This window comes from Nocardia sp. Marseille-Q1738 (assembly GCF_965283145.1).
In genome coordinates, this window is sequence record NZ_CBDIMS010000003.1 from 340,960 (window position 1) to 455,320 (window position 114,361).

The following is a 114,361-nucleotide window of genomic DNA, read 5'->3' on the forward strand; positions in this document are numbered from 1 at the left end:
CGAGGACGGCGGACGTCGCGAAATGGCTTCGGCTCTGGAACTCAGTTCGTCCGCAGCATCGGGTATACGACGGGACCGTGGCCGATCGTCAACTCACCCTGCGGTTCGAACCCGAAGCGCTGATAGAACGGCACGGTCCCGTGGCTGTTCGAGATCAGGAAGCAGGGCTGCTCGGCCGATGACAGCCTCCGCTCCAGCAGCGACGTCGCCAGTCCTCGCCCCTGCGCGCCGGGCAGCGTGCCGATGGCGGCCAGATACAGGTGCGGCGTCGCGGGCCGCGCCTGCTCCATCTGCCGCGCGGCGGCCACCGCACGCTTCGTGCTGCGCCCCATGGCACGCAGCAACGTCAGCGGCTCGGCCATAGGCGACACCACACCCGCGGGTTCCCACAGCGCCACGCAGGCGAGGTTTCCTTCCGCGTCGTGTGCGAGGTCGACCAGCCCGTTCTTCCTGCGCGACGCGATGCGCGAATCCCAGAACAGCGGCAAGGCCTTATACCGTCGCGGTGAACGCGGCCAGAAGTAGATCATCAGTGGATCGTCGGCGAAAGCCGCCGCGAGGACGAACGCACCCGGCTCCATACCGGCGAGGCTAGACCAGCGGCGAGACCCGCGCGAGACGGACGAAGCCGGGCTTGCACGCCTCGGTCGACGCGCCCGGAGTGATCACTTGCTCTCGGAGTACTTCGCGCCGAGTTCGCGCAGCCGCGCCATCGCCCGCGCGGCGTGCTCCTTGTCGTTGGAGCGGATCGCCAGCATCGGGACGTAGTCGTCGCCGACCAATTCCAAACGCGCCCAGGACTTCCGATCCGGGAACGACACGCCTCGGATGTACTCCCACGGGAAATCGTTGTCGCCCAAGACGTTCCGCACAGACACACCGCGCGGGCCCACCCGCACCCTTGGCCTGGTCAGCAACAGCACCGCCGCGGCACCGAGCAAGCCGATCCCGATCATCGCGATCTGGTCGGCCACACGGAAGTTGACGCCGGTCGGCCCGCTGCGCAGCCAGATACCGCCCGCGGTGAACGCAGCAGCGATCAGTACCGCCACGACCCGGGCCGTCCGCACCGCCCGCCGCGGGCGCACCTCGAAGTCCCACTCGGGCGCATCGGCGCGCGCCGCCGCCGAGACCGTGTTCCTCCGGAAAATACGGACGACCGGCATCGCTACGCGGACTGCCGTAGGGCGCGCAGCGTCAGCGCGGCGTCCAGCGCCGCGGCCGCCGCCTGCTCGCCCTTGTTCTCATGCGACTCCGGCAGCCCCGCCCGATCCAGCGCCTGGCGCTCGTTGTTCGTGGTGAGCACCCCATTCGCGACCGGCGTGCCCTCGTCCAGCGAAACCCGGGTGAGCCCGGCGGTGACCGCGTCGCAGACGTACTCGAAATGCGGTGTGTCGCCGCGGATCACCACGCCGAGCGCGACCACCGCGTCGTGCGACCTGGCCAGCTCCTGGGCGACCACCGGCAGCTCCATGGCGCCCGCGCAGCGCACCACCGTGATGTGCCGCACGCCGGCGTCCTTGGCCACCCGCTCGGCATTCGCGACCAGCGTGTCGCAGATCTGGGTGTGCCAGCGCGAGGCGACGATGCCCAAGGAGAGGTCCTTGGCATCCTCCAACGCGAAAGTCGGTACCCCGGTACCGCTCATCGATGTCCGCCTTTCCGATCTGTTCGCAGTTCAGTGCGCCGTCTCGCCGAGATCGAGCTCGTCCAGCCCGATCAGGTCGTGCCCCATCCGGTCCCGCTTGGTGCGCAGGTAGTGCAGGTTTTCCGCGTTGGCGCGCAACGGCATCGGCACCCGCTCGGTGATCCGCAGACCGTAGCCGTCCAAGCCGACCCGCTTGGCCGGGTTGTTGGTGAGCAACCGCATCGAGCGGATGCCGAGATCCACCAGGATCTGCGCGCCGGTGCCGTAATCGCGGGCATCCGCGGGCAGCCCCAGCTGCAGATTCGCGTCCACGGTGTCGTGTCCGGAATCCTGCAGCTGGTACGCCTGCAACTTGTGCATCAGGCCGATGCCGCGCCCTTCGTGGCCGCGCATGTACAGCACCACACCGCGGCCCTCGGCCGCGACCATTTCCAGCGCGGCGTCCAGCTGCGGACCGCAGTCGCAGCGCAGCGACCCGAACACGTCACCGGTCAGGCACTCCGAGTGGACGCGGACCAAGATGTCCTCGCCGGCGCTGATATCGCCGCGCACCAGCGCGACGTGCTCCACCTCGTCGTAGATGCTCTGATAGCCGACCGCCTTGAACTCGCCGTGCGCGGTGGGAATGCGCGCCTCGGCGACCCGCACCACATGCTTCTCGTGCTTACGCCGCCAGGCGATCATGTCCGCGATGGAGATCAGCGCGAGTTCGTGCTCGTCGGCGAAGACCCGCAGCTCCTCCGTGCGAGCCATGTGGCCCTCGTCTTTCTGGCTGACGATCTCGCAGATCACGCCCGCGGGCCGCAGACCGGCCATGCGCGCCAGATCGACGGCCGCCTCGGTGTGCCCGGGACGGCGCAGCACCCCACCGTCCTTGGCACGCAACGGCACCACGTGACCGGGGCGGGTGAAGTCGTCGGCCTTCGCGTTGGCGTCGGCCAGCAGCCGCATGGTGGTGGCGCGGTCGGCGCCGGAGATGCCGGTGGTGATGCCCTCGCGCGCGTCCACCGAGACGGTGTAGGCGGTGCCGTGCTTGTCCTGGTTCATCGCGTACATCGGCGGCAGGCCGAGCCGATCGCAATCGTCACCCGTGAGCGGGACACAGATGTAACCGGAGGTGTAGCGGATCATGAAGGCGACCAGCTCCGGGGTGGCCTTTTCCGCCGCGAAGATGAGGTCGCCCTCGTTCTCGCGGTCCTCGTCGTCGACGACGACGACCGCCTTACCGGCGGCGATATCGGCGACTGCGCGCTCGATGCTGTCGAACCTGGTCACGTCTGCTGTGCTCCATCTCGAAACGGGTGCCTCACCACAGTACTGTGCTTGTTTTGCCGCGCCTGCGGCGCCGCATGCACCCACCCACGGACGGTGCTCGCGGTCGCGCACCTTCTTCTCATGCGGACCGGGACGAGCGGGTGGGACACGGCTAGCCGCGCTGTTGGAGGCGTTCGACGTACTTGGCGATCACGTCGGCTTCCAGGTTCACGGTGGTGCCCACGGCGGCGGAGCCGAGGTTGGTCATCGCGAGCGTGGTGGGGATCAGGGAGACCTCGAACCAGTCCCTGGTGCCGGTCCCGGTGGGCTCGTCGGAGACCCCGAGGCCGGAGACGGTGAGCGAGATACCGTCGACGGTGATCGAACCTTTCTCCACCACGTAGCGGGCGAGGTTCTCCGGCAGCGAGATCCGTACCACGTCCCAGTTCTCCGACGGGGTTCGCGAGAGCACGGTGCCGGTGCCGTCGACGTGACCCTGCACCAGGTGGCCGCCGAGCCTGCTGTTCAGCGCGGCGGCGCGCTCCAGGTTGACCTTCGCGCCGACGTCCAGCGTGCCGATGCTGGAACGGTTGAGCGTCTCCGCCATGACGTCGACGGTGAACGAGTCGCCGCCGACGACGTCCACGACGGTCAGGCACACGCCGTTCACGGCGATCGAATCACCATGTCCGGCATCGGAGGTCACCAGCTTGCCCTTGATCGTCAGCCGCGCGGCGTCGGCCAGCTGCTCGCTGGCGACGATCTCGCCGAGTTCCTCGACGATGCCTGTGAACATGTGCCCTGACTCCCTGTCGCGTCGTTGTCGTCCGGTTGCGCCAACAGCGCGGGCACCGGCCGCTATTCCCGCGCCTCCTCAGCCTAATGTGCGCTGCCGGACGTAGTCCGCCCTCAGCCCGCGCACGGCCGGAGCGAAGGTGGGGTACGCCGGACGACGCCGGATCGTAGAAGACAGCGCGCAGTCCGGCGCACGCGAGCGGAACCGACCGCGGCCGACGCGACCCGAAGCAGACCGCAGCCAGGCCGACGGCGCCGGGAACCAGCCCATGCCATGAAAGTGGAACAAAATATGTCCAGACATCTGGAAATTATCGGCCACACCGGCGGACGATAATTATTCGACCGCATTTCCGATACCGCTCGCCGCCATTCATCCGGCGTCGTGAACGCGATCCATGATCGGTACCCCATCGCGACACGGTTATAAACGAGAATTTGCGCGTGAACGACCGGAGAGCGATATCGTTATCCGGCCGACTTCTCCCGTTCAACTTCTCGCATGCACAGTTCGACCCGACGGATCGACCAGGGCGCACGTCTATGCCCGACACATGACCTCACTACTCGAGGAAGCCGGAAAACACAGTGCGACAAATCGAGTCCGACACGGTTGGGGGCGCGACGTGACCACATTTCTCGATTCGACGCCGGAAGTGCGCTGCGTGCGGTATCGCCGCGAATTCCAGCTGCCCGCATCGGTGGATCCCGGCTCGCGCCGCATTCTGCTGCACATCGGCGTCGATTACGGGGCCGTCAGCATGCCCGCGGAACTCGGCGAACAGGTGCTGCGGCGACTCGGCCAGGACGGAATCGCCGGACCGGTCGTCGACCATCCACGCGCGCGGCGCTGGACCTTCCTCACCGGGCCGGCCCAGCCCGACACGCTCAGCACCGCGGTCTCGGCGGAATTGTTCCGGTTGTACGCGACGGTGGCCGGCGCGGGCAGCCAGGTGGTGCTGCCCTCGCCGGACGACGAGCGCACCGGCTACCGCATCTGGATCCGGCCACCCGAGGCGGCGGCCCACCGGCCGCCACTGGAGGCGGTCATCGCGGCGCTTCGGGGCGTCGCGGCGGGGAAAATCCGTTAGAGGTAAGGCTTTTCAGCGTGCCTGCGCCGCGGCGGCCCTGCGGCGCAAGGCCTGCACGGTGGCCGCCGGATCGGCGGTGTTGTAGACCGCGGACCCGGCGACGAAGCAGTCGACGCCCGCCTCCGCGGCCGCCTCGATGGTGTCGGCGTTGATGCCGCCGTCGATCTCGACCAGCAGCCGGAGCTCACCGGAATCGACCAGGTTGCGCACGATGCGCGCCTTCTCCAGCACCTCCGGTATGAAGGATTGCCCGCCGAAGCCCGGCTCCACGCTCATCACCAGCAGCGTGTCGAACTCCCGCAGAATCTCCAGATACGGCTCGATCGGTGTGCCGGGCTTCACCGAGAGCCCCGCCTTGGCCCCCGCGGCGCGGATGTCGCGCGCGACCGCGATCGGATCGTCGGTCGCTTCCGCGTGGAAGGTCACGTTGTGCGCGCCCGCCTCGGCGTACGGCGGCGCCCAACGGGCCGGATCCTCGATCATCAGGTGGCAGTCCAGCGGGATGTTCGTGGCCTTCAGCAGGCTCTCGACCACGGGCAGGCCGAGGGTGAGGTTCGGCACGAAGTGCGCGTCCATCACGTCGACGTGCAGCCAGTCGGCGCCGGCGACGGCCTGCGCCTCGTCCGCGAGGTGCGCGAAGTCGGCGGACAGGATGGAAGGGGCGATCATCGGCACGGCCGGACGCGGGTAACTCGGGTTGGACACAACGCCGCAGTCTAATGGCCGCGAGGGTTGCCCAGCGCGGGAGTGGGTAGCCTGCATAGGGTGATCAATTTTTCGGCGGAACAGGGGCTCTACAGCACCCCGGTGGAGATTCGGGTGGCCGCATCGGTGACACAGCTGCCCATCGTGCGTGGGCTCGCCGAAACCCTCGTCCTACTCAGCGATTTCACGCTGGACGAGGTGGCCGACGTCCGACTGGCCGTCGACGAGGTCTGCTCGACCCTGATCGCGGTCGCGGCCCCGGAAACGAGCCTGAACTGCCGGTTCACCGTCGGTGACACCGAACTGCTGGTCCGGGTCGACGGCATCGCGGAGAAGCCGGGGCTACCGGACCAGCGCAGCTTCGGCTGGCACGTCCTGCGCACGCTCACCGACGCGGTGGAGGCGACGCAGGATCAATTCGACGCGACGGTTTCCGGATATCCGACCACGGTGGAGTTCCGTCGGGTCCGGGGGAAGGCGTAGTGGCGAACGAAGAAACCGTGTTCGACTCCCAGCACGACGACGACGCCGACACGCTGACCACGGAAGACGACGTCGAGGAAAGTGAAACCCTCGAAGCCGCGGACGCGGTCCCGGGGTACGACGATGTCGGCCTGCTCTTCGAGCAGCTTTCGGCCAGTGAGCCCGGAACGGCGCGGCACACCGCGCTGCGCGCGGAGCTGATCAGCCGCTGCATCCCGCTCGCCGATCACATCGCGCGCAAGTTCAGCGGCCGTGGTGAGCCGTTCGACGACCTGACCCAGGTGGCTCGCGTCGGCCTGGTGCACGCGGTGGACCGCTTCGACGTCGAGCGCGGTTCCAACTTCCTGTCTTTCGCGGTGCCGACCATCATGGGCGAGGTCCGCCGGTACTTCCGCGACCACACCTGGGCGATGCGAGTGCCACGGCGGGTCAAGGAGACTCACCTACGCATCGGCGCGGCGATCGACTCCCTCTCCCAGACACTCGGCCGTTCTCCCACCGCGAAGGAGATCGCGGCCGAGCTGGACGTGGACCCGGACGAAGTGACCCAGGCCGTCATCGCGGGCAATGCCTACCAGCCCAGTTCGATCGACGCGGCCACGCTCGGCCGCGACACCGACGCCTCGCTGCTGGACACCCTCGGCGAGGAAGAGTCCCAGTTCGACCGGGTCGAGGAGTACGTCGCGATCCGGCCGCTGCTGGCCGGGCTGCCCGAGCGGGAGCGGCGCATCCTCACCATGCGGTTCTTCGAATCGATGACCCAGACCCAGATCGCCCAGCAGATGGGCATCTCCCAGATGCACGTGTCGCGCATTCTCGCGAAAACCCTTGCCCGCCTGCGCGAACAGTCCAGCCGGGAATGACCGCGCTCACCGGGCTTCGCGGTCGCGCAGTCTGCGCACCTTCGCCGGAGCGGTGAGCCACCAGGCGTCGTCGAGCAACTCGCGCAGCTGATCGGGCGCGACGCGATCCAGATCGATCAGGATGTACGCGTAGCCGTCGTAGTGCGGTGTGGTGTAGAAGGCCGGATCGCCGGAGGCGAGCAACGCCTCCTTCTCCGCCGGATCGCAGGCCAGCACGAGCCCGCCCTCGGCCTCGCTGCGCAGCCGGGCGAACCCCTTGCCGCCGACTTTCAACGCCGGACTGCGCCACCAGGTCGATTCCTCGACCGCCGGAAGCTCGGTCCCGAGCGCCACCACGTCCTGCCAGGTCATCGTCATGATCCGAGTGTGCGGCACGGCCGCGGCACCGGCTTGGACGAATGGAATGTCAGCGCGGTTTGCGCAGTGCGGCCAGGAACATGGCGTCGGTGCCGTGCCGATGCGGCCACAGCTGCGCACCCGGTCCGTCCCCGACGTCGGTGACGCCGGGCAGCAGCTCGCGGGTGTCCAGTTGTTCTGCGCCGAGACGGCGCACGGCGTCGGCGACGATCGACACGGTCTCCGGCAGATGCGGCGAACAAGTCGAGTACAGCACGACACCACCGGGACGCACGAGATCCCATGCGGCGGTGAGCAATTCGCGCTGCAATACGACCAGCTCGCGAACGTCGGCCGGGGTGCGCCGCCAGCGCGCCTCCGGCCTGCGGCGCAGCGCACCCAGGCCGGTGCACGGTGCGTCCACCAGGATGCGGTCGTAGCCCGGGGTCAATCCGCTGGCGCGACCATCGGCGACATGCACGTCCACCGGCAGGTCGCGCACGGCCTTGCGCACCAGTTCGGCGCGATGCGCGGCGGGCTCGACCGCGTCCACCCGGAAGCCGTCGATCGCGGCGATCGCCCCCAGCAGCGCGGCTTTGCCACCCGGCCCCGCACACAGGTCGAGCCAGCGGCCGTTGTCCGGACCGTCGAGCGCGGCCCGGGTCAGCGCGAGTGCCACCAGCTGGCTGCCTTCGTCCTGCACGGCCGCCATACCCTCGCGCACCGGGTCGAGCTTGCCGGGGTCGCCGCCGTCCAGGTACACCGCGTACGGCGACCATCGGCCCTCTTCGCCGCCGGTCACCAGCGCGAGTTCCTCCGCGGTGATGTCGCCTGGCCTGGCCACCAAGTGCACCAGCGGGCGGGCGTCGTCGGCGGCGAGCACGTCGCGCAGCTCTGCCGCTCGCGCGCCGAGCGCATCGGCGAACGCCTGCGCGATCCACGCCGGGTGCGCGTACTCGAAAGCCAACCGCCCCACGGGATCGGTGGGTGCGAGAGCCTCGACCCACTGCTGCGTGGTCTTCTCCGCGGCCCGCCGCAGCACCGCGTTGACGAAACCTGCCTTGCCCGCGCCGAACTCCGCGCGCGCCAAGGCCACCGAGGTGTCCACCGCCGCGTGCGCGCCGATCCTGGTCCGCAACAGCTGGTAGACGCCGAGCCGCAGCACGTCCAGCAGTGGGCCGTCGATTTCTTCGATCGGCCTGCCCGCCCCCGCGGCGATCACCGCGTCCAGCAGACCCAGCGACCGGCACGCGCCATAGGCCAGTTCGGTCGCCAACGCCGCGTCCCGCCCGGACAACCCTCGTTCCCGCAGCAGCGTCGGCAGCACCAGATTGGCGTAGGCATCGCGCTCGCGGACCGCTCGTAAGACATCCCGCGCGACCGACCGCGGTGGATCGATCACTTCCCGGCGCGCCGATCGGCCTGGGGAGCCTTGCCGTGCAACGTTTTTCGCAGCGGTACGCGCGGGACGCCGTTCGGCGGCGCGATCGGTTCTTCCATCGGCCGAGCGCTGCCCCGCGGAGGCGCGTCGTTCGTCGCGATCGCGCCCGCCTGCCTCGCCGCCGCTACCGGCGCGCCCGGTGGCACGGGGACGACCGGTGCCGTTCCGGTCCTGCTTCGCGCCTTCCGTTGGCCGACCGCTCTCGGTCGAGCTTCGCTGCCGTGCACCACTCGGCCGCACATCCTGTGTCCGTGACCGGTCGGTCTCGCCGGACCGAGTCGTGCGGCGGGAACGTTTCCCGCGATCAGGCATGGCGTCGCGCTTTTCCCGGCGGTCGCCGCGCCCGTCGTCGTGCCCACCTCCGCGCGAGCTCACTCGACCACCGCGCCGGGCCGTAGCCGGGCGCCCCGCGCCCAATCGAGCGCGGCCATCATCCGCTTGCCTTGCGGCTGGACCTGATCGAGCCGCACGGCGGTGGTGGCGGTGCCGATGAAGACGCCGGACTTGCGGACCTCGATCACCCGCTCCGGCAGCACCTCCTCGACCAGTTCGACCGGGCCGAGCTTCAGCCTGGTGCCGTCGACCTCGGTCCACGCCCCCGGCGCGGGAGTCACCGCGCGAATCCGCCTACTGATGGCCAGGGCGGGCTGATCCCACCGGATGTGCCCGGCCTCGACCCCGACTTTGGGCGCGTACGACACGCCGTCGGTGGACTGCGCGACCGCCTGCAACGTGCCGTCCTCCACGCCGTCCAGCGTCGCTTCCAGCAGCCGGGAGCCACTTTCGGCCAGCCGCTGCAGCAGCGTGCCCGCGGTGTCGGTGACGGAGATCTTCTCGGTCACCATGCCGAACACCGGCCCGGTGTCCAGTCCGGCCTCGATCTGGAAGGTCGACGCGCCGGTGATCTCGTCACCCGCGTCGATCGCCGCTTGCACCGGCGCCGCGCCGCGCCACGCGGGCAGCAGCGAGAAATGCAGGTTGATCCAGCCGAAGCGCGGAATGTCGAGCACCGGCCGTGGCAGCAGCGCGCCGTATGCCACGACGGGGCAGCAGTCCGGCGCGAGTTCGGTGAGTTGCGCGATGAACTCCGGTTCCGACGGACGCGCGGGGGTGAGCACCGGAATGCCGTGCTCGTCGGCCAGCGTGCCGACCGGCGACCTGGTCACCTTCCTTCCGCGCCCCGCCACCGCGTCCGGCCGGGTCAGCACGGCGATCACCTCGTGGCGCGGCGATTCCAGCAAACGCCGCAGCGACGGCACCGCCGGTTCCGGGGTCCCCGCGAAGACGACGCGCATCAGCCACCCAGCCCGAACGGGTTGGGCCGGCCCGCACCGCTCATCGACCGGGCGGGGCGCACCGTCACACCCGCGGCGAACCAGTCGGATTCGCGGATCACCCGCATCGCTTCCTTACGCTGGGCCGGGTCGAGACGATCGATGAACAGCACGCCGTCGAGATGATCGGTTTCGTGCTGCACGCATCGCGCCAAAAGGCCCTCGGCCTCGAACGCGACCGGCGCGCCGTCGAAGTCCACCCCGGACGCGCGCACGCGCAGCGCCCGCCGCGTGTCGTAGCGCAGACCCGGAATCGACAAGCACCCTTCCGGCCCGACCTGTTCTTCGTCGCCGACGACTTCCCACTGCGGGTTCACCAGGTGCCCCTCGGCGTCGCCGGTGTCGTAGACGAACACGCGCAGCCCGACCCCGATCTGCGGCGCGGCCATCCCGACTCCGCCGTCGTCGTGCATGGTCTCGATCAGGTCGGTCACCAGCTGCCGCAGATCGCGGTCGAAGGCGGTGACCTCCGCGGCTCGGGCACGCAGGATGGGATCACCGAACAGGCGAACGGGCTGAATGGTCACGGCTGGCTCCCGGGAGCGGACGAACAGGTCGATTCATTCTAGTGAGGCGACCGCAAATCCCCGATTCACCAGCCAGAAGCTGGTAGAACTCCTATGCGGTCCGGGCGGGGTGTCGATCCCTCCGCCCGGCCGCCCGGAAACGCCCTGGTCAGCGACCAGGAGCCGCCCGTCGCGTCGGCTGCGGGCAGAGGCCGAGGGTGCAGCGCGCTTCTGCCGCTGGATCAGCGGTTTCGCTCGGTGGAGTCGCGGCCGACGCGGAATCGCCGGCGGTAGAGGCGGGCGGCTTCGGCGAGGATCTCGGAATCGAGCCGGGCGAGAGGTTCGATGTCGGTGAGGAGGGGCTCATGATCGGGCCCGAACCCGGCGATCCGGCCGGTCAGCAGCCACGGATAGCGGTCCTGCTCGGCGCCGAGGTCGGCGTACTGGCGAATTCTGCGCGCAATCCATTCCACAGCGGGACGAGGCCACCAGTCCTCGGGCGCGACGGTACTGACCGACAGGCCGGGCATATCGATATCCGCCTCGTAGTCGCGGCTGCGGCCACGCTCGAGATCCCGATCTGGACCATGCGAGTAGCGCAGATACACCGTATCGTTGCTGGCCGCGATCAGTTCGGCCACTTCGGACAGCCGCCGCAGCACCGGCAGCTGATCCCCGCCTCGCTCACGGCGCGGGGGCGTCGGTAACGATAGTCCCGCCGCGGCGTCCGAGGCAGGCTGCGTTCGACGCGGTGGTTTCGATTCGGCCCTTCCCGTGTCGTCGAAATCTGCGACGCCCATGCAGGTGGTGTGCCCCGGTGTTGCTCCGGTATTCGCACGACTGCACTCGGGCAACAGAGTGGTTCGATCATCGTGCAGGGCCTGTTCGGATGAAGGTCGTCGTCACCTGCGCCACGGACTCCGCCCTATTGCTGCACAGTTGGTTCGACCGTTCCGATTTCCATGCCGGTGCCCGCAGGTAGGTCGGCAAGTGTCAGCACGTTGTGGAGGTGGTGCACACCTGGCCCCATGCTGGTCGCGGCACGAGTGGCGGAAGCGGCCAGCAGCGCGGTGGCCCGGGACTGGCTGCGACCACGCGCCCAGCGCGTGAGCCCGGATTCGGTCCGTGCCAGCACCGTCCACTCGTCGCTTCCCGGAAGGGGAAACCCATGCGGCATTCCGGCCGCGCCGGGAATCCATGTCGCGAGGCTCAGCCCGAGTGTCGCGATGCGGGAATCGAGGGCAAAGTAGGTGCGCACACGAACAGCCAGGTCACGGGTCAGCACGTGCTGGTCGGAGAAATCGGCCCGGAACAGTCGACGCCGTCGGTGGCCGGGGAGCTCGAAGACCTGGGGCCGGGTGTAGTTGCGGACGTACTCGTTGTCGGCCCGGAAGTTCCGGCCGAGCAGGCGATACGACCACTCGGTCGCGGCCGCCCCGTGCCGCTCCCCCGCACCGAGCAGCACGGCGATGTCGATGGGTCCCGGTGACTGGGCATGCGCGGCGGCAGCCAGGAGATTGGTCAGCCCGGGCGCCAGCCCGACACTGAGAATCACCGGACCGGCCGGAGTCGACTGCTCCAGCAGAGCAACATATTCGGTGGACGCGGTGACGTCCACGAACGCCGATCCGTGCTCGGCGGCCTGCTGGGCCAAGCGCGGATCCTCGGACCCGGAAGTGTTGACGACGACGTCGATCCCATCGAGCGCTTCGCGGTAGGACCGCAATCCTGGTTCGCCGAGGTCGATCCGGACATCCGCGCGGGCCGGGTCGCGTCCGGCCACCAAGACGATGTCACCGGATCGCCGCAGTTCGGTGACCAGGTGCCGGCCGACTGCTCCGTATCCGCCCAGAACGAGAACGCTCATTGCGGTTTCTCCTGCCCTTCGCTGCCATGCGACATATCACTCCTCGACTAGAGCGTAACTATAGCGAAAGTTTCACTCCGGCTGTTCTCGCCATGCTCGCCGCAGGGCGATGCCGGCGTAGGTGACCAAAGTCCATTGACCGCACCGCCAAGGGATGTAGCGGCTCGGGGCCGACCCGGCTTGGCTGGATCACATACCTAGCGACCAGGAAGGAATGGTCATGTCCGAGAAGACAGCGGCCAGGAAGGCCCGGGAATCGGGTACCGAGACGGAACCTCCGGTGGCCGAATCCGGGACGAAGCCGTCGGCAACCGGATCCGAAACGGCGACCGCCGAGCACGGTGGATTGCGTGTCCCGATCCCGACGCTCGGAGTACGGATGACGCGAGTCCCGCTGCCGCCCGGACCGCGAACGGTGGCCAGCGGTGTTTCGTCGGCGACGGCGGCCGTGCGGCATCGCGTGCCGGATCGGGAGTCGCTGCTGTACTACGGCGGGCTCGGTACGGCGGCCGCCACCGGGTTGGTGTCGTGGCCGGTGGCAGCGGCGATCGGCGTCGGCGTCTGGGTGGCGGAGCATGCCCGCCAGGAATCCTCAGTCAGCCGATAGCACCGCGTAGAACCACGGAATCCCGACATGTTCGGCATCGGAAGAGCCGCGCGATTCGTGTCCACGCTGGCCGCGGACACGGTACGCGCAACAGGCAACGAAGTGGTGGGACGGCAGACCTGGGCGCGCCCGGGTCGCGCGCACATCGAGACCCGAGGCGTGCACCGCACCGACGCTCCCCCGGGCTATCTGGCCGCCCTGCGGCAGGCCGTGGGCGGCGCCGACGGTGTGCACTGGGTGGCGGTCAACGGCATTCTCGGCGACGTGGTCGTCGATTTCGACCCCGAACGCATCGATGTGGCGGCGTTACGGAACATCATCGTCAAGGTCGAACGCACGCACGGAATGACGGACCTGCCCCGCAACCGGCCCATGCATCCAGGTGGATTCGAGCCGGTGTTCGACGAACTGCTCACCCTCGGCGGTGACCTGTTGGGTGCGGCCGCCGGTCTGGTCGGGCGGATGCTCCCGCTGCCGACACTGCCGCCGGAAACCATCGCGCTGATTCCCGCCATCGACCTGATTCCCGGATTGCGCCACCGCCTCGACGTCCGATTCGGTGCCCTGCGCGTGGAGACCGCGTTCGCCTTGACGAGTTCGGTCATCGGCGCGGCCGCGCATACGCCACTGTCGGCCGTGGCCGACGCCGGACTGCGGGCGGTGCAGCTGCCCGCGGCACTGGCGCGTCTGCACACCTGGGAGTCGCGCGAGCCCGAGCTCGCCGCGAATGCCCGGGTCGCGGCCGCGGCCGCGCAACCGCCCCCAGCAGCGCGCCCGGTCCCGCTGCCGCCCGGACCGGTTGAGCGCTACGCGATCCAGGCCGGTCTCGCCACCGCTGCCACCGCCGCGGCGCTACTGCCCACCGGCGGCGTCACCAAGGCCGCAAGAGCCATCGCCCTCGGCGCGCCCCGGGCGGCCCGGATGGGCGCGCAGGCCCACGCCGCCGTGCTGGGCCGGATCCTGTCCAGTCGCGGCGTGCTGGTCCGCGATCCGGACGCGCTGGACCGCTTGGACCGCATCGACACCGTCGTCATCGACGCGAGCGTGCTCATCGAGCACGGCACCGCCGAACTGGCGCCGCTCACCGAGGCCGTTATGGCCGCCGCGCACGCGGTGGGCCGCGTCGTGGTCGCGCCGAGAGTCTCCGGTATGGCCGAACGGGTGGGCGCGGACGGCGGCATCGGTGGCGGTCCGCACCTGGCCGACTCGGTACACGAGCTGCAGGCGGAGGGACATGCCGTGCTGCTGATCGCCGATCACAACGGCACCGGATTGGCCGCGGCCGATTGCGCTGTCGGGATCGTCTCGCCCGATCGTGCTCCGCCCTGGGCGGCCGATATCCTCTGCCGCCCGGGACTGTCGGACGCCTGGCTCGTGTTGCGGGCCTGCGTGGCAGCGCGGCTGGCCAGCGAACGGAGTGTGCGGCTGGCCATGCTCGGATCTGTGTGCGGCGCGCTGCTCGGCCTGCTCGGGCCCCAGCGCGGTGCGTTTCAGCGCGGCGCTCTCCCGGTCGGCGTGTCCGCACTGATCGCCCTGGGAGCCGGTGTGTGGTCGGCGGGAAGTCTCGCACGGATGCCATTGCCGCCGACCGCCGACGACACGCCCTGGCACGCCATGCCCGTGGCGGAGGCGCTGGCGGCCCTGCAGACCGGCCGGCTCGGGCTGTCCCCCGAACAGGCCGCCCGCCGCCGCACCGACGACTCCGATGCCGACCAGCGAACCGAGCGGCTGTGGCGGGCGGCCATCGCCGAACTGGACACCCCGTTGACCGCCCCGCTCGCCGCGGGCGCGGGCGCCTCCGCCGCCAGCGGCTCGGCACTCGACGCCGGGCTGGTCAGCCTGGTGATGCTCGGCAACGCCGTGCTGGGCGCAGTCCAGCGGATCGCGGCGAACCGGGCGGTGCGCCGGCTTGCCGACATGGGTGCGCTGCGGGCCAGGCTGCTTCGTCACGCTCGCGAAACCCTCGCGCCCGCGACCGAACTCGTCTCCGGAGACATCGTCCTGTTGCGGGCCGGTGACGCGGTGCCGGCCGACTGCAGGCTGATCGACGCCGACCACCTGGAAGTCGACGAGTCCAGCCTGACCGGTGAATCCATGCCGGTGCCGAAGGACCCCGCGCCGGTCGAGACCGACGCGGTGGCCGAGCGAGCCAGCATGCTGTACGCAGGCACCACCGTGGTCGCCGGAACCGGCACCGCTGTCGTGGTCGCCCTCGGCCGCGCCACCGAAGTGGGACGCAGCGGCGCGCTGGCCGACACGGAGGAGGCCGCGGGCGGCGTCGAGGCGCAGTTGCGTGCGCTGACGCTGATTTCGATGCGGGTCGCGGTGGGTGCCGCGGCGGCCGTGCTCGGCCTGGGACTGCTGCGCGGACGGCTGGGCGCCAGCGTCGCCTCCGCCGTCGCGCTGGCCATGGCCGCCGTGCCGGAAGGACTGCCGTTCGCCGCGACGGTCGCTCAGCTGGCCGCCTCCCGGCGCCTGTCCCGGCGCAATGTCCTGGTACGCACACCGCGGACGCTGGAGGCATTGGGGCGGGTGACCACCGTATGTTTCGACAAGACCGGCACACTGACCGCAGGACATATCGAGCTGCGGCGGGTCAGCGACGGTCGTCGTCATGAGCCGCTGGACGCGCTCGGCGCCGGCCACCGCGCGGCACTGGCCGCCGCGTTGCGCGCCACGCCGCTCGATCCGGAAGGCCGGCCGCTGCCACACCCCACCGATCGGGCCGTGGCAGAAGGAGCCGACACCGCCGGAACCACCCGCGACCAGGGCGAGCCCGGCTGGACCATGGTGCAGGAATTGCCGTTCGAGCCCGGCCGGGGGTTCCACGCGGTCCTCGGACGCACCGACGGGCGTCATCTGATCAGCGTCAAGGGCGCGCCCGAAATCGTGCTGCCGCGGTGTGCCGCCCGCCGACGTGACGGCGCCACCTATCCGTTCACCACGGCCGATGCCGACGAACTCCAGGAAACCGTGGAAACCCTCGCCGAACAAGGCTTCCGCGTCCTCGTCGTCGCCGAGCGCGCGGCATCCCAACGCGGCGAACTCGGCTCCGACCGCGTCGACCGGCTGGAGTTCATCGGGCTGCTGTGCTTCGCCGATCCGGTCCGGCCGACCGCCGCGGCGGCGGTGCGCGACCTACGTGCCGCCGGTGTCGACGCGGTCATGCTCACCGGCGACCACCCGCATACGGCCGCGGCGATCGCCGCTGAACTCGGCCTGCGTACCTCGGGCCGGGTGATCACCGGCGCCGAGGTCGAGACCTGCGGCGAGGAAGAGCTGGCGGCGCTGGTCGCGGAGACGGCGGTCTTCGCCCGGGTCACTCCGGCGCACAAAGCGGCGATCGTGCGGGCGCTGCGCAACGCGGGCCAGACGGTCGCGGTCACCGGCGACGGCGCCAACGACGCACCCGCGATCCGGCTCGCGGATGTCGGAATCGCGTTGGGCCCGCGAAGTACACCCGCCGCGAAACAGGCCGCCGACATCGTCGTCACCGATGAGCGCATCGAGACCATCGTCGACGCCGTGATCGAGAGCCGCGCCCTCTGGCGCTCGGTCCGCGACAGTGTGTCACTGCTGGTCGGCGGCAATTTCGGCGAGATCATCTTCACACTGGTCTCGTCGCTGCTGTCGGCGCGTCCGGCACTCAACGCGCGACAGCTGCTGGCGGTCAATCTGCTCACCGATCTGCTCCCCGCGCTGATCGTCGCCGCCCGGCCACCTCGCGGGGTGACTCCCGAGACACTGCTGACCGAAGGGCCGGACACGGCGGTCGGCACGGCACTGAACCGGGATGTGACCACACGCGCGCTCGCCACCACCCTGTCCGCGTCGGGTGGATGGCTCGCGGCGCGCCTCGTATGCCCGCAACGCAAGGCCGGGACCGTCGGGTTCGCCGCCTTGGTCGGCGGCCAGCTCGCGCAGACCATCGCCGCGGCACACGGTGACCCGCTGGTGCTGGCGGCCGGGATCGGATCGGCGGTACTGCTGTTCGCGCTCGTCCAGTTCCCTCCGACGAGCTATTTCTTCGGTTGCCGCCCCCTGGGTCCGCTGGGCTGGGTCATCGTGCTCGCCGCGAGTGCCACCGCGCCGCTGACCGCTCACCGCGCGGGAGAGGTACTCGATACCGGAGGACACAACGGCGTTCGACAGGCCGCTGGAACTCCGTCTCGACGAGCCGACAACCGTGACGATCGCGGGGACGGCGCCCAGCACGACCGGCCGAGGGCCGCGGTACCTTTTCGAGCACACGACCCTTCGGGATCGGTGACCGGGCACGATGGCGTCAGGAATTCCCGGCGATGATCACTTCGGGGATGCCGGTGCCGAGCGGAACCGGCCTGCACACGGGGGCGGGACTGCCCGGATCGAGCAGCGTGAGCAACAACTCCTGCACGAACGGGTCGTACACCATGTGGAAGTGCCCGGTGAGGTCGGACGGACAGAGATCCTGCAGGGCGATGTTCCGCGCACCGGGCCCGCGCAGCGCGATGTTGTCGAACGGCTGGATCATCTCGTCGACGCGGCTGCCGACGGTTACATACCGCACCCCCGGCACGGTATCGCCACCCGCGTTGAGCTCGAGCATGATCGGTGAGCCTTCGGCCTGCTGCACGGCGGCGAGCGAGGTCACCCGAGCGAAGGCATCCAGGGCGCCGGGGATGGACTGGGCGATCGGTACCAGCCCGTACATGACGCCGCCGTAAGTGGGCGAGGCGAGCCCCACCCACTGCCCGACCTTGGGTGCTCCGCCGAGCTTGTTGACGTAGTAGCGGGTCACATTGGCGCCCTGCGAGAACCCAACCAGATCGACCTTGCTCGCGCCGGTCGCCGCGAGCACTCGGTCGACGAACGCCCCGACCTGGTAGGCGCTCAGTACCAGATCCTCGGTACCGTAGCTCTCCGCGCCGGGACTGCCGCCATAGTTCAGCGCGAACACGCAGAATCCGGTCCCGGCCAGGCGGGGCGCGATGGCAGACCAGTCGGAGTAGGCGGTGGAGTCGGTTCCGTGCGCGAGCACCACCGGCCGGGGATGGGCCGCGCTCGGTACGCAGCCGAAATCGTTGGTGCCCATCGGGGTGACGTTCGGGTGGCTCTTCTGATACCACGCGGCGGCCAGATGGTCCGGCTGCGGCGGCGCGGCGTGCGTCGGCACGTCGGCTGGGCGGAATCCGACCGGCTCGGCCGACGCCACGCCGGGACCCAGCGCTGCGGCCGCGGCGAGGGCAAAGGCCAGCACGGCCCTACGCAAGTGTGAATAACCCCAAGTTCCCAAACCGATCGGCTGTCGCATATCACAATGATCTCTCCGATCGGCTCGAAATGCCCGCTGTATCGGGGTGTTTCGCCTCCCCTACTTCTCGGGGGTCTCGTCCTCGGCGAGAATCCGGTAAAGGGCCTTCCTGGTCTCGGTGAGCAGCTCCGCCGCACGCGCCGCCTGCTGCGGTGTGCCGGCCGCGGCGACCTGCGCGACCGCACCCATCAGCTGCCCGACGAGTGCGCGCAAGTCCATCGCCTGTGCGCCGACGTCCTGCTTGACCTCCGCCCACGGATCGCCCAGTTCGTCCCGATGGGCCGTGACGTACTCGGTGCCCGTCTCGGTCAGCTTCGCTGTCTTGCGCCCGGCGACCTTCTCGATCAGCACCAGACCCTCGTCCTCCAACTGCGCCAGCGCGGGGTAGATCGACCCCGGGCTTGGCCGCCAGACGTCGTCGCTGCGCTCGCGGATCTGCTGGATGAGTTCGTAGCCGTGCATCGGCCGCTCGGTGAGCAGGAGCAATACCGCAGCGCGCACGTCACCGCGCCTGCCCCGGCCGCCGCGACCGCGACCGCGACCGAAGTGCGGGCCGAAGCCGGGCCCGAAACCCGGGCCGAAGCCCGGCCCGAACTCGGGCCCGAAGCCATGCCTGCCACCGCGGCGGAAGCGCCGCCCGTGCTCGAAACCATCCTGGTCCGGCAGCGGCCTGCGGCCCCGCCGTCCGAATTCTCGATGTTCGCTGTGTTCCATGTCGGCCTCCCAAGGCTCTCGTGTTCTGTACATATTATCGACGATATATCGGCAATGCATCGAGCGCAAGGGTTGCCGACAAAGTGGACTGCGCCAGCCGGCCGCACGCCTGCCGTCTGCGACCATGCCCGGCATCACGGAAAGCGTTGATGAACCGAACCTCGGCCAGTTATGCGGATCGAACGACCCGGGGGTATCCGCCCGTAAGCGACGGACGCACTCGCCCCGACCGAGCGGTGAATAGACCTTCGGAGGCTCAGGAAACGAACGAGTCGATCCAGCGCTCCAGCCGACGCCCCTCGGCAAGCATGAGCTCGGGTTCGTGAAAGGTATTGGTCAGCAACGAGATGCCCTGATACGACGCGATCAACGCCACCGCGAGTTCGTCGGCGTCCTCGCGATTCATGGCCGCGAATTGCCGCTCGACCCAGTCGATCAGTTCACGCAGGCCGGCTGCCACCGCACGGTCGAGCCCGTCGGCCCGCTTGCCCAGTTCCGTCGCCAAAGTCCCGGTGGGGCAACCGAACTGCGCCGCCACGTCGCGCTGATCGACCCAGCTGCGCACCAATGCCTTGAGCCGGTCTTGCGGCGCGTCGTGCTGTTCCAGCACGGCGATCAGGTCCCGGAGACCGTGCTTCTGCGCGGTGATCGCCGCCTCTACCAGCTGATCCTTCGTTTTGAAGTAGTAGTACACGTTGCCCACCGGAACGTCGGCGGACCGGGCGATGTCGGCGATCGTGGTCTTCTCGACGCCCTGCTCGTGGAACACCCGAGCCGCGGCGGCGGCCAACCGCTCCCGCTTGCCTGCCTTCGATGCCACATCGGCCGAGTAAGTCACGCAACTAACTATAGACATGGCACGCCCGACCGGCTAAGTTGTATTTAGTCAGTCAACTAACTCAAGGAGTGAAGGATGATCGTTGTCACCGGAGCGACCGGAAATATCGGCGCACCGCTCGTGCGCCTGCTCGCCGACGCGGGCGAAGAGGTTGCCGCCATCTCGCGGCGAGGCACGGACCAACCGCTGCCCGACCGGGTCCGTTCGGTGCGCGCCGATCTCAGCGATCCGGACAGCCTGTCCCCCGCGGTCACCTGGGCCGAAACGCTGTTTCTCCTGATCACCGGCGAGCAGCTGGTCGCTGGTCCGGAGCCCGAGCAGGTGCTGAAAGTCATCGCGGCGGGCGGCGTGCGGCGGGTCGTCTTCGTGTCTTCGCAAGGTGTGGCGACCCGGCCCGACGCCGAGGGATATGCCCGGTTGGTCGCCTACGAGCAGGCGATCCGGGATTCCGGGCTGGAATGGACCTTCCTGCGACCGGCGGGATTCTTCTCCAACACCTACGCATGGGCGGAGCCGGTGCGGGCCGAACGATTGGTCGCCGCGCCATTCGGCGATATCGGACTGCCATCGGTCGATCCGGCCGATATCGCCGCGGTCGCGGCTGCCGCGTTGCGCGACGATCGGCATGCCGGTCAGGTCTACACCTTGACCGGACCCGCGCTCGCCACGCCGCGAGCTCAGGCCGAGGCACTCGGCGAGGCACTCGGCGAGCCGCTGCGATTCGTCGAATTGACCAGGGCGCAAGCGCACTCGGCGATGCTCCGTTTCATGCCGGAACCGGTGGTCGAGCACACGCTGACCATCCTCGGTGAGCCGACACCCGCCGAACAGCGAATCAGCGCCGATATTCCACGCGTGCTCGGGCGCCCCGCCACGAACTACGCCGCTTGGGCCGCACGCAATCGAGCGGCATTCGCCTGATCGACGTGCCCCGGCACCATCGTTCCGTCGCGGATTCGACCGCCGCCGAGCGCTGCTGAACCCATATCGGACGCGGCCACGCGGCTGCCACGGCTGGGTGCCGGACCGGTCTCAACAGTGGGCGAGGCCGCTGTCCTAACACGCGATCCGCCTGCGACTGAAAAGTCGACTGCGGTGGGGTCCGGTCAGCCGATGTCGATCGGATCGATCTGGACGCGCAGCGGGGCATCGGAACGGTGTGTGCTGCGGACCGCCTGTGCCGCTCGCAGTGCCCTCGCCAGCGCCGCGCCGCGGCCACGTTCGACGCGCAGCAGCATCCGTTCGACTTCGACAGGGGAATCGCCGGAGGAGAAGGGTTTGCGAGCACCGTCCGGGAGCGGCACCGGGCCGAGCCGGTCCACCGCGTCGGGGAGATCGGCCGCGGCGAGGAGTTCGGCAATGGTGTCGGCGGTGCCGTCGATCGCGGCGAGGCGAACCGCCGGCGGGAAGCCGACCTCGGCGCGGGCGGCGACCTCGGCGCGGGCGGCGCCGACCGGGTCCCAGCGGACCAGCGCCTGCACGGTGGGGATCGAGGGTTCGGCCATCACGATGACCTGGCCGTGCGGGCGAACCAGCGCGGCGGCGCCCATCCAGCGGCGCAGCGTGTCCTCGGCGGCCCGCAGATCGGCGCGGCTGAGCAAGGCCCACCCGTCGAGCAGCAGCGCGACGCCGTAACCGCCGGGAACCACGGGTTCGGCGCCTACCGTCGCCACGACGACCTGTGGTCCCGGCTCCACGGTGTCGAGCACCGCGCCGCCGCCGGAACCGCGGATGGGCACGCCGGGGAACGCGCGGCCGAGTTCTTCCGCCGTGCGGGCCGCGCCGATCACCACGGCCCGCAACGCGCGCGATCCGCAGGCAGTGCAGCGGAACGCGGCTTCGGTGATCCCACACCAGCGGCACGCGGGACTCTGGGCGGCCGCGCTGGACTCCGTCGATGGTCCGCGCCGTCCGCGCGCTTCCGGCAAGGCAAGCGGCCCGTTGCAGTGCCTGCACCGGGCGGGTGTCCGGCATTTCGCACAGGCCAGGGAGGGAATGTAGCCGCGACGCGGCACCTGAACCAGTACCGGCGCCCCCTCCTTCAGCGCGGCGCGGGCGGCGGCGAACGCCACGCCGGGAATCCGGACGGCGCGCGCGACCGGATCGCGTTCCAGCGCGATGTCGCTGTCGCCGGGAGCGCTGATCCGCGGCGCCGTCTTGCGCAGAACGGCTCGGTCGGCGACCAGGTCGTGCGCCCAGCCGGAATCGACCACCGCCTGGATTTCCGCGGTCCGCGCGAAACCTGCCGCCACGAACGCCGCCCCGGTCTCGTGCGCCCGCAGCATTGCCACCTCACGTGCGTGCGGATACGGTGCGCGCGGTTCGGCGTAGGTGTCGTCGCCGTCGTCCCACAGTGCGATCAGGCCGAGATTCCGCGCCGGTGCGAACACCGTGCTGCGCGTGCCGACCACCACGCGCGCCGAACCGCGCAGCACCGCGAGCCAGCGCCGGTACCTGGCCGCGGGGCCGAGACCCGCCGTGAGCCCGACCGCCGAATCCCCCACCAGCCGGACGCATTCCGTCAGCACCCGGTCGAGATCGCGTTGATCGGGCACCATGAGGATCGCGCTGCGCCCTTGTCCGGCCACCACAGCGGCGAGTTCGGCCAACCGCCGCGCCCAGTTTTCCCCGGGGAGCGCTTGCCAGGCGGCGCGGGCCCCCTTCCCTTGCGCAAGCGCGGCGAAGAACGCCGTGCCGTGGACATACCGCTCCCACGGAGCGATATTCACCTCGACCCCCGAAAGTGCTTGTAGCCGCGACGACGGATCTGCGGCGACCGCGTCCGGCTGCTCGCTGCTCACGGCAGCGATCGGGGGCGGCCCATCCGACGACGACCCGTCAGCACCCGACGACCCGACCGTGTCCGTCCCCCGGTGGGGCTGTTCATCCGACCCCGAGCTCGCGAAACGAGGATCGCCCAGTTCGGCTACCCCAGGTCCGGTATCCGGCTGGCCCGACGCGTTCCCCGTGTCGGCCGAGGCAGCCGATACATCGTGTGCCTCAGTCGAATCCGGAGGTTGCGTGGCCGGTTTCGTCGCCGACAGGACGGTCGCACGGCTCGGTTGCGCCGAAGATGTTGGCGCACCGCCGCTTTCGGCAGCGAATTCGCTGTCGACGTCGCCTCCGACCGCGGCGATATCACCGGAGGAAATCGAAACCGCTTGTGCGGCGGCGGAGTCTGCGGGCTTCTTCGTCCCGCCGGATTCGGTGCGAGCATGGCGTGGTGGAATGGCCAAGCGCAGGACATCGGCGCGGGTGCCCGCATAGCGCGCGGCCACCGCGGTGGCCAGTTCGAGGATTTCCGGCGTCAGTACACGCTCGCCGGAGACGACGCGTTCGAGTGCGACCAGCTTGCCTTCATGGTCGCTGCGTACGAGCCGCGCGAGCAGATAACCGTCGACGAGGCGGCCCGCGAAACGGACGCGCACCCGGACCCCCGGCTGGGCGAGCTCGTCCAGCTCGGGGGGCACGAGATAGTCGAAGTCGCGGTCGAGGTGGGCCGGTGCCAGCAGCGGAAGCACTCGGGCGATGGGCCGCGACACGGCTGCGGAGCCCGCGGACGGACGGTCCGCCGAGGTGGCGGAGGTGTCCGCCGCGGGTTCGTTCACTCCTGCCCGGTCGGGTCAGAGACCGATGGCGGCGCGCAGCTTGTCCGCACGATCGGTGTGCTCCCACGGCAGGTCGACGTCGGTGCGGCCGAAGTGGCCGTACGCGGCGGTCGGCGCGTAGATCGGGCGCAGCAGGTCCAGGTCGCGGATGATCGCGCCGGGACGCAGGTCGAAGACCTCGGTGATCGCGGTGGAGATGCGCGCCGGATCGACCTTCTCGGTACCGAAGGTCTCGACGAACAGGCCGACCGGGGCGGCCTTGCCGATCGCGTAGGCCACCTGGACCTCGACGCGGTCGGCCAGGTCGGCCGCGACCACGTTCTTCGCGACCCAGCGCATGGCGTACGCGGCCGAACGGTCCACCTTCGACGGGTCCTTGCCGGAGAAGGCGCCGCCGCCGTGGCGAGCCATGCCGCCGTAGGTGTCGACGATGATCTTGCGGCCGGTCAGGCCCGCGTCGCCCATCGGGCCGCCGAGCACGAACTTGCCGGTCGGGTTGACCAGCAGGCGGATGTCCGAGGTGTCCAGGCTGGGCACTTCCAGTTCGGCGAGCACCGCGTCGACGACCTTCTCGCGGATATCGGGCGCAAGCAGGTTGTCCAGGTCGATGTCGGCGGCGTGCTGGGTGGAGATGACGACCGTGTCGAGGCGGACCGGGCGGTCGCCGTCGTACTCGATGGTGACCTGGGTCTTGCCGTCCGGACGCAGGTAGGGCAGCACGCCGGACTTGCGCACCTCGGTCAGCCGGCGCGACAGCCGGTGCGCGAGCGCGATCGGCAGCGGCATCAGTTCCGGGGTGTCCTTGGTGGCGTAACCGAACATCAGGCCCTGGTCGCCGGCGCCCTGCCGCTCGATCTCGTCGGCGGCCCCGCCGACACGCGCCTCGTGCGAGGTGTCCACACCCTGCGCGATATCCGGCGACTGCGCACCGATCGCGATATTCACACCGCAGGAATTCCCGTCGAATCCCTTTGCGGAAGAGTCATATCCGATTTCCAGGACCTTCTCCCGGACAATTCGCGGAATATCCGCATATGCCGATGTGGTGACCTCACCCGCGACATGGACCTGACCGGTGGTCACGAGAGTTTCCACCGCGACCCGGCTGCGCGGATCCTCCGCGAGTAACGCGTCGAGGATGGAATCGCTGATGGCATCACAGATTTTGTCCGGATGACCCTCGGTCACGGACTCACTGGTGAAAAGGCGGCTGCCAGACGTGCGCACAGTTCTTCCCTCTCCCTCAACGGGTTACTCGTATCGGCTTGCGACAGTAACGCGGTGTCGCCACTGCGCAACCCTTATATCTCAGACTATTCCAAACCACCGACGCGGCGGACCCCAACGCGCAGCCATCCCAGACAGCTGAACCCACGGTGCCGCGGCAGTGAAGACGACATGACGGCGACGCGAACAACCGGCCGGTCAGGTGGCAATCGTGGCAGGCGCGCGGCCGAAGTCAGCGCAACAACACACTCAGCGCGTCGAGCACCCGGCTCGCGAGCAACGCCTTCGAACCGTGATCGAGCGCCTGCTCGGTACCGTCCGCGCCGAGCAGCCAGCCGTCGTTGGTATCCACCTCGAACGCCTTGCCCTCGCCGACCGCGTTGACCACCAGCAGGTCGCAGCCCTTGCGGGCGAGCTTGGCCCGCGCGTGGGTGAGGACGTCGCCGTGCTCGTCACCGGTCTCGGCGGCGAAGCCGACGATCGCGGTGCCGGGCAGTTGACCGTCCCGCCGCGACTGCACCAGTCCGGCGAGGATGTCGACGGTCTTGGTCAGCGGAATGACGTCGGGCTCGCCCGCGCCCTTCTTGATCTTGGCCGCGGCCACGTTGGTCGGCCGGAAATCGGCGACGGCCGCGGCCATGATCACCGCGTCCGCGCCGACCGCGTGCTTGTCGACGGCGGTCTTCAGCTGATCGGCGGTGGTGATGTGCACCAGGTCGACGGCGGCGGGTGCGGCCATCTCGATCGTGTTGCCCGCGATCAGCGTGACGTGGGCGCCGCGCTGGGCCGCGACCCGCGCGAGCGCGTAGCCCTGCTTGCCGGAGCTGCGGTTACCGAGGAAACGCACCGGATCCAGCGGTTCCCTGGTGCCGCCCGCCGTGATGACGACCCTGCGGCCCTCCAGATCACGAGGGATCGCGTCGGCGCGCTCCAGGAGCAGCGACGCGAGGCCGAAGATCTCCTCGGGCTCGGGTAGCCGTCCCGGACCGGTGTCGGTGCCGGTGAGCCGGCCCGACGCGGGCTCCATGACGATCGCACCGCGGGCGCGCAGCGTCGCGACGTTCGCGACGGTCGCCGGATGCTCCCACATCTCCGTGTGCATCGCGGGCGCGAACAGGATCGGACATCGGGCCGTCAGCAACGTGGCGGTGAGCAGGTCGTCGGCGCGGCCGGTCGCGGCGCGCGCCATGAGGTCGGCGGTCGCCGGGGCGATGACCACCAGGTCCGCCTCCTGGCCCAGCCGAACGTGCGGGACCTCGGGCACGTCGGCGAACACGCCGGTGTGCACGGGGTTCCCGGAGAGCGCTTCGAAGGTCGCCTTGCCGACGAACTGCAGCGCCGACTCGGTGGGGATCACCCGGACCTCATGTCCGGTCTCGGTGAAACGCCGGACCAGAGAGCAAGCCTTGTAGGCGGCGATCCCTCCGGATACGCCGACGACGATCCGTGTGGTCACTACGCCTCCGGCCGGCTGATCCCCGCGTGCGCGGGGAGAACGACGACGATCCGTGTGGTCACTGCGCCTCCGGGGGATCGGATCATCCCCGCCTACGCGGGGAATTCGATACTGCGGGCTCATGCGCCGAGCACCGGGTGGCGCTCACTCGCCTTCGGAGTGCTCGAGCAGGTCGGCGTGGATCTCGCGCAGCGCGACCGACAGCGGCTTCTCCTGCAGACCCGGCTCCACCAGCGGGCCGACGTACTCGAGGATGCCGTCGCCGAGCTGGTTGTAGTAGTCGTTGATCTGACGGGCCCGCTTGGCCGCGTAGATGACCAGGGCGTACTTGGACGAAGTGCGCTCGAGCAACTCGTCGATCGGCGGGTTGGTGAGGCCGACCGGCGTGTCGTAGGCGGGCGCGGTCGTGGTGTCCGGACTGCTCACTAGGGAGACTCCTGCTGTCTAGGATGTCGCATGAACGAGGGGCCCTGCGTGGTGACGCAGGCCGCCTGCTCCGGGCCCTGAGTCACTCATGCGCAGGTGGGTGTCACGAACTCGAATTCGTGCTAACGAACAACGATACCAACTGCTCACAGGCGCTGGTCACGTCGTCGTTCACTATGACGATGTCGAACTCGTCACAGGCTGCCAGCTCGATCCTGGCGGTTTCCAACCGGCGTTCGATCACCTCGGGCGACTCGGTGCCGCGCAAGGTCAGCCGCGCCACCAGCTCCTCCCAGCTCGGGGGGGCGAGGAACACCAGGATCGCCTCCGGGATCGCCTGGCGCACCGACCGCGCGCCTTCCAGATCCACTTCGACGAGTACGGGAAGGCCCTCCGCCAACGCGGCACGGACCGGCCCGGCGGGGGTGCCCGAACGCTGCAACCCGCCGTGGATGTCCGCCCACTCGAGCAGTTCGCCCGCCTCGATCATCGCGTCGAACTCCGCACGGGACACGAAGCGATAGTCGAGGCCGTCGACCTCCCCGGGCCGCGGGGCCCGGGTCGTTGCCGACACGCTGAAGACCAGTTCGGGCAGTCGCTCGCGGACACAGCGGACCACGGTGGACTTGCCCACGGCCGAGGGGCCGACCAGTACAACCAGTCGACCCTTCTGCGTGTGTTCGACCACCCTCGGTTAGGAGGCGTCGAAGTCGAACCGGGCCAGCAGCGCCTTGCGCTGCCGATCGCCCAGTCCGCGCAGCCGCCGGGTGGGGGCGATCTCCAGCTCGCTCATGATTTCCGCCGCCTTGACTTTGCCCACCTTCGGCAGGGCCTCCAGCAGCGCCGACACCTTCATCTTGCCGAGGATCTCGTCGGTCTCGGCGTCGGTGAGGACCTGCTTCAGGTTGGTGCCGCCACGCTTCAGGCGCTCCTTGAGCTCCGCCCGAGCGCGGCGAGCGGCAGCCGCCTTCTCCAAAGCAGCGGCGCGCTGCTCGTCAGTCAGCTGGGGAAGGGCCACGGTTCCTCCGTCTCATCGTTCATTGCATCAACTCCCACCGGTAACCCGGCAGTCTCAGCGACCGTACCCACGACGTCCGCCGATTGCGAACCCACCCCCCAGGTCAGCGCATGATTCCGGATGCGGTGCACGCACCCGGGGTGTACCGGGCGGCACGCCGGCGCCACTATGCGGATCGTACCGCCGAATCGGCGAAATAGCCCGCCAGCAGGACTTTTTCGACAGACCAAACGGTTTGCGGAAGGGTTGCGACACGCGGCCGCACCGATCCAGCAACCCCTCACCCGCCCGACCAGGAACTTTCTCGAAATTCTCCGCGTGTCGCGGGTTCTTTGCGCGTGTCGGGCGTCACACTCCCGCCTCGAGTCCCGGGGAAACGGCATTCAGTGCCCACACGTATGGCCCCCTACGCCGTTCCATGGCAATCGGCCCATCCGCCACCACCTACCAGCGCCGAAACCGACGCAGAAGCGCGCACAGACCCCGCTACGGGCCGCCTGTACGCGTGCATCTGCACACACAGGCGCGGAAACGACGTAGACCGGCGCTCGGCGCGCCGGTCTACGTGGTCATTTCTGCAGGAACGCGAACGCGTCCTGGAGCGCGTGCACTCTGGCACGCAGTGCCGGGACGGTCGGCCCGTCCCGCAGCACCTCGCGGGAGACATTCGGGACGACGGCTGCCAGCATCGGCTCGGGAACCAGATCACGAATGGTTTCCGGGCCGCCGCCCTGGGCGCCCACACCGGGCATGAGGATCGGGCCGTTGAGCGCGGACAGATCCGGCGCCTCGGTCAGCGTGGCGCCGACCACCACGCCCACCGACCCGAACTCGCCGCCCGCGTTGCGGGCCGCGGCCTCGTCGACCATCGTCTGCGCGACCGTACGCGCGTCCGCCGCGACCGCTTGCTGCACCTGCGCCCCTTCGGGATTCGACGTGGCCGCCAGCACGAAGACGCCGCGGTGGTTGGCCTCGGCGAGGGTCAATGCCGGCGCCAGCGAACCGAATCCGAGATACGGCGACACCGTGACGGCGTCCGACCCGAGGGGACCGTCGGCCAGCCAGGTACGGGCATAGGCGTCCATGGTCGAGCCGATGTCGCCGCGTTTGGCATCGGCGAGCACCAGGGTTCCCGAGGCACGCAGCACCTCGATGGTCCGCTCCAGCACGGCGATCCCGCCGGACCCATAGGCCTCGAAGAACGCGACCTGCGGTTTGATCAGCGCGACCAAACCGTCGAAGGCCTCCACGCAGATCTCGGCGAACTGTTCGAGGCCGTCCACGTCCTCGGTCAGGCCCCAGGACCGCAGCAGTTCCGGATGCGGGTCGATGCCGACGCACACCGGGCCGAACTGTCGCATCGCGTGCCGCAGCCGGTCGCCGAAGGTCTTCATGTCGCCCGATCCGTCCAGCCGAAGCTCAGCCACGCAGCGCCCAATGCAGTTCCTGCAGGGAGCGCACGCCGATCCCGCCGTTGATGCTGGCCTCGATACCCTGCACGGCGGCCGCCGCGCCCTGCACGGTGGTGATGCACGGGATGTTCACCCCGACCGCCGCGCTGCGGATCTCGTAGCCGTCCACGCGGGGACCGGAGTTCCCGTACGGGGTGTTGAACACCATGTCGATCTCGCCGTCGCGGATCTGCTCCACGATGGTCGGCTCGTCGGCCGGGCCTTCTTCGGAATGCTTGCGCACCCGCTCGCACGGAATGCCGTTGCGCCGCAGCATCTCCGCCGTTCCCTCGGTGGCGAGGATGCGGAAGCCGAGATCGTTGAGGCGCTTCACCGGGAAGACCATCGCGCGCTTGTCCCGGTTGGCGATCGAGACGAACACGGTGCCCTCGGTGGGCAGCGATCCGTAGGCGGCGGTCTGGCTCTTGGCGAAGGCGGTGCCGAAATCGGCGTCGATACCCATCACCTCGCCGGTGGACTTCATCTCCGGCGAGAGCAGCGAATCCACCCCACTGCCGTCGGCGCGCCGGAACCGGTGGAACGGCAGCACGGCCTCCTTGACCGCGACCGGCGCGTCCAGCGCGACGTGGCCGCCGTCGCCCTCGCTCGGCAGCATGCCCTCCTTGCGCAGCTCGGCGATGGTGGCGCCGAGCATGATCCGCGCGGCGGCCTTGGCCAGCGGCACCGCGGTGGCCTTGGACACGAACGGAACCGTCCGGCTGGCCCGCGGATTGGCCTCCAGCACGTAGAGCACGTCGTCCTTGAGCGCGTACTGCACGTTCAGCAGGCCCTTGACGCCGATGCCCTTGGCCAGCGCGACGGTGGAGCGGCGCACCGCCTCGATGTCGCTGCGGCCCAGCGTGATGGGCGGCAGCGCGCAGGCCGAGTCGCCGGAGTGGATGCCCGCCTCCTCGATGTGCTCCATCACGCCGCCGAGGTAGACCTCCTCGCCGTCGCACAGCGCGTCGACATCGATCTCGATCGCGTCCTCCAGGAACCGGTCCACCAGCACCGGATGCTCCGGGCTGAGCGCGGTCGCGCGCGAGATGTAGCCCTCCAGGGACTTCTCGTCGTAGACGATCTCCATGCCGCGCCCGCCGAGCACGTAGGAGGGGCGCACCAGCACCGGGTAGCCGATCTCCGAGGCGATCTTCCTGGCCTGCGCGAAGGTGGTCGCCGTGCCGTACTTCGGCGCGGGCAGCCCGGCCGCGACCAGCACGTCGCCGAACTCGCCGCGGTCCTCGGCCAGGTCGATGGCGGCCGCGCTGGTGCCGACCACCGGCACGCCTGCCTCGGTGAGCCGCTGCGCGAGACCGAGCGGGGTCTGCCCGCCCAGCTGCACGATGACGCCGGCGACGGTGCCGGACTCGCGTTCGGCGTGGTAGACCTCGAGCACGTCCTCGAAGGTCAGCGGCTCGAAGTAGAGGCGGTCGGCGGTGTCGTAGTCGGTGGAGACGGTCTCGGGGTTGCAGTTGACCATCACCGTCTCGTACCCGGCCTGCGACAGCGTCTGCGCCGCGTGCACGCACGAGTAGTCGAACTCGATGCCCTGGCCGATCCGGTTCGGGCCGGACCCGAGGATGATCACCTTCTCGCGTTCGGGCTGCGGCGCGACCTCGGACTCGGCGGCGGGGTCGAGCTCGTAGGCCGAGTAGTGGTAGGGCGTCTTGGCCTCGAACTCGGCGGCGCAGGTGTCGACGGTCTTGAAGACCGGGCGGATCCCGAGCCGGTGCCGCAGGGCGCGCACGCCGCTTTCCCCGGCCAGCTCCGGACGCAGCGCGGCCAGCTGCCGATCCGACAGGCCGTAGTGCTTGGCCCGCCGCAGCAGCGGTTCGTCCAGCACGGGCGCGTCGACGACCTCCTGACGCAGCTCGACCAGACCGGCCACCTCCGCGACGAACCACGGGTCGATGCCGGAGGCGGCAGCGACGTCCGCGATGCTCGCGCCCAGGCGCAGCGCCCGCTCGACCTGGTAGATGCGGCCCTCGATCGGGGTGCGCAGATCCTCCAGGATCGCTTCGACGTCGGTCCACTCGCCGTCGTCCTGGGTCCAGAAACCGGCGGCCTTGGTCTCCAGCGAACGCAGCACCTTGCCCAGCGCCTCTGCGAAGTTGCGGCCCAGCGACATCGCCTCGCCCACCGACTTCATGGTGGTGGTCAGCGTGGCGTCGGCGCCGGGGAACTTCTCGAACGCGAACCGCGGCGCCTTCACGACGACGTAGTCCAGGGTCGGCTCGAAGCAGGCCGGGGTTTCCTTGGTGATGTCGTTGACGATCTCGTCGAGCGTGTAACCGATGGCCAGCTTGGCGGCGATCTTCGCGATCGGGAAGCCGGTCGCCTTGGACGCCAGCGCGGACGAACGCGAGACGCGCGGATTCATCTCGATGACGATCAGGCGGCCGTCACGCGGGTTCACCGCGAACTGGATATTGCAGCCGCCGGTGTCGACGCCGACCTCGCGCAGGATGGCGATGCCGAGGTCACGCAGCTTCTGGTACTCGCGGTCGGTGAGCGTCATCGCGGGGGCGACGGTCATCGAGTCGCCGGTGTGCACGCCCATCGGGTCGACGTTCTCGATCGAGCACACCACCACGACGTTGTCGCGGCCGTCGCGCATCAGCTCGAGCTCGTATTCCTTCCAGCCGAGGATGGACTCCTCGATGAGGACGTTCGCCGTGGGCGAGGCGGCCAGGCCGCCGCCCGCGATGCGGTCGAGGTCCTCCTCGTTGTAGGCCATGCCGGAGCCGAGACCGCCCATGGTGAACGACGGGCGCACCACCACGGGGTAGCCGAGTTCGGCGACCGTCTCGCGGACTTCCTCCATCGTGAAGCAGACCCGCGAGCGGGCGCTCTCCCCGCCCACCTTGGCGACGATGTCCTTGAACTTCTGCCGGTCCTCACCGCGCTGGATGGCATCGAAGTCGGCGCCGATCAGCTCCACGCCGTACTTGTCCAGCACTCCGCGCTCGTGCAGCGCGACCGCGGTGTTCAGCGCGGTCTGCCCGCCGAGGGTGGCCAGGATGGCGTCGGGACGCTCCTTCTCGATCACCTTCTCCACGAACTCCGGCGTGATCGGCTCGACGTAGGTCGCGTCGGCGAACTCCGGGTCGGTCATGATCGTCGCCGGGTTCGAGTTGACCAGCGACACGCGCAGGCCCTCGGCCCGCAGCACCCGGCACGCCTGGGTGCCGGAGTAGTCGAATTCGCACGCCTGGCCGATGACGATCGGGCCAGAACCGATCACCAGGATGTGCTCGAGATCCTCGCGGCGAGGCATCAGGCTCCTTCCATGAGACCGGCGAAACGGTCGAACAGATATGCGGCGTCGTGGGGTCCGGCGGCGGCCTCCGGGTGGTACTGCACGGAGAAGGCGCGGCCGTCGACCAGCCGGACGCCCTCGACCGTGCCGTCGTTGGCGCAGACGTGGCTCACTTCGGCCGTGCCGAAGGGGGTGTCGAACCGCTCGCCCCGCTCGCCCTCCAGCGCGAACCCATGGTTCTGCGCGGTGATCGAGATCCGGCCGGTCTCGTGCTCCACCACCGGGATGTTGATGCCGCGGTGGCCGAACTTCATCTTGTAGGTGTCGCGACCGAGCGCGCGACCGAGGATCTGGTTGCCGAAGCAGATGCCGAACAGGGGCAGGCCCTTCGCCAGCACGCCGCGGGTCAGCTCGACCGCGCCGTCGGCGGTGGCCGGGTCGCCGGGGCCGTTGGACAGGAAGACGCCGTCGGGCTTCAGCTCGAGGATCTGGTCCAGCGTCGTGCTCGACGACACCACGTGCACCCGCATGCCGCGCTGGGCGAACATGCGCGGGGTGTTGGTCTTGATGCCCAGGTCGACCGCGACGACGGTGCACCGGTGCTCGCCGTCCGGCTCGATCGTGTAGAGCGCGTCGGTGCTCACTTCGCCTGCCAGGTCGGCGCCCAGCATCGACGGCTGGCCGTTCACCCTGGCCACCAGCTCCTCGGCGTCGGCGAGCGCGGCACCGGAGAAGATGCCCGCCTTCATCGAGCCACGGGTGCGCAGGTGGCGCACCAGCGCGCGGGTGTCGATACCCGCGATGCCGACGATCCGCTGGCGTTCGAGTTCGTCGGGAAGGGTCGTGGTCGCGCGCCAGTTCGACGCGCGTCGAGCGGGGTCGCGCACCGCGTACCCGGCGACCCAGATCTTGGCGGACTCGTCGTCCTCGTCGTTCCAGCCGGTGTTGCCGATCTGCGGCGCGGTGGCCACCACGATCTGGCGGTGGTAGGACGGGTCGGTGAGGGTTTCCTGATACCCGGTCATCGCGGTGCAGAACACCGCCTCACCGAGCGTCTGGCCCACGGCGCCGTAGGCCTGGCCGCGGAACACCCGGCCATCCTCCAGCACGAGTGCTGCTTCTCGTGTCATCCCTCGTCATCTCCCGTCATCGTCCCGCTCTGATCCGCCGTCGAAAGCCGCCGCCAAGCCGGGTAGACCGACTTGTCGTCGCCACGGAAACCGGTATCGATCTCGGTTCCGGTCGGCAGCTTCCAGCGAATGACCAGCACACCATCTTCCGTCATCACTTTGCCCGCGTGGCCGCGTTCGGTGCGCACCGCGGTGATGGATTCCTGCGGAATCCAGATCACCGTCGCGCCGTCGCGTTCGAGCAGAATCCCGCGTTCGAACCGCGTGAGTTCCGCTGTGGCCCGGAACCCCAAGTCCCCCACCGTTATCCGGTCCTGCCAGCTGGGCGCGATGGTGCTGCCCAGATAGAGACCGGTGGTCGGTTCCAGGACCTGCGCACCGAGTTCGGCGGGCACGGCGGGCAGGACGCCGATGCGCTCCGCCTGCCGCGCCGCACGGTTGCGCCAGCCTCGGTACATCAGCCACAGGCACAGCACGAACAGGACGAGCAGCCCGAGAACCCAGAGCGTTCTTTCCACCTACGGACCTCCTGTATCGAATGTGCGTGCCTCGCTCATCTACGCCTCCGCATGGCCGCGCGCCGCCTTGCCGTCGCGGGCGGTGACCCGGCCGCGCAACAGCGTCGCCGTGACCCGGGCCGGGAGCGTCATCGCCTCGAACGGCGTGTTGTGCGAGATGCTGGCGAGCTCGCTGCCGTGCACCGTCCAGCTCGCGGTCGGGTCGACCAGCGTCAGGTTCGCCGGTTCCCCGACCTCGAGCGGCCTGCCGTGGTCATCGAGGCCGACGATCTCGGCCGGACGCTCGCTCATCACGCGAGCGACACCGCGCCAGTCCAGCAGGCCCGGCTCCACCATGGTCCGCACGATGATCGACAGCGCGGTCTCCAAGCCGAGCATGCCGGGACGGGCCGCGGCGAACTCGCAGCACTTGTCCTGCTCCGCGTGCGGGGCATGGTCGGTGGCGACACAGTCGATGACTCCGTCGGCCAGCGCCTGCCGCAGCGCGGCGGCGTCGGAGGATTCGCGCAGCGGCGGATTGACCTTGTTGACCGCGTCGTAGGTCGCCAACCGGGAATCGTCGAGCAGCAGGTGGTGCGGGGTTACCTCGGCGGTGATGGCGATGCCCTGTGACTTCGCCCATTTCACCAGCTCCACGGTGCCCGCGGTGGAGGCGTGGCAGATGTGCACCCTGGCGCCCGCGTCGCGGGCCAGCAGGGCGTCCCGCGCGACGATGGACTCCTCGGCCGCGCGCGGCCAACCCGCCAAGCCGAGCCGGGCCGCGGTCGGGCCCTCGTGCGCGACCGCGCCCTTGGTCAGCCTCGGTTCCTCGGCGTGCTGCGCGATCAGCACGCCCAGCGAGTTCGCGTACTCCAAGGCGCGGCGCATGATCAGCGGGTCGTAGACGCAATGGCCGTCGTCGGAGAACATGCGCACCGCCCCGGCACCCGCGGCCATGGTGCCCATCTCGGCGAGCTGCTTGCCTTCCAGTCCGACCGTGACCGCGCCGACCGGGTACACGTCGACCAAGCCGACCTCCCGCCCGCGGCGCCACACGTGGTCGGTGACCACAACCGAGTCGGCGACCGGGTTCGTGTTGGCCATCGCGAACACCGCGGTGTAGCCGCCGAGCGCGGCGGCGGCCGAACCGGACTCGATGGTCTCGGTGTCCTCGCGCCCCGGCTCGCGCAAGTGGGTGTGCAGGTCGACGAAGCCCGGCAGCAGAATCTGCCCCTGCGCGTCGATGATCTCGGCCCCGACCACGCCGAGGTCGGTGCCGATCTCGCGGATCTCGCCGTCCGCGACGAGCACGTCGACCGGCTCGCCCTCGCCGTACCGCAGTACGCCCTTGATCAGGACGGTGGAGTTCGAACTCATGCCACTGCCTCCTGTGTTCCGACGAGCAGGCGGAACAGGACCGCCATGCGCATGTGCACACCGTTGGTGACCTGTTGCAGCACAGCGGCTTTCGGGGAGTCCGCGACCGAGGACGCGATCTCCATGCCGCGCAGCATCGGGCCGGGGTGCAGCACGACGGCGTGGTCGTCCAGCAGGGCCAGCCTGCGCTCGGACAGTCCGTAGGTGATCGAGTATTCGCGGGCCGACGGGAAGAACCCGCCGTTCATCCGCTCGGCTTGCACGCGCAGCATCAGCACCGCATCGGCACCGATCAACTCGGCGTCCAGGTGGTGCGAAACGCGGGCGGGCCAGGTCTCGACGCCGACGGGCAGCAGCGTGCGCGGGGCGACCAGCACCACCTCGGCGCCGAGGGTCGCCAGCAGGAAGACGTTCGACCGCGCGACCCGGCTGTGCAGGATGTCGCCGACGATGACCACCCGCTTGCCCTCGATGTCGCCGAGCCGCTGCCGGAGGGTCAGCGCGTCCAGCAGCGCCTGGGTCGGGTGTTCGTGCGTACCGTCGCCGGCGTTCACGACGGCCGGGCCGGAGGTGCGTCCCTCCGCGACCGCCCATTCGTCCATCCACCGGGCGATCTGGTGCGCGGCGCCGGAGGCCGGGTGCCGCACGATCAGCGCGTCGGCGCCCGCGGCGTGCAGGGTCAGCGCGGTGTCGCGCAGCGACTCGCCTTTGGCGACCGAGGAACTGCTCGCGCTGACGTTGATCACGTCGGCGCTCATCCATTTGCCCGCGACCTCGAACGAGACCCGGGTGCGGGTGGAGTTCTCGTAGAAGACCGTCATCACGGTGCGGCCGCGCAGGGTGGGCAGCTTGTGCACCTCGCGGCCGAGCAGGGCCTGTTCGAACCGTTCGGCCTCGTCGAGCAGTCCGGTCGCGGTGGCGCGATCCAGAGCCGCGACCGACAGCAGATGCCTCACGCTCCCGCCTCCTGTTCCGAGCCGTGGCGCAGATAGACACCGTCGCGGCCGTCGTGCTCGGTGAGCAGCACCGAGATGTCCTCGGTCCGGTTGGTCGGCACGTTCTTGCCGACGTAGTCGGCGCGGATCGGCAGTTCGCGATGACCGCGGTCGATGAGCACCGCCAGCTGCACGGCGCGCGGACGGCCCAGATCGCGCAGACCGTCCAGCGCGGAACGCACAGTGCGGCCGGAGAACAGAACGTCGTCGACCAAGACCACCAGCGCGTCCTCGATGCCGCCCTCGGGAACCGAGGTGCGCTCCAGCGGCCGGTGCGGGCGGCTGCGCAGGTCGTCGCGATAGAGGGTGATGTCGAGCGAGCCCAGCGCCGGGCGGACACCGGAGAATTCCTCGATCTTGTCGGTGAGCCGCGCGGCCAGCGTGGTGCCACGGGTCGGAATGCCGATCAGCACGACGCGCGGCGCGTCCGGCTCACCCGCGTCCAACGCGGTCTTCTCGATGATCTGGTGCGCGATGCGCGCGATGGTCCGCCCGACATCCGAAGCCGACAACAGCTCTCGCCCCGCCGCCACCCCCTCCGGGGTATGTCGCTGCGATGTCTCGGCAGCGCCGGACTTGGCGGCCCGTTCTTCGGGCACAGCCATGCCGACCTCCTTCCCCGCCTCACCGGACGGTCCGTTAAAGGATGTCTTACGGCAAGCAGACTAGCAGCGCCGCGACCGACGTTTTCACCAGCCATATCGGGCTGTGAGCGGGGCCACGGCCGGGACGCGGGCGAGCCACATCGGATCCGAGTCGGCACATGGGGTCTCGCACCGACCGCCCCGGTGCGACTACCGCCGCGAACCTACCAAATGCGAACGACATTGACCGAAAACCGCTAGCACATATGTTCGATAGACGGTACGCTCGGCGACATGTCCGCACCATTGCAGGGATCGCTGCTGGACGGATTCGGTGACACCGAATTCGGGTCGCTTCGCGATATCCGCCGCACCACACTCGACCGTGGCGCCTGGGTGGATCTGTTGCCCGGATGGCTGTCCGGCGCCGACGCGCTGTTCGACCGGCTGGTCGCGTGCGTGCCGTGGAAGGCCGAGCGCAGGCCGATGTACGACCGGGTGGTCGACGTGCCCCGGCTGCTGAAGTTCTACGAGGAGCACGAACCACTGCCGGATCCCGCCCTGGCCGACGCGCGCACGGCCTTGTCCGAGCACTATCGGCACGAACTCGGTGAGCCGTTCCGCACGGCCGGACTGTGCTACTACCGGGACGGGCACGACAGCGTGGCCTGGCACGGCGACACCTTCGGCCGCGGCGCGACACACGACACCATGGTCGCGATCGTGTCGATCGGGGCACCGAGGGCGCTGCTGCTGCGACCGCGCGGTGGCGGGGCGAGTGTGAAATACGTCGTCGGACATGGCGACCTGCTGGTCATGGGCGGCTCCTGCCAGCGAACCTGGGAGCACGCCGTGCCGAAGACGCGCAAGCCCACCGGCCCACGGATCAGCATCCAGTTCCGTCCGCGCGGCGTGCGCTGACGTCCCGACCCACTGCGCGGCGGGCAACAGCGCGACACACTTGACCTGAACCACTGTTGAGGTCGGAAGCTCATCGGCATGAGCGCGACAGCATTCACACCGCCCTTGGTCGAGGACACGACGGCCGACCACACCGATGACGTCGCCGCGATCCGGCAGATCATCGCCAACGCCGAGACCGCGTTCAATACCAATGACGCCGACCTGCTGACCGGCGACTTCACCGCCAACGCGGCTGTCGTCAACGCGGTGGGCACGCTGATCACCGGTTTCGACGCACTCCTCGACGCGAACCGTCGCGGTCTGGCCGGTTTCCTGAAAGACCAGTACGCCCGCTACGAGGTGGCCGACATCACGTTCCTTCGACCCGACGTCGCGATCGCACACAAGCGCGCGTGGGCGACCACGGCCGACGGCGAGCCGCTCGACAACGACCACGCCATGATCGCGCTCTACGTCCTGGTCAAACAGGGCAATCGCTGGTACACGGCGGCCAGGCAGAACACCCTGGTGCCCAAGAACGAGTGATCACCGCACGAACGCGCGGATGTAGTGAGCGGGCGTCGCTCGGCCGCGGCGGCGCCGAGCGACGCCATGGAGGATTTTCCGCATTATCGATGCCGTGTCACCCGTTTTCGCTTGTCACTCGCTCCCGATAGCCTGGAATCATGAGCAATCCAGGGGCGGGGGTCTTGGCCGTGATGCCGCTGCACACGATCAGCGAGGTTTACGGCGAGGCCGGGCTGCGCGAACGGCTACTGCTGGAAATCGCCGATCTGCCGGACACTCCACGGCTCGCCGCGGCGCTCGATCTCGCGGCCGACCTGCATCGCGACGATCGTTACGGACGCGAGCCGTACCTCAGTCATCTACTGCGGGTGGCGATTCGGATCATCAGCTACTACGAGGTCCGGGATCCGGACGTGGTCGCGGCGGGCCTGCTGCACGACTCGGTCGAGGATCACGCCACGGAGCTGGCCGCCGACCGTCCTGGCCCGACCGTGGACGCCGCACTCGGCACGCTCACCGACCGGTTCGGTGAACGAGTGGCCGACCTGGTGGCCGCCGTGACAAATCCGGAACCCGACCCGTCGCGGGATCGGCAGTCCCAGTACCGCGAGCACGTCGCGACCAATCTGGACCGCGACCCGTGGGCCCGCGTCATCAAATTCTCCGACTTCACCGACAACGGTGTCGGCATTCTCTACGCCACCGGTCCCGCGATGCCCAGGCTCGCCGCCAAGTACCGCCCGCTCACCGCGGTGTACCGCGACCTGGTCACCCGGCCGGATACACCCCTGGCCGACCACGTCCGGCAGCACATCCTCGACCAACTCGACCGCGCGGACGAGCGCTTCGACGCCATTCTCGCGCGCGACTGATCGGAGGTTCCCGCTGCGCAGTGGAAGGCCCTGATACCGGCCGCCTTGGCGTGAACGCTCACGGCGCGCGCAGCACCGACTCGACCAACTCGCGGACCGCGGCCAGCAATCGATCGGTCTCGCCCGCGCGGACCATCCGCGGCACCAGCTCGCCGCTGAGGGTGCCGAGCAGCAGCCGACCGACCACCTCGGCGTCCAGGTCGGGACGGGCTTCGCGCAGCAGCGTGGTGATGTGTTCGTCCCAGAACGCGTGGAACTCCGCGGTCCGCGGATGCGGCGGCACGGTGCGATAGGCGACCATCAGCTCGGAATTGTCGATCACCAGCCGCGTCATCGCGTCGAAGTAGGCGATCAGGCGAGCATCGGCGGGCGCGCCGGGACCCAACGGCGGCGGGCCGCTGGTGATCGCGTCCATGAGCGTGAGCGCGCTCTCGGCGACCATTTCGTGCAGCAGTCCGGCGCGATTGCCGAAACGATGGAAGATCGTCCCCTTTCCCACCCCGGCGGCGGCTGCCACGCGATCCATGGTGATCGCCCCGGCGCCGTGCTCGGCCAGCAGAGCGGCGGTGGCGTCCAGGATCGCGCGCCGGTTGCGCGCCGCATCCACCCGTTCCTTCGGCCGTTCGCCGCCCATCGCACCCGCTTTCCTGGACAACTTGACCGACGGTCCATATTCTCGGGCGAGACAACTGGACCGACAGTCAAGTTATGGAGTTCGTGATGCAGGCAATCGTAATGACGGGCATCGGAGGCCCGGAGGTACTGCTCGCACAGGAGGTCCCGAGGCCACGGCCGGGCGCAGACGAGGTGGTGATCCGCGCCGAGGCGATCCCTGTGCTGTTCCCGGAGATCAAGTTGCGCTCCGGGGAGTTTCCGCTGGGCGCCCCGCTGCCGCTGATCTTCGGTTTTCAAGCGGCGGGCGTGGTCACCGAAGTCGGCAGCCGAGTCGACCCCGCACTGATCGGGCAGCGCGTGGTCGTGGCGACCAAAGGTTTCGGCGCGTACGCCGAATTCGTCGCCGCACCAGCGGATTCGGTGACGTTCATTCCGGACGGGCTGTCCGCGGTAGACGCGGCGGCGGTGCTGATGAACGGCTCGGTGGCGATTCCGCTCCTGGAGACCGCCGGGTTGACCGGAGCGGAGACCGTCCTCATCGAGGCCGCCGCGACCGGCATCGGCAGCGCTCTGACCCAGCTGGCGAAGGAATACGGTGCGGCCCGCGTCGTCGCGACGGCCGGTGGCCCGGCAAAGGCGGCGCAGGCTCGTAAGCTGGGCGCCGATGTGGTGATCGACCACAGCGCCCCAGCGTGGACCACGCGGTTGCGCGAAACCCTCGGCGGCGCAACGGTGGACGTGGTCTTCGATGCGATCGGCGGTGCGAGCGCCGCCGAACTGCTCGATCTCATGACACCATTGCGCGGCCGGATGCTCGGCTATGGCTGGTTGTCCGGTGCCCCGGCGCAGGTGTCCGCAAGTGATCTGGTCCCGCGGGGGCTCACCTTCACCGGCTGCGCCGGACCGGACTGGCTGGCACGGGTCGCCGAGGCGGGCACCGCCGTTCTGGCCCGCGCCGCAGCGGGCCGGCTGGATTCGCCGGTCGAGGCAGTGCTGCCACTGGACCAGGCAAGCCGCGCACACCGGCTGCTGGAGGATCGAACACCGCTGGGCAAGATCGTGCTGCGGCCGGAGCCCGGCGTGTCGTAGGAACGACGCGAGGCCGGCGCCGCCGCGGATAGTGTGGGGTCGTGCGGACTTCCCTGGAACCCCATGTCGGCGCGGCCAATGCGCTCACCGCTCGATGGTGTGCGGTGGTGGACCACAACGACTTCGTGGTGTCCGGCGCGGGTGTGTGGCCGTTGCTGGCCCTGCTCGCGTCGGCGGCTGAGGGTTCGGCGCGGGACGAACTCGCAGCGGCGATCGGAGTGCCCGCGGCGATCGGGCAGGACGGGGCGCTGCGGTTGCTGCGCGATATCGATCGCGCGGAGGCGGTGTCGGCCGCACTCGGAATGTGGGTGCGCAACGATCTTCCGCTGCACGAGGACTGGGCGAGTCGGCTGCCCGCGGGCGTCCTCGCACGGCTGGCCGGGCAGGCCGAGCTCGACAGCTGGGCGGCCGAGCACACCGAGGGGCTCACCGAGCGATTCCCCCTCTCCGTCAATCCCGACACGCTGATGGTGCTCGCCACCGCGCTCGTCGCGAAGACCCGGTGGCGTGTGCCGTTCGACGTCGGGATGCTGACGCCCGAAGACGGTCCGTGGCAGGGGCATCGTGGTCCCGGGTTGTCCCGGATCAGCACCGACCTCACGAACGCCGCGATTCTGGACGCGCCGCAGCCTGTTACGCGCGTCGTGGTCGAAGGTAGCGCCGATCTCGACGTCCACCTCCTGCTCGGTCCGGGGACACCTGGCACCGTGCTCGGAACCGGCCTCGCCGCCTTGTCGGACGCGGTGCCGATCCGCACCGGCCTGCCGGTCGGGACCGAAGGGCCAGGGCTCACCGTGCACACCGAGCCGGTCCGCGCCAACGCCGACCAGCTGCGAATTCGGCTGCCACCGTTCGAGGTTCGATCGACCCACGATCTGCTCGCCGGACCCGGACTGTTCGGACTGACCACCGCGACGGATTGCGACAGTGGTCATTTCCCCGCGATATCTCCCATGCCACTGTGCGTCGGCCAAGGGGCTCAAGAGGTCCTGGCCCGGTTCAGCCATGAGGGTTTCGAAGCCGCCGCGGTGACCGCGTTCGGCTTGCGCGCGGCGAGCGGGGCACTCCAGAGCCACCAGGCGACCGTCATCTCGGTGACGTTCGACCGGCCCTTCGGCTTCCTCGCCGTGCACCGCCCCACGGGTCTCGCAGTCGTCGCGGGATGGATTGCCACCCCACCCACTTCATCTCCCACCGGTTCGGTGTAGCGCAGCTGCCGATCAAACACAGCGCGCGAAGTGTGGTGCGTGTTCGGGTCGTATGCCGCGGGCGATCAGGAACGGCGGCACGCTGCGCAATACGGGAATTCGGCGCAGGACGCGGACCGGCATGGGGGCGCGAGGCGCACCGGCGATATCGATGCGTCCGTCGAGGGCGGGGGCGATGGCCCAGGCGTGCAGGAAGCGTTGCATCCCCTGTGTCACCACCGTCGGGAACCGCCGCCGTCGCTGCACCTTCGCCAGATCCTTGGTGCCCACCGTGCCGGAGAGCAGTGGCGCGGCGAGAATTCTCGCCGCGGCGACGGCGTCCTGTACGGCCAGATTGATGCCGACACCACCGGCCGGGGACATGGCATGGGCGGCATCGCCGAGGCAGAGCAGGCCGTTGGTGTACCACTTGGTCAGACGGTCGAGCTTCACCTCCAGCAGCTTCACCTGATCCCAACTGGTCAAGGCGTCGACACGGTCACGAAGCCAGGGTGCGGCGTCGGCCAAGGTGCGCATGATGTCCTCGACCGGCCCGCGGCGAGCGGACTCGTCAGCGCCCTTGGCGATCAGGGTCGCGCACTGCCAGTAGTCGCCGCGGTCGAGCAGGACCGCGACCCGCCGGGCGGTGACGATCGGCAGCGCGCCCGCGGGGTCGATCTCGGTGCGCGGCAGGCGGAACCACCACACATCCATCGGCGTCGACCATTTGCGGGTCGGCAGTCCCGCCGCCGAACGCAGCACTGAGCCGCGACCGTCACAGGCCACCGTGAGATCGGCTTCGATCGCGCCGGTAGCGCCGTCCATGGTCCGGTAGGTGACGCCGCCGACCCTGCCGTCGATCCAGATCAGATCGGTGGCCTCGGTGTTCATCCGGAGCCGGAAGGCCGGCTCGGCCTCGGCGGCGCGCGCGAGCAGATCCAGCAGATCCCACTGCGGCACCATGGCGATGTACTTGTGCTTGCCCGGCAGGTGTTTCAGTGTGACGAAGGTCTGCACGCCACCCGCGACCGGCAGTTGCACCTGATCCAGTTTGCGCGCTGGCAGTTTCGCGAATTCCGCGCCGAGCCCTAGTTCGTCGAGCAGGTCCAGGGTGGTGGGATGCACGGTGTCGCCGCGGAAGTCCCGCAGGAAGTCCTTGTGCTTCTCCAACACCGTGACCTGGACTCCTGCGCGGGCCAACAGCAGTCCGAGGATCATTCCGGCCGGTCCCCCACCGACCACCAGGCAGGTCGTACGTTCCATCGACTGTCCCTTCCTCGGTCGCGCATCGCCGCAAAGGTGTCGCTGTTCGCGCAAAATCCTAGTGCGGTGCGAGCGATGCCGGACCTGGATCGGCGACGGTCGTCCGGTTCGGCGGCAACCTCACCCGATCTCCCGGTGCAGGACGAAGAAATACGGCTCGGCCATGCCGCGCAGGTCCATCGCGCCGAGCAGGGTGTGCTCGTCCGCGCGCCGGAAGTGATCGATGATCGGCAGGGTGGTCGTAGATCATGGCGGCGCTGGTCACGCCGCGGTATTCCACCTCGCGCAGGCGCGCGGTCGGCGACCTGCTGCCCAGGCCGATACGCCGAGGGCGCGGTCGAGATACTGCCATCATGTCGGATGTGCTCGAACAGGTCGATTCCACCGATCGCACCCCGCCCGCGCAGGCCACCGCTGCGCCGTCCGGACCGGCACCGCGGCTCGGCGTGTTGGACTGGGTACGACTGGGATTGCTGCTCGCCGGTCTGCTGTGCGTGATCACCGGACTGCTGCCCCACGACGACGCCGTCGCGAACATGCGCCGAATCAGCCCGCTGCTGCTGTTTCTGGGCAGCGTGATCGTGCTGGCCGAACTCACCAGGCAGGCCAAGGTTTTCGACGCCATCGCCCATCGCCTGGCGATCCTCGGTCGCGGTTACTACCCCGCTCTGTTCGTCCTGTGCGTGCTGTTCGCCTCGGCCACCACCATCCTGCTGAATCTCGACACCACGGCCGTACTGATCACCCCGGTGATGCTGGCGCTGGCGGCGCCGGCCCGAATTCCGCCGCTGCCACTGGCCATGACCACGCTGTGGCTGGCCAACACCGCAAGCCTGCTGCTGCCGGTCTCCAATCTCACCAATCTGCTCGCCGCGGATCGGGTGGCGCTCACCGCAACGGATTTCGCGACGCGAATGTGGGCGCCGCAAGTGGTTTCCATTGCTGCGACGATGGTCTGCCTGTGGCTCTGGTATTGGCGGCGTGGGCGACGCGAGAGCGATCGCTATGTGCCGCCCGAGCCGATCCGACCCGTGAATTTCCGGGAGCGCGCACTACTTTTCACCACCACGGGGGCCTGCCTGCTGTTCATCCTCGCGATTCCCCTCGTCGGCGACCACATCGGCATCGCGGCCACTGCGGCGGCGGGCATCGCGGTGGCCGGTTTCGCGGTCTTCGACCGCAGTGCCTTGCGGCTGTCGCTCATCCCTTGGCGGCTGCTCGTTTTCGTGGTCGGCCTGTTCCTGGTGGTGCCCACCCTGAGCCGATTCGGCCTCGCCGATCTGATGCACGCCTTGATCGGCACCGACGGCGGCGCGTCCGGCGCGTACCGGGCCGCCGCCGCGGGCGCCGCGCTCTCCAACGTCGCCAACAACCTCCCCGCCTACACCGCAGGAGAGGCGGTGATCCCGGCGGGAAACGGCAATCAGCTTCTCGCGCTGCTGATCGGGGCGAATATCGGCCCCATCGTCACGCCGTGGGCATCGCTCGCCACCCTGCTCTGCCTGGAGTTCTGTCGCACCCATGACGTCCGGGTCCCGATGACGCGCTTCGTGCTCACCGGCCTCGCCCTCGCCGTCGTCGCCACGACGGGCGCCGTCGCGGCGCTACTGGTGATGGGTTGAGCAGCTGCTTCCCCTTCGCCCCCTTGACCTCGAGCGCGGTCGAGGTACAAGGATCGGACCGAGGTCGAATCGAGAAACTCTTCCCGATTCGATCTCGCACGCCGAACCACCCGGTCCGGTGGGGCTCCCGCTGGTCCGTTCGTACACCCCCAGCGGGAGTCACGCGTGTACGCCGAATCGTGCTGCGGCATAGAACCCGAACTACTGTCCGCCGTCAACGGCTGCGAAAAGAACAGCCGCACAGCCGCGGCTTGCCGCTTGATGCGGCCGACCGGCAACTGGGCGGCTGTCGTGGGTTCAGACGGAGACGGTGATCTCCCACTCGTAGACCGTCAACTCCGAGGAGCCGGTGGTGTGGACCGGGTCGGCGAAGACGATCTCCCATGCGGCGTCCAGGTTTTCGGCTCGGATGACGTAGGCGCCGCCGGTGCCGTCGGTGAATTTGCCGCTCTCGACCAGCTGACCACGCGCGAGCAACCCATTGAGGAACTCCCGGTGCGGTTCGATCACGGCGGCGTCGAAGCGCGGCGTACGCATGGCCAGCACCAGGTACTTGTTCACGCCTCGGGCTCCCGGCGGGGGGCGCGGGTAGCGGCCGCCGCGGCGCGCACCTGCGGCGCCACCAGGACGACCTGGCCGAGCACACCGTTGACGAAGGACGGCGAGTCGTCGGTGGACAGCTCCTTGGCCAACTCCACCGCCTCGTCGACGGCGACGACCGGTGGGACGTCGGTCGCGTGGAACAACTCCCACACCGCGATGCGCAGAATCGCGCGATCCACGGCCGGAAGCCGCGACAGGGTCCAGTCCTGCAGGTACGACTCGATGGTGCCGTCCACCCGGTCGAGGTCGTCGGCGACGCCCTCGACCAGGGTGCGGGTGTAGGCGTGCACCGGCGCAACGGACTGATCGCGGGTGGCCAGCTCGGCGCGCTCGTCGAGCAGTTCGGCGGCGTCGACGTCCCTGGCCTCCGCCTCGAACAGCAGATCCACCGCACGCCGGCGGGCCTTGTGCCGAGCGCCGAGCTTCTTGTACGCGGACTTCTTGTCCACGGGCTGTTCCGCCACGGTCACATTATCCCGGATCGGCTGGTCCCGGGGGATCAGGCGTTGACCCGGCCGAGGTAGCTGCCGTCGCGCGAGTCGATACGCAGCTTGTCGCCGGTGTTGATGAACAGCGGGACCTGGACCTCGGCGCCGGTCTCCAGGGTCGCCGGCTTGGTGCCGCCGGTGGAGCGGTCGCCCTGCAGACCGATATCGGTGTGGGTGACCTCGAGCTCGACCGAAACCGGCAACTCCACATACAGCGGCGCGCCCTCGTGCGTGGCGACCTGCACCGTCATGTTCTCCAGCAGGAAACGGGCTCCGCTGCCGATGGTCTCCTCGGCGATGGAGATCTGGTCGAAGGTCTCGCCGTCCATGAAGACGTAGTCGGTGCCGTCGTGGTAGAGGTAGGTCATGTCGCGGCGGTCGACGCTGGCGGTCTCGACCTTCACACCGGCGTTGAAGGTCTTGTCGACCACCTTGCCGGACACGACGTTCTTCAGCTTGGTCCGCACGAAGGCGGGGCCCTTGCCCGGCTTGACGTGCTGGAATTCGACGATCTGCTGGAGCTGGCCGTCGATCTTCAGCACAAGGCCGTTCTTGAAGTCGCTGGTGTCCGCCACTGTCTTCGGATCTCCTCGTTCTACCACTTGGTCTCGGGCCGACCGGCGTCAGTCGACGACGGTCAAGTCTTTGCTGGTGTGGGTGAGCAGTTCCGGGCCCCCTTCGCGCACCACGAGCGTGTCCTCGATCCGGACTCCGCCGCGGCCGGGAAAGTACACACCTGGTTCGACGGTCACCGCCACGCCAGACAGAAGTGTACCGGTTCCGGTTTTCGCGATTCCGGGCGCTTCGTGGATCTGCAACCCCACCCCGTGCCCGAGACCGTGCACGAACAACTTGCCGTGCCCGGCGGCCTCGATCACCGCCCGCGACGCCGCGTCGACGTCGGCCACCGGCACCCCGGGGCGCAGCGCCTCGCGCCCGGCCCGCTGCGCCTGCTGGACCAGCTCGTACACCTCCCGCTGCCAGTCGGTCGGCGCGCCGAGCACGAAGGTGCGGGTCATGTCCGAGTGGTAGCCGCCGACCACGGCGCCGAAGTCCAGCTTGACGAAGTCGCCCGCCGCCAGCACGGCTTCGGTCGGGCGGTGATGCGGGACAGCCGAGTTCGCTCCGGTCGCCACGATGGTCTCGAACGACACCGCTTCGGCGCCGTGCTCGAACATGGCCCATTCCAGATCTCGGGCCACCTGACGTTCGGTGCGGCCGGGACGCAGTCCGCCCCGTTCCAGCAGCGTGGCGAGACCGGCGTCGGCCGCCGCGCACGCCGCCCGCAACCGTTCGACCTCGTAGGCGTCCTTGACCATGCGCAGCTGCTCGACCAGTGCCGGCGTCGCGACAAGCTCCAGGCCGGTCCGCTGCTCCAGAAAGCCGCGATGCTGCTCGACGGTGACGACGTGGCTTTCGAAGCCGACCCGGCCGAGTTGCCACTCCCCCGCCAATTGCACGATCCGGCGCGCGGTGGCCCGCGCGATCTCCGCCCGCAGATCCGGGACCTGCTCGGCGACTTGGGTGCGGTACCGGCCGTCGGTGCCGATCACGCTGCGGTCCTCGGCGGTGCGCGTGTCCCAGGAGTGCACGAGCAGCGCCGCGTTGGAACCGGTGAACCCGGTCAGGTACCTGATGTTCACCAGATCGGTGACCAGCAGGGCGTCCACCCTGTTCTCCACCAGCAGGCTGCGCAGCGCTCCACGCCGTGCCGCGTAGTCGGGCGCATGGCCCTGGTGATCGGAACACATGGGTCAAAACTACCGCCGACACGCCGCGGGCCGACACGCAACACGTGCTCGATGCGCCGCCCGCCGGTCCCGATCGCCCGTTGGGCGACAGAATAGGCTGGCGCCCAAGGTATTTCGTCTGCGAAGACGACAGTGCGGAGCATTCGCTGTTCACATTCGCTCATGTTGTGCACATTTCGGCCCGGCGCGACTTCCGGGCACCGGCGCGGGGCGAGGGTGGAGGTATGTCTCCTTTCGCGTTCACCGCCCTCGCCGCCTGGTGTGCGGCATTGACCGTGGCCGACCTCCGGGAACGACGCCTTCCGAACAGACTGACCGGTTTCGGTGCCCTGGCGGTGCTCGGATACGCCCTGATCACAGGGCAATTCACGGTCGCGGCACTCGGTGCGGCATTCCTCGCTACGCCGTATCTGCTGGTCCACCTGGCCGCGCCCGCCGCGATGGGCGCGGGGGACGTCAAACTCGCGCTCGGCCTGGGTGGGGCGGCCGCGCTCGGCGGCGCCCAGGCGTGGGTCTGGGCGGCGCTCGGCGCACCCGCGCTCACGGTCTGCATCGCGGTCGCGGCGCTGGCCGCTCGGCACCTGCGCACGTCGGACATCGGTGGCCCGGCCGGCACGCGGTGCACCGTGCCGCACGGACCATCGATGTGCCTGTCCACGTTGCTCGTCCTCGTATCGCCGGTCATGGACTCGGGCTGAGCGGCGCTGTCGCGGCACCGACGAGCCACGTTCGAGGCGCGAGCAGGGCAACACGATGGGCCGGATGGTGAAGCCAGCAAATACAGCGCAATTCATCGGTACCATCAACCGCAGGCAACGACTTCCCGAGCAGCCGCTCGAGCTGCGGTAGCGAGGTGCGGCCCTCGGCGAGTTGCCGCTCGAGTGCGCCAGGACAGCGATGCAGCGTCGAGAAGGAGCCGCCGAGTGAATCCGAGGCATCCATCGCGGAGGCCGATCGTCGTGGGAACCGACGGGTCCGCCGAGTCGATCGTCGCGGTGCGCTGGGCGGCACAGACCGCCGCTCTGCACGACGCGCCCCTGCACATCCAGCTCGTCATGGAGTCGTCGCCGGGTTCCGACACCGACAATCCGCCGCGTCCGGCCGCGCTGCTGCGGGTGCGGGAAGCGGATGAGGCGATCGAACGCGCCGCGAACGCGGCCGAAGCCGCCGCGCACGTGATCCGTGATATCGCCATCGGCACCGAGATCCGCACCGCGCACATCGCCACCGCCCTGATCGAGCGCTCCCGGAACGCGGCGATGCTCGTGGTTGGCACGCGCGGTATCGGCCGGATCCAGCGGGTGCTGCTGGGATCGGTCAGCACGGCCGTCGCGCGAGACGCGGACTGCCCGGTCGCCGTGGTGCCCGCCGAGGCGCCGCTGTGGGACCGGGCGAGCACCTGCCCGGTGGTCGTCGGGGTGGACGGTTCGGGCGCCGAGCAGGCCGCCATCGAGGTGGCCGTGACCGAGGCATCCCTGCGCGGGGTCGAACTGGTGGCGGTGCACACCTGGGGCGAGATCGAGCCGCCTGCGGCGAGCGGCGGCGACCGGACGGCGCTGCGCCGGACCGAGGAAGCGGTGCTGGCCACGAGCCTGGCCGGATGGCAGGAGCGGTACCCGGAGGTGCCCATTCGGCGTGAGGTGGTGCGCGACCGTGCCGAGCGCCGTCTGCTCGAACGCTCGCGCGACGGCCAGCTGCTCGTCGTGGGCAACCGCGGTCGCGGTGTCCTGGGCCGTCTGCTGTTCGGCTCGGTCGGCGAGACACTGCTGCGGTCGGTGGATCGCGCCATCGTGATCGCCCGCTGATCCGCCCCGTGCCGCGCGTACCGTCCTGCCGCCGACGTGGGCGTCGTCACGGCGGGCCGAGTTCCGGAGCGCGGGCGCCGACATGGGAAGATGGACGACGTGCTGCGTTGGATAACTGCCGGAGAATCCCATGGTCCCGCTCTCGTCGCCATCCTCGAGGGGATGGTGGCGGGCGTCGAGGTGACATCCGAGGAGATCTCCGCGCAGCTGGCGCGCCGCAGGCTGGGATACGGGCGCGGCGCACGGATGAAGTTCGAGGCCGACAAGGTCACCGTCATCGGCGGCGTGCGGCACGGACGCACGATGGGCGGCCCGATCGCCATCGAGGTCGCGAACTCCGAGTGGCCGAAGTGGGTCACGGTGATGTCGGCCGACCCGGTGGATCCGGCCGAACTCGCCGAGCTGGCTCGCAACGCTCCGCTGACCCGGCCCCGCCCCGGGCACGCCGACTATTCCGGCATGCTCAAGTACAACTTCGACGACGCCCGCAACGTGCTCGAGCGGGCCAGCGCCAGGGAGACCGCGGCGCGCGTGGCGGCGGGCACCGTGGCACGCAACTTCCTGCGCCAGGCGTTCGGCGCCGAGGTCGTTTCGCATGTGGTCTCCATCGGCACCGCGCAGAACACGACGGGCATCGTGCCGACCGCCGCCGATCTCGCCGCGGTGGACGAGAGCCCGGTGCGCGCGTTCGACAAGGATGCCGAAGCGGCGATGATCGCCGAGATCGAGGCGGCCAAGAAGGACGGCGACACGCTCGGCGGCGTGGTCGAGGTGGTCATCGAGGGTCTTCCGGTCGGTCTCGGCTCGTTCACCAGCGGCGAGAACCGCCTGGACTCGCGCCTCGCGGCCGCGCTCATGGGTATCCAGGCCATCAAGGGCGTCGAGGTCGGCGACGGCTTCGAGACCGCACGCCGCCGCGGCAGCCAGGCGCACGACGAGATGCGGCCCGGTCCGGACGGCGTACTGCGCTCCACCAACCGCGCGGGCGGCTTGGAAGGCGGCATGACCAACGGCGAGGCGCTGCGCGTGCGTGCGGCGATGAAGCCGATCTCCACGGTGCCGCGCGCGCTGTCCACGGTCGACATGACCACCGGCGCCGAAGCGGTGGCCATCCATCAGCGCTCGGACGTGTGCGCCGTGCCCGCCGCGGGTGTGGTCGCCGAGTCCATGGTGGCGCTGGTCGTGGCGCAAGCCGCGCTGGAGAAGTTCGGCGGCGACTCGCTCACCGAGACGGCCGAGAACATCACCAGCTACGTCAAGCGCATCAGCACCCGCCCGCACGTGCCCGCGGACAGTCGGTCGCAATGATCGTGCAGACCGATCCGCGCGCCCCGCGCGTGGTGCTGGTCGGACCGCCGGGAGCGGGGAAGTCCACGATCGGCCGCAAGCTCGCCAGGGAACTCGGCGTCGAGCTGTACGACACCGACGCCGGCATCGAGCGCGAGACCGGTCGGACCATTCCGGAGATCTTCGCCGAAGACGGTGAGCCCGAATTCCGCAGGATCGAAGAGCGGGTGGTGCGTCGCGCCATCCTGGCCGAGCGCGGCGTCGTCTCGCTCGGCGGCGGCGCGGTGCTGTCCGCGGACACCAGGGCGTTGTTGCGCAACCGCACCGTCGTCTACCTGGAAATCAGTGTGGCCGAGGGCCTTCGGCGTACCGGAGCGAGCACGCAGCGGCCGCTGCTCAACAGCGCGGATCCCGGCACGAAGTACCGCGAGCTGATGCGCACCCGCCGCCCGCTCTACCGTGAGGTGGCCACCGTCCGGGTACGCACCGACGGCCGCAGCCCGGGCCGGGTGGTGCGGATGATCATGTCCAAGCTCGGCATGGAACCGGCCGAGCGCGCCGGGACCGAGCCCGGTCTCCGGCCGCCGTCCAGCGGAATCCCGCAGGGCAGCAGCCGGTCCAGGGCCCGGCGCCGCGCCAGAGCCAGGTCCGCCGCTCGGCGCAGGGCCGCGGAGCAGGGCGAGACCACCGATACCGCGGCCGGTCCCGCGCAGGAATCCGGCGCCACCACATCCGCTCGTGTCCGTCGCGCGCGTAGGGCGGTCACCACGAGCGAACCCGATGCCACCGGCGGGGTGGGTACCGGTGACCCGTCAGCAGGCGGCCGAACCAGGCGTGCCCGCGCACGCCGTGCCCGCGCCCGGGCACGGCAGCAGTCGACAACAGCACCAACAGAATCGGAGCAAGCCACGTGACAGAGCCGAGTCGTCTCGAAGTCCGGACCGCCGACCCGTACCCGGTGATCATCGGCCGCGGGTTGCTCGGCGAACTCGTCGAGTCGGTCACCGGCGCGACCACGGGCGTGCGCACCGTGGCGATCTTCCACCAGCCGCCGCTCACCGAGACCGCCGAGGTGGTGCGCAAGGCGTTGGCCGACACCGGCATCGACGCTCACCGGATCGAGATCCCGGACGCCGAGGCGGGCAAAGACCTCGCCGTCGCCGGATTCTGCTGGGAGGTGCTCGGGCGCATCGGCTTGACCCGCAACGACGTCGTGGTCAGTCTCGGCGGCGGCGCGGCGACCGACCTGGCCGGTTTCGTCGCCGCCACCTGGATGCGCGGGGTGCGCATCGTGCATGTGCCGACCACGCTGCTCGCCATGGTCGACGCGGCGGTCGGCGGCAAGACCGGCATCAACACCGAGGCAGGCAAGAACCTCGTCGGCTGCTTTCACGAACCCGCCGCCGTGCTGGTCGACCTCGCCACGCTGGAAACGGTCCCGCGCAACGAGATCGTGGCGGGCATGGCCGAGATCATCAAGGCCGGTTTCATCGCCGATCCGGTGATCCTCGACCTCGTGGAGCGTGATCCGGAGGCCGCCCTCGACCCGGCCGGTGCGGTGCTGCCGGAACTGATCCGCCGCGCGATCCAGGTGAAGGCCGACGTCGTGGCGGCGGACCTGAAGGAGTCCAGCCTCCGCGAGATCCTCAACTACGGTCACACTCTCGGCCACGCGATCGAGCGGCGGGAGCGCTACCGCTGGCGGCACGGCGCGGCGGTCTCCGTCGGTCTGGTCTTCGCCGCCGAGCTCGGCCGCCTCGCCGGGCGGCTCGACGACGCCACCGCCGACCGGCACCGCGCCATCCTGTCCGCCGTCGGGTTGCCGACCAGCTACGACGCCGACGCGCTGCCCCAACTGTTGGACGCTATGCAGACCGACAAGAAGACCCGCTCCGGCGTGCTGCGCTTCGTCGTGCTCGACGGCTTGGCGAAGCCCGGTCGCCTGGAAGGGCCCGATCCGACCCTGCTGGCGGCCGCGTACTCGGCGATCGCTCGCGAGGACAGCCCCAGCGGCGGCGCGGTCCTGCTGTAAGCCGGGGTCGGAGTGCGCATGGCTGGGCCGCGCGCACTGCTGGCGGATACGCGAACGGCGCGCCCCACTCGGGACGCGCCGTTCGCCGTCGGCTCAGACCGCGGTGCCGGCTGCGGAGTACATCGACGGCGGCGCGGACCGACCCTTGCCGCCCTGCCGCTCGGCGAGCATGCGCCCGATGCCGACGCCGATCAGCGCGGGCACGAAGATCAGCAGGATGATGAACGACGCGCCCGCCGTCACTTCGAAGAGCAGGCCGTTGTCACCGAGGTCGAACCGGGGCAGCAAGTCCAGGACCCAGGCGACTAGACCGCTGCCGACACCACCCGCGACAGCGGCCTTCAGCCACAGCAGGGTCAGATCGGCTCCGCGTTCCGGGTCCGGGCTGGTGACACGGTCCTTGCGACCGTCGAGCACACCCCAGGCCACGATGGCCGCGACCAGCACGATCAGGCAGAGAATACGCATCAGCGCGCCGTGCGTCGGCCAGTACGCCATCGCCAACCCGAGCGCGACACGCATCGCTACCACCAGCGCGCCGAGCACCACTGCCCGCAACACCCAAGCATTCATGCGAAACACCATAGCTGTGTTTTTTGGTAGCGCCTACGGCTCTAGATGTGTCAGTTGGACGGAACCCAGAGGTCGTACCTACCGCTACCGTCGTTTCGCTGAACGCACTGCGCCTGGTCATTCCAGAGCGGCGCGTCCTTCAGACAGCTCGCCAGCGAGACGTTCGACGCCGAAGATACGCATTGGAACCCCCACCGCGGCTGCTCCGATGCGCAGCCATTGGCTTTTGCCGAGGACTGTCCGCCGAACACGAACGCAGACGCGGCGATCGCCATCGCGGCGGCAACCCAGATTCGAATGAACATAACGCTCCCCCTCCGTTGAAACACGTTGGAGAGCAGAATAATACGGCTGTCATGGCGGCGGAAGAGCATGACCGCCACGAGCAGAACTGGTATCAGGTTTCGGGTCGCTGCCCCTCGTCCAGCGCCGCCGCCATCTCCGCGCGCGGCGCAGGCTGCCCGGTGAACAGCTCGACCTGCCCGTATGCCTGGTTCAGCAGCATCTGCAGACCGCTGACCACCGTGTGCCCGGCCCGCGCCACCGCCTCGGCCAGCGGTGTCGGCCAGGGGTTGTAGATCGCGTCCAGGACCACCGGGGCGGCTGCCACCGAAGGGCCGACGACCGCAGCCGCTGGGGCGGGGACGGTGCTGACCACGGCACCCGCCGACGCACAGATCGCCTGAAGAGGCTGAGCATCGAATCCGGCCAACGACGCGATCATCCCCAGCCGCTCGGCAAGTTCCAGAGCACTGCGTGCCCGTCCGGCGTCCCGTGCCACCACGGTCACCGACTTCGCGCCCAGCTCCGACAAGGCCAGCAGGGCGGGCCGCGCGGTGCCGCCCGCACCCAGCACCACGCCCTCGGTCACCTCGGTGACACCACCGCCGCGGAGCGCGCCGAGCACACCGTCCACATCGGTGCAGTCGGCCAGCCAGCCTGCGTCGGTGCGAACCAAGGTGTTGGCCGATCCGACCAGCACGGCCCGGTCGGTACGCTGATCCGCGTAGGCCAGTGCCGCTTCCTTGCCGGGCATGGTCACCGAGAGGCCGACCCATTCCGGCCCGAGCCCGTCGACCAACCCGGGCAACTGCTCGGCCGAGCATTCGATGCGCTCGTAGCTCCAGTTCAGCCCGAGCGCGCGATACGCGGCCAGGTGCAGTTGTGGCGATCGCGAGTGCGCGATCGGCTTGCCGAGCACCGCCGCCTTGCGACTATCGGCCACCGTTGTCCTTGGAACTGTCGAGAATGCCGCTGCGCTGCGCGCGTGCGATCAGGCGCAGATGCTCCTGATAGTCGTCGGTGAACATGGTGGTGCCCTGCTTGTCGACGGTGACGAAATACAGCCACGGCCCCGGCTCCGGATTCTCCATGGCACGCAACGCGTTCAACGACGGCGCGGCGATCGGGGTCTGCGGCAGGCCACGCATCGCATAGGTGTTCCAGGCGGTTTCCTGGGCGCGGTCAGCGTCGGTGGTCGCCACCTCGGTGCGATCCAGGGTGTAGTTCACCGTCGAGTCGAACTGCAGCATCTGATCGACCCGCAGCCGGTTCACGATCACCCGTGCCACCTTGCCCATGTCCTGGGGTTTCGCCTCACGTTCCACCAGCGAGGCGGCGACCAGCGTCTCATACGGCGTCAGTTTCGTGTCGGCACCGGACTGCAGCAGTCCGGTGGATTCGTAGCTCTTCGCGCTCGCGGTCACCAATTGCCGCAGGATCTCCTCCGGCGTCCCACTCGGATCGAAATCCCAAGTGCCCGCGGCGATGAGGCCTTCCAGCTGCCTTGTCCGGTCCGGGCAGTCCCTGACACCCTGCATCGCCCACGCGGGCACCCCGAGCGCAGGCAAGTCCAGACTCGCGCCCGCGGCATCGAGCTGTTCGTAGGTCACGCACTTCTGGTTGGCGCCGGTGCCGATGCAGCTGGCCTCCGCGATCTTGCGGTAGATGCCGTCATACCGCCCACCGGTGCTCATGTCGTGTTGGTCGTGCAGCAGCCGTCCCTCGGAGACGACCAGGTTCCCGACCCTCGACTGCTTGCCGACCAGCGCGGACACCGCCTCGGCGGCGGGGCTGCGGCTGGGGATGGCGTAGAAGCCGGGCTGCACCGTGCTCATGCTCGAATTGCGCACGGCCGCTTCGTAGAACGCGCCCGTGCTCGCGACCACACCACGTTCGACCATGGTCGCGGCGATCTGCTGGGCGGTGTCGCCGGGGTGCACCTGCACCACCACCAGCGGTCCGGCCGGACCGGCGTAGTCGTCCGGGGCGCCGAGGCTGTCGACGAGCTTCATCCCCGCGAAGGCCGCGGCGCCGGCGAACAGGAGTAGGAAGACGCCGGCGACGATCCATAGGTTCCTGCGCCGCCGTTTACGCTCGACGGCCTTGCGCGAGGCGGCGCGGGAACGCCTGCCGCGCCGCGGCCGGGTGGGGCTTTCCGGCTGGACGCGCTTGGGGCGGCGTGGCGTCTCCTGCCGAGCGGCCCTCGGGCGCTGCCCGCCGCGGCGCGGGGCGGGCGGTGGCGGCGCGGGTGGCTCGTCGTCGTCATCCACGTAGCGCGGGATGACAGCGGTGTCGTCGTCGTAGTCGTCGTACGCGTCGTCCTCGTGCGCGGCCCAGGCCTGTTCGTCTCTGCGGTAACGCCGATCAGCTTCGCGCTGTCGGAACAGTTCCTCGGCCCGCGCCCACCGATCCGTCATGCATCGTCTCCGGACGACGCAGAACGTCCCGTTTCCACCGACCTCAACACCGCACTCCGTTCGTCCAACCATCCTTGCAGGATCGACACGGCCGCCGCCTGATCGATTACCTGCCGCTGGCCACGCGCGCGAACTCCACTGTCCCGCAATGCACGTGCAGCTGACACCGTAGTCAAACGTTCGTCGGAAAGCCGGACCGGCACCGGAGCGACGGCGGCTCGCAATCTTTCAGCGAATGCGGTCGCCAGCGTAGCGGCAGTGCCCTTCTCCCCGCGTAATGTTCGCGGTAATCCAACGATGACCTCGACGGCTTCGTACTCCCGCACAATCTCGGCAATTCTTCCGATATCGGGTGCGGGGGCGGTGCGCTGCCGCTGTTTCGCCCGCGGCACGGTCTCCACCGGCGTGGCGAGAATGCCGTCGGGATCGCACGCGGCGACCCCGATCCGGACACTGCCGACGTCGACACCGATCCGCCTGCCTCGACCGGGATCGGTGGCAGGATCCGGACGGTCGGCGCCGCGGCGCGCCGACCTCTCCGGTTCTTCGGAGTCGCCCATCACCCGGCTAGTTCGGCCACCCGCGCGCGGACCGCGGCGAGGCCCGCCGGAATGCCCGAGGGATCCGATCCGGCGCCTTGGGCCATCTCCGGCTTGCCGCCGCCCCGCCCGGCGATGCTCGGGCCGAAGCTGCCGACCAGATCCCCGGCTTTGATGCCGAACTCCTGGGCGGGCTTGTTCACGGCGACCACGAACGGCACCTTGCCGTCGGTGTTGCCGAGCAGCACCACCACGGCGGGCTCACTACCGAACCGGCCGCGGATATCGGTGGCCAGCGTCCGCAGATCGCCCGCGGGCACCCCTTCCGGCGCGGCCACGGCGACCAGCAGCAGGCGACCGATCCGCTCGGCCTCGTCGGCGAACTTGCCCGCCGAGGAGAGCACCGCGGCCATCTTGGTGCGCTCGAGCTCCTTCTCGGCCGCCTTGAGCCGCTCCACCAACTGCTCGACGCGCCCGGGCACCTCTTCCGAGGGCACCTTCAGCGCGGAGGCGATACCGGCCAGCAGCGCACGCTCCTTGGCCAGGTACTTGTAGGAGTCCAGGCCGACGAACGCCTCGACACGGCGCACGCCGGAGCCGACCGACGACTCGCCGAGCACCGTGATCGGGCCGATCTGCGAGGAATGCTCCACGTGCGTGCCACCGCACAGCTCCATGGAGAACGGGCCACCGATCTCCACCACGCGGACCTGGTTGCCGTAGTTCTCGCCGAACAGGGCGAGCGCGCCCATCTGCTTGGCCTTCGGCAGGTCGGTCACGAAGGTGTTCACCGGGAAGTCGGAGCCGACCGCGTCGTTGGACACGGCCTCGATATCGGCCTTCTGCTGTTCGGACAGCTGGCCCTGCCAGTTGAAGTCGAAGCGCAAATAGCCCGGCTTGTTCAGCGAGCCCGCCTGCACCGCGTTCGGGCCGAGCACCTGCCGCAGGGCGGCATGCACCATGTGCGTGCCGGAGTGCCCCTGGGTGGCCCCGCGCCGCCAGGCCGGGTCGGCCTGCGCGAGGACGACATCGCCCTCGGTGATCTGGCCGTGTTCCACCGTGGTCTTGTGCACCCACAGCTTCTTGGCGATCTTCTGCACGTCGTTCACGCGCAGCTTCAGTCCGGAGGAAGCGGTGATGGAGCCGCGGTCGGCGATCTGGCCGCCGGATTCGGCGTAGAGCGGGCTGCGGTCCAGGATCACCTCGACGTCCTGGCCCGTGGTCGCGGCCGGTACCCGCACGCCGTCGGCGATCAGCGCGAGCACGGTGGCTTCGGAGGTGAGTTCGTCGAACCCGGTGAACTCGGTGGCGCCGCGGTCGACGAGCTCCTTGTAGATCGTGAGGTCCGCGTGCGCGTGCTTGCGGGCCTGGGCGTCCTCCTTGGCACGCTGGCGCTGCTCGGCCATGAGCGAGCGGAAGCCTTCCTCGTCGACCGACAGTCCGGCCTCGGCGGCCATCTCCAGGGTCAGATCGATCGGAAAGCCGTAGGTGTCGTGCAGGGTGAACGCGTCCGACCCGGCGATCGTCGTGCCGCCCTTGGCCTTCACCGCGGCGGCGGTGTTGTCGAACAGGGTGGAGCCGGTGTTCAGCGTCTTGAGGAACGCCGTCTCCTCGCCGACCGCGACGGTCTCGATGCGGCGGAAGTCGGTGGCCAGCTCCGGGTAGGAGGGGGCCATCAGGTCGCTCACGACCTTCATGAACTCGCTCATCACCGGCTTCTCGGCGCCGAGCAGCCGAGCCGAGCGCACGATGCGGCGCAGCAGGCGGCGCAGCACGTAGCCGCGGCCGTCATTGCCCGGGTTGACGCCGTCGGAGATCAGCATGGCGGCGGTGCGGGCGTGATCGGCGATCACGCGGAAGCGCACGTCGTCCTCGTGCTGCACGCCGTAGGAGCGTCCGGTCAGCTCCTCGGCCTTGTCGATGATCGGGCGCAGCAGGTCGGTCTCGTAGACGTTGTCCACGCCCTGCAGCAGCAAGGCGATCCGCTCGACGCCCATACCGGTGTCGATGTTCTTCTTCGGCAGCGACCCGACCGGCGGGTGACCCAGCTTCGGGCTCAGCTCGCCGCGGATGTCCTGCATGAAGACGAGATTCCAGATCTCGAGGTAGCGGTCCTCGTCAGCGACCGGGCCGCCGTCGCGGCCGTGCTCGGGACCGCGGTCATAGTAGATCTCCGAGCACGGACCACCCGGGCCGGGCACGCCCATGTCCCAGTAGTTGTCCTTGCCGTCGCGGAACTGGATACGCTCCGCGGGAATGCCCGCGACCCGCTTCCAGATCTCGGCCGTCTCCGGGTCGTCCTGGTACACGGTCACCCAGATCCGCTCGGGATCGAATCCGTAACCGCCTTCGTCCTGCGGCTTGGCGATCAGTTCCCAGGCGAGGGTGATCGCCCCCTCCTTGAAGTAGTCACCGAAGGAAAAATTCCCCGCCATCTGGAAGAACGTATTGTGCCGCGTCGTGACGCCGACCTCTTCGATGTCGCCGGTGCGCACGCATTTCTGCACGCTGGTCGCCCGCGCGTAGGGCGGCGCTTCCTGACCCAGGAAGTACGGCTTGAACTGGACCATGCCTGCGTTGACGAACAGCAGGTTCGGATCGGCCAGGATCAGCGAGGCACTCGGCACCTCGGTATGGCCGGCACGGAGGAAATGGTCCAGGAAACGCCGTCGGATCTCGTGGGTCTGCACAAATATCCAGCCTACCGGTGCGGTGCACGCGAATATTCATCGCCCGGGGGCCGCGGCGCGTCCGCGCGTAAGCATTTGAGGTCGCTGCACCATGGCCGTCACCAGGTCCTCCCGTTCTGCTCGGCCGAACGGTGAATACACTGATCATGCAGCCGTACGCTACTCGTCGGGCATTCCCGATCCCGGTTTGTCCTGGGACCGGCTGTATTCGGCGAATCCTGCCGCGCGGCTATCCGGCCTCACGTATCCCGGACGATACGGCGAAGCTTCTGTACGCGGGGACCGATCTCGCGTTCGTGGCCGTGGTCGGTGGGGTGGTAGTAGTCGACGCCGACCAGTTCGTCGGGCGGGTACTGCTGGGCGAGGACGCCGTCCTTGTCGTCGTGCGGGTACTGGTAGCCCTGGGCGTTGCCGAGTGCGGCCGCGCCCGGGTAGTGGCCGTCGCGCAGGTGCGGCGGGACCGCGCCCGCCTTCCCCGCCGCGACGTCGGCCATGGCCGCGCCGATCGCGGCCACGACGGCGCCGGATTTCGGTGCGGTCGCCAGATGGATCGTCGCCTGAGCCAGCGCGAGCCGGCCCTCGGGCAGCCCGACCATCTGCACCACCTGCGCGGCGGCGGTGGCCGTCTGCAACGCCATCGGATCGGCCATGCCGATGTCCTCGCTCGCGTGGATCATCAGCCTGCGCGCGATGAAGCGGGGGTCCTCGCCCGCGCTCAGCATCCGGGCCAGGTAGTGCAGCGCGGCGTCGACGTCCGAGCCGCGGATGGACTTGATGAACGCGCTGATCACGTCGTAATGCTGGTCGCCGGCGCGGTCGTAGCGGACCGCGGCCTTGTCCACGCTGGCCTCGACCAGGTCCACGTCGACGGTGCCGTCGAGCGAGGATTCGGCCGAGGCTTCCAGCGCGGTCAGCGCCCGCCGGGCGTCACCGCCCGCGATCCGGACGATGTGGTCGAGCGCGGCGTCGGTAACGGTGTACTGGCCGTCGAGCCCGCGCGAATCGGTGATCGCGCGGGTGAGCACGACGCGGATATCGGCTTCGGTGAGCGAGCGCAGTTGCAACACCAGCGAGCGCGACAGCAGCGGCGACACCACCGAGAACGACGGATTCTCGGTGGTCGCGCCGACCAGCAGGACGATCCGGTTCTCCACCGCGGCCAGCAGCGCGTCCTGCTGGGTCTTGGAGAAGCGGTGCACTTCATCGATGAACAGCACGGTCTGCTCGCCCGCCGACAACCTGCGACGCGCCATATCGATGACCGCGCGAACCTCCTTGACGCCGGCCGAGAGCGCCGACAGCGCCTCGAAACGACGGCCGGTCGCCTGGGAGATGAGCGCGGCGAGGGTGGTCTTCCCGGTGCCGGGCGGGCCGTACAGCAGCACCGACGCCGCGCCGGAGCCCTCGATCAGCCTGCGCAGCGGAGAACCGGGACCGAGCAGATGCTGCTGCCCGACCACCTCCTCCAGCGTGGCGGGACGCATGCGGACCGCCAGCGGCGCACCCGCGTCCCTGCGCACCACCCTGTCGATCGAGTGCTCCAGAGGCACCGCGGCCCCGGGCACGTCGAACAAGCCATCGCTCACGACTCCGCCTCGCTGGCGCTCGGCTCCGTCGTGCGCGAATGCGCGCTGTGCTCTCGGTTCACTCGCTGACGCTCGCTCACGACTGCGCCTCGCCGGCGCTCGGCTCCGTCGTGCGCGAATGCGCGCCGTGTCCTCGGTTCACTCGCTGACGCTCGCTCACGAAAAGTACGTTACCGAGCCGCACCGACAGCACCGCATGCCCTTCCCGAGCACCATGGCAGCTCGAGCCGCCGTGCGGCTGCGGACGCGCCGGCCGAGTTGCGTGTCGCCGGTCCTTCGGATGTGATCAACACCCGTGACTGAAAACGTGCACGTTTCAGATCCCGTGTCCCTCGGGGGTTTCGCTCGCCGCACCCTCCTGCGAGGTGGCGCGGCGGCAGCCACCGCCACCGCGGTCTTCGGCGCCGGACGCGCGGGCGCCGGGACACCGGTGTTCCGCCACGGCGTGGCCTCGGGCGATCCGCTCCCCGACGGCGTGATCATCTGGACCCGCGTCACCGTCTCCGACGCCGCGACGCCCGGCTCCGGCCTCGGCGCCCCGGCGAGCGTGCGGTGGGAGATCGCCGCGGACGACCGGTTCGCCGCGGTCACCGCCTCCGGCACCGCGACGGCGACCGCGGATTCCGATCACACCGTCAAGATCGACGTCTCGGGTCTCGCGCCGGGGGCCGAGTACTTCTACCGCTTCAGCGCGCTCGGTGCGACCTCGCCGGTCGGCCGCACGAAGACCGCGCCCGCCGCCGCGGATTCCCCCGAACGCCTCCGGTTCGGGGTGGTCTCGTGCTCGAACTGGGAGGCCGGATACTTCGGCGCCTACCGTCATCTGGCCGCGCGTTCCGACCTGGACGCGATCGTGCACCTGGGCGACTACATCTACGAGTACGGTCGCGGCAAGTACGGCGGCCGCAACGGCACGGTGCGAGCGCACGACCCGGCCCACGAAATCGTCAGCCTGGCCGATTACCGCATCCGTCATGCGCAGTACAAGACCGATCCCGATCTGCTCGACCTGCACGCGGCCCTGCCGTTCGTCTGCACCTGGGACGACCACGAGTCGGCGAACAACTCCTGGTCCGGCGGCGCGAACAACCACGACCCCGCGACCGAGGGCAGCTGGGCCGAGCGGCGAGCCGCGACCGTGCAGGCCTACTTGGAGTGGATGCCGGTCCGGGCCGCCGGTTCCGGTGCGCAGGCGCGCATCTACCGCAGGCTGCGCTTCGGCACCCTGGCCGAACTCGCCATGCTGGATTTGCGCAGCTATCGCGACCAAGAGGCGAAGCCGGGAGCGGACTGGCGCGACGCCGACAATCCGGCGCGCACGCTCACCGGCAAGGCCCAGATGGAGTGGCTGACCGCCGGCCTGGCCTCGGCGCCGGTGCGGTGGAAGCTGGTCGGCAACTCGGTGATGATCGCCCCGCTGGCCTTCCCGCCATTGGAACCGGCCACTACGGCGGCGTTCACCAGTACCTTGGGCATTCCGCAGTCCGGCCTGGCACCGAACGGCGACCAGTGGGACGGCTACACCGCCGATCGCGCCCGCCTGTTCCACGCGATCGTCGAGCAGCAGATCTCCGACGTGGTCTTCCTCACCGGCGACATCCATTCCTCGTGGGCCGCGGACCTGCCCGTGCACGCGGCGAACTATCCGGGTGGCGCCACCGCGGGCGCCGAGTTCGTCGTACCGTCGGTGACCTCGACCAGCATCGGCGACATGGTGCGGGCGAACACCGCGCCGATCGCCGAATCGATCAAGTCGGTCAACCACCATCTGCGCTATGCCGAACTGGATTCGCACGGATATGGCGTGCTGGAGGTCACCGCGGACCACGCGCAGATGGACTGGTACTACCTGCTGAATGTGACCGACCCGAATTCCGTGGTGCGCCACGGCGCTTCGTTCGCCGTCCGCTCCGGCGGCCGGATCGAGCCGCGGCAGATCCCGCTCAGCTGATGGGCAGTCCCGCGGTTCGATGACCGTGGGCCTCGCCATTGCGGCGAGTGGCGGACGGCTTCCGCCGGACCTACTCCGACCAGCGCTCTTCCAGCATCGCCGAGACGTCCTCGGCGAAGTCGCCGATGATGTCGTCGCCCGTGCACCTGGCGTCCTCGGCGAGCGCGGCCCAGCGGTTGATCAGGGCCGCCGAGCGCGGCACCGACAGACCGTGCTCCCGGGCGGCCGCGATGCGCGTGTGATCGGCGGGCAGAAACCAGTAGGTGGACAGCCACACCCAGATCAGCCGGGCTTCGAGGATGCGCTCGGCGAGCAGTTCGTCGTCGGCCAGCGCGGGCCACACGCCAACCACCTCGGAGCGCCATGCCTCCACCATCTGCCTGCCGCGCTCGCGGGAGAGTTCGACATCGCACAGGCAGCCGGGGAAGGACACCAGCGCGTAGGCGATGTCCAGGGTGGCGTCGCGGAATCCGCCCCACTCGTAGTCGAGGAAGCGAGCGCCCTCCTCGTTCAAGATCACGTTGTCCGGGCACAGGTCCGACGGGCTGAACGCGCGGAAGCGGCCCGCGGAGTACAGGCGATTGCCGCGCACGATCCGCTCGGCGATCTCCCCGGGCACCTCGATGCCCAGTTCGCGCTGCAGCATGCCGGGCACCTCGGCGATCGCCGTCTCGGCCTGCTGCGCGATGCCGTCCACCCGGTGTACCACCTCGACCCGGCGCAGCAGGGCGACGAAGTCCGCCTCGCGGCCGACGGTCGCGGCGTGCATCCGGCCCAGCGCCTGCGCGAACGCCATCAGCGCGTTGCGGGTGGCCGGCTCGGCTCCGGACTGCAGCACGGCGGTGAGCAGGGAGTTCTCACCGAGGTCGCTGAGGATCAGCAGCCGGTCGGGGAGGCTGTGGGCGATCAGGTACGCACCCGGCCGCTGTTCCCGGCTGAGTGCGGTGGTGAACTGATACGAGACGGTCTCACGGAGAAACGCGGAGTCGATACTGGCGACGCCGGGCGCCAAGCCGCCGGTCCGGCGATCCTGCGCGGCCCCGCGGACCTGCTTGATGATCAGGGTTCGCGGCAACGAGAAGGCGTTCTCCGATACACGCACACGGAGGACCGTCGTTCTACCACTACCGCTGAGTTCGATCGGATCGCTCAGCTTTACCGGAGCACCCATTCGCTTTGTGAGCAACTGTTGCGCTGCGGACACGACTTCGGCGGCGCGTTCGGCCAATAGTGCGGTCATCGCCTCTCAAGTTACTCGCATCGGGTCACTTCTAGCGAGCGGTTACACAACCTTTCCGCGTCGCCCGGCGTGTCTTCGGCAAGGTCGGAGGGCAAAGGCCGGTCGCTTGACACCTTTACACCCGTCGGGTTTTCTCATCGTCAACTGTCCTGCGCCACATCGCAAACCAGTTGAGTGGAAAGGTCTACGCATGACCGAAACTCCGCCTCCCACATCGAAATCGGCTGGCGGCGCCGCCCACCCGGACGACGAGCAGCGCTTCGCGGCGCGGCCAGGGCAGCACGAGAGCGCCGACCCCCAGACGCCAGGAACCGGGACCGGCCAGGCCCGCCACGAAATGGCGGGCTCGGCCGGATATCCGCAGTTCGAGGGCCCCGGCGCCGGGCACTATGGCAACGAACCGCTGGAACCGCCGCCGCCGGTGGGCGCACCGCACCCCAGCTACGGCCCGCCGGGCACCGGGCCGGGCTGGACGCCGTCCGGGGCCGCGCCGCCACAGCAGCCGGTCTACGGCTACCAGCAGCTTCCCGCCGGTCCCGGCACGCTCGACGTCGGCCGGGCGCTCAGCTACGGCTGGGCGAAGTTCCGGGCCAACCCGGGACCGTGGGTCGGGGTGACCGCGGTGGGCGTGGTCATCTATCTGACGTTCTCGCTCGTCGTGCAACTCACCGACCCGACGACGATGCTGCCACTGCTGCTCATCTTCCTGGCGATCATGGCCGGGGTGTGGTTGCTGCAGTCGGCCATGGTGCGCGGCGCGCTGTACGAAACCGACGGCACACCACCGCCGTTCGGCGCGTACTTCCGCTTCTTGAACGCGGGGAACGTACTGCTCACCGCGCTGCTGGCGTTCCTGCTGACCTTTCTCGGCTCGGCGATCTGCCTGATCCCGGGTCTGATCGCCGGCTTGCTGTGCATGTTCTCGCTGCACTTCGTCGTCGATCAGGATCAGGGTCCGTTCGAGGCGCTGAAGTCCAGCTTCAGCCTGGTCGTCGCCAATGCCTGGCAGGTCCTGCTGCTCGCGCTGGCGGTGCTGGTGGTGACCTTCCTCGGGCTGCTGCTGTGCGGTCTCGGCCTGCTGATCGCGGGCCCGGTCGCCACCATCGCCGTGACCTACGCCTACCGCACGCTCACCGGTGGCACCGTCGCCGCACTGTGAACCGGGCGCTCACTGCCGACCGGGGAGCGCATCCCCGCTCGAGCCGCTCCACAGGACCGGCCTCGCAGCCGAAGTCCCTAGTCCTTCTGCTGCCCCGGCTTGACGTCGAGGCCCGCTTCTTTACGCTGCAGCTCGGTGATCGGCGCGGGCGCGTCGGTCAACGGGTCGACGCCGCCGCCGGTCTTCGGGAACGCGATGACCTCGCGGATCGAGTCCTCCCCTGCCAGCAGCGCGGTGACCCGGTCCCAGCCGAACGCGATGCCGCCGTGCGGCGGGGCGCCGAAGGCGAAGGCGTCCAGCAGGAAGCCGAACTTCTCCTGCGCCTCCTCGTGGCTGATGCCCATCACCTTGAATACACGTTCCTGCACGTCACGTCGGTGGATACGGATCGAGCCGCCACCGATCTCGTTGCCGTTGCAGACGATGTCGTAGGCATAGGCGAGCGCGGAGTCCGGCTCGATGTCGAAGGTCTCCAACGATTCCGGCTTCGGCGAGGTGAACGCGTGGTGCACCGCGGTCCACGCGGAATGACCCACGGCCACATCGCCGCTCGCGGTCGCCTCGGCGGTGGGCTCGAACAGCGGCGCGTCCACGATCCACACGAACGACCAGGCGTCCTCGTCGATCAGGCCGACCTTGCGGGCGATCTCGACGCGCGCCGCACCCAGCAGCGCGCGCTGCGCCTTGGCCGCACCGGCCGCGAAGAACACGCAGTCGCCCGGCACCGCGCCGACGTGCTTGGCCAGGCCATCGCGCTCGGCGTCGCTGAGGTTCTTGGCGACCGGGCCGCCCAGCGTGCCGTCTTCGTTCACCAGGACATAGGCCAGCCCCTTGGCGCCGCGCTGCTTGGCCCACTCCTGCCAGGCGTCGAGCTGGCGCCGCGGCTGGCTCGCACCGCCGGGCATGACGACCGCGCCGACGTACGGCGCCTGGAACACCCGGAACGGGGTGTCCTTGAAGAACTCCGTGCACTCGGTGATCTCGACACCGAAACGCAGGTCGGGCTTGTCGGTACCGAATCGGCGCATGGCCTCGGCGTAGGTCATGTGCGGGATCGGCGTGGGGATCTCGTAGCCGACCAGCTTCCACAGCGCGACGAGGATCTCCTCGGCCAGCAGGATCACGTCCTCCTGGCGCACGAAACTCATCTCGAGGTCGAGCTGGGTGAACTCCGGCTGGCGGTCGGCACGGAAGTCCTCGTCGCGGTAGCAGCGCGCGATCTGGTAGTACCGCTCGATGCCGCCGACCATGAGCAACTGCTTGAACAGCTGCGGGCTCTGCGGCAGCGCGTAGAAGTTGCCCGGCTGCAGACGTGCGGGCACCAGGAAGTCGCGCGCGCCTTCCGGGGTTGAGCGGGTCAACGTGGGGGTCTCGACCTCGACGAACTCGTGGCGAGCCAGCACCTCGCGGGCGGCGGCGTTGATCTTCGACCGCAACCGGATGGCGTGTGCCGGCCCCTCGCGGCGCAGGTCCAGGTAGCGATGCTTCAGGCGCGCCTCCTCACCGGGCTGCTCGTCCAGCTGGAACGGCAGCGGGGCGCTCTCGTTCAGCACCTCGAGCTCGGTGACGTTCACCTCGATGGTGCCGGTCGGCAGCTCCGGGTTCTCGTTGCCGCTCGGCCGCGGTTCCACGGTTCCGGTGACGCGCACGCAGTACTCGGCGCGCAGCCGGTGCGCCTGCTCGGCCGGTGCGCCCTCGCGGAACACCGCCTGGGCCACACCGGACGCATCGCGCAGATCGATGAAGATCACCCCACCGTGGTCACGCCGCCGCGCCACCCAGCCGGTGAGAGTGACGGTCAGACCGGCATGCTCGCTTCGCAGCGAACCAGCCAAGTGGGTGCGCAGCACGGGGTTCCTTTCGACGACTCTGGCACCGGCGCGGTGTGACCAAGTGCGGGTCCATCGTAGTGAGACATATTCGGCGAGAGGAAACCGATATAGCCACACCCGTGCCAAGCTGTATACGGCCGGGCCCGCCCGGCGCACGGTACCGGTCACGGGCCACACCAACACGCCCACCACGGGCGCGAGTCCTACGAGCGCCATTCGAGGCCCGCTCGGGTCCGTGTGGCCGAAGCGCATGCGACGAAGTCGCGAGTCTCGGCCGCTCGGATGCGAGCCTTCCCGGGGCCGCGAATACGCCGCGACGCGGTCGCGACAAATCCGACACAGGAGCGACGACGATGACCTTCAACGAGGGCATGCAGATCGATCCGGATCGCGTTTCGTCCGGCGGTGGCCCCGGCATGGGCGGCAAGCTCGCGCTGGGCGGCGGTGCGGGCGGACTCATCGTGCTGGTGCTGACCCTGTTGCTGGGCGGCGACCCGGGCTCCGTTCTCGGCAACTTCACCGGCGCGCCGGACCAGAGCCAGACGCAGCCGGGCACCGCCGGCACGCCGAGCCACTGCAAGACCGGCGCCGACGCCAACAAGTACCTCGACTGCCGGGTGGCGCTCACCGCCCAGAGCCTGGACGCCGTGTGGTCGGCCGAGCTGCCGAAGCAGACCGGCAAGCGCTATGTGGAGCCGGACGTCGTGCTTTTCTCCGGCGCCGTTGCGACCGGCTGCGGCAATGCCACCAGCGAGGTGGGCCCGTTCTACTGCCCGGCCGACCGGACCGCCTACTTCGACACCAGCTTCTTCCAGGACCTGGTGGATCGTTTCGGCGCCAGTGGCGGTCCGCTGGCGCAGGAATACGTGGTGGCGCACGAGTTCGGCCATCACCTCCAGAATCAGCTCGGCGACATCGGCCGCGCACAACGCGATCCTCGCGGCCCTGAGTCCGGTGCGGTGCGCACTGAGCTGCAGGCCGACTGCTACGCGGGCATCTGGGCGCATTTCGCGGACGAACAGCCCGCACCCGGGGGCGACCAGCCGTTCCTGCGGCCGCTGTCGGACAAGGACGTCGACGACGCGCTGTCTGCGGCCGCGGCGGTCGGCGACGACCGCATCCAGCGCGCGGCGCAGGGCAGGGTGAATCCCGAAGCATGGACGCACGGCTCCTCCGAGCAGCGGCAGAAGTGGTTCCTCACCGGCTATCGGACCGGTCGGGTTCGCGCCTGCGATACCTATTCGGCACCGGACCTGAACAACCCGTCCGCTTTGCGGTAAAACCGGATTCGATCGACGACACAGCGCGCCGGTCCGCACGCGGGAGGGCGCGCTGTCATGATCGACGGCAGTTCACCTGTGCCGCAGGCGGACACGGACAGCACCGGAAGATGGGATCCATGCGAGGAACGAAAGCTGTTCTGCTGGTTGTGATGCTGGCACTCGGGATGGCCGCGGGCACGGCCGCGGCCGACCCGGCCGCCGACCGGCCCAGCGCCCTACCGCCGATCGCGGCGCCACTGGCCCTGTTCACCCTGACCACCATCCCGGACGGCTGGCAGACCCGGACCGATCTACGCCCGCAGCTGGAGATCTTCGCCGACGGCCGGGCGGTCAGCAGTCCCGACGCCGTTGCCGCCGGTCGTCGCCCGGAGACGCCGCCGAAGCGGATCGAAGGCCACATTCCGCCCGATGCGCTGAAAGCCGCGGTGGCCGAGACCACCGCTCTGGCCACGGCGGATCTCGGTGTGCCGAGGGCCGCCGATCAGAGCAGCCGGATCATCGACTACATGCCGCAGTCAGCGGGGCAGGACGTGCATCTGGTCGTGTATGCGCCCGAGGCCACCGACGGGCTCGGCGCCGAGCAGCAGGCCGTGCGCAAACGCTTCGCCGACCTCTACAAGACACTGCTCGACGCGTTCGTCCCGGACAACTGAGAACCGCACGGTGCTCGGCCCGGAGCGGACCACCGTTGCGTAGGCCGAGCCGGAAGCATTGCCGCGGACTAGAACTGGTCCTGTTCGTAGTCCGAGCTGATGATCTCGTCGGAGTGCGTCGCGCCGATGACGTCCGGCGTGGACTCCCCCAGCGGACCGGTGAGATCGTCGTTGCCGGTGGGGCTCGAGTACGGCTGTACCGTGCGCGAGTGCTCCGCCTCATCGTTCCGTTGCCCCGCGGCGGCGGCCGGGCCGCCCATGAAGCTGTTGGCTCCGGCCGCGGTAGTGCCGGGCGTGCCGGTTCCGAACGGCGTGCCGGGCATACCGGCGACCGGGCGGACCGGAGCGACTGGAGTGCCGGGCAGGCCGGTGGGCTTGGGTACGGAGGGCGTGCTCGGGGTTCCCGGCCGACCGGGACTGCCGAACAATCCGGACGGCGCACCGTGGCTGGTACTCGGGCTCTGCGGGGTGTGCACCGACGAGGGCGTGGTCAGGGGGCTCGACGTGCCGGGCGTGGAAGAGTCCAGGCCGGCCGCCTTGGTCGCGGTGTCGGTCGCGGTCGACTGCGCATGCTCCAGGATCGGCTGGCCGACGTTCTGCGCCAGCGACTGCGCGGCTTCCTGCGCCTCCGGTCCGACCAGCTGCTGCACCATGCCGCCGAGCTCGGCGGTCTTGCCCGCCAGATCACCGCGGGTGGCGTTGACCACGCCGACGGCGTGGCCCAGGTGCTCGGTGGCCGACGCGATCAGCGTCGCCTGTGCGGGCGGGGTGAGGATCACCGGGGCGAGCGCGGTCGCCTGGGTGGCGAAGGACGAGGCGATGCCGAGCAGCTGCGCGTTGCCCTGCTGCACCACCACGGCGGCGCGCTGGGTGAGTTCGGCGATATCGATGCCGCGCTGGCCGGTCTCCTGGCCCTCGACGTTCGCCTGCTGGCTCGTGGCCTGGGCGTTGCGGGCGGCCTGGCCCTGCCACACCTGCTCCACCGTGGCCATGCTGCCCCTGCCCACCTGCATGGCCATCTCGATGACCTTGGAGGACTGGCTGAGGATCGCGGTCGGATCGAATGCGCCGATGACGCCGGTGCCGAAGCTGCCGAGCAGGTCGAGGATCGGCTTCATCAGCACGTCCACGCCGGGCAGCGCGGGCAGCGCGACGCCCTGCATCAGCGCGGCGACCGGATCGGCGGGCAGCGGCGGCAGCGCGGCCGCTGCCTGATTCACCTGATTCGCCGCGGTGGCGATCGAGCTCGGCGCGTCGGTGAGGGCACCGCTCAGCACGCCGTCGGCGTGCTCGAGCGCGGCTCGGGCCACCGGAGCTGCCGCGGCGTTCGCGTCGCCGAGCAGGGCGGACACCTCGTGCGGCACGCCGGGAAGATCCTCGCCGCCTGGAACACCGTTCAGTCCGGGGAGTCCGGCGGGAGTCGCGCCGATCGTCTGCTGATCCTCGGAGACCTTGCGCGCCAATACGAATGCGGGCGGCTCGATCGGCGGCATGTCCTCGGGCAGCTGGGGCAGCGGCAGGTCGAGCACCGCCTGCGCCGGGGAATTCTGCAGGGCGTCCAGCACGGTCTGCTGGCCGATGGCGACATTCTGCTCGGCCGCGTGCGCGACGGCCTGCTCCTCCGGGGCGATGACCCCGCTGTCGAGCGGTCTCATACCAAGCCCCCGATCTCGCCCGTCTTCGATCCGAGCGCGCCCGCATTGGACCAGTCCATGGCGTCGAAGGCCGCCGCGGCGCTGAACGCCGACTCCGAGAGCTTGGCATATTTGGCCGACAGATCGTTGATGTCTTTGGCCTGCAACAGCTGCGCCGCGGCGAACATCGCCAGGTAGTCCGCGCCGATCAGGCCGAACACCGGAACCAGCGCGGCAATGTTCTTCGCCGCGTCGATATTGCCCGCCCCAGCCAGATCACCGGCGATACCCGCGTTCGTGGCGGCGAACGCCCGGACCGCTTCGGTCTCTACCGAGAGATCACTCATCGAGTTGCCCCCCAAATCGTCGTGAACATGCGTCATGAACTTCGTCGTGACCGCTCCCGCTCCCTGCCGAATCGGCAAGGGCCGCTACGGTTGCGCTCAATATAGCGGACGGTACCGGCATGTTTCGAGCCCGAACGCGCCGCGGGACAAGGCAACCGGCACGCAATTGGAACGTGTTGCAAATTAGAACAAGTTCTATATTCTCTCTGCCATGAAGGTCGCAGTGACCGGCGCAGCCGGCTACCTTGGCACGAACCTGCTCCGCCTGCTCACCGAGCGCGGACACCAGGTCACCGCCATCGATCGCGCGATTCCCGGCGAGACGGCGGCGCCCGGCGTCACCTGGGTGCGCGGCGATGTGCTGGATCCGGCGTCGATGCGCGCCGCGCTGGCCGGCGCCGAGGTCGTCTACCACCTGGTCGCGGTGATCACCCTCGCCGAGAAGAACGACCTGGCCTGGCGGGTGAACACCGAGGGCGTGCGCGTCGTCGCCGAGGCGGCGCTGGCCGTCGGCGCGCGCCGCATGGTGCACGCCAGCTCCATCCACGCGTTCGACCAGTACAGCTGCGGCGGCCGGATCGACGAGCGCGCTCCGCGGTCGACCGACCCGGCCCTGCCGGTCTACGACCGTTCGAAGTGGGCGGGCGAGGTGGCACTGCGCGAGGTGATCGACCAGGGCTTGGACGCGGTGCTGTGCAATCCCACCGGCGTCTTCGGCCCACTGGACTACGGCAAGCCGCTGTCCCGGATCAACCGGACCTTGAAGGATGCGGCGCTGGGGCGGGTGCCCGCCATGATCGGCGGCGGATTCGACCTGGTGGACGTGCGCGACGTGGCCGAAGGCCTGATGCTGGCCGGCGAACGCGGCCGCACCGGCGAGAACTACCTGCTGGGCGGGTCGATGATCGCGATGCTCGAGCTGTGCCGCGCCGCCGCGGCGCACGGCGGCAAGAAGGGCCCGAAGTTCGCCATCCCCGCCAAGCTGGTCTCCGGCGTGATCCCGGTGCTGGCACCCATCGGCAAGCTGTTCAATTCCGACATCGTCTCCAAGGCCGCGCTCGGCGCGCTGATCTCCGCGCCGATCGTCGACCACGGCAAGGCCGCGCGCGAACTCGGGTACCAGCCGCGCACGCTCGACGAGACCGTCCGCGACCTGGTCACCTTCTTCGCCGACCCCACTCGGCTCGCGCCGCCCGGCGCCAAGCAGATCGCTTGACAGCTCTTAGAACACATGTTCGACTGAAGGGGTGCGGTGGCAAAGCCAAACCCTGGACGCCGAGGACGGCGCCCTGCCCGGACTGTCCCGGGCAGGTTTGGTGCGCACCGTGCGGACACCCGAGTTCGAGGGCATCACGTTCCACGAGGTGCTGTGCAAGAGCGCGTTGAACAAGGTGCCCGAGGCCACGAATCTGCCGTTCCAGTGGACGGTCAATCCGATGCGCGGCTGTTCGCACGCCTGCCGCTACTGTTTCGCCCGCGGCACGCACGAGTACCTGGACCTGGACCCGGGCCGGGACTTCGACACGCAGATCGTGGTGAAGACGAATATCGCCGCGGTGCTGCGCAAGGAACTCGGCAGGCGGTCCTGGCGGCGCGCACCGGTCGCACTCGGCACCAACACCGATCCGTATCAGCGCGCGGAAGGCCGGTATCGCTTGATGCCGGGGATCATTCGCGCGCTGACCGAGTTCGGCACCCCGTTCTCCATCCTGACCAAGGGCACATTACTGCGGCGGGATCTGCCGTTGCTCACCTCGGCCGCCCGCGAGGTGCGGGTGAGTCTGGCGGTGTCCATCGCGATCCTCGACGAGGACCTGCATCGCAGCCTGGAATCGGGCACGCCGTCACCGCGTGCGCGACTGGACTTGGTACGCGCCCTCACCGACGCGGGATTCGAGGTCAACGTCCTGGTCGCACCGGTCATCCCATGTCTCACCGACAGCCGGGCGCACCTGGACGCCATCTTCGGCGCTATCGCCGAGGCCGGGGCGAGCTCGGCCGTCGCGTTCCCGATGCACCTGCGCGGCAGCACCAGGGGCTGGTTCCTGTCCTGGCTGGCCGAGCACCATCCGGCTCTCCTGCGCCGCTACCGTCAGCTCTACGGCCGCGGCGCGAACGTGACGCCGGAATACTCAGCCTGGCTGCGCGCACGCGTCGATCCTCTGCTGGCCGAGCATGGTTTGACGCCGCGCAGGCAGGCCGAACCGGAGACACGGCCCGAAACCGCGGACACGACCGACCCGCAGCTGGCATTGTTCGCCTGACGCCGCCATCGCCGAATCTCGCGGGTCCGCGCGCTTCGCCGGGCGCGAACCGCATTCGACGGAGTAGTTTGGCGATGGCACCTCTCAGCGACGAGGAAGTGACGCAGGCACATGGTTTCACACCAAAATGATGTCGGCACAGCAAAATTGGAAAAGGTCGTCATTCGGTTCGCCGGGGACTCCGGCGACGGAATGCAGCTGACCGGCGATCGCTTCACTCACGAGGCCGCCGCCTTCGGCAACGACCTGGCTACCCAGCCGAACTTCCCGGCCGAGATCAGAGCGCCGCAGGGCACCCTGCCGGGCGTCTCGTCGTTCCAGATCCAGATCGCCGACTACGACATTCTCACCGCGGGCGACCAGCCCGATGTGCTGGTCGCGATGAACCCCGCCGCGCTGAAGGCGAATCTGGACGATCTTCCGCGCGGCGCCACCGTCATCGTCAACACCGACGAGTTCACCAAGCGCACCCTCGCCAAGGTCGGTTACACCGCCGACCCACTGGCCGACGACACCCTGTCGGACTTCGTGGTCCACCGGGTCCCGATGACGTCGCTCACCCTGGGCGCCACCGAATCGACCGGGGTGGGCAAGAAGGACGCCCAGCGCGCCAAGAACATGTTCGCCCTCGGCCTGCTGTCCTGGATGTACGGGCGCCCGATCGGCGGAACCGAGCGGTTCATGCGGGAGAAATTCGCCACGAAGCCGGACATCGCCGAGGCCAACGTGCTGGCGTTCCGTGCGGGCTGGAACTACGGCGAGACCACCGAGAGCTTCGCCACCACCTACGAGATCGCGCCGGCGAAGCTGGCGCCGGGCACCTACCGGCAGATCACCGGCAACACCGCGCTCGCCTACGGCCTGATCGCCGCCGGTCAGCTCGCGGGACTGCCCGTCTTCCTCGGTACCTACCCCATCACGCCCGCCTCGGACATCCTGCACGAGCTGAGCAAGCACAAGAACTTCGGCGTCACGACCTTCCAGGCCGAGGACGAGATCGCCGGGATCGGCGCGGCGCTGGGCGCTTCGCTCGGCGGCGCGCTGGGCGTCACCAGCACCTCCGGGCCCGGCCTCGCGCTCAAGAGCGAGACCATCGGCCTCGCGGTGATGACGGAACTGCCACTGGTCGTCATCGATGTGCAGCGGGGCGGCCCCTCCACCGGTCTGCCGACCAAAACCGAGCAGGCCGACCTGCTGCAGGCCCTCTACGGCCGCAACGGCGAATCGCCGGTGGCGGTGGTCGCGCCCCGCTCCCCCGCCGACTGCTTCGCCGCCGCGGTGGACGCGGCACGGATCGCACTCACCTACCGCACACCGGTGCTGTTGCTCTCCGACGGCGCGATCGCGAACGGTTCGGAACCATGGTCGATTCCGCGAGTGGCGGAGCTGGCCCCGATCGACCCGGCGTTCGAGCCGGAGAGTGAGGACGGCGCCCCGTTCCAGCCCTACACCCGTGATCCCGACACGCTGGCGCGCCCGCTGGCGGTCCCCGGCACCAAGGGACGCGCGCACCGCATCGGCGGACTGGAGAAGGCGGACGGCAGCGGCAACATCTCCTACGATCCCGCCAACCACGAGCTCATGGTGCGATTGCGTCAGGCCAAGATCGACGGCATCACCGTGCCGGATGTCGAGGTGGACGATCCCGACGGCACGGCCGAGCTCCTGCTGATCGGCTGGGGCAGCTCCTACGGCCCGATCGGCGAGGCTTGCCGGCGCGTCCGCCGCCGCGGCGTTCCGGTCGCCCAGGCACACCTACGACATCTGAATCCATTGCCCGCCAACCTGGGTGAGGTCTTGCGCCGCTACCGCATCGTGGTGGCGCCGGAGATGAACGGCGGCCAGCTGGCCATGCTGCTGCGCGCGAGGTACCTGGTCGACGTGCGGCCGTGGACGAAGATCGCGGGCACCGCGTTCTCCGCCCAGGAGCTGGTCGGCGTCATCGACGCGGCGCTGGACGGGTCGATCGAGGAGATGGAACAGAACAAGGTCTTCGCCGCCCGGGCGCAGGCCACATATAGAACACAGCCGGACGAAGTCCGTCCACAGCCCAGCGCCGGGCCGAGCGAAGGCGAGGCAGCCGCTGACCGCACCACCACTGGGGGTAACGCATGACCATCGTCGAAACGTCGCTTGTCGGCACGGACCTGGGCCTGACCGGCCTGTCCGGGGTACCGTCCGCGGACGGACCGCAGAAGGCGAAGGACTTCACCTCCGATCAGGAGGTCCGCTGGTGCCCCGGCTGCGGCGACTACGTGATCCTGGCGACGGTGCGCGGCTTCCTCGCCGAACTCGGCTTGCGCAGGGAGAACCTGATGTTCGTCTCCGGGATCGGCTGCTCCAGCCGCTTCCCGTACTACTTGGAGGCGTACGGCATCCACTCGATCCACGGCCGGGCTCCCGCGATCGCGACCGGCCTCGCGGTCAGCCGTCCCGATCTGTCGGTCTGGGTGGTGACCGGTGACGGCGACGCGCTGTCCATCGGAGGCAACCATCTCATCCACGCGTTGCGCCGCAATGTGAACATGACGATCCTGCTGTTCAACAACCGGATCTACGGGCTGACCAAGGGCCAGTACTCCCCGACCTCGGAGCAGGGCAAGATCACCAAGTCCACCCCGATGGGTTCGCCTGACCACCCGTTCAACACCTTGTCGGTGGCCTTGGGCGCGGAAGCGACCTTCGCCGCCCGCGCGCTGGATTCCGATCGCGCGGGACTCACCGAGGTGCTGCGCGCCGCCGCCGAGCATCGCGGCACGTCGTTCGTGGAGATCCTGCAGGACTGCCCGATCTTCAACGACGGCTCGTTCGACGTGCTGCGCCGGGAGAACGCCGCGAATCACCTCATCCCGCTGCGGCACGGCGAACCCATCCGGTTCGGCGCCGAGGGCGAATTCGCGGTCGTCCGAAGCGGTTTCGGGCTGAAGGTGGCCCGTACCGACAGTGTCGCGGAGTCCGACATCGTGGTGCACGACGCGTACGCCGACAGCCCGGAGTACGCCTACGCGCTGTCGCGGCTGTCCGATCAGGGCCTCGACCATGTCGTCACCGGCGTCTTCCGCAGCGTCTCGCGGCCGACCTACGACGACGCCGTGCGCTACCAGACCGAGGTCGCCCGGGAAACAAAACCAATCGGTCCGGAATCCCTCCAGGCCCTGCTCACCGGGCCGGAAACCTGGACGGTCGGGTAGCGGCCCGGCGCACGCCGACTCGGTGGAACGCGGCGTCGGCCCCGGACGCGCCCGGGGCCGACGCTCGGGTTTCAGCCGAGCGCGGCGACCTCGGTGTCGGTCAGCACGATCGGCGACACCACGTCCTTGGCCCGCGCCAGCTGCACGGCCCGATACAGCGGCCGCTCCTCCAGACCGGCATCGCGCGCCTCGGCCCGCAATTGATGCACCAGCATGGCGGAAACGGCCACCGCCGCGGCCAATCGACTGGCGGCGAGCGCGTCGGCGAGCCTGCGCAGGCCGAGCAGATGCAGCTCGCGGCCGCTGCCCGCGTCGGTGTACATCGCCAGCGGGATGACCTGCGAGACCTCTCCGGCGGTGACCCGCAGGACGATACGGCTCAGCCGCGCCGGGAAGACCAGCACCTCGACACCCGTCGCCGACGACATCTCCACCTGCCGCTCCCCGAACAGCCTGCGGGCGTGAATGATCGTCCCGGACAGCCACATTCGCCGCCGCCGCAACGCGATGGCGTACAAGACGGTTGGCGCGCCGACGACTACGCCGATGGCGACGGCGATCGGCCAGCTCACCACGGTCGCCGCCAGCAGCGCGGCGCCGATTCCGATGCCCGATGCGGCCAGCGCGAGGCGGCGCAGCATCGGCGCGTACAGCTCGGGCGCGACCAAGTCGAGCCCTACCGGCGCGAGCGCCTGCTCGTCATCAGAATTCGTCGACACTGCTCCGCCCTCTCGCGACCCCGGCATCGATGCGCCGGTCACGCTACCGTGCCCGCCGCTCGGCCGACGGCGGGTTCGGCGCAGAGTACCCCGGTCGCGGCGTCCATGCCGCGCAACCGGTGGCCCGCGCCGACCTCGCCGCGGCTAGGCCAGCGACTCCCGGATCACCCCGACCACTTCGGCCAGCGGGATCTGCCGCTGCTCGCCGGTCGCCATGTCCTTGAGCCCGATGGTGTTCTCCGCGATGTCGCGGTCGCCCAGCACCAGGGTGAACGCCGCCCCCGACCGGTCGGCCGCCTTCATCGCACCTTTCACGCCGCGCCCGCCGTAGGCGAGATCGACCCGCACACCTGCCGCACGCAGCTGCGCCGCGAGCACGACCAGCCGCTGTTTGGCGGCATCGCCCAGCGGCACACCGAATACCTCGCAGCGCGCCGGGTTGCCCGCCGACTTGCCCTCGGCCGCCAGCGCCAGCATGGTGCGGTCCACGCCGATACCGAAGCCGATGCCCGACAGCGGCTGCCCGCCGAGTTCGGCCATCAGGCCGTCGTAGCGGCCCCCGCCGCCGATGCCGGACTGCGCGCCGAGACCGTCGTGCACGAACTCGAACGTGGTCTTGGTGTAGTAGTCCAGGCCGCGCACCATGCGCGGGTTCACCACGTAGGGCACGCCGAGCGCTTCCAGGTGGCCGAGCACCTGCTCGAAGTGCGCCTTGGCCGATTCCGAGAGGTGATCGATCATCAACGGCGCGTTCGCGGTCATCGCGCGTACCTCGGGCCGTTTGTCGTCCAGGACACGCAGCGGATTGAGCTGGGCGCGCCGCTCGGTCTCCTCATCCAGCGGCAGCTGGAGCAAGAACTCCTGCAGCAGTTCCCGATACTGCGGGCGGCAGGTCTCGTCGCCCAGCGAGGTGATCTCCAGCCGGAAGCCGTCCAGTCCGAGTCCACGGAATCCGGCATCGGCGATGGCGATCACCTCGGCGTCCAACGCCGGGTCGTCGACGCCGATCGCCTCGATCCCCACCTGCTGCAGCTGCCGGTACCGGCCGGCCTGCGGCCGCTCGTAGCGGAAGAACGGACCCGCGTAGCGCAGCTTCACCGGCAGCTGGCCGCGGTCGAGGCCGTGCTCGATGACCGCGCGCATCACACCGGCGGTCCCCTCCGGGCGCAGCGTGACGCTGCGGTCACCGCGGTCGGGGAAGGTGTACATCTCCTTGGTGACCACGTCGGTCGACTCGCCGACACCACGGGCGAACAGGCCCGTGTCCTCGAAAACCGGCAGCTCGATATGTCCGTACCCGGCCAGTCGGGCGGCGCGGAGCAAGCCGTCGCGCACCGCGACGAACTCGGCCGAGCCGGGTGGCACGTAGTCCGGTACCCCCTTCGGGGCGGAGAAGCTGCTGGTCTTGGTCACGATGCTCCAGTTTCCACCACTACGCCCCCGCAAGTCCAACCGGTTCGCCGAACCGCCTCTCGGGAAGGATGCGGATCAGTCTCAGGAAGAAATGGCACACTCTTATCCCGATGTCACCGGATACGGGAGGAACGTGGTAGTGCCGAGCAACGAACAGCGACGAGCAGCGGCGAAACGCAAGCTGGAGCGTCAGCTCGCCAACCGGGCCGAGCGGGCGCGCAAGCGGAAGCAACTCACGATCGCAGGATCGGTGCTGGGTGTCGTCGTCGTGGTCGCCGCCGTCACCGGGGTGTACTTCCTGACCCGCGGCGAGGACAGCGGCTCCGACGCCGCCGACCCCTCGCTGTCCAGCGCCCCCACCGCTGCCGCGCCGCCCGCGGCGAAGGCAAAGCCCGCGACGGTCGACTGTGTCTACCGCGACAGCGCCAAGCCCGCCGACAAGCCCGCGAGCAAGCCGAAGGCCGACGGCATCCCGACCACCGGGGTCGATGCCAAGGTCAGCGTCAGCATGGAGACCAGTCAGGGCCCGATCGGTCTGACGCTGAACAACGCCGAGTCGCCGTGCACGGTGAACAGCTTCGTCAGCCTGGCCGCGCAGAATTTCTTCGACGGCACCGACTGCCACCGGATGACCGCAGACGAGGGCCTGAAGGTGCTGCAGTGCGGTGATCCGACCGGTACCGGAATGGGCGGGCCCGGTTACGAATTCGACAACGAGTACCCGACCGATCAGTACGCGCCGGACGACCCGAACGCCACCCAGAACGCGATCGCCTACAAGCGCGGAGCCCTCGCCATGGCCAACGCCGGTCCCGGCACCAACGGCAGCCAGTTCTTCATCGTCTACGCGGATTCCCAGCTGCCGCCGCAGTACACGATCTTCGGCACGGTGGACGAGAACAGCCTCGGCACCCTCGACAAGATCGCACAGGTGGGCCAGGACAACTCCAACGGCCCCGGCGACGGCAAGCCGAACCAGCCGGTCGCGATCCAGTCGGTCCGCATCGACCGCTGATCGTCGAACTCTCGGGCCCGCCGCCGTACTGGCAGCGGGCCCGAGCCGTGTCGTGAGCGTAGCCCGCTCGAGCGAGGATAGGCGAACCTTTGTTCGGCTAGGGTGCCCTCATCCCGAAGATCATCCAGCGTGTTCCGACGCGCGCCGGAAATGTGCGATATATGCTGATAAGCGGCACGCTCGTTAGATTGTGCCGACCTTTGTCGGGTAACCTCGAACCAAGGAGTTCCCGTAGCGTAGTCACCCCCTCGACAGGATCGCCCTGGGAGAGAGTGTGCGCCACGCCGCGAGTACTCCGGGTGTCCACGTTTGCAGGCGGGACCCGCTGCACGGGACTACAGTTCGCGTGGCGGCGTCCGTGACGAAGCACCACCATCATCCATAGTGATCACTGCAGCATCGGGGAGCAGCCATGTCCGAGGAACTGGACGACATCGGCCGGGAAACCGCAGCCATGATGAGGACAATGTTGCAGCTTGCGACACTCGTCGCCTTGAAGACCCGTGAGCGTGGTCAGAAGGAAGTCGAAGCGCGAGTCAAGCTCGCCGAGGCCCGCGTCAAAGAGGCGAGGGAACTGCAGGTCCGTGAGGCCCGCGACGCGAAGGCCAAGGATCCGCGGAACACGGAGCTGGCTCGGTTGATCGAGAAGCCGATCGCGGAAAAGGGTGTGTCCCTGGAGAAGGACCGCTTCTCCGCGCAAGCCGAGGCCTCGCGGATGGCCGCCACTGCCGCCGCCAACGCCAAGCCGGCGTTGCAATACGACTCCCCGGAACGGCGGATGGCGATCGCCGCCCATCTCGCCAAAATGGGTGTCGCGCCGGAACTGGCCGCGGTGCGGATGCTGATCGAAGTAGGGCAGGCACAACCACCGGGCGAGGCCGTGCGCACCCGGCCGGGTGAGGCGGCGACGGTCACCAGGGGTGCGAGGGAACAGGAATCCCGCGGCCTGGAGCGCACGAGATAATCAGGCGAATGAGCGCCCGCTGGAGTCCCCAGCGGGCGTTTGTCTTTCGATTCGTTGTCCAGACCGGCTGCCGCGCAACCGGTTACGGGCGGTAGTCGCCGATAGTAGGATCGCTGAACATGCCGTTCTGCGGCAATTTCGTCGGCAGCGGGCTGAGCATGTCCTTGTGGCCGTTGCGCACACTGCAGTACTTGAACGGCCCCTTGGGGTCGAACAGCTTCGCCATGTGCGGGTCCGCGTGATCCAGGAACCAGACGCTCAGGCCGGTCGCCCCGTCCTGGCGGTAATGCTCCCAGGCCCGCCACAGCGCATCCAGCCGAGCGATGGCCTCGGCGTGCTGCCACCATTCCGGGCACCACACCGTGTCGCTGAGATCGGTGACCTGCCGCCGGTAGATTCCGCTGAGGTAGTTCTCGACGAAATCCACCACATTCGAGTAGGCCATCGGTTGTTGCTGCTGCTCGGTCATAGCGGCCGAACCTCCTCGATCGGTCCGCGCTCCGGCGCCGGCGTCGACTTGCTCAGCGAAAGCGCGCCGAGGTCCGTGATCTGGGTCTTGCGTTCCGGATCATGACGCGAGATGGACTGCTTCACGTCGGCAGCGTACTCGCCTTCCCACCACGGCACCGTACGCAGCAGCACCGGCGGCGCCCCGGACGGGAACAGGATGGCCCGGCCGCGCGGCAACGTCGCCAATGCGTTGACCGTGAACGTCTTGGACGAACTCAGCGAGCGTGAATAGCTCTTGCCGCCTTTGGATTCGGAAACCGACTGCGAGATCGCGTCGTATTCGCCGAGCACGTCCGAACGCTCCTGCAGGAATTTGGTGTCGTCCACACCGCTGCCGAGCACCTTGATGTTCGCCGCCGACCACAGGGCGTTCATGCCGCTCTCACCCCAGCAGCGCGCTCCCTGCGCCCACGACTGCAGCACTGTCATCACCACGATGCCGCGCGAGCCGAAGTGGCTGTACTGCTTGGGCAGATCCTTCCAGCGCACCACGTTCGCGGCCTCGTCGAGCACCGCGAGCAATGGAATCGCCAGTCGCCCACCGGCCGACTGCGAGGCCTTGCGCATCGCGATGTCGATCACCGCCTCGGTGAGCGCGCTCACCAGCGGCGCGGCCGAGCCGCGGCCCTCCAGCGACAGGCTGTACAGCGTTCCGTTGTGATTCAGGAACTCCATCTCGTCGAACTCCCTGCGGTCCCCGCCCCGGGTGATCCACGGGTGCACGTTCGACAACTTCAGGCAGCGGATCATCTTCTTGGCGGTCCCGAAGATGCCGCTGCGCGTACGCGGGTCGGTGTTGTACTGCGAGGAGAGGCCGGAAGCCGTGTAGTGGTGGCGGGCGGCACGCAGGAGTTCGATGGGCTCGGTGTCCTGCGGATTGGTCACCCATTCCCAGACCTGCACGATCGGGCGGCTGCCGTTGCGGTCGCCGACGGCGGCGGCGAGGAAAAGTCCGGCCAGCAGGTCCTCGGCCTCGGGATCGAAGAACGCGTCGGACTTGGTGTCGCGGCCGTCATCACCGTCGGCGAAGTGCCCGGCCAGCCGCGCCGCGCGCATCTCGCACCCTTCCCGCTTCGCGTCCACCCAGGACAACGGATCCCAGAACCAGGTCGGATCTTCGCCCGCGACGCCCTGCGGGTCGAAGACGAACGTGGGACTTCCCTTGGATTCCCGGACGTCCCGGGTGGCGTCAACCACGTCGCGCTTGTTCGAGGTGGCCAGCACCGGCCCGATCGCGGTGAGGATCGCCGGGATCACGCGAGAGGTCGACTTGCCTTGGCGGGGACCCCAGATGTCCAGGTGCAGATCCTCATACGAGCCGTAGAGCATGACGCCGTCGGCCACGCCGATGCCGATCGGCACGCCGGGAACGCCGCCGTCAGGCAGTTTCACACCGAGCAGCTGGGCCTTCTCCCGGACACCTGCCTCGGTGAGCATCGAGATCGCGCCGCCATTGCCCATCACGTCGGCCTTGTCGTCGACCGGCAGCCTGCCCTTGGACTGGCGCTTCTGCAGCCGCTTGCGAATCACGAGATAGCCGACCACGCTCATGATCACCAGCAGGACGATCGCCGTGGCCGCGCCGGGCCACTGGAGCTTTCCCCTGGCCAGATCGGCGGCGATGGCAATCGGGTTGATCGGGACTTTCTGCGGGCTGCCCGCGAGCATGTTGCCCAGATGGAGCGCGAGCCAGAGGGTTCCGAAGATCGCGAAGCCGGCGTAGATCAGGATCAGGCTGACGTCGGGGCCGGGTACGGCCGGATCCGTGACCTTTTTCTTCTTCGCCATATGTGCCTCCTGGGTCGGCCGTCCGGTGGGGAAAGCGGGTGGTCAGCGGAACGCGTCGAGCCGCCAGCCGTCGGGTGTGCGCACGACGGTGGCGATCACCGTCGCGGGCGGCAACGCCTCAGTGCGCCCGTTCGGGTAGACGACGGTCTGCTCGATTCCGATCTTGAACTGCTGGACGTTCGGATCGGTGAGGATCGGCGCCTTTTCGCCGGACGCGAAAGTGAACGCCTCCACACGCGCCCCTTCCCTCGCCCAATCCGCCCACTGCAGCGACGACTTCGGGGTCTCCACCGCGGTCGGCGCCGTGTCCAGCATACGAATCAGGCTGGGGCCGAGAAACTTCCGTGCTCGCGACAGCGAAGCACCCTGACTCTCGGTGGCGGGTTCCCAGCTGTAGATCTCCCGCAGCGCCGCGACCGCGACGCCGTCTGGAGTCACCGGATCCGGCGCGGGAGCGACCTCGAGGAGGCGGGTCGTGGACGTAGCCGGATGCGCCGCATCGGATCCCTTGTCCGCGCGGTCCGCGCGACCGCAGGCCGCGCTCAGCACCGCGACGCTCAGCACCAGCATCACCACCAGTTTCGCGCGTGCACTTGCTTTGTCATTCCAGGCTAGCCGCATCGCGCCGCGTCGCGGCAGCCCCGCGACCGCGTGTTCGGCACGGGCACTCATCCCCGCACCTCCAGCGCTCGGCTCCGTCATGACCGTCGAGGCGGCAGTACCTATCGCTCGCTCGCTCATGCCTGCGCCTCGCTGACGCTCGGCTCCGGCACGAGCGAGTACTCGGCTGCATCCATTGTTCGCTCGCTACGCTCGCTCATGCCTGCGCCTCGCTGACGCTCGGCTCCGGCACGAGCGAGTACTCGGCCGCATCCATTGTTCGCTCGCTCAGAGGACCCTCCTCGCTCGTCCGTCCCCAGGCACCGCGAATTCCGAGACGCCGCCCGCGGATCGGGCGTCCGCGCCCGGAACCGACTGGATCATCCGGCCGTTTCCGGTGTAGATGCCGACCAGCGCCGGTCCGCGCGGCCCGAATGAACTGAACACCAGATCACCCGGCTGAATTCTGCTCATCGGCACCTCCACACCGGCCTCCCATTGCTGTTCGGCCGTGCGCGGCAACGTCACGGTGCCGGAGGACGCCGCGAACACCGCAGCCGAGGTCAGTCCGGGCCCGTCCAGACCGCCTCCGCTGGGGCCCTGCGGCCCGCCACCGCCCCAGACATACGGCGTACCGAGCCATTCGTGTGCGGCTTCGACGATCTGGTCGCCGGTCGAGCTCTCGCCTGGCGTGAACCGGCCGAGCGAGCCCGGCGCGCGGTATTGCGCCTCCATCGCGAGAATGTTCCGTACATACGGCTGGGTCTCGGCATAGTGCGCCGCGACCTGGTTGGGCATGCCGCCCGAGGCCAGCACCGCGCCCTCGCCCGCGTTGTACGCCGCCAGCGTCAGCGCGAGGACGTCGCCTTGCACTCTGCCCTCGGACTGCCACCGAAGGATCTTGTGCGCGATCGCGCACATGTAGCGGCCCTGGCCGATGATCGCGTCGCCGTCATCCCATACGCTGGCCACGCCGTTGCCGTCGGCATCGATGACGTACGGCTGGCCGTCATCCGGATTGATGCTCGCCGCGGTGCTCGGCAGGAACTGGGCCAGGCCCTGCGCACCCGCGGGCGAGACCGCGCCGCGCCGGAAACCGGACTCCTGCCTGCCCTGCGCGGCGAGCAGCGACGGCGTGATCTGCGGGCAGATCGAACCCGCGCGCCGGTACCAGATCTCCAGTTCCTGTGGCACCTTGCCCGCGGCGAGCGCGCCACCGGCGGTACCGAAGCCGAGGCTGCACCGCGGATCGCTGGAATATGCATGCGCGCCACCGAGGTCCGGCGTCGGCGCGCCATCCAGCCAGGGCAACGGGTCGATCTGCCGCCCGCCGGTGAACCGGCCGCCCGGCACGATTTCGAAATGCAGGTGCGGCCCGCTGGATTCGCCCGCCGAGCCGACCGCGCCGATGTGCTGACCCGCGGTCACCGTGTCGCCGGCGCGGACCAGTACGCCCGAGTCCCACATGTGGCCGTAGACCGCCGAATACGAACGGCCGTTGGTGTCCACCGAATCGACGACGATCCAGTTGCCGAAACCCGACGCCGGACCGGCGGCGACGACACGTCCATCGGACACCGAGAAGATCGGGGTGCCGTCGGAGGCGGCCAGGTCGACACCTCTGTGCGCGCCCCCACGTGAGCCGAAAACGTCCGAGACGGTGAAGGTTCCGATGGCCAGCGGCAGCGTACGGCGCAGCGGACCGACCCCCGCCGCCAGCGATGGCGTGGCGGTCGCGGCCGGATTGGCCTGTGTCCCGGTCGCATTCGCGGTCGCCGCAGCACGCCGATCGCCCGGCGCGTAACCGCCGAGCGGCGGCAGCGCCGACTGTGACCCGAGCACCGAGCCGCCCTCGCAAGGGTCGTCCACCGCGGGCATGACGATGACCAGCACGACGGTCACCAGTCCGAGCACCGCGCCGAGCGCCGTCCACAACACCGATTTGCCGCTCATCGCCGCACCCCGGCAGAATGCCGCGCGCAGGCGTGTTTCACGTCCGGCGCCGGGCTTCGTTGAGCGTGTCGGCCAAGGTGCGGTTCATCTCGGCGGCAGCGGCCAATTGCTGTTGTAACAGAGCCACCTTGCGCCGCAACGCGGTCGCGTCCATGCGCTCCAGGCCGGGGCCTTCGGCCGCACGCACCCAATTCCGCACCGAATTCGTGTGCACACCGATCTGTTCGGCGACCACGCGACAGGCCTCCGATTCGCTGCGCAGCTTGCCCGTGAGCGCGATGACCTGCGCGACCGCGGCCTCGCGCACCTCGGGAGAGACGCGGCGGTAGGACCGGTGCGGCATCATGCGGCACTCCCTGGCGAGTCCGTTCCGCGCGAGGTCGACTCGGTGAATTCGCTGAACCGCTGGTTGGTGTCGTGGATCCCGCTTTCCTTCTCCGACAGCGTGAATTCCATGTGGAACGGGATGCCGGGCCTGCGGTCCTCACCGATCTTGAGCAGGAATTTACCGGTGCCGGGCGGGGACGGCCGCAGCTGCCCCGGCTTGAGCGCCTCGCCCGTCAACGCTTGCGGTGCAGACCATCCGGTCACCATCTCCTCCTCGGCCGATGTGAACGGAACCGTGCTGTCGAGTCGTTTGATCTCCTCGGCCGGAAGCGCGCCGAAGATCTTCGCACGTGCGCGCTCGAGAAAACCGAGTGCCTTCGCGATCGCGGCTTCCGATCCGAGTGCCTGCAGGTCCTTGATGGTATGGCTGATCATGATCAGCGCGGTGGCGATGCCACGCTGTAGTCGGGTCAGCTCGTCGACGCGGTCGACCATGAAGTCGCCGAGACCGAGCACCTGCCACAGCTCGTCCATCACCACCTGGAAGTAGCGCTGCGGGCCGAGCTTCGCGTCGGCCAGCACGTGCGCGGCCTCGACCGAGGCGAATCCGTCGGCCCAGCAGGCCAGCATAACCGCGGCCTTGAGCTTCTTGTCGCCGGTCGGGATGTGCGAGACGTCCATGCACACCGCGACCGCGCTGGTGTCGATCGGCACGGTGGTCTGTCCGTTGAAGACCGCGCCGAACGGGCCCTGGGTGAGCGCGCGCAGCGAGCGGCGCAGGCCCTTGATCGCCTCCTGGTACTCGGCCGCGCTGTCGGCGCCCGCGTCCAGCATCAATTCGTCACCGCCACTGACGATCACGTCGAGGAGGTTCTCCATGATCGGCGGCTTGTCCGGCGTATATCCGCTGCCGGGCCGGTACAGGATGCGCAATGCGGTGGAGATCAGCGTCTCCTCGTAGTCGCGGACGCGGTCGCCGCGCACCAGTTCGACCAGACCGGCGATCAGTGTCACCTGCCTGGCGCGCAGATCCTGCAACACTTGCAGCTGCAGGGCCGGGAACTCTTCCAGCCGCGGAACCACCGCGCCGAGCACGCCCGCGGCGAGCGGGTTGAGCTTGCCGTGCCCGTAACCCAGGTCGATCACCTGGCCGCCGACCAGCTCGACCATCTTGCGGTAGTCCGGTTTGACGTCGGCCAGGATCAGCGGCGTGATGCCCTGCGCGATGCCGCCGAGCACGATCCGGCGCACCAGCGAGGACTTGCCGAAACCGTTGAGGCCCAGCACGAACAGGCTGGGCGCGGTGATGAAGCTGCCGCGCATGAACCAGTTCATCGGGTCGAAGCAGACCGGGGCCCCGGTGTGCAGATGCGAGCCGAGCGGGGTGCCGATCAGCGGCGCACCCGCGCCGACCGACCACGGCCACAAGCCGGCGACCTGGGCGGTGGTGGCGCGGTATTCGACCGGCCGGCCGACCACGTTCATCCGGCCGCCGCCCGGCCCCGCGTAACCGCGGTCGGTGAGTTGCGCTGTGCTGCGGTCGAACCCGTCCTCGATCGTCTGCTCCGCCCTGGCCGCGTAGTTGCGGCGGCGGATGTCGTCGGTGCGGACCCGGAACTGCGCCCACGCCGCCCGCAGACCGCTGCCCTCGCGGGCTACCATCTCCAGCTTGGCGCGGGTGGCGTCGTCGAGCAGCGGAGGGCCGGACTGTTTGCGCCGATCCGCCTTCGCCTTCGCACGGCGGGCGGCTTTGTCCAGGTACGGGGTGCCCATGGCGCGGTCGGCCGTGTAGTCGACCTTGGCGGGCCGTGCTACCCGGCCGTTCCTGGCGCCGTTGCGATCCGGGCGCCGGGCGATGCGCTCGGTGGCCGCGTCACGGGGAACGCGGGCGCCGCGCTCGCCGTGGGAGCGGTCGGGGCGCCCACCACCGGACCGGCCCGCGCCCGCTCGCGCGCGCCGCTCGGCTTCGCGCGCCCCGCGCCGGTCGGACGTCTCGACGCCCAGCCCGTCCTCGCCGCTCACCCGCGCCGAATCCCGTGCGGGGTGCCGCGGCCGGGCCTGCCGCTGTCCCCACTCGTCCCGGCCGGATTGATCGGGCCGTCCGCGGCGCGCGTCCTCGTCCCGTTCCCGTACGGGTGGCTCGTAGTCCCGTGCCATGAATCGCTCACCCCGCCAGTGCCTTCGGAATAGTCGCATGCTCCGGCAGGATCACCCCGCAACCGAGCGAAGCCGCGAAGGCCGCCGCCTGGTAGCGGTAACACCGCCGAATCTTCAAGCGCGCCTGGGTCGACAGGTCGCGCGTGATGGCTTCGATGCGCGGCAGGTCGCCGCGCAGTGGCTCGGTGATGGTCACCAGCGCCCCGAAGCGGGTCACACCGTGACCCCTGGCCTGCTCCTCGCGGGCCTGCTGGGTCGCACCCACCCGCAGCGTCGCCGCCGCGGACACGACCCCGCGTTCGCTCTGTTGGGCCACCAGCGCGTTCTTGAAATCGTCGTCGACGATTTCGGCGGCGTCGGCGGCTGAGTGCGGACGGTACACGATCGCGATACGTTTGCGTGGTACTTCGGGATTCGGCGCGAGCAACCGCTGCAATACCCGCTCGTCGACCGCGCCCTCCGGGGCAGCGTCCATCTCCCAGGTGACCGACCGGCCGCCGTCGTGCACCAGATGATCCCACTTCTCGTCATGGGACACCGGACCCGCGTCCGCCCAATCCAGGCCGTGCCCTTCGGGTTCGCCCGCGGCGACCTCCAGATCGGCCTGCGAGGCGGGGTCGTAGCTGCGCCGGATGAACGCGATCACCTCGTCGGCCGACATGGGCTGCGCGCGCACGCCTGCCTCCGCGAGCGCGGCGCAGATACCGGGCAGGCGGCGGCCGATCTCGACGGCCTCCTCCGCCGGGTTCTTGCGACGCTCGGCAGTGGTGGCCTTGAACGTGATCGCCACCCGCGGCAGCAGCTGCACCCGTTCCTGCGGCAGCTCGGTGGCCAGCTCGTACATCACCTGCTGAGCCAGTTCCGGCGCCTCGGGCTTGGTGATCGTGGAAACTTCGGTGAGCAACCGGTTTCCGGTCTCCGGCACGGTGTCGATGACCGGAACGACGGCGACGATGTCGCTGGTCTGGCCGACCGAGGCGAGGAAGGTGCCCCACGCCGAGACCCATCGGTCGATGACGGGTTGGTCCACCGCCTCGTGGCCTTGCGGCCACGCCCGCAGCACCACCGTGTACTGCGCGAATTGCGGCAGGTGGATCATGCCGAAGCTGTAGCCGCCCGCGTCGATGCCCTCGTAGAGCTTGGAGGGCGCCAGCAGACCGGGCAAACGGGTGACGCCGCCCGGGATCCGGGAGAAGCGGCCACCGCGGTACACATGCTCGCCACGACTACGCGAGCGCATCCAGTTGAACATCATCAATCCCGTCTCGTAGCCCGAACGACCTCCGGTCCGCCACACCAGGGGAACCATCACGACGACACCGGTGCCGCCGACGATCAGACCCCACTGGAAGCCGCCGACCATCGCGGTGATCAGCGCCGTGATCACGACCGCGAAGCCCAGCACGGTCTCCTCCCAGCGCAGGCCGAAAAGGCCCGCGCTGCGCGGCTTCTGCCAGAGGCCGTACGAGCGCCGCTCGTAGGTGTCGGTGACTGTCATCGCGGAATGGTGCTCCTCCCGAGGTCGGGTGAACGGTTCGTCCAGCGGTCGCCCGCGACGTCACCCATGGCTTGCTCGGCCCGGTTCAGTCCGCCGCTCGCGGCGCGCGCCGCGCCGATCCGGCCTGCCGTCCTGGCCGATCCGGAGGCTACTCCGGCCGCGCCCGCGGGTCCGGAGGCGCGCGGTGCCGCGCCGCCTTGGCCGCCGCCACCACCCCGGGGCGTGGTCGGCCGCGGCACGCCGCCGCCACGCGGGCCACCCGCGCCGCCCGGCCGCGGACCGGTCCCGCTGCCGCTCACGTAACCCGCCTGGCCCGGCGCCGCAGCACCCTTGACACCAACGGCCTTGGTACCCATGGCGCCCAGGCCCGCCACCGCGAGCAGGGTGCCGCCGGTCGCGGTGAGACCCGAACCGCCGCTACCGACGATCGCGACGGCCGGGGTGACCAGCCGCATGAGCGCGGGCAGCACGAACGCCACGCTGCACAGCAGCACGATCGCGACCAGCATGCGCTGGGCCTGCTCGCCGTCGGGCAGTCCACCGGTCGGGGTGAGCGAGTCGACATGACCCGCGGTGGTGAAGGCGATCATGTAGACGATCGCCGCCACCGGTTTCCACAGCATGAAGGCGATGATCCAGCCGATCAGCTTCTGATAGGACTGCTTGCCCACGTTCATGCCGGAGGCCGCCGCCGCCAGCGGCAGCACTCCGGCCGCGATCACCAGCAGGCCCTGGCGGACGATGGCGAGCACGATCTGCGCCAGCGCGCCGAGCAGGCCGACGATCGCGATGATCAGCACCAGACCGGGCGAAAAGGCTTGCAGCTTGCTGGTTTTCACCATCAGCTCGGCAAGATCCTTGGCATTGCCGTTGGTCGAGTCGCTGATGATCCACTCCGCGAACCGATCCGAGGCCTGCGTGCCGGCCACGATCACCGCGCCGAGCATCCAGGAGCTGAACACCACACGGGTGAACATCCGGAACGACTCGGCCGCCTCGTTCATCACGGCCCCGCGTCTCGCCTCGGCCAGTCGCGCGCCGGAAATGATCACCGACGCGATCAGCAGCAAGATCTGCGCCTGATAGGTGTAGTCGTTGATCTTCGTGAACAGTGAGCCCGAATCGCTGACCGCCTCGTTGGGCACCTTCATCCAGAAGGTCAACGCCAGGATGATGGCCTCGCCGAGGCCGTTCATCAGCGAGTCGACCACCTTGCCGAAGGTCGAGTCCCAGGCCTTGTCCTTGACCGCCGTCGCCGCCTGACCCGGATGCGAGGCGGCATTGCCCGCCTTGCACGCGGCGGAGGCGGCGTCACCGAGGGAAATGCCGGGCAGGCCGACATTGTCGAGCGTGTCGTGGATTTCGTTGCACGTCTCGTCGAAACCGTAGGTTTGTCCGTAGGCCACGGTCGGCGTCGCGATCATCACCGTGAAGATGACCGCGAATATCGTGACTATCCGCCTCACCATTGTGTCCACCCCTCGATGCTCCGCAGGGACTCGATCTGCACTCGCTCGTCGCCTGTCACCGCGGTGAGCTTCCAATCTCCGTCTCGCCACATGACCGCCAGGCGCATGCCCACCCATGTTGGTTGGCCATCAACTGTTTCTCGAGCCTTTCTCGCAAACTGCACTTTCGCGAAATCATCTGCATAGCTTTCGATCCGGAACGCATCCGAAGCGAACAACAGGGGTCTGAGCTTGTCGGGCAGACGGTCGGACACCTTGCCCTCGGCGACCAGCCGGTCGTACTCGGCCAGATATCCCGGCGTCACGTCGACCAGACGGACCAGCAGGTCACGATCCTTGGGATTGGCGTTGGTCCGCCAGTAGATCTGCTCGGCGGCCAATGCGGCGCCCTGGGGCGTATGCGCGAATCCCACCGCGGCGGAACCATCGATCCTGGACGGCCCGTCGGAGGTCGAGAAACGCACGACGGGACCGCCGAATATCCGCTGCCATACTCCTTCGCCGTTGGACGGCACCGGCGCGGCGGCGGTCCATCCCGGCGTGCCGGGTTGCTGCCGCTGGTCCGGATTCTGGTGCAGGGCAACGCCAGCGGCGGCGACGGGGACATCGACGCGTCGGCCGAACATGTCGGTCTCCGGGTTGCCGAATACCGCGGCGGCGGCGCTGGGGACGGCAGACGCGAGTTCCGGAGCACTCGCCGACATCGTGTCGGGCGTCGAGGCGTGGTCGTCACCGGATGCACTGTCCCCCACGGTGACAACCGTGACGATCGCGGCGATCGCAACGCTGAGCACCGCGCCCGCGCCCAGCAGCGCCAGCGGCGGACGACCGGAACCTCGCGTGGTCACCACTTCGTCCACCCCGCCAGCGACTCGAGATACTCCGTCTGTGCGTTGTTGGACGTCGAAGGCTTCAAGCGCCAGTCACCCGCGTCCCACACCATGACCAGGCGAGTCGCGGCCCACAGCTGTTTGCCGTCCACCGCCGGTCCCCTGGTGGCCAGGCGGACGATGGCGAGATCGTCGGCGTAATCGTCGACTTTGAACGCGTCGGAGGCGACGAAGTAGCGGGTGACCTTCTCCGGCTGCTGCTCGGGCAGGCGGTCGTCGGCCAGCGCCTTGTCGTAGGCGGCGATCTGCTGCGCGGAGACCCGGACCTGGCGCATATACAGGTCGCGGTGGGCGGGGCGAGCGTTGAGCCGGTAGGTGATCTGCGCCGCCGCCAGCACCGCACCCTGGGGGGTGTGCGAGTACCCGACGGCCAAGTCGTCCTCGATGCGGGTGGGCCCGTCGGAGGTGGAGAAGGGCACCGAGGCGCCGTACACGCGCTGCCAACCGTGTGGCTCGGTGGTACCTTCCGGCGCCGCGGTCAGCCAGTCCGGGTCGCTGGGCTTGCGCTGCCGCGAGGGATCCTGCGGAAGCGGTTGTCCCGCCGCGTTGTTCGGGACATCGACGCGCCTGCCGAGGATATCCACTTCCGGGCTGGCGAACCCGGTGCCGCCGGAACCTTCCGTGACGGCCGGAGCGCCGCCGACGCCTTGGTCGTCGCGGCCGACGAAGACGAAGATGCCGACGACCACGATGAGCGCGAGCACGGCGGCGGACGCGACGACACCGAAGGAGACACGATCGCGCGCGTACGACTCTCTGTCGCTCACGACTGCGCCTCGCTGACGCTCGGCTCCGTCGTGCGCGAAGGCGCGCTGCATCCTCGGTTCGCTCGCTGACGCTCGCTCACGACTGCGCCTCGCTGACGCTCGGCTCCGTCGTGCGCGAAGGCGCGCTGCATCCTCGGTTCGCTCGCTGACGCTCGCTCACGTCGGTGCCTCCAATTTCACGATTTCAGGGGGTAATGCGTCGATCGAGTCGATGGGTCGTGCGGTCGAGCCAGGGTCGGGCAGTCGTAATCTCCAGTCCTCGCCGAACCACTCGACGGCGGTGTGGTGCACCGCCTTCGATCGATCGGAATACTCGGTGTACACGTCGACGGTGGAGTTCTGCTCGGTGTAGCCGGTGATCTTGTAGCCGAGCAGCCTGGGCGCGAACTCGGCGCTCGCCGGACCGGTGATCGACAGCTGCACCCGATTGATCGCCCACTCGTCCTTGGCCGGGCCCGGAACAACTTCCCGCGCGGCAACTTTCGCCCACTGGGTGTCGGCGGCCACCGCCAGCCGCACGGAATGGGTGACCGCGGCGACGCCCGCGCCGCGCGGCGAATGCTCGAAACCGGTTGCCGCGCCGTCAGCCGTCGACTTCGGCCCCTGGTCGGTGACCGGCAGCGGCACGCCTTGGAACGGCTGCCAGCGCACGTTGGTCGGGGCCGCGGCCAGATCCGGTTCCGCCGTGTCGTCGCCACCGACGCAGCCGACCGCCGCCGCCAGCAGCGCGGCCCCGACGAATCCGGCCGCGGGCAGGCGGAAGTCGCAGCGCCACCCCGCGCCGTCCGCCTGCCGCATTACCGTGGAAGTCATTCCCGCGTCGTCCCCATCCCGCCGCGGCTCACGCGGGCAGGAACGCCAGGGCGATCCCCGACGCCGTGCTCGCCACCACAGCACCCAGCAGGCTCATCAGCACACCGTGCGAGGCGTCGTTCATGGCCAGATCGCTGCGGAAGGTCAGCCACAGCTTTCCCGCCGACACGATCATCCAGGCCAGGCACACCAGCAGCACGAACCACAACAGCCAGTTCAGCAGCTGCATCAGCGGTGCCAGCACCTCGGCGGGCATCCGTTTGTAGGCCAGCAATTCGGCGGCCGATATGCGCACGGTACTCATCGCCGGACCTCAGGTGCCGATCACGGCGTTCATGATGGTGCCTGCGCTGGTGGCGACCACGCCGCCGATCATCGCTCCCGCCACCATCTTCGGCGACTCGAGACCACCGCCGGTCCACTTCTCCCACGCGAACTTGCCGCCCGCGTAGGTGATGCCGCAGATCCCGGACAGCAGGACGAACCAGGTGAGATACCGCACCAGCTGCAGGATCTTCTCCGAGCCAGGAGGCGCCTCGGGCGTCGGATTACCGACTTGCGCGAGTACGGTGCCGTACGTGTCCTGCACGGCGAGGAGGATCATGCTCATCGGGTGCCTTTCTCGAATAATGGTGTGGTGTCGCCGATTCGATGCATACGTTCACTGATCGGGCGGCTTCCTCAGATCCGGACCCCGGCGATCGAAGGTGGCCTCCTCCAGTGCCGTCCGAGCGGCCGCGACGATGTCGGCGCCGAGCTCCCGGACATCGAGCGGGACTTCCTCCAGCAGATCGAGCTTGCGCTTCTTCGGTGGCAGCGGATCGCCGGGCGACCACACCGGCAGCTGCTCCGGTTCGACCAACGTCCATTCCTCGTACCACGGCACCTGCCACACCTGCCCGGCCAGTGAGCCGACCACGTCGCGGTAGCGGCGGATCTCGGGAGCCATCCTGCCGGGACGCGCGGCGACCGTGATCAGGCCGAGCACCTCGGAAGGGCCGGCGAAGCCCGAAAGATGTTGGCGCAGAAGGTCGTGCGCGCGGGACAGACCACCGATGGTCTCCCTGGCCACGAGGACGACGAACGGACTCTCGCGGTCGAAGACACCGGGCCAGCGGCGGCCCGAATCCGCCGCGGGCGCAAGCACATGCGCGAGGGTACTTGCTCCCGCCCCGCCGTGCACACCGAGCAGCCAGACCAGCGGCGCACGGCCTACGCCGGGCACCGGGCGGTCCCAGACGGCGGCACGACGGGCCTCCGGCGGGGCGATCACACCGGCGGGCGCGGGATCAGGGTCGGGCTGACGCGGAAAAATCATGGCGGCGGTCATGATGCCACCCCGGCGAGCAGGCGCCCATATGCCCGGCGCGTCTCGGCGGCCAGCGCGGCGTGCCGCACGAGTTCACCACGGGCCAGGTGCGGATCGTACGGAATCTCCCTGATATCGCGAACCCACCCGGAGAGGTGTTCGCGCAAATGATCCGCTACCCGCGAATCACCGTCCGGATACTGGTGCGAAACAACAATGGTCGTGTCACCGACGACGCCGCCGCCATGTCCCTCGCCGGTGTCGCCGAACTGGTCGTCGAGCCATTCCAGCGCGACCCGCAACCGGTTGGCCGCGTCGTTGCGCGCCGGAATCGTCAGGACCAGAGCCACATCCGCGTCGTCGAGCAAGGGCAGCAGTTGCCTGGCGGCAATCGGATGTCCTCCGTCGTAGACCGCGGTGTATCCCGCGTCGCGCACCGCACGGGCGACCGTGAGATACGTCGCACGCCTGCGCAGCGGCTCGGCATCGCGCCAGAGCAGTCCGATGCCCGACGTCGCGCGCGACAGGCATTCCTTCAACGGCGCGGGCTCGTCGCCACCGCGACCGTACAACCAGGACTGCAGGCTGATCGGGTGCAGATGCTCGTCCGCACCGCGCAGTGCGAGATCGCTGCCCGCCGAGGTCGCGTCCACCGCGACCGTCGGCGTCCCGCCCGTGCCGAGCTCACCCGCCAGACCCAATGCCGTCGTGGTGGTACCCGCGCCACCGCACCCGCCGACCACCAGAATCGGCCGCTGCACGGGATGATCCGCCTCGGACCCCTCATCTCTGCCGCGCCGCAACCGCACCACCGGAGCCTTGGAGCGCACCGGCCGGCCCGGCGGTTCGCCCTCCCCGGGCGACTCGTCGAGCCAGCGGCTCCAGTCCTCTCCCATCGCCTCTGCTCTCCTCTATCCGGCCGCGATACCCGTGATGAGGGTGCGGCCGTCGATCACCGCGGTGGTGACCATCTGCCTGTTGTACGTGGCGGGCACACCGCCGGGCCGGTATTCGGTGACCTCCACCGAATACCGGTTGTCACCGATCGTCACGATCCGCACGCAATGCGTTGTGCCCGCCGGGACGGTGTCGATACCCCGTTGGATGATCCACGCGGGCTGAACGGGGGCGTCCGGCGCGACCGCCGTCCTGGCGCGCTCCCCGGAACGTTCGACGTAGTACGCGTACTGGAACAACAGCACCGCGTCCGGTCCGGAGGTCGTCCCACCCGCCTCCGCGCTGCGCACGATCGCCTCGCTGCGTTCGGTCGGGCACGCGCCCGCGCCGACCGCGCGCGCGTCACCGGCCGCCTGCGCACTGCCGACGGTGAGCTGCACCGACGCCGGCCCGCGCGAGTCTCGCGGCGCGGCGGCGCGATCGGCCGCCGTACGCAGCACGACCAGCACGCACACGGCGGCCACGGCCAGCACCAACACCGCCGCGATCACGATGATCAGGATGCGGGCCCTGCGCATGGCAGGGTGGTCGCGGGCGGCTTGGCGCAGGGCCCGCGACACCGGTGGACGCGGTTGGTTGACCTGGTCGCTCTCGTCGTCGCCTGCCCACGGGATACGTGCGGGATCGGTCTGCTGCGGCGCGACGTAGTCGTCGTCGGGACCGGGCGCCCGACCGCTGACCACCCAATCCGACCAGCCACCGGTGAATTCGCTGCGCTGCGCGGGTAGCTCCGCCGGGACGTCATCGGGCCTGCGCTGCGACTGTTCGTCGTCGTCACGAATGTAGTGCCGAGTGCGCGCGGGTTCGTCATCCTCCGCGGGGATGATGGTGTTCGCCGCACGTCGGTCTTCTGCTTCCGGGGCACCGGTTTCCGGCTCCAATGCGCCATACCAGCGGGAAAGCTGTTTGTACGACTTCAACATTCCCCCATTCCCGCAGAGCAGGGCACGCAGTATCGCATCGTCGGACCCTCTCGGCGATCAGTTCGTGGAGAACGGGTAGGTGTTGGGTGTGCCGGGTCGGGCGGTGGGCGGAATCGATGTCACGCCGCCGGATGAGGCGCCATCGGCTCCTGTCCCGAACGGAAATTGTCCCGTACCGGACGAACTCGGCGTGGGCGACGCGCCGGAGCTGTCGCCGAAGAATCCGGTCGGCTGCTTCTCCAGCACCGCTCGCGGCCTGGCATTGCTGCCGAAAGCGTCGGCGATGTCGCGGGCGACGGCCGCGAACCACTCGGCGACGAAGTGTGTGGGAGCATCACCGTTCGCCGAGACGCTCGCACTGTTGTAGGCCGTGTGTCGCTGAATGGTGTCCCAGTAGCGTACCCACGTGGTGGTGTTCAGCAGCTCGCTGTTGTCCGTGATGTTCTGCACCACCGCGTCGAACGCCTGCGTGACCAACCGGGCACCGGTCGTCGGCGGAACAAGCTGCGGGATGGCGCCGAGCAGCTTCGCGCCGAGCGACAGCAGCGCGACGGGCGGATTGGACAGGCCCGCGGTGGCCAGTTCGGAGATGGCCGCCGGGTTGATGATCGTCCTGACCACCGTGACCACGGCGTTCAACCCGATCATGCCGATCTTCAGCATGGCCTGGAGCGCGCCGGGCAGATCCAGAGGGGTGCGCGGATCCGAGGCGTCGGCCAGACGCTGCGAGATCGACTTCTTCGGCGAGATCGATAGGGTCGCCAGCGAATTGCCCTGTACGTCCTCGTTGACCACCTCGGTTGCGGTCTTGATCGAGCTGAACGCCAGCGCCTGCGCGATCGACACCAGCGACGCGATCGGGTCGCCGCCGCTGAGCTTGGATTGGCCGACGAGATTGGCGACGGCCTTCAGGACGGGGGCGCCGTCCGGGGCGTCGCAGGCCAGATCGCCCGCCGCGCAGAAGCTCGCCACGCGACCGGTGAGCGCCCCGAAGTTGGCGGCTTTGTCCCGTTCCGGTCCGATGCCGCCGCCGCTGGCCGGCGTCTGCGGAAGCGCCGCGAGGGACGCGAGCCGATCGCCCGAGGTTCCCGGCGCGGCGTCCGGCGTCGCCTTGCCGGGTGCGCCGGGGAACAGCGGCGCGCCAGGGTTGCGGGTCGGGTCGCCGAACAAGGCCACCGCGGCGACCTTCTCGGCGGGCAGCACGCCCTTGCCGTGGCCGATCTCCTGGGCGAACACCGACGCGACATGGGCGCCCTGTGAGTAGCCGACTATCGCGAAGCGGGTGTTGGGGCAGGTGTCGGCGACGGTCGCGGCCATGGTCCGCAAACGGGCGAGGCCGCCGGCCACCGATTCCGAGTACGGCGCCGCGCCACCGGCTGTCGCACCGCCGAAGCCGGATTCGTATGGCACGTAGGCGCGGTCGACCAGACCGCTGTCGGGCGCTTTGGCCAGCATCGGCCGGAAGACCGTCGAGAGCATGCCGGTGTCGGTACTGGGTGCCGCGTCCGGCGAGGACTCACCGGTGCCCTGAATTCCCAAGGCGTACAAGGCGGGACAGGTCGCGATCGAGATGTTCGTGGAAGGACCGGCGGGATTCGGCGGCTGCGCCGCGGCGACTCCGGCGGTCGCCACAGCCACGGCGAATGCGACCAGCATCCCCGAGAGTCGTGCCGTGTATCCAGTCATAGCGATCCGCAATCAAGTCGTTTGCCGAACTACCCTCAACGCCATGAAACGCCATAGACCGTAACAGATTCCGGCTATTACCGCCGCATCGACGTAAATCTTCCGCGAAACGCCGACCTGCACGCGACACGCCGTGGCGCGTACCGGGAGACGGCCCGGCAAGTTTCCGATGACCGGCAGCGTAGGACGACCCGGCGAAGCGGCCGACTACCGCCACGCGAAACCGCTTGGCGCATTAGCTAATTGACAGCAACAATTGGGAGAAGTGTGCGGAGTGGTCAGGCCGCGGACGTGACCCGATAGACGTCGTAGACGCCCTCGACGTTGCGCACCACATTCAGCAAGTGCCCCAGATGTTTCGGGTCGCCCATCTCGAAGGTGAACTTGCTGATCGCCACCCGGTCGCCGTGCGTGGCCACCGATGCGGACAGAATGTTCACCTTCTCGTCGGCCAGCACCTTCGTCACATCCGACAGCAGGCGGGTGCGATCCAGCGCCTCGATCTGGATGGCGACCAGGAACACCGAGGACGGCGACGGCGCCCAGGACACGTCGATGATGCGTTCGGCCTGATCACGCAGCGAACCGGCGTTGGTGCAGTCGGTGCGGTGCACGCTCACCGCGCCGCCGCGGGTCACGAAGCCCATGATCTCGTCACCGGGCACCGGGGTGCAGCATTTCGCCAGCTTGGCGACCGTGCCGGGCGCGCCGGGGATCAGCACGCCGGCGTCGCCGGTGACCCGCTGCCTGCTCGGCGTCGTCGACGGCGTGGAGCGCTCGGCCAGCTCGTTCTCCACGTCGCCGATGCCGCCGAGCTGGGCCATCAGCCGCTGCACCACGTGGTGCGCGGAAACCTGGTGCTCGCCGACCGCGGTGTAGAGCGTGGAAATGTCGCTGTAGTGCAGTTCATGGGCCACCGCGGTCATCGCGTCGACGCTCATCAACCGCTGCAGCGGCAGCCCGACACGGCGGACCTCCTTGGAGATCTGCTCCTTGCCGCTTTCCAGGGCCTCCTCGCGCCGCTCCTTGGCGAACCACTGGCGAATCTTTGCCTTGGCGCGTGGGGACACCACGAAGTTCTGCCAGTCGCGACTGGGTCCCGCGTTCTGCGCCTTGGAGGTGAACACCTCGACGACCTCGCCGTTCTCCAGCTGGCGCTCCAGCGCGACCAGGCGCCCGTTCACCCGGGCGCCGATGCAGCGGTGCCCGACCTCGGTGTGCACGGCGTAGGCGAAGTCGACCGGCGTCGACTTCTGCGGCAGCGTGATCACGTCGCCCTTCGGCGTGAAGACGAAGATCTCCGGCGACTTCAGGTCGAAGCGCAGCGACTCCAGGAACTCGGCCGGGTCGGCGGCCTCACGCTGCCAGTCCAGCAACTGCCGCATCCACGCCATGTCGTCGACCTCGGCGGTGTCGTTGGAGTGCTTGCCGCGGGTCTCCTTGTAGCGCCAGTGCGCGGCGATGCCGAACTCCGCGGTGCGGTGCATGTCCTGGGTGCGAATCTGCACTTCCAGCGGCTTGCCGTCCGGCCCGACCACCGTGGTGTGCAGGGACTGGTAGACGCCGTAACGCGGCTGGGCGATGTAGTCCTTGAACCGGCCCGCCATAGGCTGCCACAGCGAGTGCACGACGCCGACGGCCGCGTAGCAGTCGCGCACCTCGTCGCAGAGGATGCGGATGCCGACCAGGTCGTGGATGTCGTCGAAGTCCTTACCCTTGACGATCATCTTCTGATAGATCGACCAGTAGTGCTTCGGGCGGCCCTCGACGATCGCGTTGATGCGGGAGGCGGCCAGCGTGTTGACGATCTCGGCGCGCACCCTCGCCAGGTAGGTGTCGCGGGAGGGCGCGCGGTCGGCGACCAGACGGACGATCTCGTCGTATTTCTTCGGATGCAGGATCGCGAAGGCGAGGTCCTCCAGCTCCCACTTCACCGTCGCCATGCCGAGGCGATGGGCAAGCGGCGCAATGACTTCCAAGGTCTCCTTGGCCTTCTTGGCCTGCTTCTCCGGCGGCAGGAAACGCATGGTGCGCATGTTGTGCAGCCGGTCGGCCACCTTGATCACCAGCACGCGCGGGTCGCGCGCCATCGCGATGATCATCTTGCGGATGGTCTCCGCCTCGGCGGCCGCGCCCAGGTTGACCTTGTCCAGTTTGGTGACGCCGTCGACCAGGTGGGCGACCTCGGAGCCGAAATCCTGGGTGAGCTGCTCCAGGCTGTAGCCGGTGTCCTCCACGGTGTCGTGCAGCAGCGCGGCCACCAGCGTGGTGGTGTCCATGCCCAGCTCGGCCAGGATGTTGGCCACGGCGAGCGGATGGGTGATGTAGGGGTCGCCGGATTTGCGGAACTGATGCTTGTGCCGCTCGTCGGCCACGTCGAACGCGCGCTGCAGCAGCGTGAGGTTCGCTTTCGGGTAGAGCTCGCGGTGCACGGTGGCCAGCGGTTCCAACACCGGTTTGACCGCCGCGATACCGCGCTGACCGGTCATGCGGCGGGCCAGGCGCGCACGCACCCGGCGTGAAGCCGAGGTCGGGACGGCCGCGGTAGTGCCGGGCTGACGCGCGGGTGACGCGTTCACGGCTGCCGGTTGCTTCGCGGGCTGCTCGGCGTCGGAGGCGTGCGCGGCACCGTTCGACTGCGGGCCCGATGTCGATTGCTCGACCTTCGCCTCGCCCAGATGCTGAGTCATGCCACCACCTCTCCGCGCCTCGATCGGAACACCCTATCCGACCGGTGCAACCTCCCGGACCACCACTTTAGTCCGGCCGAAGCACGCACGTCCCGCCCAGCTGACGCGGGATGCCCGCGGCGGTCTCCGGACCACTGGCGGACACGCTGTCCGAGCAGGTCAGGCGGTCCTCGCAACCGTCACGTAACAGACACGCCCGGGCCGCCCGCCCGGCGTGTGCGCCGCGACCGCGGCTGTTCGACCACCCGCTCTACCAGCACGAACAGGATTTTCGCCGGTGACATGTCGCCGCGTGCGTCAGCAGTCGCCGCTCCACGTCCCGGTCCGGGCGTCGAGGGCGGTCAGCGCCCGGTTCGTGCCGGGAGGCGGCATGGGCGCGGTTCGCCCAACGCGGCGCGCCGGAGGCGAGCCGTGCGCCGGACGTGCCGACCATGTGCCGCCGAACATCCGAGGCGGAGCGCGCCCACGGCGGCCTGGGCGATCCCGCCGCTCCCAGGACGGCGCTGTCGCTCAGCATTGACCTGGTGCGCGACCGGTCGGTGGTGTGCTCAGCGAACCGCGGCGGGCTCGGGTTCGGTCGATGGTGACCGGGTAGGTGCGGGGTCGGGCCGGAGGGAGCGGCCGTCGAGGTCGGAGGGCGGGGCGACGTCGAAGATGTCGAGCACCGTCGGGGTGATGTCGACCAGGGTGGCTCGGGTGCTGGTGGTGCCGGACCGGAAATCGGGGCCGCGGGCGATGACGAAATTGGTGGTCTCATCCGGTGATTGGCCGCCGTGCCCGCCTTTCGGCGTGTGACCGTGATCGGCCGTGACGAGTATGGTCCACCGCTCGGCGGGGTGCGCGGCGGCGCGGGCGTCGACGGCGGCGACGATGTGGCCCACCAGGGCGTCTATGCGCGTCACGGCGTCGAGGTAGGCGCGTGACGCGCCGCCGGACTCGTGACCGGCGCGGTCCACTTGGTCCAGGTGCGTGAAGACCAGGTCGGGCGCGAACTTGCCGATGGCGCCGGCCACGGCGGCGGCGGTGGCGGCATCGGTGCTGGACTCGTCCGGATCGTCCGGCGCGGGTGCGGTGGAGACCACCACGTCGGCGCGCGGGTTGCCGCTGCCCGCCATGGTGGCGATCTGGTCCCAGGTCGCGATCGAGTGGGTCTTCAGTCCGGGGCGGGCGCGTTCGAGCTGGGTGAAGACCGTCGGATACCGCGCGAACGGCGCGGCGGTGAACTGGTTGTTCGTGATGCCGTGCTTACGGTCCCACACCCCGGTCAGCACGCTGGCCCACGACGGGCCGGAGATGGTGATGTGCGGGGCGATCGAGGAGCGGCTCAGCAGGCCTTCGCCGCTCAGCCGCAAGAGATTCGGCGCCTGCGCCTGCTCGATCTTGCTGTACATCAGCCCGTCCAGTCCGATCACGACGACCTTGGCCACCGGCGCCTCCGCACCGCCGACTCCCGCCGCGACGGACATCGGAAGGACCGTAGCCGCCAGGACGGCAACAGCTTTCGACAGCAGCTGCGTTCGGCTCATACCGCGAACCATGCGGGTCCGACCCGGGTGCGGGATAGCCGATCGCGCGAGTGTTCATGGACGTTTCATCGGCGACCCAACCGCCCGTTGCCCCACTGAACATCCCCGAAACATGGCATAGCGGAAAGCTATATCCAAGGCTCCCCGTGAGTGTCTCACCCGTGAACGCCGGATTTCCGACACGCGACCGGCTCGGCCGCCGGGTAGGTACCGTACCCGCCATGACGGTCGCCCGCTCACTGCTCCTGTTCGCCCTCGCCGCGCTGGCCGAGATCGGCGGTGCCTGGCTGGTCTGGCAGGGCTGGCGCGAGCAGCGGGGTGTCGTCTGGATCGCCGCGGGTGTCCTCGCCCTCGGCGCCTACGGCTTCGTCGCCACCTTTCAGCCGGATCCGAACTTCGGCCGCGTCCTCGCCGCCTACGGCGGTGTCTTCGTCGCTGGATCGCTGGCCTGGGGCGTGCTCGTGGACAAGTTCCACCCGGACCGCTGGGACTACCTCGGCGCGGTCGTCTGTCTCGCCGGTGTCGCCGTCATCATGTACGCGCCACGCTGACCGTGTCGCTGCGACCGTCGGCCGACCGACGGTGGCGCCGGGAGTACATGTCGGCTTGCAAAACCAATCGGAATACCTGCGGCACGCCCGCGGGGTAGGCGATGGCGGCCCAGCCGTTCACTCTTCCGCGCCGAATGCCCAGACTGCGGCCGGTCGCCCGGTCGCTTTGACGCGACGCCGCTCAGTGGTGCGCGCCAGCCCCGGGATCGCCGCCAGGGTGCGGTTGAGGTTGGCGGCGTCGGGCCGCGCGCCCGACAGCGCCGTGGCGGCCTCGACCGCCCTGGTCGCCGGGAACTCCTCGCCGAGCAGGGCCCGGGTGAAAGTCAGGTCTTTCCACAGCAACCGCGTCAGCAGACGGCGGGCCACCTCGACGATGCGGTTGTGGTCGAACGCCAATTCGGGTATCTCCTCGAACTCGACCCACCGCGCCGGTCCCTCGTGCGGCCCTACCACTGCCCACATCGCGATGGAGAGCGTCGGCCCACGCGGATCACGGTTCGGCTCGTCGAAGGTGACCAACTGTCCGACCGCGGCGATCGCGGCCTCCGGGACGCCCAGCTTCACGCAGACCGCCCGCCGCGCCGCGGCCGCCAGCCGCTCCCCTCGCCCGAGCAGCACGCCGGGCAACGCCAACTCCCCCGCGTACGGCTCCATCGCCCGAGGCGAGACCCCGATCCGCACTGCGCCGTCCTCGTCCCAGAACCGCACCGCCACGACATCCACCGAAACCACGGATTGCTCCACGCCGATCCATCCTGCCCGACGACCCGCACACCACGCGGACCCGTCTCGCGACTCGCCCGAACGGTGCCCGCGCGCGGATTCACCGGCGGCGAGCAGCATCGTGCGCAGGCGGTGACCCGGCCCGAAGACGCAGGCACGAAGAACTGGGTACGCCCGGTTCTTCGTGCCGCCTTGCACCGGACAACGCTGATGGCTCGGGGAGCGCCTCGCGTCGATCCCGACTCGCCCCTAGGTCAGCAGCGTCTCTACCAAGCCGTCGGCGGTGAGCTCCAGCCGCCGGGTCACCCCGATGTCGTCGAGGAAGCGCGGATCGTGACTGACCACGATCAGCGCGCCCTCGAAGCCCGCCAGCGCCTGGGTGAGGTGCTCCAGACTGGGCAGGTCGAGGTTGTTGGTCGGCTCGTCCAGCAGCAGCAGCTTCGGTGCCGGGTCGGCCAGCAGCAGCATGGCCAGCGCGGCGCGCAACCGTTCGCCGCCGGACAGCGCCGCGGCGGCGACCTCCGCGTCCGCGCCGCGGAACAGGAAGCGGGCCAGCTGGGCCCGGATCCGTTCCGCGGACGCGTGCGGCGCCGTCGACGCGACGTTCTCGAACACCGATCGCCCCTCGTCGAACACGTCCAGCCGCTGCGGCAGCATGCGCCACGGGACTTTCGGGCCCTGCTGCGCTATGCGGCGCAGCAGCGTCGTCTTGCCGACACCATTGCGGCCGGTCAGCGCGATCCGCTCCGGGCCGGACACCCGCAACGACACCGTCGGGCCGCAGGCCAGCTCCACCCGATCCAGCTCGATCACGTCCTGGCCCGGATACAGGCGCGTGTCCGGCAGGTCCACCCGGATCTCCCGGTCGTCACGCAACAACTCCCTCGCCTGCTCGAGCTGATCCTTGGCGGTGTCCAGCTTCTCGATGTGGTTGTTGCGCAGCTTGCCCGCCGACACCTGCGCCTGCCGTTTGCGTTCGCCCATCACGATTTTCGGCTCCCGCTTCTGGTCCCACATCTTCTGCCCGTAGCGCAGTCGGCGATCGAGTTTGATGCGTGCCTCGACGAGCTCTCGCGCCTGCTTGCGCACGTCGCTGCGCGCGTCCCGGATCGCCGCGCGGGCGGCTTCCTGCTCCGCGGCGATGATGCGCTCGTACTCGCTGAAATTCCCGCCGAACAACCGCAATTCGCCGTTGCGCAGCTCCGCGATGGCCGACATCCGTTCCAGCAGCTCACGGTCGTGGCTGACCGTGAGCACCGTGCCGGAGAACTGCCCGACCACCTCGTAGAGCCGTGCGCGGGCCACGTGGTCCAGGTTGTTCGTCGGTTCGTCCAGCAGCAGGACATCGGGCTCGGCGAGCAGCTCGGCGACCAGCCCGAGCAGGACCGTCTCGCCACCGGAGAGGGTGTCGAGCATGCGATCGAGCTGCTGCGCCGAGTCGGCGACGTAGTGCAGACCGAGCCTGGCCAGTAGTGCCAGCGCCCGTTCCTCGACGTCCCAGTGATTGCCGACAACGTCGAAGTCGGTTTCGCTGCCAGCGCCGGATTCGATGCGATGCAACGCTTTTCGAATCTCCGCGATGCCGAGCACGGTGTCCACTCGCTGCCCGGCGGCCAGACCGAGGTCCTGGCGCAGATACCCGAGATGCCCGGTCACCGTGATGGACCCGCGCGCGGGCTTCAGCTGACCGGTGATCAACCGCAGGAGAGTGGACTTGCCCGCACCGTTTCCGCCGACCAGGCCGATGTGGCCGGGACCGAGGACGGCGTCGAGCCCGTCGAAGACGGGGCTGCCGTCCGGCCAGGAGAACGTGAGATCGGAAAAAGACAGATTGGTCATGCCAACTCCCAGAGGTTGCGACGGATACGCGGTGCGCGAATGCGGACCGCCCGAGTGGCTACCTCAGATGAGCAACGGCATGACTCCGATCAACGGGAACAAGACCTGTCTAGGTTAAACACAGTTTCGGCGGATGCGCCAGTGAAATTCCGATCACATCGATCCGCTTGTCGCGCAGGTCTGCCCGGTCGTAGCGCTAGACCTGCACGATGGAGGTCAGCGAGTAGTCACCCTGCCGTTCGCGGCCGCCGAGGAAGGCGAGTTCCAGCACCACCGCCGCGGCGACGACCTCGGCCCCCGCCTGCTTGAACAGCTCGGCCGCGGCGGCGAGGGTGCCTCCGGTGGCGAGAACGTCGTCGAGCAGCAGAATGCGGCGACCCCGCAGCTCGACGCCGTTCGCGGGGATCTCCAACGCGGCCGTGCCGTACTCGAGGGTGAATTCCCGGCTGATCACCGGCGGCGGCAACTTGCCCGCCTTGCGGACCGCGAGTACCCCGGTGCCGAGGCTCGCCGCGACACCGGCTCCCAGCAGGAAACCGCGGGCGTCGATGCCGGCCACGAGATCGGCGTCGGGAGCGCACGCGGCCAAGCAGTCGATCACCGCACGGAATCCCTCGGCGTCGGCGAACACCGGGGTCAGATCCGCGAAACGCACGCCGGCCGTGGGAAAGTCGTCGTGCCAGCGGGTCAGACGATCGACCACCTCGGCGGCTTTGGTGGTCCGTTCGGCGGCTACGTCGTCGGATTCGATCGCCGCGTGCTTGCTCATCGACACCTCTCCATGATCACATCACCCACACCGTCTGTCACCGCTCGAGCACCCACCGGTCCATGTTCCAGCCCGACCCGGCCTGGGTGGGGGCGGCTATTCCGTTGCGCAGCCCCTTGCCGAAGGCGATCGTGCGCGGGGTGGCGAACAACGGGATGCTCGGCAGCTCCGCCCACAGCAGGTTCTCGGCCTCGGTGAGCAGATTCAGCTGTGCGGCCGAGTTGTTGTCCGCCGCAAGCTGATCGGTGATCGCATCGTAACGGCCGTTGCCGAACCGTCCGACATTGAGCCCGTTACCGGTGCGCAACGCGCTGGTCGCGGCCACCGCCTCGATCGAGCCGGACGGACCGGGCGCCGAAGCGGTGCCGCCGAGGACCGCGTCGACCTTGCCCTCGGTGAGCCGTGACGGGGTGAAATCGGGCGCACCGGCGTCCACCACGGTGATACCCGCCGGTTTGCAGGCGTCGGCGATCATCGCGACGGTCTGTGCGCGGCGGTCGTCCGGACCCAGGTAGCCGATGCGGACGGTCGGGTTCGGCGCACCGGATGCGGTGACCGCCTTGGTCGCATTCGCCACATCGCCGCCGGAGTACTTCTCCGCCGCACCGATGACCGCCGGATAGAACAGCGAATCCTGCTGGACGATATGCGCGTTCAGCGGGCCGGAGCCGAGGCCGGACTTCGGCGCGTCCGGGACCTTGCCGAGTTTGTCGAACAGAGTCTGCCGCGGCAGGCACAGCGCGAACGCCCGGCGCGCCTGCACCGAGGCGAACACTCCACCGGTCGACAGCGCCAACTGCTCGGCCCCGCGTCCGGGTACGGTGTGCACCGAAAAGCCGTTCAGGTTCAGGTCTTTCACCGAACCGGTGCCGATGTCGACCACGCCGACGGCGTTCTGGCCGATCTTCTGCTTCAGGTCGAAGGTCTTGGGCCACACCACGATACGTCCGGTCGCGGGCTTGTTGCCCCACCAGCGCTCGTTGGCGACCAGCACCAAACCCTCTTCCCTGCTGAAGGATTCGATGCGATAGGGCCCCGACGACGGAAATCGGGCCGGATCGAGCGAACCGTCGGCCGGGATGGTCCAGCCGGTGTTCCAGAACTCCGCGAGCCTGCCGACGGCGTTCGGATCACCGGCCTGCAACGCCGACACCACGTTGGGCACGTTCGCCGCCCGGGCCGCGACGTGCGCGGGCATCAACTCGCCCGCCGCGAACAGAGTGCGCCACGGCAGGTAATGCCGGCCGGGACGGAAGACCACCGTGGCATCCCGCGAGCCGGGCTGGCACTCGACCCGCTCGATGTCGTCGTAACCGGCGGTGCTCGCGGCGTCGAAGAGTGGAACCGGCCCTCGGTCACCGGGTTTGGTGAACCGCCCGCTGCGGGCGGCCCAGGCCAGCACCAGGTCGTCGCACGAGGTCGGCACGCCGTCGGAGTACACCCCGTCGGGGTTCAGGCGGTACTGGATGGTCTGCGACTCGCCGGGCACCTCCTTGGCGGTGCCCAGGTCGGTATCGGCGACCTGCTGACCGTCCGGACCGGTGTAGAAGAACCCGGTGAGCACCCGGGAGAACACCGCGGTGGAGCCGGAACTCGCGCCGAGGGTGCTGCCGCCGTTGTAGCTGGCGATGGTGGCGTCGGTGGCGTAGCCGATCGACGGCACCTGGCTCTTACTGGAGCAGCCCGCCACCAACCCGGCGGCCAGCGTGCCCGCGGCGAGTGCCCCGATCAGTCGTACCGCCGTGCATGGCTGTCGCATGAAACCCCCTGCCTCGTGGTGGTCAGTGCCGCCTCTTGTGCCGCTTTCCGCTCGGTCGCGCACCCGGCCGCGGCGCCTGCCCGGCCGGACGCTGTCTGCGCGGCGTCTCCTCGAAGTTCCGGCCCGCCGCCGTGCTCGCCCTGCGCTCGGCCGCGACGCCCGCGCGGGCACTGGCCGCCCCGGCGCGCTTGGCCAAGACCTTCTTCGTGTGCGCCGCAACCGGTCCCCGGCGCTCCTTGATCGACACCAGCAGCGGCGTGGCGAAGAAGATCGAGGAGTACGTGCCGACCAGCAGGCCGACCAGCTGCACCAGCGCCAGGTCCTTGAGCGTACCGACGCCGAGCATCCAGACCGCGATGACCATCAGGCCGACGATCGGCAGAATACCGATCAGCGCGGTGTTGATCGAGCGCATCAGCGTCTGGTTCACCGCGAGATTGGCCTGCTCGCCGTAGGTGCGCCTGGTCAGGTGCAGGATGCCGCGGGTGTTCTCCTCGACTTTGTCGAACACGACCACCGAGTCGTAGAGCGAGAAGCCGAGAATGGTCAGGATGCCGATCACCGTCGCCGGGGTGACCTCGAATCCGACGAGCGAGTACACGCCCGCGGTGACGGCGACGTCGAAGGCCAGCGCGGCCAGCGCGGCGAGGGCCATGTGCGGCTCGAAGCGGACCGCGATGTAGACCGCGACGAGCACGAGGAACACCGCCAGCGCGATGAGCGCCTTGCGGGTGATCTGGCTGCCCCAGGTCTCGCTGACGTCGGAGGTGCTGATCGCGGCCAGGCTCGGTTTGCCGCTGGAGTCCTTCGGCTGGAACTCGGCGAACAGCGCGTTGTTCAGCGCCTCCACTTGCTGCTGGTTCAGCGCCTCGGAACGGATCAGCATGGTGGCCGCGCCGCCGGTGCCCACGGTCTGCACCGAGACCGGGTCGGCGCCGATCGCTCCGCGGTAGACGTCCTCGACCTCGCTGGTGGTCGCGTTCCCCGCCGGGAACTGGATGCGCGAGCCGCCCTCGAAGTCGATGCCGAAGTTGAAGCCGCGGAAGATCATGCTGGCCAAGGAGATCAGCACGATGACGGCGGTGATGAGGTACCACATCCGCCGCTTGCCGATGACGTCGACCGCGCCGGTTCCGGTGTAGAGGCGGTTGAAGAAGCCGTGCTCGGGCGGCTGCGGCTCGGTGACCGCCTCGAACACGTCGGTGATCTCGGCCGCGTTCGCCTTGTCGAGCGACCGGGTGGTGTGACTGTTGGTCATCGCGTCCTCACGCCTTCCCGAGGGCGGCTTCGGCCGCCTTCCGCTCGCGGGCGATCTGCTGGATCGCGCCGAGGCCGTTCACCGACGGTTTGGACCAGAACGCCGTCCGCGAGGCGAGCAGCACCAGCGGCGAGGTCACCATGAACACCACGACGACGTCGAGGATGGTGGTGAGGCCGAGGGTGAACGCGAAGCCCTTCACCTGTCCGACGGCCAGGATGTAGAGCACGGCCGCGGCGAGGAAGCTGACCGCGTTGCCGGACAGGATGGTCCGGCGGGCGCGCTGCCAGCCGCGCGGCGCGGCGGAACGGAAGCTGCGACCCTCGCGCATCTCGTCCTTGATGCGCTCGAAGAACACCACGAACGAGTCGGCGGTCATGCCGATACCGATGATCAGACCGGCGATGCCGGCGAGGTCGAGCGTGAAGCCGATCCAGCGGCCGAGCAGCACCATGATGCCGTAGACCGCCAAGCCGGACGTCAGCAGGGACAAACCGGTGAGCAACCCCAGCATGCGGTAGTAGGCGAGGCAGTAGAGCAACACCACCGCCAAGCCGATCGCACCGGCGAGCAGGCCCGCCTTCAGCGAGGACAAGCCGAGTGTCGCCGACACCGTCTCGGCCTCCGAGGTCTGGAACGACAGCGGCAGCGAACCGTACTTCAGCGTGTTGGCCAGCTCCTTGGCGCTCGTCGCGGTGAAGTTGCCCGAGATCTGGGTGCGGCCGCCCTGCTGCGGTCCCTGTTGCACGACCGGCGCGCTGACCACCTTGGAGTCGAGCACGAAAGCGACCCGCTTGTAGACGTATTCGCCGGTGAGCGCGGCCCACGCGTCGCTGCCGCCGGACTTGAAGTCCAGATAGACCTCATGCCTGGCCTGCTGCTGGTTCAGCCCCGAGGTGGCGTCCTTGATCTCCTGGCCGTCGATGCGGCTCTTGTCCAGCAGGAAGACCTCGGTGCCGTCGGTCGAGCAGGTCACCAGCGGAAGAGCAGGGTCGTCGTTGCCCGTGAGCGGATCGGCCTTCGCGCAGTCCAGCATGGCCATCGCGGCCTGCTGCACGGATGGGTCGGCGCTCTGCCGCAGCGCCTTCGCCGCCTGGATCTCCTTGGTGGCCGCTTCGGTGGGCGTCAGGTTCGGCTCGGACGGCGGCTGGGTCGGCGCTTGCGCGGGGAACACCCGCTGTTGCGGAGCGCCCTCGGCCTGGCCGCCGGGGGTGGCCTCCGCAGCCCCCGGCGTCGTGGGCTGGGCCGCGGGCGGGGCTTGCGTACCGGGTGCCGTCGGCGGTGTCGCACCGCGTCCCGCCGCGGGCACGGCCTGCAGCACCGGACGGATGTACAGCTTGGCCGTGGTCGCCAGCGCGCGCGCCTGCTGTCCGTCGTCGCCGGGCACGGTGATCACGATGTTGTCGCCGTCGATGACGACCTCGGACCCGGAGACGCCGAGCCCGTTGACTCGGTTCTCGATGATGTCCTGCGCCTTCTTCAGGCTGTCCTGGCTCGGTTTGCTGCCGTCCGGCGTGCGCGCGGACAGCGTGACCCGGGTACCACCCTGCAGGTCGATGCCGAGCTTGGGTGTCGGGGACTTGTCACCGGTGAAGAACACCAGCGCATAAACCACGGCCAGCAGCGCGGCATAGACGCCGAGCAGCCGCAGCGGGTGCGCCGATCCCTGGGAAGGTGGCACAGTAGGTCATCTCCTAGGCAGGAAGTCGAGGATGGAACAAGCGGGCATGCCCCAGCGACGCCGGGTGCGCGGACGGCAAGCCGCGGCGACATCCGGCGAGTTGCGGCAGGACCGGAAGAATCAGTCCTTGGTCAGCCGGGTCTCGGTCTGCTCGGTGGATTCCTCACCGGCGTCGGTCGCGTCCGGGCTCTCGGAGCTGGCATCCGAGCCGGTCTCCTCGGTGCTCACCGCGTCATCGGCGCGCACCTCGCGGATGGCCTGGCGCAGCCACGTGGTGACCACGTCCTCGGCGATCTCGAGGTCGACCGTGGTGTCGTCGAGCTCGACCACGGTGCCGTACAGACCCGACGTGGTGATGACCTGATCGCCGGTCTTCAGGTTGTCCTGCATGCTCGCGATCTTCTCGGCTTCCCGCTTCTGACGGCGGACACCGAGGAACATCGGCACGAGCAGGGCTACCAGTAGCAGCGGAAACAGCAGTTCCATCGTCGAAGTCAGTCCCTAGTGTCGTGGGTGGGATGGACAGGTACCCACACAGTCTGCCAGTTCGTTGCGCGGGTGCCACACCCGCACACCCGCTGGGCAGCTACAACGGCTTCGTCACGAACCGGAACAACCCGGTCCCCGACCCGCCGCCGCGACACGCGGACGGCGGGCGACGCCGTTGTGACACAGGCGACGAGACGCGGCTCAGGCGGTCTTGCCGTAGACGTAATCGTCCAGCGGGAAGCTCACCGCCTCGCGATGCGCGTTGAGCGTGCTGGTCGGACGCAGCAGGGCGGCCTCGCCGTGCGGGTTGAAGTAGTAGCTGCGCGCGGTGGCGCAGTCGCCGCCGTAGAAGACCGAGGAACCGAGCTTGGTGGTGACCCGGTCCAGGAACTCGGCGTTGGCCCGCTCGGTGACCTCGAAGGTGGTCTCGCCGCGGCGGCGCAGCTCGCCGAACAGCCTGCCCATGTGCTTCATCTGCGCCTCGATGGTGGTGAAGTAGGACAGGCCGCTGTAGGAGTACGGGCTGTTGAGGCTGAGGAAGTTCGGGAACTTCGGCACAGTGATGCCCTCGTAGGCCTGGAAACGGTTGTCCCGCCAGAACTTTCCGAGGTTCACTCCGTCGCGGCCGATGATCTCGATGGCCGGGAAGTTCACGTCCCACAAGTTGAAGCCGGTGGCCAGGATCAGCGTGTCGATCTCGGTCTTGTGCCCGTCGGCGGTGACGATGCCGTCGGGCTCGATGTGGTCGATCGAGTTCGTCTCCAGCCGCACGTGCGGTTGATTGAACGTGGTGAAGTAGTGGTTGGAGAAGGTGGGCCGCTTGCATCCGAAGTCGTAGTGCGGCGTGAGCCGCCTGCGCGTCTCCTTGTCCCGCACCGACGCCCGCAGATGCGCCTTGGCCAGCACACCAGCGCTCTTGTTCATCAGTTTGGCCTGCTTGAAGTGCAGCACGCCCACCACCATCAGCGCCTCGAGCAGGCTGGTGTTGATCAGTCGCGCGGCCTTCTGCGTCGCGGGGACCCGCTCGAACAGCTTCCGCACCGGCGCGGGGATGGCGGTGTCGATCTTCGGGACCACCCAGATCGGGGTGCGCTGGAAGACGGTGAGCTCCTGCGCCTTCTTGGCGACCTCGGGCACCAGCTGCACCGCGGTGGCACCGGTGCCGATGATCGCTGCCTTGCGGCCGGTGAGGTCGAAGCCGTCCTCCCACGCGGTGGTGTGGATGATCTTGCCCGAGAACGACTCGATGCCGGGGAACGGCGGCGTGTAGGGCTGGGACAGGAACCCGGTCGCGGTGAGCAGGTATCGGCCGGTGACGGTTTCCCCGCCCGCGATCGAGACCACCCACTGCTCGTGTTCGGAGTCCCAGCGCGCGCCGTCGACGACGGTACGGAAGCGCATCCGGCGGCGCAGGCCGTACTTGTCGGCGATGTGCTCGGCGTATTTCTTCAGCTCCGCGCCGGGTGCGAACAGCCGCGACCAATGCGGGTTGGGCTCGAACGAGTAGGAGTAGGTGACCGAGGCGATGTCGACCGCGAGCCCGGGGTAGTGGTTGACGTGCCAGGTGCCGCCGAGATCGTCCTCGCGTTCGAGGATGACGTAATTACTCAAACCGAGCCGGTCGAGCTGAATGCCCGCCCCCATTCCCCCGAACCCCGCACCGACCACGACCGCGTCGTATTGAGGCGCCACGCCGAACCTCCTGCTATCTGAACCGCTTATCAGGGAATGACATATCATTCCGTTTCGGACGACTGTATCATCGGCCTGGTGACGAAGCCACCCACGCGTGCCGAGCGACGCAAGGCCGAACTGCGCCAGGAGATCATCGACACGGCCTTCGTCTGTTTCGCGGAGAAGGGCTATCACGCCACCGGCATCGCCGACATCGCAGGCCAGCTGGGCATCGGGCACGGCACCTTCTACCGCTACTTCAGCAATAAGCGCGACATCATCGACCACGTCATCGACGATCTGTCCGCGCGCATCATCGCCGCCCTCGGCATCGAGAACGCCCCGGACGCCGCCAGCACGCTGGACGAGTACCGCGCCCAGATCGACCGCATCGGCGTCGCTCTCACCGAGATCCTGCTCGCCGATCGCCGGGTGGCCCAGCTGCTGCTGTTTCACGCCACCGGCATCGACGACGAGCTCACCCAGCGGTTGTACGGCCTGCTCGACACCGCCGACGCGCTGACCGCAGGCTATCTCGACCACGGTGTCGAACTCGGCTACCTGCGTGCGGACCTGGACACCGCCAACACCGCGCGGGCGGTCACCGGCATGCTGATCGCCGGCATCGTGTATTCGCTGCGCGAACCCGACGAAGCCTCGATCACCCGGCTGAACGAAGCGATCCGCCGCCTGCTCGTCGACGGCGTCCGCAAGGACTGAGCAACGTGCCAATCCCCCTGACCGGACCGTTGGCGCTAGGGTGAGGCGCACCGATCCGACGTTTCACCAGAGGGACGGCCGTTGTTCGCAAAAGGCCAGGAGAGTCCGAAATTTCGCTTTCGAGCGGCGCAGCGCACCCCGCCTGACAGAATGTCGCCCGTGACCCCCGAGGATGTGCTCCGGACCCGTTTCGCGACCCCACCACTCGGGCATCGCGGCTACCGTGCGAACGAGGTGGACGCCTTCCTCGAACTCGTCGCCGCGACCCTGGCCGGACGTGGCGCGCTCACCGCCGACGATCTGCGGCACATCAGCTTCGACGCGCCGCGGCTCGGCGAGCGCGGCTACCGCGCCGACCAGGTGGACGAGTACCTCGACCAGATCCAGGTCGAGCTCGAGTTCCGCCAGCGCGGCGACCGGCCGGTGCCGGCGGCC

At 69.2% G+C, this 114,361-nt stretch carries 104 protein-coding genes and 2 pseudogenes (1 of these 106 cut by a window edge); 30 read left to right on the forward strand and 76 right to left on the reverse strand.

Features of this window, described 5'->3' with window-relative positions; genetic code table 11:
- Positions 1-41 precede the first annotated feature (41 nt).
- The 5 genes from ACWPXK_RS15055 to ACWPXK_RS15075 form a co-directional block, all read right to left on the reverse strand.
- A complete protein-coding gene (locus tag ACWPXK_RS15055; RefSeq protein WP_454196734.1) occupies positions 42-581 on the reverse strand; it encodes a GNAT family N-acetyltransferase in 540 nt (179 codons plus the stop codon).
- An 84-nt stretch (positions 582-665) separates the two neighbouring features.
- Positions 666-1,166 (reverse strand): PH domain-containing protein, encoded by a 501-nt coding sequence (locus ACWPXK_RS15060; RefSeq protein ID WP_454196735.1) that lies wholly within the window; start codon positions 1,164-1,166, stop codon positions 666-668.
- Positions 1,167-1,168: 2 nt separating this feature from the next.
- Positions 1,169-1,648, reverse strand: coding sequence for a 6,7-dimethyl-8-ribityllumazine synthase (gene ribH / locus ACWPXK_RS15065; protein WP_454196736.1), 480 nt, complete (start codon positions 1,646-1,648; stop codon positions 1,169-1,171).
- A gap of 30 nt (positions 1,649-1,678) precedes the next feature.
- Positions 1,679-2,923 carry a bifunctional 3,4-dihydroxy-2-butanone-4-phosphate synthase/GTP cyclohydrolase II gene (locus tag ACWPXK_RS15070; RefSeq protein WP_454196737.1) on the reverse strand — a complete coding sequence of 415 codons (1,245 nt, stop codon included), beginning with the start codon at positions 2,921-2,923 and terminating at the stop codon, positions 1,679-1,681.
- 151 nt (positions 2,924-3,074) lie between these two features.
- A complete protein-coding gene (locus ACWPXK_RS15075) occupies positions 3,075-3,698 on the reverse strand; it encodes a riboflavin synthase (RefSeq protein ID WP_454196738.1) in 624 nt (207 codons plus the stop codon).
- Positions 3,699-4,323: 625 nt separating this feature from the next.
- On the opposite strand from ACWPXK_RS15075, the gene ACWPXK_RS15080 reads away from it, so the two are divergent.
- Positions 4,324-4,788 (forward strand): hypothetical protein, encoded by a 465-nt coding sequence (locus ACWPXK_RS15080; protein ID WP_454196739.1) that lies wholly within the window; start codon positions 4,324-4,326, stop codon positions 4,786-4,788.
- Positions 4,789-4,800: 12 nt separating this feature from the next.
- Here ACWPXK_RS15080 and rpe read toward each other — a convergent pair whose 3' ends face one another.
- Positions 4,801-5,457, reverse strand: coding sequence for a ribulose-phosphate 3-epimerase (rpe, locus tag ACWPXK_RS15085; RefSeq protein WP_454197049.1), 657 nt, complete (start codon positions 5,455-5,457; stop codon positions 4,801-4,803).
- Positions 5,458-5,553: 96 nt separating this feature from the next.
- Between rpe and ACWPXK_RS15090 the strand changes: the two genes are divergently transcribed.
- The gene (locus ACWPXK_RS15090) at positions 5,554-5,976 is read left to right on the forward strand and encodes an ATP-binding protein (protein ID WP_364322532.1); all 423 of its coding nucleotides are present in this window, start codon (positions 5,554-5,556) and stop codon (positions 5,974-5,976) included.
- On the forward strand, positions 5,976-6,839 hold the full coding sequence (locus tag ACWPXK_RS15095; protein WP_454196740.1) for an RNA polymerase sigma factor SigF: 864 nt from the start codon (positions 5,976-5,978) through the stop codon (positions 6,837-6,839). The genes ACWPXK_RS15090 and ACWPXK_RS15095 overlap by 1 nt, the downstream gene beginning before the upstream one ends.
- A gap of 6 nt (positions 6,840-6,845) precedes the next feature.
- Here the strand turns inward: ACWPXK_RS15095 and ACWPXK_RS15100 are convergent, their stop codons facing one another.
- The 6 genes from ACWPXK_RS15100 to ACWPXK_RS15125 form a co-directional block, all read right to left on the reverse strand.
- The gene (locus tag ACWPXK_RS15100) at positions 6,846-7,196 is read right to left on the reverse strand and encodes an MmcQ/YjbR family DNA-binding protein (RefSeq protein ID WP_454196741.1); all 351 of its coding nucleotides are present in this window, start codon (positions 7,194-7,196) and stop codon (positions 6,846-6,848) included.
- A 49-nt stretch (positions 7,197-7,245) separates the two neighbouring features.
- A complete protein-coding gene (locus ACWPXK_RS15105; RefSeq protein ID WP_454196742.1) occupies positions 7,246-8,577 on the reverse strand; it encodes an RsmB/NOP family class I SAM-dependent RNA methyltransferase in 1,332 nt (443 codons plus the stop codon).
- A 410-nt stretch (positions 8,578-8,987) separates the two neighbouring features.
- On the reverse strand, positions 8,988-9,911 hold the full coding sequence (gene fmt, locus ACWPXK_RS15110) for a methionyl-tRNA formyltransferase (protein WP_454196743.1): 924 nt from the start codon (positions 9,909-9,911) through the stop codon (positions 8,988-8,990).
- The gene (gene def / locus ACWPXK_RS15115) at positions 9,911-10,477 is read right to left on the reverse strand and encodes a peptide deformylase (protein WP_454196744.1); all 567 of its coding nucleotides are present in this window, start codon (positions 10,475-10,477) and stop codon (positions 9,911-9,913) included. Before def ends, fmt begins: the two co-directional genes overlap by 1 nt.
- A 221-nt stretch (positions 10,478-10,698) precedes the next feature.
- Positions 10,699-11,118, reverse strand: a complete 420-nt coding sequence (locus ACWPXK_RS15120) for a DUF6098 family protein (RefSeq protein WP_454196745.1) — start codon at positions 11,116-11,118, stop codon at positions 10,699-10,701.
- A gap of 263 nt (positions 11,119-11,381) precedes the next feature.
- A complete protein-coding gene (locus ACWPXK_RS15125; RefSeq protein ID WP_454196746.1) occupies positions 11,382-12,323 on the reverse strand; it encodes a hypothetical protein in 942 nt (313 codons plus the stop codon).
- A 220-nt stretch (positions 12,324-12,543) separates the two neighbouring features.
- Between ACWPXK_RS15125 and ACWPXK_RS15130 the strand changes: the two genes are divergently transcribed.
- Together ACWPXK_RS15130 and ACWPXK_RS15135 are read left to right on the forward strand one after the other, a co-directional pair.
- Positions 12,544-12,930: a hypothetical protein gene (locus ACWPXK_RS15130; RefSeq protein WP_454196747.1), complete on the forward strand. Its 387-nt coding sequence runs from the start codon at positions 12,544-12,546 to the stop codon at positions 12,928-12,930.
- A 27-nt stretch (positions 12,931-12,957) separates the two neighbouring features.
- Positions 12,958-17,235, forward strand: coding sequence for an HAD-IC family P-type ATPase (locus ACWPXK_RS15135; RefSeq protein WP_454196748.1), 4,278 nt, complete (start codon positions 12,958-12,960; stop codon positions 17,233-17,235).
- On the opposite strand, the gene ACWPXK_RS15140 is transcribed toward ACWPXK_RS15135, so the two are convergent.
- The 3 genes from ACWPXK_RS15140 to ACWPXK_RS15150 all read right to left on the reverse strand — a co-directional run bounded on the left by ACWPXK_RS15140 (position 17,216) and on the right by ACWPXK_RS15150 (position 19,775).
- Complete coding sequence (locus ACWPXK_RS15140; RefSeq protein WP_454196749.1) at positions 17,216-18,223, reverse strand: esterase/lipase family protein; 1,008 nt, start codon at positions 18,221-18,223, stop codon at positions 17,216-17,218. The two genes, ACWPXK_RS15135 and ACWPXK_RS15140, sit on opposite strands and share 20 nt — an antisense overlap.
- A gap of 60 nt (positions 18,224-18,283) precedes the next feature.
- Positions 18,284-18,937, reverse strand: coding sequence for a PadR family transcriptional regulator (locus ACWPXK_RS15145; protein ID WP_454197050.1), 654 nt, complete (start codon positions 18,935-18,937; stop codon positions 18,284-18,286).
- Positions 18,938-19,193: 256 nt separating this feature from the next.
- Entirely contained in the window at positions 19,194-19,775 is a 582-nt protein-coding gene (locus ACWPXK_RS15150) for a TetR/AcrR family transcriptional regulator (RefSeq protein ID WP_454196750.1), read from the reverse strand.
- Between the two features lie 75 nt (positions 19,776-19,850).
- Between ACWPXK_RS15150 and ACWPXK_RS15155 the strand changes: the two genes are divergently transcribed.
- On the forward strand, positions 19,851-20,696 hold the full coding sequence (locus ACWPXK_RS15155) for an SDR family oxidoreductase (RefSeq protein WP_454196751.1): 846 nt from the start codon (positions 19,851-19,853) through the stop codon (positions 20,694-20,696).
- Positions 20,697-20,881: 185 nt separating this feature from the next.
- Here the strand turns inward: ACWPXK_RS15155 and ACWPXK_RS15160 are convergent, their stop codons facing one another.
- From ACWPXK_RS15160 to pyrR, 13 genes are all read right to left on the reverse strand, one after another.
- On the reverse strand, positions 20,882-23,317 hold the full coding sequence (locus tag ACWPXK_RS15160; RefSeq protein WP_454197051.1) for a primosomal protein N': 2,436 nt from the start codon (positions 23,315-23,317) through the stop codon (positions 20,882-20,884).
- Between the two features lie 81 nt (positions 23,318-23,398).
- Positions 23,399-24,610 (reverse strand): methionine adenosyltransferase, encoded by a 1,212-nt coding sequence (metK, locus tag ACWPXK_RS15165; protein ID WP_454196752.1) that lies wholly within the window; start codon positions 24,608-24,610, stop codon positions 23,399-23,401.
- A gap of 232 nt (positions 24,611-24,842) precedes the next feature.
- Entirely contained in the window at positions 24,843-26,066 is a 1,224-nt protein-coding gene (coaBC, locus tag ACWPXK_RS15170) for a bifunctional phosphopantothenoylcysteine decarboxylase/phosphopantothenate--cysteine ligase CoaBC (protein ID WP_454196753.1), read from the reverse strand.
- 144 nt (positions 26,067-26,210) lie between these two features.
- On the reverse strand, positions 26,211-26,492 hold the full coding sequence (gene rpoZ / locus ACWPXK_RS15175) for a DNA-directed RNA polymerase subunit omega (protein WP_454196754.1): 282 nt from the start codon (positions 26,490-26,492) through the stop codon (positions 26,211-26,213).
- Between the two features lie 103 nt (positions 26,493-26,595).
- Positions 26,596-27,180, reverse strand: a complete 585-nt coding sequence (gene gmk, locus ACWPXK_RS15180; protein ID WP_454196755.1) for a guanylate kinase — start codon at positions 27,178-27,180, stop codon at positions 26,596-26,598.
- 6 nt (positions 27,181-27,186) lie between these two features.
- The gene (mihF, locus tag ACWPXK_RS15185) at positions 27,187-27,510 is read right to left on the reverse strand and encodes an integration host factor, actinobacterial type (protein ID WP_364330893.1); all 324 of its coding nucleotides are present in this window, start codon (positions 27,508-27,510) and stop codon (positions 27,187-27,189) included.
- A 569-nt stretch (positions 27,511-28,079) separates the two neighbouring features.
- Complete coding sequence (gene pyrF / locus ACWPXK_RS15190) at positions 28,080-28,904, reverse strand: orotidine-5'-phosphate decarboxylase (RefSeq protein ID WP_454196756.1); 825 nt, start codon at positions 28,902-28,904, stop codon at positions 28,080-28,082.
- Between the two features lie 25 nt (positions 28,905-28,929).
- The gene (gene carB / locus ACWPXK_RS15195; protein ID WP_454196757.1) at positions 28,930-32,238 is read right to left on the reverse strand and encodes a carbamoyl-phosphate synthase large subunit; all 3,309 of its coding nucleotides are present in this window, start codon (positions 32,236-32,238) and stop codon (positions 28,930-28,932) included.
- A complete protein-coding gene (carA, locus tag ACWPXK_RS15200; protein WP_454196758.1) occupies positions 32,238-33,350 on the reverse strand; it encodes a glutamine-hydrolyzing carbamoyl-phosphate synthase small subunit in 1,113 nt (370 codons plus the stop codon). The genes carB and carA overlap by 1 nt, the downstream gene beginning before the upstream one ends.
- Positions 33,347-33,868: a PH-like domain-containing protein gene (locus tag ACWPXK_RS15205; protein WP_067478341.1), complete on the reverse strand. Its 522-nt coding sequence runs from the start codon at positions 33,866-33,868 to the stop codon at positions 33,347-33,349. Before ACWPXK_RS15205 ends, carA begins: the two co-directional genes overlap by 4 nt.
- Before the next feature lie 39 nt (positions 33,869-33,907).
- A complete protein-coding gene (locus ACWPXK_RS15210; protein ID WP_454196759.1) occupies positions 33,908-35,224 on the reverse strand; it encodes a dihydroorotase in 1,317 nt (438 codons plus the stop codon).
- Positions 35,221-36,180: an aspartate carbamoyltransferase catalytic subunit gene (locus ACWPXK_RS15215; protein WP_454196760.1), complete on the reverse strand. Its 960-nt coding sequence runs from the start codon at positions 36,178-36,180 to the stop codon at positions 35,221-35,223. The genes ACWPXK_RS15210 and ACWPXK_RS15215 overlap by 4 nt, the downstream gene beginning before the upstream one ends.
- Positions 36,177-36,824: a bifunctional pyr operon transcriptional regulator/uracil phosphoribosyltransferase PyrR gene (gene pyrR / locus ACWPXK_RS15220; RefSeq protein ID WP_454196761.1), complete on the reverse strand. Its 648-nt coding sequence runs from the start codon at positions 36,822-36,824 to the stop codon at positions 36,177-36,179. Before pyrR ends, ACWPXK_RS15215 begins: the two co-directional genes overlap by 4 nt.
- A 273-nt stretch (positions 36,825-37,097) precedes the next feature.
- Here pyrR and ACWPXK_RS15225 point away from each other — a divergent pair, with 273 nt between their 5' ends.
- The 3 genes from ACWPXK_RS15225 to ACWPXK_RS15235 all read left to right on the forward strand — a co-directional run bounded on the left by ACWPXK_RS15225 (position 37,098) and on the right by ACWPXK_RS15235 (position 39,106).
- Complete coding sequence (locus tag ACWPXK_RS15225) at positions 37,098-37,724, forward strand: alpha-ketoglutarate-dependent dioxygenase AlkB (protein WP_454196762.1); 627 nt, start codon at positions 37,098-37,100, stop codon at positions 37,722-37,724.
- Positions 37,725-37,802: 78 nt separating this feature from the next.
- Positions 37,803-38,252 (forward strand): SgcJ/EcaC family oxidoreductase, encoded by a 450-nt coding sequence (locus ACWPXK_RS15230; protein ID WP_454196763.1) that lies wholly within the window; start codon positions 37,803-37,805, stop codon positions 38,250-38,252.
- Positions 38,253-38,392: 140 nt separating this feature from the next.
- The gene (locus ACWPXK_RS15235; RefSeq protein WP_454196764.1) at positions 38,393-39,106 is read left to right on the forward strand and encodes an HD domain-containing protein; all 714 of its coding nucleotides are present in this window, start codon (positions 38,393-38,395) and stop codon (positions 39,104-39,106) included.
- A gap of 58 nt (positions 39,107-39,164) precedes the next feature.
- On the opposite strand, the gene ACWPXK_RS15240 is transcribed toward ACWPXK_RS15235, so the two are convergent.
- A complete protein-coding gene (locus tag ACWPXK_RS15240; protein WP_454196765.1) occupies positions 39,165-39,761 on the reverse strand; it encodes a TetR/AcrR family transcriptional regulator in 597 nt (198 codons plus the stop codon).
- Between the two features lie 65 nt (positions 39,762-39,826).
- Between ACWPXK_RS15240 and ACWPXK_RS15245 the strand changes: the two genes are divergently transcribed.
- Positions 39,827-40,810 carry a quinone oxidoreductase family protein gene (locus tag ACWPXK_RS15245; protein ID WP_454196766.1) on the forward strand — a complete coding sequence of 328 codons (984 nt, stop codon included), beginning with the start codon at positions 39,827-39,829 and terminating at the stop codon, positions 40,808-40,810.
- 41 nt (positions 40,811-40,851) lie between these two features.
- Complete coding sequence (locus ACWPXK_RS15250) at positions 40,852-42,018, forward strand: serpin family protein (RefSeq protein WP_454196767.1); 1,167 nt, start codon at positions 40,852-40,854, stop codon at positions 42,016-42,018.
- A gap of 12 nt (positions 42,019-42,030) precedes the next feature.
- Here the strand turns inward: ACWPXK_RS15250 and ACWPXK_RS15255 are convergent, their stop codons facing one another.
- From ACWPXK_RS15255 to ACWPXK_RS15265, 3 genes and pseudogenes are all read right to left on the reverse strand, one after another.
- Positions 42,031-43,260, reverse strand: coding sequence for an FAD-dependent oxidoreductase (locus ACWPXK_RS15255; protein WP_454196768.1), 1,230 nt, complete (start codon positions 43,258-43,260; stop codon positions 42,031-42,033).
- 120 nt (positions 43,261-43,380) lie between these two features.
- A complete protein-coding gene (locus ACWPXK_RS15260; RefSeq protein WP_454197052.1) occupies positions 43,381-43,494 on the reverse strand; it encodes a DUF4334 domain-containing protein in 114 nt (37 codons plus the stop codon).
- A 28-nt stretch (positions 43,495-43,522) separates the two neighbouring features.
- Positions 43,523-43,615, reverse strand: a pseudogene (locus ACWPXK_RS15265) (hypothetical protein); the annotation flags it as partial.
- Here ACWPXK_RS15265 and ACWPXK_RS15270 point away from each other — a divergent pair.
- The gene (locus ACWPXK_RS15270) at positions 43,614-44,882 is read left to right on the forward strand and encodes an SLC13 family permease (RefSeq protein WP_454196769.1); all 1,269 of its coding nucleotides are present in this window, start codon (positions 43,614-43,616) and stop codon (positions 44,880-44,882) included. The pseudogene ACWPXK_RS15265 and the gene ACWPXK_RS15270 sit on opposite strands and share 2 nt — an antisense overlap.
- A gap of 297 nt (positions 44,883-45,179) precedes the next feature.
- On the opposite strand, the gene ACWPXK_RS15275 is transcribed toward ACWPXK_RS15270, so the two are convergent.
- Genes ACWPXK_RS15275 through ACWPXK_RS15290 form a run of 4 tightly spaced genes read right to left on the reverse strand, consistent with a single transcriptional unit; the run spans position 45,180 to position 47,724 of the window.
- On the reverse strand, positions 45,180-45,443 hold the full coding sequence (locus ACWPXK_RS15275; RefSeq protein ID WP_454196770.1) for a YciI family protein: 264 nt from the start codon (positions 45,441-45,443) through the stop codon (positions 45,180-45,182).
- A complete protein-coding gene (gene nusB / locus ACWPXK_RS15280) occupies positions 45,440-45,949 on the reverse strand; it encodes a transcription antitermination factor NusB (protein WP_454196771.1) in 510 nt (169 codons plus the stop codon). Before nusB ends, ACWPXK_RS15275 begins: the two co-directional genes overlap by 4 nt.
- A gap of 35 nt (positions 45,950-45,984) precedes the next feature.
- Positions 45,985-46,548 carry an elongation factor P gene (gene efp / locus ACWPXK_RS15285; RefSeq protein ID WP_364330845.1) on the reverse strand — a complete coding sequence of 188 codons (564 nt, stop codon included), beginning with the start codon at positions 46,546-46,548 and terminating at the stop codon, positions 45,985-45,987.
- A gap of 48 nt (positions 46,549-46,596) precedes the next feature.
- Positions 46,597-47,724: a M24 family metallopeptidase gene (locus tag ACWPXK_RS15290; protein WP_454196772.1), complete on the reverse strand. Its 1,128-nt coding sequence runs from the start codon at positions 47,722-47,724 to the stop codon at positions 46,597-46,599.
- A 224-nt stretch (positions 47,725-47,948) separates the two neighbouring features.
- Between ACWPXK_RS15290 and ACWPXK_RS15295 the strand changes: the two genes are divergently transcribed.
- The 5 genes and pseudogenes from ACWPXK_RS15295 (at position 47,949) to aroB (ending at position 52,848) form a co-directional block, all read left to right on the forward strand.
- A complete protein-coding gene (locus ACWPXK_RS15295) occupies positions 47,949-48,422 on the forward strand; it encodes a prepilin peptidase (RefSeq protein WP_454196773.1) in 474 nt (157 codons plus the stop codon).
- Positions 48,423-48,683: 261 nt separating this feature from the next.
- Positions 48,684-49,529, forward strand: coding sequence for a universal stress protein (locus ACWPXK_RS15300; RefSeq protein WP_454196774.1), 846 nt, complete (start codon positions 48,684-48,686; stop codon positions 49,527-49,529).
- A gap of 99 nt (positions 49,530-49,628) precedes the next feature.
- Positions 49,629-50,837 carry a chorismate synthase gene (aroC, locus tag ACWPXK_RS15305; RefSeq protein ID WP_454197053.1) on the forward strand — a complete coding sequence of 403 codons (1,209 nt, stop codon included), beginning with the start codon at positions 49,629-49,631 and terminating at the stop codon, positions 50,835-50,837.
- Positions 50,834-51,352, forward strand: a pseudogene (locus ACWPXK_RS15310) (shikimate kinase); the annotation flags it as partial. The gene aroC and the pseudogene ACWPXK_RS15310, both read left to right, overlap by 4 nt.
- 374 nt (positions 51,353-51,726) lie before the next feature.
- Positions 51,727-52,848, forward strand: coding sequence for a 3-dehydroquinate synthase (aroB, locus tag ACWPXK_RS15315; protein ID WP_454196775.1), 1,122 nt, complete (start codon positions 51,727-51,729; stop codon positions 52,846-52,848).
- A 93-nt stretch (positions 52,849-52,941) separates the two neighbouring features.
- Here the strand turns inward: aroB and ACWPXK_RS15320 are convergent, their stop codons facing one another.
- From ACWPXK_RS15320 to ACWPXK_RS15350, 7 genes are all read right to left on the reverse strand, one after another.
- Positions 52,942-53,421 carry a B-4DMT family transporter gene (locus ACWPXK_RS15320; protein WP_454196776.1) on the reverse strand — a complete coding sequence of 160 codons (480 nt, stop codon included), beginning with the start codon at positions 53,419-53,421 and terminating at the stop codon, positions 52,942-52,944.
- A gap of 50 nt (positions 53,422-53,471) precedes the next feature.
- Positions 53,472-53,804, reverse strand: a complete 333-nt coding sequence (locus ACWPXK_RS15325; protein ID WP_454196777.1) for a hypothetical protein — start codon at positions 53,802-53,804, stop codon at positions 53,472-53,474.
- 14 nt (positions 53,805-53,818) lie between these two features.
- Entirely contained in the window at positions 53,819-54,646 is an 828-nt protein-coding gene (locus ACWPXK_RS15330; protein ID WP_454196778.1) for a shikimate dehydrogenase, read from the reverse strand.
- Positions 54,636-56,120, reverse strand: coding sequence for an endolytic transglycosylase MltG (locus tag ACWPXK_RS15335; RefSeq protein ID WP_454196779.1), 1,485 nt, complete (start codon positions 56,118-56,120; stop codon positions 54,636-54,638). The genes ACWPXK_RS15330 and ACWPXK_RS15335 overlap by 11 nt, the downstream gene beginning before the upstream one ends.
- Complete coding sequence (ruvX, locus tag ACWPXK_RS15340) at positions 56,117-56,680, reverse strand: Holliday junction resolvase RuvX (protein ID WP_454196780.1); 564 nt, start codon at positions 56,678-56,680, stop codon at positions 56,117-56,119. Before ruvX ends, ACWPXK_RS15335 begins: the two co-directional genes overlap by 4 nt.
- Complete coding sequence (alaS, locus tag ACWPXK_RS15345) at positions 56,680-59,349, reverse strand: alanine--tRNA ligase (RefSeq protein ID WP_454196781.1); 2,670 nt, start codon at positions 59,347-59,349, stop codon at positions 56,680-56,682. The genes ruvX and alaS overlap by 1 nt, the downstream gene beginning before the upstream one ends.
- Before the next feature lie 239 nt (positions 59,350-59,588).
- Complete coding sequence (locus ACWPXK_RS15350; RefSeq protein WP_454196782.1) at positions 59,589-60,935, reverse strand: replication-associated recombination protein A; 1,347 nt, start codon at positions 60,933-60,935, stop codon at positions 59,589-59,591.
- A gap of 325 nt (positions 60,936-61,260) precedes the next feature.
- Here ACWPXK_RS15350 and ACWPXK_RS15355 point away from each other — a divergent pair, with 325 nt between their 5' ends.
- The gene (locus ACWPXK_RS15355; RefSeq protein ID WP_454196783.1) at positions 61,261-62,886 is read left to right on the forward strand and encodes an alkaline phosphatase D family protein; all 1,626 of its coding nucleotides are present in this window, start codon (positions 61,261-61,263) and stop codon (positions 62,884-62,886) included.
- Between the two features lie 70 nt (positions 62,887-62,956).
- Here the strand turns inward: ACWPXK_RS15355 and ACWPXK_RS15360 are convergent, their stop codons facing one another.
- Positions 62,957-64,126, reverse strand: coding sequence for a phosphotransferase family protein (locus ACWPXK_RS15360; RefSeq protein WP_454196784.1), 1,170 nt, complete (start codon positions 64,124-64,126; stop codon positions 62,957-62,959).
- Between the two features lie 190 nt (positions 64,127-64,316).
- Between ACWPXK_RS15360 and ACWPXK_RS15365 the strand changes: the two genes are divergently transcribed.
- Positions 64,317-65,285, forward strand: coding sequence for a hypothetical protein (locus ACWPXK_RS15365; protein ID WP_454196785.1), 969 nt, complete (start codon positions 64,317-64,319; stop codon positions 65,283-65,285).
- A 77-nt stretch (positions 65,286-65,362) separates the two neighbouring features.
- Here the strand turns inward: ACWPXK_RS15365 and aspS are convergent, their stop codons facing one another.
- Positions 65,363-67,135: an aspartate--tRNA ligase gene (gene aspS, locus ACWPXK_RS15370; protein ID WP_454196786.1), complete on the reverse strand. Its 1,773-nt coding sequence runs from the start codon at positions 67,133-67,135 to the stop codon at positions 65,363-65,365.
- A gap of 335 nt (positions 67,136-67,470) precedes the next feature.
- Here aspS and ypfJ point away from each other — a divergent pair, with 335 nt between their 5' ends.
- Both ypfJ and ACWPXK_RS15380 read left to right on the forward strand, forming a co-directional pair.
- On the forward strand, positions 67,471-68,397 hold the full coding sequence (ypfJ, locus tag ACWPXK_RS15375; protein WP_454196787.1) for a KPN_02809 family neutral zinc metallopeptidase: 927 nt from the start codon (positions 67,471-67,473) through the stop codon (positions 68,395-68,397).
- Positions 68,398-68,516: 119 nt separating this feature from the next.
- Positions 68,517-69,053 (forward strand): hypothetical protein, encoded by a 537-nt coding sequence (locus tag ACWPXK_RS15380; RefSeq protein ID WP_454196788.1) that lies wholly within the window; start codon positions 68,517-68,519, stop codon positions 69,051-69,053.
- A 68-nt stretch (positions 69,054-69,121) separates the two neighbouring features.
- Here ACWPXK_RS15380 and ACWPXK_RS15385 read toward each other — a convergent pair whose 3' ends face one another.
- A complete protein-coding gene (locus ACWPXK_RS15385; RefSeq protein ID WP_454196789.1) occupies positions 69,122-70,708 on the reverse strand; it encodes a hypothetical protein in 1,587 nt (528 codons plus the stop codon).
- Complete coding sequence (locus tag ACWPXK_RS15390) at positions 70,705-71,034, reverse strand: type VII secretion target (RefSeq protein WP_454196790.1); 330 nt, start codon at positions 71,032-71,034, stop codon at positions 70,705-70,707. Before ACWPXK_RS15390 ends, ACWPXK_RS15385 begins: the two co-directional genes overlap by 4 nt.
- A gap of 211 nt (positions 71,035-71,245) precedes the next feature.
- Here ACWPXK_RS15390 and ACWPXK_RS15395 point away from each other — a divergent pair, with 211 nt between their 5' ends.
- The 4 genes from ACWPXK_RS15395 (at position 71,246) to ACWPXK_RS15410 (ending at position 76,489) form a co-directional block, all read left to right on the forward strand.
- Positions 71,246-72,250, forward strand: a complete 1,005-nt coding sequence (locus ACWPXK_RS15395) for an NAD-dependent epimerase/dehydratase family protein (RefSeq protein ID WP_454196791.1) — start codon at positions 71,246-71,248, stop codon at positions 72,248-72,250.
- 31 nt (positions 72,251-72,281) lie between these two features.
- Entirely contained in the window at positions 72,282-73,298 is a 1,017-nt protein-coding gene (locus ACWPXK_RS15400; protein WP_454196792.1) for an Rv2578c family radical SAM protein, read from the forward strand.
- A gap of 111 nt (positions 73,299-73,409) precedes the next feature.
- Positions 73,410-75,413 (forward strand): 2-oxoacid:acceptor oxidoreductase subunit alpha, encoded by a 2,004-nt coding sequence (locus tag ACWPXK_RS15405; RefSeq protein ID WP_454196793.1) that lies wholly within the window; start codon positions 73,410-73,412, stop codon positions 75,411-75,413.
- Positions 75,410-76,489, forward strand: a complete 1,080-nt coding sequence (locus ACWPXK_RS15410; RefSeq protein ID WP_454196794.1) for a 2-oxoacid:ferredoxin oxidoreductase subunit beta — start codon at positions 75,410-75,412, stop codon at positions 76,487-76,489. The genes ACWPXK_RS15405 and ACWPXK_RS15410 overlap by 4 nt, the downstream gene beginning before the upstream one ends.
- Before the next feature lie 71 nt (positions 76,490-76,560).
- Here the strand turns inward: ACWPXK_RS15410 and ACWPXK_RS15415 are convergent, their stop codons facing one another.
- Positions 76,561-77,208 carry a hypothetical protein gene (locus ACWPXK_RS15415; RefSeq protein ID WP_454196795.1) on the reverse strand — a complete coding sequence of 216 codons (648 nt, stop codon included), beginning with the start codon at positions 77,206-77,208 and terminating at the stop codon, positions 76,561-76,563.
- A gap of 144 nt (positions 77,209-77,352) precedes the next feature.
- Complete coding sequence (hisS, locus tag ACWPXK_RS15420; RefSeq protein ID WP_454196796.1) at positions 77,353-78,621, reverse strand: histidine--tRNA ligase; 1,269 nt, start codon at positions 78,619-78,621, stop codon at positions 77,353-77,355.
- Between the two features lie 139 nt (positions 78,622-78,760).
- Between hisS and ACWPXK_RS15425 the strand changes: the two genes are divergently transcribed.
- Positions 78,761-79,636, forward strand: coding sequence for a peptidylprolyl isomerase (locus tag ACWPXK_RS15425; protein WP_454196797.1), 876 nt, complete (start codon positions 78,761-78,763; stop codon positions 79,634-79,636).
- Positions 79,637-80,048: 412 nt separating this feature from the next.
- Entirely contained in the window at positions 80,049-80,600 is a 552-nt protein-coding gene (locus tag ACWPXK_RS15430) for a hypothetical protein (protein WP_454196798.1), read from the forward strand.
- Positions 80,601-80,682: 82 nt separating this feature from the next.
- On the opposite strand, the gene ACWPXK_RS15435 is transcribed toward ACWPXK_RS15430, so the two are convergent.
- The 19 genes from ACWPXK_RS15435 to ACWPXK_RS15525 all read right to left on the reverse strand — a co-directional run bounded on the left by ACWPXK_RS15435 (position 80,683) and on the right by ACWPXK_RS15525 (position 102,463).
- On the reverse strand, positions 80,683-81,069 hold the full coding sequence (locus ACWPXK_RS15435; RefSeq protein WP_454196799.1) for a DUF4913 domain-containing protein: 387 nt from the start codon (positions 81,067-81,069) through the stop codon (positions 80,683-80,685).
- Positions 81,066-82,898: a type IV secretory system conjugative DNA transfer family protein gene (locus tag ACWPXK_RS15440; protein WP_454196800.1), complete on the reverse strand. Its 1,833-nt coding sequence runs from the start codon at positions 82,896-82,898 to the stop codon at positions 81,066-81,068. The genes ACWPXK_RS15435 and ACWPXK_RS15440 overlap by 4 nt, the downstream gene beginning before the upstream one ends.
- A gap of 42 nt (positions 82,899-82,940) precedes the next feature.
- Entirely contained in the window at positions 82,941-83,570 is a 630-nt protein-coding gene (locus ACWPXK_RS15445) for a hypothetical protein (RefSeq protein ID WP_454196801.1), read from the reverse strand.
- Positions 83,571-83,786: 216 nt separating this feature from the next.
- Positions 83,787-85,451, reverse strand: coding sequence for a peptidoglycan DD-metalloendopeptidase family protein (locus tag ACWPXK_RS15450; protein ID WP_454196802.1), 1,665 nt, complete (start codon positions 85,449-85,451; stop codon positions 83,787-83,789).
- Between the two features lie 37 nt (positions 85,452-85,488).
- Positions 85,489-85,797 carry a transposase gene (locus ACWPXK_RS15455; RefSeq protein WP_067475294.1) on the reverse strand — a complete coding sequence of 103 codons (309 nt, stop codon included), beginning with the start codon at positions 85,795-85,797 and terminating at the stop codon, positions 85,489-85,491.
- Positions 85,794-87,935, reverse strand: a complete 2,142-nt coding sequence (locus tag ACWPXK_RS15460; protein ID WP_454196803.1) for a hypothetical protein — start codon at positions 87,933-87,935, stop codon at positions 85,794-85,796. The genes ACWPXK_RS15455 and ACWPXK_RS15460 overlap by 4 nt, the downstream gene beginning before the upstream one ends.
- 7 nt (positions 87,936-87,942) lie before the next feature.
- A complete protein-coding gene (locus tag ACWPXK_RS15465) occupies positions 87,943-89,433 on the reverse strand; it encodes an SCO6880 family protein (RefSeq protein ID WP_454196804.1) in 1,491 nt (496 codons plus the stop codon).
- Positions 89,430-90,902 carry a hypothetical protein gene (locus ACWPXK_RS15470; RefSeq protein WP_454196805.1) on the reverse strand — a complete coding sequence of 491 codons (1,473 nt, stop codon included), beginning with the start codon at positions 90,900-90,902 and terminating at the stop codon, positions 89,430-89,432. The genes ACWPXK_RS15465 and ACWPXK_RS15470 overlap by 4 nt, the downstream gene beginning before the upstream one ends.
- Positions 90,896-91,750, reverse strand: coding sequence for a hypothetical protein (locus tag ACWPXK_RS15475; RefSeq protein WP_454196806.1), 855 nt, complete (start codon positions 91,748-91,750; stop codon positions 90,896-90,898). The genes ACWPXK_RS15470 and ACWPXK_RS15475 overlap by 7 nt, the downstream gene beginning before the upstream one ends.
- Positions 91,747-92,559: a hypothetical protein gene (locus ACWPXK_RS15480; protein WP_454196807.1), complete on the reverse strand. Its 813-nt coding sequence runs from the start codon at positions 92,557-92,559 to the stop codon at positions 91,747-91,749. Before ACWPXK_RS15480 ends, ACWPXK_RS15475 begins: the two co-directional genes overlap by 4 nt.
- A 156-nt stretch (positions 92,560-92,715) precedes the next feature.
- The gene (locus ACWPXK_RS15485; RefSeq protein WP_454196808.1) at positions 92,716-93,372 is read right to left on the reverse strand and encodes a hypothetical protein; all 657 of its coding nucleotides are present in this window, start codon (positions 93,370-93,372) and stop codon (positions 92,716-92,718) included.
- Positions 93,373-93,400: 28 nt separating this feature from the next.
- Positions 93,401-93,676 (reverse strand): hypothetical protein, encoded by a 276-nt coding sequence (locus ACWPXK_RS15490; protein WP_357724300.1) that lies wholly within the window; start codon positions 93,674-93,676, stop codon positions 93,401-93,403.
- 9 nt (positions 93,677-93,685) lie between these two features.
- Positions 93,686-93,982 (reverse strand): hypothetical protein, encoded by a 297-nt coding sequence (locus tag ACWPXK_RS15495; protein WP_040692318.1) that lies wholly within the window; start codon positions 93,980-93,982, stop codon positions 93,686-93,688.
- A 51-nt stretch (positions 93,983-94,033) separates the two neighbouring features.
- Positions 94,034-94,702, reverse strand: coding sequence for a hypothetical protein (locus tag ACWPXK_RS15500; protein WP_454196809.1), 669 nt, complete (start codon positions 94,700-94,702; stop codon positions 94,034-94,036).
- The gene (locus ACWPXK_RS15505) at positions 94,699-95,577 is read right to left on the reverse strand and encodes a MinD/ParA family ATP-binding protein (protein ID WP_454196810.1); all 879 of its coding nucleotides are present in this window, start codon (positions 95,575-95,577) and stop codon (positions 94,699-94,701) included. Before ACWPXK_RS15505 ends, ACWPXK_RS15500 begins: the two co-directional genes overlap by 4 nt.
- A gap of 15 nt (positions 95,578-95,592) precedes the next feature.
- The gene (locus ACWPXK_RS15510; protein WP_454196811.1) at positions 95,593-96,561 is read right to left on the reverse strand and encodes a hypothetical protein; all 969 of its coding nucleotides are present in this window, start codon (positions 96,559-96,561) and stop codon (positions 95,593-95,595) included.
- Between the two features lie 57 nt (positions 96,562-96,618).
- Complete coding sequence (locus ACWPXK_RS15515; protein WP_454196812.1) at positions 96,619-98,247, reverse strand: cutinase family protein; 1,629 nt, start codon at positions 98,245-98,247, stop codon at positions 96,619-96,621.
- 278 nt (positions 98,248-98,525) lie between these two features.
- Positions 98,526-100,937, reverse strand: coding sequence for a RelA/SpoT family protein (locus ACWPXK_RS15520; RefSeq protein ID WP_454196813.1), 2,412 nt, complete (start codon positions 100,935-100,937; stop codon positions 98,526-98,528).
- 548 nt (positions 100,938-101,485) lie between these two features.
- Positions 101,486-102,463, reverse strand: coding sequence for an alkaline phosphatase family protein (locus tag ACWPXK_RS15525; RefSeq protein WP_454196814.1), 978 nt, complete (start codon positions 102,461-102,463; stop codon positions 101,486-101,488).
- 221 nt (positions 102,464-102,684) lie between these two features.
- On the opposite strand from ACWPXK_RS15525, the gene ACWPXK_RS15530 reads away from it, so the two are divergent.
- Positions 102,685-103,014: a YnfA family protein gene (locus ACWPXK_RS15530; protein WP_454196815.1), complete on the forward strand. Its 330-nt coding sequence runs from the start codon at positions 102,685-102,687 to the stop codon at positions 103,012-103,014.
- A gap of 117 nt (positions 103,015-103,131) precedes the next feature.
- Here the strand turns inward: ACWPXK_RS15530 and ACWPXK_RS15535 are convergent, their stop codons facing one another.
- The 8 genes from ACWPXK_RS15535 to ACWPXK_RS15570 form a co-directional block, all read right to left on the reverse strand.
- Positions 103,132-103,758: an NUDIX hydrolase gene (locus ACWPXK_RS15535; RefSeq protein ID WP_454196816.1), complete on the reverse strand. Its 627-nt coding sequence runs from the start codon at positions 103,756-103,758 to the stop codon at positions 103,132-103,134.
- Positions 103,759-103,986: 228 nt separating this feature from the next.
- Positions 103,987-105,576, reverse strand: a complete 1,590-nt coding sequence (locus ACWPXK_RS15540) for an ATP-binding cassette domain-containing protein (RefSeq protein WP_454196817.1) — start codon at positions 105,574-105,576, stop codon at positions 103,987-103,989.
- A gap of 196 nt (positions 105,577-105,772) precedes the next feature.
- Positions 105,773-106,345 carry an adenine phosphoribosyltransferase gene (locus ACWPXK_RS15545; RefSeq protein WP_454196818.1) on the reverse strand — a complete coding sequence of 191 codons (573 nt, stop codon included), beginning with the start codon at positions 106,343-106,345 and terminating at the stop codon, positions 105,773-105,775.
- Between the two features lie 37 nt (positions 106,346-106,382).
- On the reverse strand, positions 106,383-108,104 hold the full coding sequence (locus tag ACWPXK_RS15550; RefSeq protein WP_454196819.1) for an ABC transporter substrate-binding protein: 1,722 nt from the start codon (positions 108,102-108,104) through the stop codon (positions 106,383-106,385).
- Positions 108,105-108,126: 22 nt separating this feature from the next.
- Positions 108,127-109,362, reverse strand: a complete 1,236-nt coding sequence (gene secF, locus ACWPXK_RS15555) for a protein translocase subunit SecF (RefSeq protein ID WP_454196820.1) — start codon at positions 109,360-109,362, stop codon at positions 108,127-108,129.
- A 7-nt stretch (positions 109,363-109,369) separates the two neighbouring features.
- A complete protein-coding gene (secD, locus tag ACWPXK_RS15560; RefSeq protein WP_454196821.1) occupies positions 109,370-111,043 on the reverse strand; it encodes a protein translocase subunit SecD in 1,674 nt (557 codons plus the stop codon).
- Positions 111,044-111,163: 120 nt separating this feature from the next.
- Positions 111,164-111,529, reverse strand: coding sequence for a preprotein translocase subunit YajC (gene yajC / locus ACWPXK_RS15565; protein ID WP_454196822.1), 366 nt, complete (start codon positions 111,527-111,529; stop codon positions 111,164-111,166).
- A gap of 204 nt (positions 111,530-111,733) precedes the next feature.
- Positions 111,734-113,224, reverse strand: a complete 1,491-nt coding sequence (locus ACWPXK_RS15570) for a flavin-containing monooxygenase (protein WP_454196823.1) — start codon at positions 113,222-113,224, stop codon at positions 111,734-111,736.
- Positions 113,225-113,260: 36 nt separating this feature from the next.
- Between ACWPXK_RS15570 and ACWPXK_RS15575 the strand changes: the two genes are divergently transcribed.
- Entirely contained in the window at positions 113,261-113,926 is a 666-nt protein-coding gene (locus tag ACWPXK_RS15575) for a TetR/AcrR family transcriptional regulator (protein ID WP_454196824.1), read from the forward strand.
- Positions 113,927-114,076: 150 nt separating this feature from the next.
- Positions 114,077-114,361 carry the 5' portion of a DivIVA domain-containing protein gene (locus tag ACWPXK_RS15580; protein WP_454196825.1) on the forward strand. The gene runs 279 nt beyond the window's last position, so the window shows 285 of its 564 coding nt (coding positions 1-285); the start codon lies at positions 114,077-114,079; its stop codon lies off the right edge, out of view.

What these genes read in the sequence shown, in the direction of transcription:
- ACWPXK_RS15255 (WP_454196768.1), bottom strand. Translation starts at nt 43,260, where the DNA reads ATGGAACGTACGACCTGCCTGGTGGTCGGTGGGGGACCGGCCGGAATG.
- ACWPXK_RS15520 (WP_454196813.1), bottom strand. Translation starts at nt 100,937, where the DNA reads ATGACTCAGCATCTGGGCGAGGCGAAGGTCGAGCAATCGACATCGGGC.
- ACWPXK_RS15055 (WP_454196734.1), bottom strand. Translation starts at nt 581, where the DNA reads ATGGAGCCGGGTGCGTTCGTCCTCGCGGCGGCTTTCGCCGACGATCCA.
- ACWPXK_RS15060 (WP_454196735.1), bottom strand. Translation starts at nt 1,166, where the DNA reads ATGCCGGTCGTCCGTATTTTCCGGAGGAACACGGTCTCGGCGGCGGCG.
- ACWPXK_RS15530 (WP_454196815.1), top strand. Translation starts at nt 102,685, where the DNA reads ATGACGGTCGCCCGCTCACTGCTCCTGTTCGCCCTCGCCGCGCTGGCC.
- ACWPXK_RS15335 (WP_454196779.1), bottom strand. Translation starts at nt 56,120, where the DNA reads ATGACGGATCGGTGGGCGCGGGCCGAGGAACTGTTCCGACAGCGCGAA.
- ACWPXK_RS15515 (WP_454196812.1), bottom strand. Translation starts at nt 98,247, where the DNA reads ATGACTGGATACACGGCACGACTCTCGGGGATGCTGGTCGCATTCGCC.
- ACWPXK_RS15225 (WP_454196762.1), top strand. Translation starts at nt 37,098, where the DNA reads ATGTCCGCACCATTGCAGGGATCGCTGCTGGACGGATTCGGTGACACC.
- ACWPXK_RS15500 (WP_454196809.1), bottom strand. Translation starts at nt 94,702, where the DNA reads ATGACCGCCGCCATGATTTTTCCGCGTCAGCCCGACCCTGATCCCGCG.
- ACWPXK_RS15385 (WP_454196789.1), bottom strand. Translation starts at nt 70,708, where the DNA reads ATGAGACCGCTCGACAGCGGGGTCATCGCCCCGGAGGAGCAGGCCGTC.
- ACWPXK_RS15380 (WP_454196788.1), top strand. Translation starts at nt 68,517, where the DNA reads ATGCGAGGAACGAAAGCTGTTCTGCTGGTTGTGATGCTGGCACTCGGG.
- ACWPXK_RS15270 (WP_454196769.1), top strand. Translation starts at nt 43,614, where the DNA reads ATGTCGGATGTGCTCGAACAGGTCGATTCCACCGATCGCACCCCGCCC.
- ACWPXK_RS15130 (WP_454196747.1), top strand. Translation starts at nt 12,544, where the DNA reads ATGTCCGAGAAGACAGCGGCCAGGAAGGCCCGGGAATCGGGTACCGAG.
- ACWPXK_RS15135 (WP_454196748.1), top strand. Translation starts at nt 12,958, where the DNA reads ATGTTCGGCATCGGAAGAGCCGCGCGATTCGTGTCCACGCTGGCCGCG.
- ACWPXK_RS15510 (WP_454196811.1), bottom strand. Translation starts at nt 96,561, where the DNA reads ATGTTGAAGTCGTACAAACAGCTTTCCCGCTGGTATGGCGCATTGGAG.
- ACWPXK_RS15545 (WP_454196818.1), bottom strand. Translation starts at nt 106,345, where the DNA reads ATGAGCAAGCACGCGGCGATCGAATCCGACGACGTAGCCGCCGAACGG.
- ACWPXK_RS15245 (WP_454196766.1), top strand. Translation starts at nt 39,827, where the DNA reads ATGCAGGCAATCGTAATGACGGGCATCGGAGGCCCGGAGGTACTGCTC.
- ACWPXK_RS15395 (WP_454196791.1), top strand. Translation starts at nt 71,246, where the DNA reads ATGAAGGTCGCAGTGACCGGCGCAGCCGGCTACCTTGGCACGAACCTG.
- ACWPXK_RS15365 (WP_454196785.1), top strand. Translation starts at nt 64,317, where the DNA reads ATGACCGAAACTCCGCCTCCCACATCGAAATCGGCTGGCGGCGCCGCC.
- ACWPXK_RS15505 (WP_454196810.1), bottom strand. Translation starts at nt 95,577, where the DNA reads ATGGGAGAGGACTGGAGCCGCTGGCTCGACGAGTCGCCCGGGGAGGGC.
- ACWPXK_RS15450 (WP_454196802.1), bottom strand. Translation starts at nt 85,451, where the DNA reads ATGAGCGGCAAATCGGTGTTGTGGACGGCGCTCGGCGCGGTGCTCGGA.
- ACWPXK_RS15290 (WP_454196772.1), bottom strand. Translation starts at nt 47,724, where the DNA reads ATGTGTTCCGATCACCAGGGCCATGCGCCCGACTACGCGGCACGGCGT.
- ACWPXK_RS15430 (WP_454196798.1), top strand. Translation starts at nt 80,049, where the DNA reads ATGTCCGAGGAACTGGACGACATCGGCCGGGAAACCGCAGCCATGATG.
- ACWPXK_RS15550 (WP_454196819.1), bottom strand. Translation starts at nt 108,104, where the DNA reads ATGCGACAGCCATGCACGGCGGTACGACTGATCGGGGCACTCGCCGCG.
- ACWPXK_RS15075 (WP_454196738.1), bottom strand. Translation starts at nt 3,698, where the DNA reads ATGTTCACAGGCATCGTCGAGGAACTCGGCGAGATCGTCGCCAGCGAG.
- ACWPXK_RS15210 (WP_454196759.1), bottom strand. Translation starts at nt 35,224, where the DNA reads ATGAGTTCGAACTCCACCGTCCTGATCAAGGGCGTACTGCGGTACGGC.
- ACWPXK_RS15155 (WP_454196751.1), top strand. Translation starts at nt 19,851, where the DNA reads ATGATCGTTGTCACCGGAGCGACCGGAAATATCGGCGCACCGCTCGTG.
- pyrF (WP_454196756.1), bottom strand. Translation starts at nt 28,904, where the DNA reads ATGAAGACCTTCGGCGACCGGCTGCGGCACGCGATGCGACAGTTCGGC.
- ACWPXK_RS15540 (WP_454196817.1), bottom strand. Translation starts at nt 105,576, where the DNA reads ATGACCAATCTGTCTTTTTCCGATCTCACGTTCTCCTGGCCGGACGGC.
- ACWPXK_RS15360 (WP_454196784.1), bottom strand. Translation starts at nt 64,126, where the DNA reads ATGACCGCACTATTGGCCGAACGCGCCGCCGAAGTCGTGTCCGCAGCG.
- ACWPXK_RS15460 (WP_454196803.1), bottom strand. Translation starts at nt 87,935, where the DNA reads ATGGCACGGGACTACGAGCCACCCGTACGGGAACGGGACGAGGACGCG.
- ACWPXK_RS15485 (WP_454196808.1), bottom strand. Translation starts at nt 93,372, where the DNA reads ATGACTTCCACGGTAATGCGGCAGGCGGACGGCGCGGGGTGGCGCTGC.
- yajC (WP_454196822.1), bottom strand. Translation starts at nt 111,529, where the DNA reads ATGGAACTGCTGTTTCCGCTGCTACTGGTAGCCCTGCTCGTGCCGATG.
- ACWPXK_RS15145 (WP_454197050.1), bottom strand. Translation starts at nt 18,937, where the DNA reads ATGGAACACAGCGAACATCGAGAATTCGGACGGCGGGGCCGCAGGCCG.
- rpe (WP_454197049.1), bottom strand. Translation starts at nt 5,457, where the DNA reads ATGATCGCCCCTTCCATCCTGTCCGCCGACTTCGCGCACCTCGCGGAC.
- ribH (WP_454196736.1), bottom strand. Translation starts at nt 1,648, where the DNA reads ATGAGCGGTACCGGGGTACCGACTTTCGCGTTGGAGGATGCCAAGGAC.
- ACWPXK_RS15435 (WP_454196799.1), bottom strand. Translation starts at nt 81,069, where the DNA reads ATGACCGAGCAGCAGCAACAACCGATGGCCTACTCGAATGTGGTGGAT.
- carA (WP_454196758.1), bottom strand. Translation starts at nt 33,350, where the DNA reads ATGACACGAGAAGCAGCACTCGTGCTGGAGGATGGCCGGGTGTTCCGC.
- ACWPXK_RS15575 (WP_454196824.1), top strand. Translation starts at nt 113,261, where the DNA reads ATGACATATCATTCCGTTTCGGACGACTGTATCATCGGCCTGGTGACG.
- ACWPXK_RS15320 (WP_454196776.1), bottom strand. Translation starts at nt 53,421, where the DNA reads ATGAATGCTTGGGTGTTGCGGGCAGTGGTGCTCGGCGCGCTGGTGGTA.
- pyrR (WP_454196761.1), bottom strand. Translation starts at nt 36,824, where the DNA reads ATGGCTGTGCCCGAAGAACGGGCCGCCAAGTCCGGCGCTGCCGAGACA.
- ACWPXK_RS15445 (WP_454196801.1), bottom strand. Translation starts at nt 83,570, where the DNA reads ATGAGTGCCCGTGCCGAACACGCGGTCGCGGGGCTGCCGCGACGCGGC.
- secF (WP_454196820.1), bottom strand. Translation starts at nt 109,362, where the DNA reads ATGACCAACAGTCACACCACCCGGTCGCTCGACAAGGCGAACGCGGCC.
- ACWPXK_RS15405 (WP_454196793.1), top strand. Translation starts at nt 73,410, where the DNA reads ATGGTTTCACACCAAAATGATGTCGGCACAGCAAAATTGGAAAAGGTC.
- ACWPXK_RS15465 (WP_454196804.1), bottom strand. Translation starts at nt 89,433, where the DNA reads ATGACAGTCACCGACACCTACGAGCGGCGCTCGTACGGCCTCTGGCAG.
- ACWPXK_RS15470 (WP_454196805.1), bottom strand. Translation starts at nt 90,902, where the DNA reads ATGGTGAGGCGGATAGTCACGATATTCGCGGTCATCTTCACGGTGATG.
- fmt (WP_454196743.1), bottom strand. Translation starts at nt 9,911, where the DNA reads ATGCGCGTCGTCTTCGCGGGGACCCCGGAACCGGCGGTGCCGTCGCTG.
- ACWPXK_RS15455 (WP_067475294.1), bottom strand. Translation starts at nt 85,797, where the DNA reads ATGATGCCGCACCGGTCCTACCGCCGCGTCTCTCCCGAGGTGCGCGAG.
- ACWPXK_RS15410 (WP_454196794.1), top strand. Translation starts at nt 75,410, where the DNA reads ATGACCATCGTCGAAACGTCGCTTGTCGGCACGGACCTGGGCCTGACC.
- ACWPXK_RS15230 (WP_454196763.1), top strand. Translation starts at nt 37,803, where the DNA reads ATGAGCGCGACAGCATTCACACCGCCCTTGGTCGAGGACACGACGGCC.
- ACWPXK_RS15100 (WP_454196741.1), bottom strand. Translation starts at nt 7,196, where the DNA reads ATGACGATGACCTGGCAGGACGTGGTGGCGCTCGGGACCGAGCTTCCG.
- ACWPXK_RS15440 (WP_454196800.1), bottom strand. Translation starts at nt 82,898, where the DNA reads ATGGCGAAGAAGAAAAAGGTCACGGATCCGGCCGTACCCGGCCCCGAC.
- ACWPXK_RS15490 (WP_357724300.1), bottom strand. Translation starts at nt 93,676, where the DNA reads ATGAGTACCGTGCGCATATCGGCCGCCGAATTGCTGGCCTACAAACGG.
- ruvX (WP_454196780.1), bottom strand. Translation starts at nt 56,680, where the DNA reads ATGGGCGACTCCGAAGAACCGGAGAGGTCGGCGCGCCGCGGCGCCGAC.
- ACWPXK_RS15390 (WP_454196790.1), bottom strand. Translation starts at nt 71,034, where the DNA reads ATGAGTGATCTCTCGGTAGAGACCGAAGCGGTCCGGGCGTTCGCCGCC.
- carB (WP_454196757.1), bottom strand. Translation starts at nt 32,238, where the DNA reads ATGCCTCGCCGCGAGGATCTCGAGCACATCCTGGTGATCGGTTCTGGC.
- ACWPXK_RS15235 (WP_454196764.1), top strand. Translation starts at nt 38,393, where the DNA reads ATGAGCAATCCAGGGGCGGGGGTCTTGGCCGTGATGCCGCTGCACACG.
- ACWPXK_RS15495 (WP_040692318.1), bottom strand. Translation starts at nt 93,982, where the DNA reads ATGAGCATGATCCTCCTCGCCGTGCAGGACACGTACGGCACCGTACTC.
- ACWPXK_RS15525 (WP_454196814.1), bottom strand. Translation starts at nt 102,463, where the DNA reads ATGAGCCGAACGCAGCTGCTGTCGAAAGCTGTTGCCGTCCTGGCGGCT.
- ACWPXK_RS15125 (WP_454196746.1), bottom strand. Translation starts at nt 12,323, where the DNA reads ATGAGCGTTCTCGTTCTGGGCGGATACGGAGCAGTCGGCCGGCACCTG.
- ypfJ (WP_454196787.1), top strand. Translation starts at nt 67,471, where the DNA reads ATGACCTTCAACGAGGGCATGCAGATCGATCCGGATCGCGTTTCGTCC.
- ACWPXK_RS15140 (WP_454196749.1), bottom strand. Translation starts at nt 18,223, where the DNA reads ATGCGACAGCCGATCGGTTTGGGAACTTGGGGTTATTCACACTTGCGT.
- ACWPXK_RS15295 (WP_454196773.1), top strand. Translation starts at nt 47,949, where the DNA reads ATGTCTCCTTTCGCGTTCACCGCCCTCGCCGCCTGGTGTGCGGCATTG.